The sequence below is a fragment of the Dyadobacter chenwenxiniae genome (genome assembly GCF_022869785.1).
GTDB lineage: Bacteria > Bacteroidota > Bacteroidia > Cytophagales > Spirosomataceae > Dyadobacter > Dyadobacter chenwenxiniae.
This window is the reverse complement of the sequence record NZ_CP094997.1, coordinates 230,687-346,029: the sequence shown is the minus strand read 5'-3', so window position 1 is coordinate 346,029 and position 115,343 is coordinate 230,687. Positions and strand designations below refer to the sequence as shown.

Genomic DNA, 115,343 nt, shown 5'->3' with positions numbered 1-115,343 from the left:
CTCGGGTAATGAAATCATGGATGTAATGGAAATAATGGCACCGGCGAGCATATGTCTGGCGCTTTCCTTGGGCTCTCCCGCATCTGCATTAACCTGCTCATCACCTTCGTATACAGCGCTGTGAGCGGTCGGATTGGTATGTTTGCTCAGTGTTTCATCCGACATTAACAGCGAAATATCATCTTCGGTGTGGCCTAATCTCAATAGTGCCTGATAGGCATTTTCAGCATCTTTCTTGGTAAAAAAAACCGCCGAAACCGTGCCCGGCAAATCATAAGCGTAGCTGGATGTTCCCATATATAAAAGTTGATTTCAATTGGTGTTTGAATATATTAATATGATGCCAGGCCAATGAAGCAACACAGGGCAAGCTTCCCCAACCGCAAAAGCTGACAAAAATCATTTTTCAGACCAATTGCGGTCAAATTTACCGACAGATACTTTATTCAATTTTGGAAAAGTATTAAGAAGTAAATACCATGCAGCAGGACAGCCAGACTATCATATCCGAAGCGCCCGTAAAAATTGCCGGAAACACATGTTACCATTGCGGGGAAACTTGCTCCCAGGACACCATTACGGCCGACGAGCATTCATTTTGCTGCGATGGCTGCTATCACGTTTATGACCTTTTAAAAGTCACTGAGCTTTGCGATTACTACGCCATTGACGGCCCGGCAGGCGTTTCCCCCGACAAATCTTTTTTCGCAGGCAAGTTCGATTATCTGGATCTGCCCGAGGTCAGCTCAAAAATACTTGAATTTACCGACGGCCACCTTTCGCAAGTGAGCTGGTATATTCCAAAAATGCATTGCAGCTCGTGCATCTGGCTTTTGGAACAGCTTTACAAATTCAACCCGGCCATCCGGAGCTCAGTCGTCAATTTTCCCGAAAAGAAAGTCAGAATTACGTTTGAATCCGAAAAAGTCAGGCCCAGCGAGCTGGCAACATTGATTTCAGGCCTCGGATATGAGCCTTACATTAGCCTGAATGACATGACAGGCCAGCAACAGAAAAAGTGGAACCGGATAAGGCTGTACAAGATCGGCGTTGCAGGCTTTTGTTTTGGTAATGTAATGATGCTGAGCTTTCCGGAATATTTTCACCTGGGAAAAGACACTTTTGATGAAAGCCTGAGATCTGTATTCGGCTGGCTAAACCTTGCGCTGAGCATTCCCGTTTTACTTTACTGTGCAAGCGATTTTTTCAAATCCGCCTGGGCTGCCCTCAAGGGGAAATATTTAAACATTGATGCACCCATTGTAATAGCGCTCCTTTCTATTTTTAGTTTAAGTCTTTACCAAATTCTATCCGCTACTGGCCCGGGCTATTTTGATTCGCTTACCGGCGCAGTCTTTTTTATGCTCACCGGTCGTTTCTTTCAGGATAAAACCTACGCCGGTATTTCCTTCGATCGCGATTACCGGTCCTACTTCCCGGTGGCGGTTTCTGTTTTGACGGGGAAAGCAGAGATCAGAACACCTGTTACCGACCTGAAAGCGGCCGACATCATTCTGGTCAGAAACGCCGAGCTGATCCCGACTGATTCTGTTCTGCTTAGCCAGGAAGCTTTGATTGATTACAGTTTTGTTTCCGGCGAAGCAGAGCCGGTCAGGCGCATAAAAGGAGATACGATTTATGCCGGCGGCAAGCAGACAGGCCCTGCTATCGAGCTGGAAATTGTTCGTAAAGTCTCACAAAGTTACCTGACACAGCTTTGGAATAACGAGAGCTTCTCGAAACAAAAAGAAGATCAGAACCAAATGCTGGCTGCCCGCATCAACCGGTATTTTTCGGTTATCGTCTTAATCATTGCTATGCTGACATTCTCCGTATGGTATTTCATCTTAAAAAGCCCCGAAACTGCCTTCCGGGCATTCACAACCTGCCTTCTCGTTGCCTGCCCCTGCGGATTGCTATTTTCTTCAACATTCACGAATGGCAACCTGATGGCGCTTTTTGGTAAAAATCAATGCTATCCCAAAAACGCAGATGCCATCGAGCGTCTTTCCAAAGTTGACACCGTTGTATTCGACAAAACGGGCACCATAACCCGCTCAGATGACGCAGAAGTGGCTTTTTTCGGCACGAAGATGACCGATCAGGAACTGGCGATGGTGAAGGCAGCTGCATCTCAATCCTCCCATCCGCTCAGCAGATTGGTCGCAAAAAGTCTGGCAAATGTTCAGACAGGGTCTCAAAAACCCGCGCATTACCTGGAAGCCAGCGGTTCGGGCATCAGAGCTTCGTTTGGAAATCAGACTGTCAAGCTGGGTTCAGCGGCGTGGGCAGGAGAACAAAATCACGGGGAAGCTGCTGACAATGTTGCTTATGATCAGCACTTTTCCAGGGTTTATGTTAGTATTAATGACATTTCGCCGGGTTATTTTTTAATAAAAGTAAAATATCGCGAAAATCTCCAAACAACCATTGGCAAGCTTCACGACCACGGCTTTAACACCTATTTGCTTTCGGGCGACAAACGTACGGATCAGCAATATCTGGCCCATCTTTTTGGGAGCAACGCCCATTTGTATTTCAAACAAAAGCCCGAAGACAAGCTCGCCTTCATTGCAACATTGCAGGAAAAAATGCATCAAAATGTGCTTATGGTAGGCGACGGGTTAAATGATGCGGGCGCTTTGCAGCAAAGTAATGTGGGCGTGGCTGTTTCCGATGACATCAATAATTTTACGCCATCCTGCGATATGATCATTGAGGGCAGGCAGCTTTCGCGCCTGCCGGCTTTCATTAACCTGGCGCGCCACGGCCAGAAGATCATCAAAGCCAGCTTCGCTATATCACTGATTTACAACATCGGAGGACTTTTCTTTGCCATTGGCGGACAGCTTTCGCCTGTGCTGGCGGCTATTCTTATGCCGGTAAGTTTAATTTCAATCGTGGGCTTCACCACCATTGCCAGCAACGTGGCGGCCAGCAGAATTTTAAAAAACTGACCAAAGTCAGTTGTGAAGCCTGCCGTCGTCATCTTTCTGCTCGGGGCGATCCGGTAGTTTTGAATCACATAAAACGTAAAAGCATTCTTTCCAATGAGCGCAATGTTCGTCATGATTATCGCCAGCTTAGCCATCGCCCTGGCCTTTTTGGGCGCCTTCATCTGGTCGGTGCGCAAGGGACATTACGACGACGATTACACGCCGTCGGTCCGTATTCTATTCGACGATCCCAACAGCGACGCGTCCGTCAAAAACAACACAAAAGATATTCACTAAATTTTACCTGAGTTATGTCAAACGTTCCCCATCCTGCTCTGGCAACCGTTGAACTGGATGAGTTCCAATATGATAATCGCATTGTGCGTGATTTCGCGATTGCAACGATCCTTTTCGGGCTTATCGGTATGCTAGTTGGGCTGCTGGCTGCATTGCAGCTCGTGTTCCCCAACCTGAACATGGACCTGCCCTATCTTACATTCAGCCGCATCAGGCCACTGCATACCAATGCAGTCATTTTTGCATTTGTGGGCAATGGCTTCTTTACCGGCCTTTATTACTCTGCGCCACGGGTGTTAAGAACCCCTATGTGGAGCCCTTTGCTGAGCAGGCTCCATTTCTGGGCGTGGCAGTTTATCATTCTGGCCGCAGCCATTACATTGCCGATGGGCCTTACCACTTCCAAAGAATATGCCGAACTGGAATGGCCGCTGGACATTGCCATCGCAGTAGTCTGGGTGGCAGCACTGATTAACCTGGTGATGACCACCATTAACCGCCGCACCGAGCACATTTATGCCGCGGTCTGGTTTTACATTGCTTCATTCGTCACCGTTGCGATGCTGCACGTGGTGAACAGTATGGCGCTCCCTATTTCTTTGTTCAAAAGTTACTCTGTGTACGCAGGTGTGCAGGATGCACTCGTGCAATGGTGGTATGGACACAATGCCGTGGCGTTTTTCCTAACCACTCCTTATCTGGGGCTGATGTATTATTTTCTTCCCAAAGCGGCCAACCGTCCCATCTATTCCTACCGCCTTTCGATCGTGCATTTCTGGGCGCTGATATTCCTTTATATCTGGGCCGGGCCGCACCATTTGCTTTACACATCGCTTCCCGAATGGGCGCAAACATTGGGAACCGTGTTCTCCGTAATGCTGATCGCGCCTTCCTGGGGCGGCATGATCAATGGATTAATGACCCTCCGCGGCGCATGGGACAAAGTACGGGAAGATGTTGTATTGAAATTCATGGTTGTAGCCATTACCGCTTATGGTATGGCCACATTCGAAGGCCCGATGCTTTCATTCAAGAATGTAAATGCTATCGCGCATTATACCGACTGGATCGTAGCGCACGTACACGTAGGTGCCCTGGGATGGAATGGGTTTCTGACATTCGGGATTTTATACTGGCTTTTCCCTCGCATATACGGACGTCCGTTATATTCTCAAAAAGCCGCCAACTTCCACTTCTGGATCGGAACGCTCGGGATTCTATTTTATACCATCCCCATGTATTGGGCGGGCTGGGTGCAAAGCTCCATGTGGAAAGAGTTTACGCAAGAAGGCCTTTTGAAATACCCCAACTTCCTGGAAACCGTAACACAGCTCAAACCACTGTATTTTCTGCGCAGTGTAGGCGGAACGCTTTACATTATTGGCTTCATCGTGATGATCTACAACCTGTGGATGACCGCCCTGAAAGGCAAGCTGATAGCCACAGAAACGGCGAAAGCAATGCCGCTAAATGCGATCTGGCATGCTGAAAAAAGCGAGTACTGGCACCGCAGGCTGTTTGAGCGTAAGCCGCTGGCATTGACCGTTTTTGCATTGGTTGCCGTCGCCATCGGGGGGATGATCGAGATGATCCCGACATTCATGATCAAATCCAATGTGCCGACCATTGTGGCTGTGAAACCTTACACGCCATTGGAATTGCAGGGACGTGATATTTATGTCCGTGAAGGCTGTTATGTGTGCCACACCCAAATGATCCGGCCGTTCCGCTCCGAAATTGAGCGCTATGGGGAATATTCCAAATCCGGAGAGTTCGTATACGATTATCCGCATCAATGGGGTTCCAAACGCACCGGACCTGATCTGCACCGGGTAGGCGGAAAATATCCCGATTCCTGGCACTATAACCACATGGAGGATCCAACCACCATGTCGCCCGGTTCCATTATGCCCAGATATGGCTGGTTACTGGAAGACGATCTGGACACAAGCACAACGGCCGCCAAAATCCGGGCTATGCAGACACTGGGCGTTCCTTATGAAAAAGGTTATGACAAAATCGCCAACGCAGAACTCAGCAAACAATCCAAAGCAATTCAGGCCAGGCTCAAACAAAGCGGCATCAAGGCAGACGAGGATAAAGAGATCATCGCACTCATTGCCTACCTGCAACGATTAGGAACTGATATTAAAAATGATTGACTTATGAAATTCCGAACATATCTTGAAACCATTGCCGGCATAGGCATTTATCCGCTGATCTCGCTCATTATATTTTTTATCTTCTTCCTATCGCTGATCGTTTTTGTGATTGGGATTGATAAAAAGTCGCTGCAAAAAATGGAGCGTATGCCATTGAATGATGGTGTGATCAAAAAGGGCTTGTTATCTGTACTTTTCTTTTTCATGCTGGGCGGTTCGGTCTTTGCGCAGGATCAGGTGGCAGAACCTATCCGGGCGATCAGTGGCACTGAGCTTATCCTTTTGATCTTGCTCGGCATCATTTTCTTTGTGGCGCTGCTGGTTGTGATCGCACTAGTTAACACGGTAACATTGCTTCAAAAAATCTCTGCCCCACCCAAAACTGAAGCGCATACAGACCCTGTCGTTTCCTGGTGGAAAAAGTTTGCCGGAATGAGCGTCATGCCGAGTCAGGAACATCACCTCATCATTGAAGGGCACGATTATGACGGCATTCAGGAGCTGGACAACCGCATGCCGCCGTGGCTGCAGTCACTTTTTGTGGGCACCATTATCATCGGGATCGGTTACGGCGCATATTATTTCAGCGGAATCGGCGATTACCAGCTTGCCGAGCTTGAAAAAGAGGTGGCGCAGGCCGAAATTGATAAAAAAGCTTACATGGCCAAGGTAGGCGCATCCATGGATGAAAACACGGTTACGCTGGTCAGTGAGGAAGCATCAATAGGCCAGGGTAAAGCCATTTTCCAGGAAAAATGCACGGCTTGCCACGGCCCGGATGGCGGCGGAAGTGTAGGCCCGAACCTTACAGACGGTTACTGGCTGCATGGCGCGGGCATTAAAAATCTTTTCAAGGTCATTAAATATGGTGTCCCCGAAAAAGGCATGATCTCCTGGGAAAAGCAGCTTTCCCCCACTGACATTCAAAAAGTTGCAAGCTATGTGTATTCATTAAAGGATACCAAACCAGCGAATCCAAAAGAACCGCAAGGTGAACTGCTTAGCGACGATAAAGTTGCAGCCAATTAAGTACGCTCACCATTCACACGAAGACCATGAAAATTCCCAACCAGCTCATCAGCGATTCCGACGAATCATTCCGCGACCATTTCAGCGCGGTCACTGAGGATGGAAAACGCAACTGGTTTTACCCGCAAAAACCAACCGGAAAATGGCATACGCGAAGGGTTTGGTTTACCGTGGCGATCTTAACACTGCTTTTTGTAACACCATTTATCACATTCAACGATCAGCCTTTGCTGTTGTTCAATGTGCTGGAACGCAAATTCATCATTTTCGGCATTTTCATCGGCCCGCAGGATTACTGGCTTTTCGGGCTTACGATGCTCTCGTTCATGGTTTTTATTGTGCTGTTCACCACCATTTTCGGAAGGTTATGGTGCGGCTGGGCTTGCCCGCAAACGGTGTTTATGGAAATGGTTTTCCGCAAGATCGAATACGCTATTGAAGGCAATGCAACCAAACAAAAACTGCTCAACAAAGCGCCCTGGAACACGGAAAAGATCGTGAGGAAAACCGCAAAATACGCTGCCTTCCTGATCGTGTCATTTTTGATTGCCAACCTGCTGCTCGCCTACGTGCTGGGCGTGGATGAACTTTCAAAAATAATCCGTGAGCCCATCTCGGAGCACATTCCGCTGTTTTCGGGGATCATTGCTTTTACCGCGATTTTCTATTTCAATTTTGCGTGGCTGCGTGATCAGGCCTGTACGGTGGTTTGTCCTTACGGCCGTTTGCAAGGTGTGCTCATGGACCGCAACACCATCAATGTCGCTTATGATTATGAGCGGGGCGAGCCTCGGGGAAAAATCCATAAAAACCAGGAGCGCACGGAAGGTGACTGCATCAACTGCCATCAATGCGTAGCAGTGTGCCCCACCGGCATTGACATCCGAAACGGCCTGCAAATGGAATGCGTGAACTGCACTGCCTGCATTGATGCCTGCGACAACATCATGGATAAAGTAGGATTTGAAAAAGGCCTGATCCGCTATACTTCCGAAAATGCAATTGTAAAGAAAACCAACAAACTTATTACGACCCGTGTTGTGGGTGCGATGGTCATGCTGGTTCTACTATGGTCGGTGCTTGGGTTTATGGTTGTTTCAAGAACCGATACGCAAACCATGCTGCTGCGCGCGCCGGGCAGTCAATACATTGAAAACAGTGATCGGAGTATTACGAACCTTTACACATTTAAGATTTTTAACAAAACCAACCAGACCATTAACCCAACGATCAGACTCGAAGGAGTTTCGGGCAAGCTGATCTTTGCGGGAAAGCCAAACTTGGCACTTGATCCGGCGGGTATGGTCGAAGGCACGGTCTTCATTGTGGTGCCTGCAGAAGCATTAAAAAAACGCAAGACAACATTGACATTATCTGTTTTCCAAGGCAATGAAAAACTGGAAGAATTTGAAACAACATTCATAGCACCTGAGAAATAATGAAAAGCATTAAAATCAACTGGGGAGTGGGCATTACGGCGCTCTATATGGGCTTTGTAGCCATGATACTGGTGCTGGTCAGCATGAGTATCCGTCAGAAAATCGATCTGGTAACGGAGCATTATTACGAAGAAGAACTAGGTTTTCAGGAGAAAATCGATAAAAAGCAACGTTCGGCCGCACTAGCCGATCCGGTGAAATGGGAAGTGCAAAATGAGGGCATCAAGATTGTTTTTCCCGGCAATGTGACAGAAAAAGACCTGAGCGGCGAGATTAATTTATACTGCCCTTCCAATGATAAAAACGATCGAAAATTCAAGATCTTAACCCAGAACCACACCCAACTAATCCCGGTCGGCAACATGGCCGAAGGCAGTTACCACCTGCAAATTGATTGGAAAAATAAGGAGCAGGCTTACTGGAATGAGGACGTGATCGTGATTAGTCACAAAAAATAAAACATGTGAACAATGCGCTTCCATATCTGGCTTTAACGATGGGGCTGCTCAGCAGTTTCCATTGCATAGGCATGTGCGGGCCCATTGCGCTGGCGCTTCCTGTGCAGCGGGGCAACGCCTGGCAGCGGGCTGCGGGATTGCTGATTTACAATCTGGGCCGGGCTGGCTCCTATGCGTTGCTGGGCGCAGTGGTTGGTGTTTTTGGTAATGCGCTCTCGCTTATGGGTTATCTCAAATATGTTTCTGTGCTGGCTGGCGTCTTGATGCTGGCTTATGTTTTTTGGCCAAAAGCATTTGCCCGCTATTTTATCGCGCCCGCTTTCTTGCGCAAGCCGGTTAACCTTATCAAAAAGCAAATGTCCGCCCTGCTGCACAGCCGCAAATTGCAGGGCTGGTTTCTGCTCGGATCGCTGAATGGTCTGCTGCCCTGCGGGCTGGTGTATCTGGCATTAATGAGCTCGTTAGCAACGGGAAGCAGCGCGGCCGGAAGCGCTTTCATGTTTGTTTTTGGGATGGGGACATGGCCGGCGATGATGGCCATTGGTTTTTTCAAAAACTGGGTTACGCCCGCCGTTCGAACCAAATTTCATCAGATTACCCCCGTTTTCATTGCTTTTGCAGGCATATGGCTGCTTTACCGCAGCACACTGTTTCAATATCCGCACGCATCCCATTCCGCAGCCAAACCCATCACCGAATGCCACGGCAAATAGCGGTTCTACCAGTCCTGTCGGCGTTGCAAACCAACAAAGGTTGGTTTTAATACTGACCAATGTCATGTTTTCCGGGGCGCCATAACCCTAGTTTTGATGCATAGTAACCATACAAAACACCGATTACCATGGATAAGGACCTGCTGTTCAAATACAATACACCCGGACCGCGTTATACGAGCTATCCAACCGTTCCCTACTGGCAAAAAACACCGCCCCAGCAGCAAAAGTGGAAGGAGCTGGTGATGAAGGCTTTTCAAGTTTCCAATCAAAAAGAGGGCATTAGTCTGTACGTTCACCTTCCTTTTTGCGAGAGTTTGTGCACTTACTGCGGCTGCAACACACGCATTACCATTAACCATGCCGTCGAAACCACATACATTCATGCCGTGCTCAGAGAGTGGCAGATGTATCTTACAACATTCGGAGAAAGCAAACCTTTGATCCGCGAGATACACCTGGGCGGCGGAACTCCCACCTTTTTTAATCCGGAAAACCTGAAAATGCTCATTCTGGGCTTATTGAAGGATTCCATCGTTCACCCCGAAGCGCAGTTTGGATTTGAAGCCCATCCCGGCAATACAACTGACGAACATTTGCAGACACTCTATGAGCTCGGTTTCAGACGGATCAGCATTGGTGTTCAGGATTTTAATCCTATCGTGCTGGCTATTATCAACCGCCATCAAACGTACGAGCAGGTTAAGCACCTGACGTTGAAGGCACGGGAGATTGGCTATACATCTGTGAATTATGACATTGTGTATGGCTTACCATTCCAAAAAGCATGTTACATGATGGAAACCATGCAGCGCGTGATCCAGCTCAAACCCGACCGCATTGCCTTTTACAGCTATGCACACGTCCCCTGGATCAAACCCGGACAAAGGAATTTTACAGAAAAAGACCTGCCGGACGCGGACAAAAAAATGGCCATTTACGAAACCGGCAGAAATGCATTGGAAGTGGCAGGTTACCAGGACATTGGCATGGACCACTTCGCATTGCCCTCCGATTCTTTATATAAAGCACAACAAGAAGGACGATTGCACCGCAATTTCATGGGTTATACCGACATGCACACACAGCTGCTGATCGGCCTGGGTGCATCCGCCATCAGCGACAGTTGGACAGGTTATGTGCAGAACGAGAAAAAAGTGGAAGATTACTATCAAAGAATTGCAGCGGGCATGATCCCCATCGCGCGCGGCCACGAGCTGACCAGAGAAGATCTGATTTTGCGCCGCCATATTTTAAGGTTAATGACGCAATTTGAAACCTCGTGGGTCAAAACCAGTGAATACTGCGAAGAAGTGTTTCAGTCCGTTGAGCGGCTGGACGAAATGGAGTTTGACGAACTCGTTGAATTACAGCCTTTCAGCGTGAAGGTTACCGAGAAAGGAAAGCCCTTTATTCGAAACATTTGCATGGCTTTTGATGCGCTTTTATGGGAAAACAAACCGGAAGCCCAACTGTTCAGCCAGACCGTCTGATCCGGCCATAGCCTTGTCCCTTTCACCAATGTAGTGTACCTTTCTATGTTTGATAGTGATATATTAATTCATACGAAGGTGATAACACGGCATATTGAAATGCTCGATGCCCTCTTTAAACATGCCACGGAAGGAATTGTGGTGGTGGATAAAGCAGGTGCGATCGTGATGCTTAATCCAAAGGCCAAGGAACTGTTTGGTTACCCGGATCTGGACCTGATTGGCAAAAAAATAGAAACGTTGATCCCGCAGCGGTTTGCCGCCAACCACGTGCATTACCGCGACCATTACCTGGAAGCGCCGCGGGCGAGGGGAATGGGGCATTTAATGGATTTGTTTGCAAGAAAATTTGATGGCAGCGAATTTCCGGTGGAAGTAAGCCTGAGCCCTTTTCAAACCAGCGACGGCGAGTTTGTAGTGAGTTTTGTGATTGATATTACAGAGCGAAAAAAGCAGGAAAACCGCATCCGGGAAGCGAATCTTGAAATACAAAAACTGAATGCGGAACTGGAAGAAAGGGTTGAACAACGCACAAGAGAACTGGCGGAAGCCGTCAAAAAAGTGGAAGATTCGCAGGAAGAAGTCATACGCGCATTGAAAAAGGAAAAGGAGCTCAACAATATGAAGAGCCAGTTCGTCACGATCGCCTCCCACGAATTCCGGACGCCGCTGGCCACCATCCTATCATCTGCCTCGTTGATAGGACGTTACGGCACCACGGAAGAAGAAGAAAAGCGGCAAAAGCATGTAAAAAGAATCAAATCAGCGGTTACGAACCTGACCGAGATCCTGAATGATTTTCTGTCGATAGGCAAATTGGAAGAAGGCCGTGTGCATAGCATTCCGGTGCAGGTGGAGCTGGAAGATTTTTGCAAAAACCTCATCGACGAGATCCAGGGCCTTTGTAAGGAAAAACAGCAAATTCACTTGCAATACACGGGTAATACGGAGGTTTGGCTGGATAAGCAGTTGCTCCGCAATATCCTTTTTAACCTGCTTTCCAACGGGATCAAGTATTCAGACGCGGGCAAGGAAATAACATTAAAGATTAATGCTGAGGCGGATCACGTGGATATGGCAGTGCATGACGAAGGAATTGGAATTCCTGAAAAAGACCAGCCCAATGTATTCGACCGGTTTTTTCGCGCACACAATGCGGGCGCCACGCAGGGAACGGGCCTGGGGCTGAACATTGTCAAAGATTATGTGACCCTGATGGGTGGCAATGTCACTTTTTCGAGTGAAACAGGAAAAGGCACAACGTTTTTTGTATATCTGCCCAATGTGATGCCCGCGCAGGTAAAAATGGATTAATCCCAACTCAACACCAATTGTGGAAGCTAAAAAAATACTATTGATCGAGGATAACCCCGAAATGCGGGAAAATACGGCTGAAATCCTTGAATTGGCCAATTATAAGGTGATCACCGCCCAAAACGGTAAAGAAGGCGTGCACCTGACCAATGAATTCAACCCCGACCTGATCATCTGTGATATTATGATGCCCGAGCTGGATGGTTACGGCGTGTTGCACCTGCTCAGCAAAGATGAGCACACAGCCAACATTCCCTTCATTTTCCTGACTGCCAAAGCTGAAAAAGAAGATTACCGCAGAGGCATGACCATGGGCGCCGACGATTACCTGACCAAGCCCTATGACGACGTAGAACTGCTCAACATTGTGGAAATGCGTCTCAAAAAAAGCGAAAGGCTCAAACGCCAGTTCGAGCGCTCGGCAAAAGGTCTGGACCAGTTCATTGAAGAAGCCAAATCCTTTGACCTGATCGCCAAGCTCGCCGAAGATAAGAAGGTAAAAACATTGCGCAAAAAAGAAACCATTTATACAGAAGGCAGTTTTCCGTCCTGCGTTTTTTTCTTGCAGAAAGGAAAGGTAAAAGCCTATAAATCAAACGGGAGCGGCAAGGAGTATATAACAGACCTGTTTAAAGAAGGTGATTTTTTCGGCTACATTGACCTTTTGCAAGGCGAAGCTTACCAGGAAAGCGCCATTGCATTGGAGGAAGCGGAAGTTTCCATGATTCCCAAAGATGATTTTTTCAATCTCTTGCAGGGAAACCGTGAAGTGTCTTCAAAATTTATACGGATGCTTTCCAATGAGATCAAAGACCGCGAGGAGCGTTTGCTGCATTTGGCCTATAATTCTGTGAGAAAGCGCGTGGCGCAGGCGCTGGTAACATTGGTGCAGCGCTATCAGGAAGATAAGGCCAAGCCATTTTCCATGTCGATCACACGGGAAGACATTGCTTCCATGGTCGGCACGGCAACCGAAACAGTGATCCGCACCCTTTCGGATTTCAAAGAAGAACGCCTCATCGATATGAAAGGAAGCCTGATCACTGTTTTTGAATATGAGAAATTAGCACGGATGCGGAATTAGGAATCCCGGAGGGATGTAACATTGGTAGCATCGATATTAACAGGCGCGGGAAATCCCGGAGGGATGTGACGACGTGCACGATGTCGCATCCCTCCGGGATTTTCATTTTTTGACCGTTATTTTTCTACCAATATTTCATCCCTCCGGGATTGTTGATAAACAATGTCATTGTCCATTGTTTCTTGCAATTGTTGCTCACATACTTCCAACTGGCACAACATTGCCTCTCTGTATGAATGCCTTTCATGAACAAATTCTGGAATTAATGCCTTATAATAATCGATTCCTGCTAACAGCTGGGTCCTGAACTTTTCGAGATATTTTTGCTTCTTATCATCAATCCGCATTGCATTGAATCCCACATCCGTTTGGTAATGTGCAACATACAAAGCCAATTCGTTGATAAACATGTTAGGACGGCTCACGCCAGCCAGCAGATCAGCTCTTCCGTAAATATGATCAACCATTTCACTGAGCTTGTAAATTTTTGAAAACCAGGCAAGGTTAGGTCCAGGGCAGATGGATACGGCGTGATTTTCTCTTGGGGTTAATAGTTTATGTTTGATTAATGTTGCCGTACTCAGGCCTTCGCAGAGGCAGAGTTTCTCGGTGACTGCACTGATTTTCACTTCGCGTTCGGCTGTGGATAAACCCAGGGATTGGATCTGCTTTATTTTCAAGTTTTGATATTGGCGGGAAGCCGTGCAGATCGGTTCAGCGGTGAATTCGGTGTTGGATACCAGGTATTTTTTCTTGCATGGACTCCCAGGCCTTCCTTTTGCGATCCTTTCCAGACGCTGCTTTTCGGCGCTGCTTCTTTTGAAATTATTGAATAAAACACCCAATGGAGATGAATTAGACACATAGTAGTCGCTGCTTTCAGCCTTGGTAAGTTCGCTTAATGTCTGATCATCCACATTGGTAACCTCTGGCACGAGCAGGAACGGGCTCCCCCATCCGGTTGCGTCGACCTCATAATGTTTTAATAAAAATTCATCTTCCTGAGCAGTCCCGATCCCGCCCTGAACTGTAATGCGTAATGCGGGAATATCTTTAATATCAATGCTTTTGGCGTTCAATGCAACCTCATATAAGGCAAACAGTTCTGTTAGCATTTCCTGCTTTTTCAATTTGAACTCTTCCAGAATCGGCCCGAGCAAAAATCCGTCCGTTGCAAAAGCATGACCCCCGCAGTTCAGGCCCGATTCGATCCTGAATTCGGAAATCCAGATTCCTTTTTTAGCAAGATATTTAGCCTGAATGAATGCAGAACGGAAGTCACTTACTTTGAGGATGATCTGCTTTTTGGAATGACCATTCTGAATTGGATAAAAATCGGCGAAGTTTTCCAGATAATTGTAAAGGCGCGGGTTCATGCCCGCAGAAAGCACCAGCGACGAAGATAATGTGCTGTTTGCAAATCCACGCAATGCAGCCGAAGCATCCGAAAACGCGTCTGGCAAATTTTGTCCGTAAACATCTTTATTGAGTTTATCCACCTTCGACATAATGTTGACATCAATGGCGCCTTTGGTAAGCTGCGATTTCAATGTTGCCTGCAAAAGCTGCTTCTCATCTGACGCTTCCATGGTCATCATTTGCAGATATTGCTTTTTAAGCGTTGAATGCTCAGGCAAAAGCTGGAAATACAAGTTAAGATCAGCTCCGTCTTCGAATGATTGATTTTTTAAATCTTCAAAATTCTTGTCAGCAATGCGGTTAACCAGGTTCAGATAAGCCGTTATGCGTCTGGCACGAAAATCGTCCTCGTTTTTATTGATTGGAACAAAAATTTCACCGCTGGCTATGGAATGGTGCTTTCTCATGCGTTCGATCATCTCGTCGTCGACAATTGACATGACCGAGGAAATACCGAAATGGGAGACTTTTACAGGTGTATCAATTGAATATCCAAGGCCTAAAACCGGGATATGAAATGTATGGTGCATGGTTTGCGCATTTGAATAATAATGATCCAAAACTAGATCAGCCTTCGCAAAGAAATATTGACATCGATTGCCAGCTTAACTGATAAATGTCATTGGAAAGACGTTCCTTGCAGGGGAGTTTTGCTGAATTTCCTTTTAACTAACCACCGCACGCATGAAAATCTTATTCTTTTCAGCCAAGCCATACGACCGCACATTTTTCGACCTGCATAACAAGCATTACGGATTTGAGCTGGAATATCTGGAAACGCATCTCGGCCCACACATTGCAGAAGCAGCCCAGGGTCAAACAGTCGTCTGCGTTTTTGTAAATGATAAGGTGAATGCAGAAGTTATAACCGTGCTGGCTGAAAAAGGTGTCAAAATCATTGCGTTAAGGTGTGCCGGCTTCAACAATGTTGATCTGGAAGCGGCTCGTGAAAAGGGCATACGCGTTTGCCGCGTGCCCGAATACTCGCCCCAGGCCGTCGCCGAGCATACCGTGGCGATGCTGTTGACCCTAAACCGGAAAACGCACAAAGCTTACAACCGCGTAAGGGAGCAGAACTTTTCGCTAAACGGCCTGATGGGTTTTAATTTACATGGTAAAACGGTCGGTGTGATCGGAACTGGTAAGATTGGCGCAGCATTTTGCAGGATTATGAAAGGTTTCGGCTGTAAGGTCATTGCTTATGACATTGCTATCAATGCTGCTTTGCAGGAACTTGGAATTGAATATCAGGATCTTAACACGGTATTGAGCAATTCAGACATTATCTCATTGCACTGCCCGCTCAACGAGCATACGCACCATTTGATCAGAGCTGAAACGCTGCAAAAGATGAAAAAGGGCGTAATGCTGATCAACACCAGTCGCGGCGGGCTTATTAACACGCCAGATGTGATTGATGCATTGAAAAACAAACACGTTGACTACTTTGGCATTGACGTGTATGAGCAGGAAGAAAAGCTGTTTTTCAAAGATCTTTCAGAGCACATTATAGAAGATGACACCATCCAGCGCCTGATGAGCTTTCCCAATGTCCTGGTCACTGCACACCAGGGTTTTTTCACCGATGAGGCCCTTTCAGAAATAGCACAGGTTACGCTGGCCAGCATTGATGCACTGGCCAAAGGCGCGGAGCCAGCTAATAAATCGGTGATTTTGGTTTGAAGCGTTTGAAATCCTGCATATAATTAACCACCTTAGCCGCTCTAAAAAAAGGACACGCATGAAGAGATGGACATTGATTTTTATGATTCTGGCAGCGACATTGCAGGGTTGCGGATATAAGGAAAAGGAAGCGCAGCTGACCAAAAGGGAGCAGCAGATTGCTGAAAAAGAACAGACATTAATGCAATGGGAACAGCGTCTGACGCTGCTTGAAAAGGAATTGCAGGAGAAAAAGAAAAAGCAGCTGCAAGATTCAACTGCCATAACCGACTCACTGCAAGCCCAACCCGTTACAGGAAAATGGATTGTTAAAATGCGCTGTACGGAGACCAATTGTAGCGGGTCGGCGATCGGAGACTCGAAAACAGAAACCTGGGAAGTTGCCTATCAGAACAAGGGCATTGTTGTAAATACTTTCACGGGAAACGAACTGTCCAGGATCTACAACGGTTCTTTTACCCAAACCCGGCTCGAAGCATCAAACGGACAGCCCGGGTCCGAATCAGTGATGCGTATTATGCTGGAACTGAAAGATGGCAAAATGGAGGGGACGCGGGAGGTGGAGCGCACCGACTGCAAAATCCGCTACACCCTTTCTGCCGAACGGCAGAAATAATGCTAAACTTGTGCGTATGACTTCGTTGCTGTTACTAGATCTCTCATTACCCCTCAAAAACCCCGTTATCATTTTTTCGGTGGTGCTTTTTATTATCCTTTTCGCACCCATCATTTTCAACCGGATCAAAGTTCCGCACATTATAGGATTGATTATTTCGGGAATGATCGTGGGGCCTTATGGGCTGAATCTGCTTAGCCGTGACAGCAGCATTGTGCTGTTCGGAACGGTTGGTTTGCTCTACATTATGTTTCTGGCCGGCTTGGAAATTGACCTGGCAGAGTTTAGAAAAAATCGCAACAAGATCATTGTATTTGGGTTAACTACCTTTCTTTTACCTCTTATAAGCGGCACACTGGCCAGCTATTATGTGCTGGGCTACGGGTTTTTGTCCTCGCTGCTGCTAGCCAGCATGTTTTCTACCCATACATTGGTTTCCTACCCCATTGCCAGCAAATACGGCGTCACCCGAAACCGGGCTATTAATATGACAGTGGGCGGCACAATGATCACCGATATTCTTGCGCTTCTGATTCTGGCTGGTGTGGCAGGCATGTCCAAAGGCGATGTTTCGCCTGCATTCTGGTTCAGACTGGGCTTTTCGTTCATTGTTTTTGTTGCGGTCGTATTGCTAGTTTTCCCCCTGATCTGCCGCTGGTTTTTCAAGCGTTTCGACGACAGCATTTCGCAGTACATATTTGTGCTGGCCATGGTTTTTCTCGCTTCCTTTTTGGCCGAGATCGCAGGCGTCGAGGCCATAATCGGGGCATTCTTTTCCGGGTTGGTTTTAAATAAATTTGTTCCGCATTCCTCCCCTTTAATGAACCGCATTGACTTTGTGGGCAATGCACTATTCATTCCCTTTTTCCTGATCAGCGTGGGTATGCTGGTCAACATCAGTGTGTTAGCTCACGGATGGGGCGCATTAAGGGTGGCCGGCGTAATTCTTGTTGTTGCATTGGCCAGCAAATATCTGGCCGCCTGGATCACACAGAAAGTATTCCGGCTGTCTTCCAACGAGGGGTTAATGATTTTCGGACTAAGCTCGTCCCATGCCGCTGCCACGCTGGCCATTATTTTAGTTGGCTACAACATTATCGTGGGCGAAACTGCGCTTGGGGAGCCCATCAGGCTTTTGGACGAAGATGTTTTGAATGGCACCATCGTTCTGATCCTGGTCAGCTGCGCGGTTAGTTCGTTTGTTGTGGAGCGGGCTTCTAAAAAGCTGGCATTGCTGCAGGAAGAAGAAAACCCCGAGGAAGCCGCCACGGCCAGCGATGAGAAAATACTGGTGTCCCTGTCCTACCCCGATATGATTTCTGACCTGGTGGATTTCGGGATAATGTTAAAGGCAAAACACAGCACGATTCCGCTTTACGGTTTGCACATTGTCACCGATCAGGACCAGAAGCATGATTCGGCTTCCCATGGCAAAAAGATACTGAATAAGGCTGTGGATCACGCCAGCTCCTCGGAAAACATTCTCGTGCCCCTTACACGCTATGATGCCAATATCGGCAACGGAATCACTTACACCATTAAAGAACAGAACATTACTGATGTGGTGATCGGCCTGCACCAAAAGACGGATCACAAGACATTCCTGGGACCAAAGATTGAGAGTATTGTTAAGCGTGTTTTTGAAACAATTTACATTTATAAACCCGCGCAACCCTTTAATACACTTACCAGAATTGTCGTTGCCGTCCCACCCGCAGGCAGTAATGACCCGGGTTTTCTGCATTGGCTCGGCAAACTGATCACATTGGCCAAACTGAATGCTATGCCTATCCATTTTTACGCCTCGGCAAGGACAATCAAGGCAATCAAAGGCATTATCGCACGGAAAACAACCCATGTGGAAGTGGAATTCAGCGTCTTTAGTGCCTGGGACGACTTTCTTATCTTCGCCCGTGAACTGAAAATAGATGACTTTTTTGTGATCGTTTCTGCAAGAAAGGGCTCGGCATCTTATCTGTCCCAGCTTGAAAAACTGCCTGGCTACCTCTCTAATTACTTCCAGGAACAGAGCCTACTGCTGATTTATCCCAAGCAACTCGAATCGGGCATTAACATGAGCGACATCGAGCAAGCCGACGGTGCGTTGATCGGCACATTGTCTGACAAATTAGGATCATTGACCAAGGCCGCCCGGTATGTGCGCAAATTGCTGGGAGATTAATCCATTAGAGGTCGGCAAATTCGAGTTCCGGAAAGATCCGGCTTTCCTGGTTTTGCAAATACAGTTGCCACCAATCACTCATCACCCCAATTACATCAATCAGCGTCTTTCCTAGTTCTGTCAGTTTGTATTCCACCCTTGGGGGCGACTCTGCATAGGCCTTCCTGCAAATAATCCCATCCCTTTCCAGTTCACGCAGCTGGGTTGTGAGCATTGCTTGCGAGACGCCGTCCATTTTTCTTTTCAGCTCACCAAAGCGGGCCGGACACTCATCAGCAATGGCAGAAATGAGGAGAATTTTCCATTTGCCACCTATGACTTTAAGCATTTTGGTAACTGGAAAATTATTTTGGGATAAGCTCAAATTTCTTGCTTTTGTAAGCGGCTGATGCTCATCATTAGTTCTGTTTTCCATACTTAGTTCTGTTTTACTAACTACTTGAAAAAGTTAGCACACGCCATGATCTTTAAGCGCTAAATATATAAAAACTTCAAATCGATGCGCTTAAAATTAACCGACAAGCTCATGCTGATGATCCTGTCAGCAGGCATTTTCCTTTCAGTTATCGATATATTCATTGTTAATGTTGCGATCCCATCCATTAAAAAAGGAGTTCACGGAACAGATACCCACATGCAGCTGGTGATCGCATTGTACTTGCTTGGCTATGCCGTTTTTCTGCTAGCTGGTGGAAAATTGGGCGACGTTTATGGGAAGAAAAATGTCTACGTCACCGGCATGGTCCTGTTTACCATTGCCTCCGGTTGCTGCGGTTTTGCCCAAACCGCCTGGCAGCTGAATGTGGCCCGGTTGTTCCAGGGAATCAGTGCAGCTTTTATGGTCCCGCAGGGAATCGCCTACATCCAGGTTTTGTTCAATGATCCAAAGCAGCGTACCAGCGCATTCGGAATCTATGGAAGCATTGCTGGCACTGCATCTGTCATTGGCCAGTTACTGGGAGGCATTTTGCCTGACTTGACTTTGATTGACGAAAGCTGGCGCCTGGTCTTCCTGATCAACCTGCCCATCGGTTTTATATCGGCTGCTTTGGCTATAAAATTCCTGCCCCAACACAAAGTTATTCAATCTGCCCGTTTCGACTTTTCCGGTTCGATGCTGCTCACAATTGCCTTGACGGGCCTGGTGCTACCCATTATTTTGGGCCGGGAGCTCAACTGGCCGCTATGGAGCCTCATGCTGCTGGCCTTTTCTGTCATCCTGCTTTTTGTATTTGTATACATTCAAAAAAGAAAGCAAACAACCGGCAGGCATCCACTGATCAACTTTGAACTGTTTGCATTCAAGGATTTCAGGATCGGCCTGTATGCGTCTGTCTGTTATTTTCTGGTTCAGGACACATACTTTCTGATCAACACGGTCCTGATGCAAACGGGCTTTGGCCTTAGCTCTTCAATAACCGGGATGTTCTTTGTTGTGCAAGGTTTGGGATATATGTCTGCTTCCCTGACTTCGGTGCGGTTTGTTGCTTTACATGGGAAAAATGTGCTGTTGACCGGCATCATCATCATGGTTGTTTCCCTGGCCTTTCACATTTTGATCCTTCGGACAGCTCAGATCAACCTCTTTGTTTTGATCCCGACATTGTTCTTATATGGAGCCGGATGTGGCACCGTACTGCCCTCATTGCTATCAGTATCGCTTAAAAATATACCGTCCGAATTCGCAGGCGCAGCCTCAGGAACATATGCCACTTGTCAGCAAATATCTATTGCTTTGGGGATCGGGATTTTGGGTGGTTTGTTTTACGATCTGCTTGGTTCACAGCACACTATTGAAGATTTTTCATCTGCTTACCGGATCACCTCTTTAATCAATATGATGTTATTGCTGGTTGTAGGGGTCCTTGTTCTCTTTCTGCCTAAAACCCAGCAAACTTGCCTTTGTGCGCAACATTCGTTTGGATTGCCGGGTAAATAATGAGAAATTGCGCGCCCAATTTTTCAAATGATGACGACTTCTGTTTTTTGCGGTATTGATTTTGGCACCTCCAATTCCAGCCTGGCTGTGGCAAATCAAGACGATGTTTTCCTGGTCCCGGTTGAAAACAACCACCAGACCATTCCCAGCGCCATGTTTTTTGCCAGAAAAGACAACCACGCCTATTTTGGCCGTGAAGCTACGGAGCGATTTTTGACCCGCCAGCCAGGGCGCTTAATGCGCAGTCTGAAAAGGGTTTTGGGCAGTTCGGCTATGCGGCAGGGAACCATGGTTAACGGCGAGCTGATGAAATTTGATCAAATCATCGCCGCATTCCTGGACCAGATGAAACGCAAGGCAGAAGCAGATTGCAAAACCGAGCTGCGTCATGTTGTGATGGGCCGGCCCGTGCATTTTGTGGACAATGACCCGGCTGCGGACCAGCGTGCAGAAAATGAGTTGAAACAAATAGCCAAAAACCTGGGATTTGAACACGTAGGCTTCCAGTATGAACCTATTGCGGCCGCATTCGCCCATGAAGCAAGGCTTACGGACGAAAAGCTGGCAATCGTGGTTGATCTGGGTGGTGGAACATCCGATTTTACCATTATCAGGTTATCGAGAGCAAACTCCACCAAGCACGACAGAAACGAAGACATTCTGGCCAATACAGGCGTGCGGCTTGGCGGAAACGATTTTGACAGGGACCTTAGTCTTGCCCGGATGATGCCCGAGTTGGGTTTCCGCTCGAAATACGGCGCCAAAAACCTGGAAGTCCCTTCGTATCATTACTTTGATCTTTCCGAATGGAGCAAAGTAAACTTTTTATATACCAACAGAATATTGTTTCAAGCCAAACAACTGCTTCGCGAAACACATGATCAGGTGCGTTATGGCAGGCTGATCAGCGTGCTTGAACAGGAAACGGGACATGCCGTGCTTGCCGAAACAGAGAAGATCAAGATTGGCCTGGCCAGCAGTGAAACCTTTGCCGCTGCGCTCGATTTTATCGATCAGGATCTGCGCATTGATGTGGACAGGAAGGATTTTGATGCTGCTATTGGCACAAAAACCGAGCGAATTGTCCAATCAGCAAGAGAATGTCTGCAAGCGGCAGGCGTAACGCCTGAAAGGATCGGACTGGTGATCATGACCGGCGGTTCAACCGAGATTCCGCTTATTCAGCACCATTTCCGGCGGCTATTCCCGGCTGCTCAATGGTCCGAGGAAAATAAACTTTCCAGCGTAGGGTTAGGTCTGGCCTATGACGCAAGGAATCGCTTTTCATAAAAACGCCTCCGCTACCGACATTTCTTCTGACGTCACTAGCATTCCCTCAGGCGTCTTTTTTCCTGAATCAGGGGAAGCAGATCCCACCAAGTTCATCAGGTGGCAACAATAGCGGCAGCTTTATTGACAGGCGGACAGCCCCAGAGTTGCCCGCCTGTTGCTATATGCGCCTTTGTGTTAACTTTACAAAAATTCCTTTGGCGATGAATAAAAACAGAAAAATAATTGTCCTTGCCCTGATCGTTGCTGTGATCGGATTTATTATTTATGATTCGACCTCTCAGCCGACAGTGGATGATCTGGAAGGCAATTTTGTAGAAGTGGCCAGTTTTCGTAATGAAAACAATAAAGGTCCCATCGTACGGATTTATAATGTGTCGGTTGAGGGGCCGGTTTTTGATAAAATGAAAAAATACGGCGATATGATGCCCTATACAAAATATGGCACCACAACGGTTTACTTCTTTGACGCTTCCAAACCAGTCCCCAATAAGTTGGTTCAAAACAAACCAAACTTTGATCCGGAGTTCAATGAGAACTGCTACGCCGTTTATAGCAAAGATCAAAATGGTGGGATCACATTTCAAAAATCTCCTTTTTAATATGGTTTAGGCAGGGGTTTCGACCAATGAGCGAATGACGCGGCAGGGATTACCGGCAGCGAACACATCGGCCGGAATGTCCTTGGTTACCACACTTCCCGCTCCGATAATTGTACGGTCGCCAATGGTTACGCCTGGATTAATCACCGCGCTGCCTCCTATCCAAACATCTTCCCCAATAGTGATTGGCTTGGCCGATTCCACGCCCGAAGCCCTTGTGACGTGATCGATCGGATGCGTTGCAGTATATACCTGAACATTAGGCCCGAATAGCGTGCGGCTGCCGATGCGCACATAAGTCACATCAAGCACAACACAATTGAAGTTGAAGAACACATTGTCGCCAACAATCATGTTGGTTCCATAATCGCAGTAGAACGGCGGTTGCAGCCAGAGGTTTTCGCCTGCATTTGGAATTAATTGTCTTAAAATAGCCGCCCTCTTTTCCGGCTCGTCTTCCCGCCCAGCATTCAGTTCCAGCAGCAGCAAACGGGTTTGGGTGCGCTCCTGGGTCAATTGCGGGTCCAGGGCGATGTATAGCTCGCCGGCCAACATTTTTTCTTTCTCGGTTTTCATGCTGTAAATGAAGTTGATGATCAAAATAGTGCCTTAATATAGCAAATGGAACAGACTTACCGTACAACCACAATAAAAATGCCGGACGGGAAGCCCGTCCGGCATTTCGCTTATCGTTAACGCATACCCTTTGCATATTACAATGTCTGGCTATGCAGGACCTTTTCGATCTCGGCTTTGGTAGCGCCGCCTTTTTTCTGCCATACGACCTGATTATTTCTGTATAAAATCAGTGTGGGCAAACCCACAACACCCAGTTCTTTCACCAGGTTTTTATTTTCATAAGCCTCAATTTTAAGGACTTTTACATGCGAAGCCTGCTCTGTTTTAATGGAATCGATGGTTGGGTCCAGCTTTTTGCAGCCAGGGCAGTAACGCGAGCCAAAATCGACTAAAACGAGCTTGTCGCTTTTTAACGACGCGGTGTATTCGTCGAGGGAAAGTCCTTTTCCGGTTGTCGAAATCACGGGTCTTCCCAGGCCGATCCATTTGCTTAACCCACCCGGGATTTCCGTTACATCCTGAAAGCCTGCGTTCCGAAGATCCTGCGCCAGTACGCCGCTGCGGCCGTTTCCGATCGAGTAGATGAAGGTCGGCTTTTCTTTGCTGAGCTTTGCCGTGTACTTTTCAAAATCCGCCTTATTGGCAATGCTAAAACTTAATGCGCCTTCCAGATGATTCTGCTGATATTCTTCGGGCAGGCGCGCATCCAGGATCTGAGCGTCTTTACCGGCCGCTTTCAGCTTTTCCTCGAATGCCTCAAAAGTCAGCAGTTCCCTTTTTTTAGATTGCTGGGCAAATGTGCCCGTTGCTACCAGCGACGCAAACAGTAAAATGATTAGATTTTTCATTGTGATTAGTGATTTGAATTATAAGTGATTAGTAAGGGAAACGTCGAGCCTTATACGCGCTGTCAGAAAGTCGGCGGGCGTCTGTTTGGCCGGGGTGCTGGGGCGCCAATGGGTGTTGCTGGCTTGATCTTGTCATAATCTACCACACCGGTCCGTTCTGCCCATTTTGCATAATCGGCCGAAAGTTCGTTTACAATGTCTGTTCTGCTGCTGGCAATGTCGGTGGTTTCGCCCCGGTCAGTTTCCAGATCGTACAGTTCCCATTTGTATGCCGGGTAGGTCGATACGATTTTCCATTTGCCTTTTCGCACGGCGCGGTTGCCTGCCCGCTCCCAGAAGATGGGTTCTCCGCCACGGTCAACCTCCTGGACTTTCCCGGTTAACACTGCGACCAGACTTTTGCCGGGTAAGGGGTTGATATTGACTCCTCCGCCGGTGGCTGGATAAGTGGCTTTTGCGAAATCGTAAAAAGTGGGCGCAAGGTCGATCAGGTGGCCGGTTCCCTTTACAATTGCTCCTGCTTTGATCTGCTTGGGAAACCAGGCGATGAACGGCGCGCTGATGCCGCCCTCGTGCATATTATTTTTGTAGCTCGCATGGGGCGTATTGGAAACATAAGCCCAGGGCTGATCCTGGTAGACATATGACCCGGCTGAACCGGCGGGTCCTGTATTGCGCTGCGGCTTGCGTGGTGATGCACCAGCGTATCCGCCCTGCGCTCCGTTGTCCGAGATGAAGATGATCAGCGTGTTATCCTCTTTTTTCAATGCTTTAAGTTTCTCCCGCAGCTTGCCAATGTTCTGGTCAACGCGATCGACCATTGCCGCGTAAATTTCCATTTTTCGTTCCCAAAGTAATTTTTCGTCATATGGCACATTTTCCCATGGCGTCACGTCCGGGTCACGCTGGGCAAGCGCCTGGTTAGGGTCAGCTATTCCAATCGCCTTTTGCCGTTCAATGCGCTCGTTCCGGAGCGAATCCCAGCCAATGCTATACTTGCCCTTGTATTTGGCAATATCGGCTTCATGTGCCTGCAACGGCCAGTGCGGCGCGTTATAAGCCAGGTAAAGGAAGAAAGGTTTAGGTGTTTTGCTTTGCTCTTCAATGAAAGAAATCGCATGATCGGTAATTTCGTCCGTCAGGTATTTGTCGGCAGGTAGGTTAATGCGTTTGTTGTCTTCGATCAGCTCCACTTTTGGCCCTTTTCCATATTTTCCAAGGTCAAAATAATTGCTGGCGCCATTGATAAACCCATAAAAATGGTCAAACCCACGTTGGTTCGGCCAGGCCAGACTGTCGTTGCCTACATGCCATTTCCCGCTCAGCAGCGTGCTGTAACCAACTCCGCGCAGCACTTCGCCAAATGTCAGCGACTCTTTATTCAAATAGCCCTGGTAAGCAGGCAAACCCAGGTTTACATTGAAATAGCCCACGCCCGCCTTGTGTGGGTATTGACCTGTAATAAGGGAAGCTCGGGTTGGGGCGCAGATGGAGTTATTATAAAATTCGCGAAAACGGATCCCTTCCGTAGCCAGTTGATCAATATTAGGGGTTTTGATCTCAGAACCATAGGCCCCGATATCTGAATATCCCAGGTCATCAACCATGACCAGAATAATATTCGGGCGCTGATCAGCAACGGCTTTTTTCTGGGCAAATGTCGGCGACAGGCCCAACAAGGCACTTACAAAGAATGTAGAAATCTTCATGAGGTTAAAAAAATAAAAGGAACATGTAACACTAGTGCCCCTGATTATGAACAGGTCACAGAGAAAATAAAAACCTGACAGCATGGGCCGGCCCAACTACATTCAACAACAGCAAAAAGCGCCAGGAAGGTAAGAAATTGAAGAGACCACCAGTTGGTTAGCAACAGCTACCCGTTCTGAATATGCATTCATGCGTGAGACAAATTAAAATGCTAAAAAAGCCTTTGCCGGTGGTTGACATAAAGCCTATAAATTTGATAGACAAAGTAAAGTTATAATTTGGGAAGAAAAAAGATTTTTTTTGAAAAATCGTAATTATAAGATCATATTGCCTTGTACCTTGGAGGCGTCCTTCACAGCCCGTATGGTTGATAAAAACAGACTATAAAACCTTCCAAAGATGATGAGATTGATTTCTATACTTTTTTTAGCACTTCTGGCGATCAGCAGCATTGTATGTACTGCACAAAAGGCATCGTCAATCCAGCGAATTTCCAATAAGTCGGAAATTATCACTGGTGCCGACCAGGTTGACAAATACCTGCCATATCTGAAAGGAAAACGAATTGGCCTGGTTGCAAACCAGAGTTCGGTGATCGGCAGGAAAAGCAGCGTAGACAGCTTGGTGAGCCTGGGAGTCAAAATTGTAAAAGTATTTGGACCTGAGCATGGTTTTAGAGGCAATGCCAGTAACGGAGCGGTGGTGAGCAATGAGACAGATGCTAAAACTGGCATCCCCATCATCTCTTTATACGGCAAAAACCAGAAACCCAGTAGAGAACAACTGGCCGATATCGACTTGATGGTCTTTGATATCCAGGATGTGGGCTGCCGCTACTATACCAATATCAATACGCTTGAGTATGTGATGGAAGCCTGTGCAGAAAACAATAAAGAACTCCTTATTCTTGACAGGCCCAATCCCAATGCATATGTGATAGACGGACCGGTTATGACAGAAGATAAATTCAAATCCGCCATAGGCATCCACTACATACCTATGACGCATGGCATGACTATCGGCGAATTTGCACAATATCTGAACGGTGAAGGATACCTGAAAGAACAATGCAGAATCAACATTATAAAGGTCGCCAACTATGACCATGACAAGCCTTATGAACTGCCGATCAACCCCTCGCCGAATTTAAATACACAGCAGGCGGTAATGCTTTTCCCAAGTTTATGCATGTTCGAGGGAACAGCTATCAATGAAGGCCGGGGAACCTACATGCCATTTACGATCCTGGGAGCCCCTGCGTTGAAAGGCAAGTATTCATTTTCATACAAACCGGAAAGCATTCCGGGAATGAGTGAAAGGCCAAACCACAAAGACTCGGTTTGTTACGGACTCGACCTTCGCAATTATGAAATTACCCAGCTTCGCAGAAGCCGCCAAATTAATCTGTCGTGGTTAATTGAATTATACAGTGCCTATCCCGATAAAGCTAACTTCTTTACTCCCGGACGGGCAAACCAGGATATATCCGCTTTTGATCTTCGCATAGGAACTGATCAATTAAGAAAACAGATCATTGCCGGCGTATCGGAAGCAGATATCAGAAAAAGCTGGGAACCCGGATTGCAAAAATTTAAGGCTATACGTATGAAGTATCTTCTCTATCCGTGAAAGACGAAGAATGATGCTGCCAACCGCGAACCCATGCATCTGCTTCTTCGACATCTGTGAAGAAGCGTTCATTATCACTGCTATATAGTAATTCGTACTTCTGAATCTTGGTAGCGTCCTGATGGCAATGCGCTGCTGCAATGCATTGAATATCCCGTTTTCTGGTAATGATCATTTTTTCGGCCTCTTGCGGGAACATTGCCACATATCCAACCTTCCATCCATAATGTGCGAGCGTACGCGGGATGATGTCACGGAAGTATTTGTGCGTATCAATGTCCGCAGCCGTAAAACCATGCAAGTTTACAAATATCTTGAATACCCCCGATTCCGGAATCTGATCCAACGCAGCATCCAGCGTCTGCTCCCAGCGGGTTACGTCCTCTTTAACGATATCGCCACTGATCTGTGTGATGATAAGCCTGTCGTCAGCGTGCCAGTCGCTGCGTATGATTTTAGAATTTGACATCTCTCTTTTGTGATTGGAATAACATTTTGTCTGGCTAATTCCGGCGACGCGCTTTTTGTTCAGCAAATCGACAGAAAGCATTGAATCGTCGACAAAACGCCGGCAGCTAAACCTGGCATCAGAGTCTATCTGCCAGCAATCCCGTTATGATTGCTTTGAAATGGGTCTCATCAAAGGGTTTAGGCAGGATTTCATCCATTCCTATTTCCCGGTAATAGTCCAGTTTTTCTTTATCGGTATACCCTGTAAAACCGATTACAGGGATGCGTGCTTTCCCAAGGTGGGCGTGACTTCGTATCCGTTTGGTGAGCTCAACTCCGTCCATTACCGGCATGCTGATGTCTGTAATTACCAGGTCATAAGCGTTTTTTTCGAACATATCGAGTGCTGATTGGCCGTTATCTGCCAAATCATATGTTGCACTCATTTTATCCATAATCCTGCTGATCAGGATTAAATTCATCTTGTTATCGTCCGCAACCAGAAGTCTTTTGCTTTTCAGATTGGTTTCAGAATTGCGGTTTTTTTCCTGCAAAACCGGCACGTCTTCTGCATTCGCAGCGATCTCGAGCGGGATGTCCACTGTGAAGTTCGAACCTTTCCCAAGGCTGCTTTCAACATTTAGCTTCCCCTGATATAAATCAACGATCCGTTTGCAGATAGCTAAACCTAAACCAGTGCTGCTTTGCCGAACCTGCATATTTGTGCTTGGCACCTGGATGAAATCTTCGAAAACGGAGTCAAGATGTTCCTTCGCAATGCCAACGCCGGAATCCCGAATGCCGATCCGCATCATTCCTTTTCCCTGTCCCTGATTTTCAAAATGAAGTGAAACATCAACAGTTCCCCCTTCCGGTGTGAACTTGATGGCATTGGTAAGCAGATTGATCACCACTTGCTGAATGCGAAACTTGTCGCCTGACAAGGTGAGTTTATTTTCCAGATCATACCTGGCCGAGATGACAATGTTTTTCTCATCTGCAAGAACCGCCAACAAGGCAAGGGATTCGCGAACCAATATCTCAGGACGGAACGGTTCGTTCTGCAGCACGATCTTGCCGCTTTCAAATTTTGAAAAATCCAGTATTTCATTGACCAGCGACAGCATAATATTGGATGCACTTTTTATGGAATCAATGCTTAATCGTAGATCGGTATCCAGTTTCCTGGTATCTATCTGGTTTGAGAAGCCAATGATGGCATTCAATGGTGTCCGGAATTCGTGCGTGATCTGCGCCAGGAACTCGCCTTTTCTTTTGCTTGCGTCCGCGGTTTGTCCGGCAAAAGCGAGTATGGTTTTGTCCTTTTTGTATAGTTTCAGCAGATTGATAACAATCATGGCCGACAGCAAAAGCACCAGGGCCACACTTGCCCATATGAGCAGACTCATTTCTTCGGATTTTGCTTTTGTGGCGGCTAGCAGAGAATCTCTTATCGTCTTTATATCCCTTTGCTCCTGGCTCCTTAAATTTTGTAATGTATTTTGGAGGTTTAAAAATATCAGGCTGTTTATTGCCAGCATGTCCCGCTCCGCCTCATTCAATTCCCTGCGCGCTTTTTCAAAGGAAGAGTGAGGTTTCACGATGGGGCGTTCCACCAATATTTGAAGCGAATCCTCTTTAACCACAGTCTCATGATGCGTCTTAAGAATGCTGCTATCAACAGCGTCTTTATCGCGAATGGCATCCATAAGCCGTTTTACCAGCTTTCTTTTGCCTTTTTTGGAAGTACTAACCTGAATAGAATCAACTTCCTCTGTCTGACGTTGAACTTTTAGCTTTTCGGCCGACCTTACCGCTCTTGCGGCTTTCTGGGTCTCATTCAATGAAAAAGACAACAGGCTATCCACCATCATCCGCAGATTACTAAATTCACGGTCCTTGAGTTGCTTACGCGAAATAAGTCTGGACAGGGATTTTTCCCGGCGATCAGATGCTTTATGATACTCCTCTAATATTCGATTTACTGCTTGCAACTGCCTCACATAGGAACGGAGGTAGCTTGAATCCCGGGTAACAACGAAAAACCGGCTATTATTTTCAGCGGAATACAGAATCGCTATACACGTGTCAATTTTTCGGTAATTATCATTTTCCAGTTGCAGTATCTGGACATTAGACCGAATAGTTTCTGATTTGGAGTTTGTCAGTATGGGGATAAAGGCAAAGACTGCCAGCAAAATTGTGAGTGCCGCTGTCCAGGCAAAAGTTGCCCGCGATGCAGTGGGTCGGGTACTCTCCATGCGCTAAGTCTTATTTTAGATTTGAGGAGTAGAAGATTTAAAGCGTTTTTCATCCCGGCGAAGGAACTGACAAATGTAACTGATTTTAACTTCATCTTGGTTGTTTACGATGCCCTAGAAAGCTCACAGATAAGAATTTCGGTGTTTTCGAACTACTTCCCATTTTCCCAACAGTATTCATCTTTCAGGGGCTTTCGCCGTCATTTTTCAACAGCTTTTCTAACCAAAGCATGCATTGCGGCACGCACAGCCTGGTTGTAGGAAACGCTTTTGGATTCCTTATACCTGGTCAGTTCTTTCAGGATCAGCGGCAGGTAAATGAATTTTCTCTCCTCTTCGTAATGTTTTCTCAGACGCTGCGTATCGGCTGTATTGCCGCGATTTTGTGAAATGATGATTTCTCCCGCCCGTACAAAATGCTCATAGATACATGCTTTCCAGGCTGTGTAACCCTGGTTCGCCATTGTCGCTTTGATTGGCTCAAACAGCTTTTCTGTTTTGGTAATCATTTCAGCGGGTAGTTGATCAATAACCGGATTCACAAATGAATGTCCGAATTCATGCGTGCTCAATTCGAGCAAGTGTTTCTGATCGCTGAAACCCATATCGAGGTTTGAAGAGTCTTTGAAAGCTGGAATCCCGAATGCGCCAAATACATGGAAGGCGTGTTTTTGCCCCTGCTCGGAATAATTTATGCCAAAACCCATTCCCGGCGGGATGGTCAGGCTTGGGGCCAGGATATAACTGGCAAGGTGCGCCTGGTAAAACTTTTCCATCGTAGGTATGAACAGACTGTCCGGCATGCCGCTACGGACCTGGGCCAGCGCATTTTCGTATTTAGGCCGGTTTTTTTGCAGATATTTATCAAAATCGACTTCCCGCCAGAGCTGATTCATGGCATCGATGAATGCAGTCGCATTTTTTCTGGCTTCAACAGTGTCTTTTTTTGGAGAAAAAGCAAGATAATAGCCCGCATCAATCCCACCCCGCAGTGTTGCGTTTGGAAATTCATCCAACTGAACCAGCAGATTAATCAGTTTATCGAGCCAGATATCCTGTGCAAAGCCGATTATGATGGCCAGGTGCCTGCTTTTTTCGTAGTCTTTGAACTGCCGGTATAAATCGAGACCGTATGCGTAGCGCGCCTTTCTATTTGCAGAATATCCCTCTGTTTCAGCCTGAGCGCCCTCATAGCCCAGGAAATAGACAAATCCGAGCAGCTCCACATTTTTATTGATCTGAATTTGAAACTGCCGGTGTGCGGGCAACTTTTGGCCGGTTGAATTCGTCTGGCAAAGAGCGGGGGAAATACTGATAAAAATTAAAAAAATTAGCTGGATGCTTGCTTTCATCGGGTAATGGCTTTTTGTGATTTTGAAAACCAAAACAAGCGAAATGTGATACAGTAAGCGCCCCGCTACGTCTTTCCGGACGTCCCGGATCATGATTTCGGACCTGTTCGGATAACTAACAGCCTATTTTTGCAATTGCAGATATTGAGAAGGCGATTTGCCAGTGTGCTGCCTGAATACCTGGTTGAACGTTGATTTCGAATTAAATCCCGATTCGAATGCCAATGCCAGCACAGTCTTATGCTGCTCCTTTGGGTCGCCCAGCTTGCGGATTACTTCCTGCACACGGAACCCATTCACAAAGTTGTTGAAGTTCGAAGCGCAATGCGTATTAACCAGATAGGAAACATATCTCACAGGCAGATGCAGGTGTGCTGCTACATCTTCAAGCGTCAGCCGCGACCTGGTGTGCAGTCCGTCTTGGTTAAATGCTGCCATCAGATGTTGTAGTTGAGACAAATCGTCGTATTGAGCAAATTCAGGTTTGTCCGCAGATTTTTGTTTGTGCAAGGAAGGCAGCATGAAAAAAGAGTGATCCAGATAACCAAGATAACCCAGCCCGAAAAGACAGACCGTCAGCAACAGGTTCACAACCGGGAAGATGGGCCACTCCAAAATCACTCCTGCAAACCAAAGGAACGTGAGCACAGTAAGAAACCCAAACAAACCATAGAGCCGCAAATAATGTCGCGCGCTGAACACCGGCAATTGTTGCTGCCAGGCAAGCCTGAACCTGTTGAGCTTCTGTGCGTAAAGAGACAAAACGATCACCATCCCGGCGATCGGCAGTATTTCTGTCAAGAAAAACCAGATTGGGTTTTCAAGTAAAGAGGGTCTTTTAACATTTGAGGAACTTGCATAAGCCCGCCAGAACAGGCGGAAACCAACCTCTGCCACAACCGGAAAATAAATGAGCCAGTATTTCTTCTTGAATTGAAAATCAGGTGAGGTAGTAAGCCGGGCAAAAAGCCACAGCGATAAGGGCAGCACCAAATAGCTCTGGTAATTCCAGAAACGGAATGGGTCGGGCTGCTGGTGATAGTGAACCTGAATGCCCCATGCATTTAGCAATTCCTGAGCAAGTACCAGAAGGATCAGCCCAAGAAAAATATGCTGCTTTGGCCCTCTTGCTCCCCGAACGATCAGCGAAAGGCTCAAAACAAATCCCTGCCCTGAGGCCAGCAAAAACGCGAGCGCTTTCCAGTTTTCCATCGAATCATTATTAAGAGCGCCCCGTATCTATGCCGGCGCTCGACTTGTAAAGCATTATCGTCATGAAATTTAACGAAGCCATTCATGGATTAAATCCTTCGGACACATTTCCGGGCGGTAAGGTGACTCGCGTGAGCAACAATGTAAACAAATTACCAAATGATAATTATCCGCAGGCCGGGATTACTAATTTTGCGTTGATGAATGAGTTGATAGAATATATTTTGCAGTTTGGTAGCTTAAACCAGCAACAGAGCGATCTCGTTACCAGAAAAGCAAAGGAGATAGAACTTCGGAAGGATGCGTATTTCTCCGAAGCTGGGCATATTCCCAAACAAGTTGGCTTTATTGTGCAGGGCGTCATGCGCGGCTGTTATTACACCAACACAGGGGAAGAAATTACACGCTGCTTTATTAGTGAAAGTTCCCTGGTGGTTGATTACATTAATTTCGATATCGGTGCTTATTCTTCGGAATACCTGCAGGCCTGCACGGATTGCCGAATGATTGTATTCTCCAAACAAAACTGGGAGGAACTTTCCCAAGCTATTGTAGGGTGGGACAACATTAAAAATAAGATGGTGCAACTTTGCATGCATCAGAAATCCAGAAAAGGGCCGGTGATCTCACAGGATGCTACTACGCGGTATTTGGAATTTTTGGAAAACCATCCGTCGCTTACCAACCGTATTCCACTCGCCTACATTGCCTCTTATTTGGGTATTACACAACAGTCACTAAGCAGGATCAGGAAAAACATTCGGTAAGCCAATTTTACCATTTGGTAAAAAATACCATTTTAAGAGGTTGCTATTTTGCTTCAAGACTTAAACGAAGCAACAATGAAAACAGCATTAATCACCGGAGCCAATAAAGGCATCGGATTTGAAACAGCAAAACAATTACTTCAAAAGGGATTTTACGTTTATATGGGAAGTCGTCAATTGCAAAACGGCTTAGCTGCCGCCAACAAATTAAAGATCGAAGGGTTGACAGCCGTAGAAGCAGTTGAACTCGACGTGACAGATGAAGATTCTGTTAAAGCAGCATATGAACAGATCAGCAAAAAAAATCGCGTATTAGACGTATTGATCAACAATGCGGGCATCAATGGAGGAAAGCCGCCCTACTCCGCCCTGGAAGCAGATCCGAAGGAATTTACAGCGGCGTTCGAGACCAATGTAGTGGGTGTCGCGCGCGTCACAAGCACATTTATCGACCTCTTACGCAGTTCCGGCCAGCCGAGGATTGTTAACGTGAGTACCAGTGTAGGGTCTCTTGCTTTGCAAAGCAATCCCGACTGGCCTGCCTATGACTACGCTAAATATGCAGTTTACGCTTCATCCAAAGCTGCTCTGAATATGTACACCGTTCAGTTGGCCTACGAATTGCGCAACTCTGCCTTTAAGATCAATGCGGTCTGCCCGGGTTATACCAAAACCGACTTTACAGGCAACTCCGGCGGAGCGGTAGAAGAAGCAGGGAAACGTATTGTAAAATACGCATTACTGGGACATGACGGCCCCACCGGCAAGTTTTTCAGTGAAGAAACCAATCCCGCGACAGGCGAGATTCCCTGGTAACTGGCAAAGCCCGTTATGCATAATATAGGTAGCAGCTACACCATGCCGCCATTGTTCTCAGATCTGCGAACAGATGGCAACATCAGTTTAAGTGGAATAATTATTGATGGCGTTCAAAATCTTTCATTTAAACACAAATATTATGAAATCAATTAAAGTAGCATTTTCGATGGTTGGCCTGGGTCTGCTTTTAAGCATGGCTGCATGTAATTCTAATAAGAATGGTGATGGTGCGGGTGGAAGCACAGACTCCACAAGCGCAGATAACACCCAAACACAAATGGAGTCAGACACGATGGCCACAGATTCAGCAAGTAAGGCGCTGTAACCCATTCTTGATTACTCTGAAAATGAGCGGACCTGATTTTGAAATCCAGATTTCAAAATCAGGTCCGCTTTCATTATCCATAAGGAATGGAAATTTGATGCAGACGAAACACCTTAATTGCTATATTTGGATACCGGGATTTCTCCCGGTTATCATACTTAAACTTTAAAAACATGACAGTTCACAGCATTGACGAGCTCGCAGAGGGATTCCAATTAAAATACCCTGAGCTTACCAAATTCGAATCCCTGCAATTGGCGCAGCAAAATCAAATCCTTCAAGCAATCCACGATATAAATGGAACTACTCCAAGTGGACGCCCGCATCTTTCCCTGATTCATGACAAGCTAAGTCAGATTCTGTCGCAACTCGAAAAATAGGTTTTCACAGAGCCCCAAGCACATAAAAACTTCGGACATACATCACAGGCGGGGCCAGTCTAAGAGCCCCGCTATCTCACCTTATCTTCCGCTGTCAAGATCAATGCAAATTGATGCCATTGATATTATTAAAAAAATAATGCTCCGTCAGGCAACCTTTGGCCCTTCGTAATTATTCTTACCAGAGAACATTCGTAAGCGACATTGATTACGCTCTCCATAATTCATCAAGCTCAGCAAAAAGACGTCTGTTCGCAGCGAAAGCTTTTTGATGCCTATGGGAAAATATTGCACCGTATCGCAAGAAGATACCTTTCTGATAAAGGGAAAGTGGAAGATAGCGTATCGAATTCTATTTTCATTATGCTTGAAAAGATGGGCCGGTGCAAGTTTGAATCGGTGGGAGCATTTGAAAGCTGGATTAAAAGAATTGTTGTTAACGAGTGCCTTGCTATCATAAAAAAAGAAAAGCCCTTTAAATTGTTAGGGGAGCACGAAGCAGAAGCCTATCACCTGGATGAAATTGTGATAGAAAACCTAACTGCGGACAGGATCATGGAAGTTATTGCCGGCTTGCCCGTTGGCTACCGAACGGTATTTAACTTGTTTGAGGTTGAAGGTTACGCACATTCCGAAATAGCAGAAATGCTGGGAATCAGCTTAGGCACATCGAAATCACAGCTCAGCAAAGCAAAAGTAATGTTGCAGAAAAGGATTATTGACTTGGATCCGAGTTATGAAAAACGAAAACTTGTCTTATAAGATCAGAGAGCTGGCCGATATATCGGATCAAAGCGACCTGGAATGGGACCCCGACAAGTTCTGGAATCTCTTCCAGGCACGGAAACGAAGGCGGCACAGATGGATTGTGCTTTCTTATTCAACAGCAGTAATGTTAATTTTTGCCGTGGCATATCTGGTTTTTACAGCCGAAAGCATCGATCGCTATAATTATATCAATGCCAGCGCAAGCACCATTCCCCCGGCAAAAAATACGGCCCCGTTACGCAGCAACAACGGTGAAGGAACTTCGCTTTCCAATGCAAAACCCGTTGATTTCGAAACCATTGTCCAAAATGAAGCATCTCACTTTGGGACTTTTAAGGAAAAGTCGAATAAACCGTTAGGAAAGAAAACCAGGTTGTTTGCCAGGAAACCAGGCAACTCCTTACCTATTCGCTCATACAGCACGAACCGATTTATCGAACAGGGCACACCTGTCTTAAACGAAGTAAATGACGAACTGCCCTCCTTGCTGCAAATGTTTGAGCAGGCCCAAAGGGAGCGGGAATTACGGAACCTGAGTGTACAACTGGAAGATCAAGCAAACTATAATGGTTTCTGGCTCACGGTAAATCAGCATTTACTGGCAAATAAGCTTAGCAGCGACCAACTCCATTACGAGCGTTATTGATGGTTCATGGATTCAAACTATGCCCGGTGAGCCGGAATACATTTCTAAATTTCAAATAAAGCTTCACTTATATGAACCGTTTGACAAAGTTAAGCCTATTTGCCGGGCTCATTTTTCTCCATTTTCAGGCTTTAAGCCAGGCAACAGGAACTGTTAACTTCCCGAAAGTAGGCTATACAAATGTTGATTTGGTCATGGCCAGAATGCCAGAAAGTAAGGCCATGCAGAACCAACTGGAAATCACGAAGACCCAGCTCGAAAAAGCAATTGACGAATCCATCAAAGAGTTTCAAGGGAAGGCCGATAACTATCAGAAGACAGCCAGTCAAATGACGGACATAATCCGGGCCGATAAAGAAAAGGAATTGGAGAATCTGCAAACGCGTATTCAGGAAATGCGTAGTAAAGCGCAGTACTCGCTGCAAAATAAACAGCAGCAGCTTATGGCTCCCATCCAAACGAAAGTCAAAGCTGCCATTCAAGAGGTTGGTCGAGAGAACGCTTACGTTTATATCTTAAATATGGATGGCGGTGAGGGAACAGTGCCTTTCATATTGTTTGCATCTGCGGAAGAGAACAATGTCACCAATTTGATATTGAAAAAGTTAGGTATAGACCCCGATCAGCCAGAACCATCCGAAAAGTCAAGTGATATTTCCGCCCCGGCTAATCCATCCAAGCCGCAGCCGGCAACTAAAAACAGCAAGCAGTAAGGGCTAATGTCCTTTATTCTGAAAAGGGCCTGATTCTGTTGCCATATGTACTTCCGATATCAATAATGATGTCGCCATTGATTTGCAATCCCGGGTCCCACCCAATTTATCCAGCGCAAATTACAGCATCAAAAACATAGGGTCTGTCTTTAAAAAGGCAGACCCTATGTTTTTGATACTCCATCTGCTCTTCCCTTCATTTTTATAATTCTTAATACTTCTTAAGGAATGTTTAAAGTCTGGCCTGGAAGCTGAAAGTACTTTTGTCTGACTGAATAACCAAGGGCTTTATGCTTTGATATCATCAAAGAGAATCTCGATATCCGATGATTTATAGCCCAGCCAGGTCAGCTCAAATCATTCCGTTCCATATAAATATCAACTCAAATGAATTTCAATTTCCAGCATCTACTTAGAAATTTCGAGCTTAGAGAACTAAAAAATGAGGCCGATTTGATGGACCATCTGGCCCTGAGAAGAAAGATCTACAGAAAAGAATATTCGGGTGCATACACAGATAATAAATATGACTTGCTATCCAGTGACTGGAAAGCAAACTTGATCGGAATCTACTTTAAAAACCAACAGATCGCTACAATTAGAGTCGTAAAAAGACAAATTAACGCCACGATCCAACAGCAGCTGACAAATATCAATCAAAAGCTCGATCTGCAAATCAGACCAGATACCGCAGATCTTCTTCCGACTGAATATGCGTTTGACATACATTCCGACAGACTGGATTACAAAAGCGCGACCGTAGAGCTGAGCAGGGTCGCCGTGTCGGATGAATTTCGAGGTCTTGGATTGTGCCGGTTCGCAATGCTCGCAGCGATAGGAATTTCAATTCTGGATAATGCAAAATACTGTCTTTACTCCTGCTCGATCAACTCGGTTAAATTTCACGACGACCTGTTACCCATGATGAAGGGAGTTGTTGCCGAGCAAATCGACAATGGCTATCCCGGATTTAAATTCCCTACTTCGTCGGCGGCCGTCCTTTCGGATATTGGCAATATGTCCCAAACGCATACCAATCAGGCAATTCTGGCGGGTATTGTTTGCCGGTATGGGATCGATGTATTAGGCGATCATTTTTCGGAAAAAATCACCCGAATAGCGCACCCCAGCCACGACCATCCTCGGCATGAACAAATGGCGCCCGCTATTTAAAAGGCATTCATACTTCGAAAAAATAATTTAAAAACTCAAATTCCGCAAGTTCCTGCCATGGATATGTCAACAAAGTCTGCTGAAAAAACTTTGGAGCAATCAGACGCTTCGTTTAAACCCATTTTCTTTCGTCTCAGCGATGTCGATGATAAAAAGAGATTGGAAGTTCTTCTTGAAAAAAAACCTGATATACTGCTATCTGATACCATTTACGATCAGCTTTTTGAACTTGTTAAAATTGAAAATCCTACCCAAAAACTGAGTCCGGAACAATCAGATGCCTGCATACAAAAACACTTGGATGGGCTCAGCTTTCGTGAATACGGCGTTTGGGTATATTACCCATGGAGCAGAAGGCTCGTCCATTTGCTCGATCGTGAAGAATTTGGCAGAGTCAGAACCAACCGCAACAATTGCAAGATCACTCCTGATGAACAGCAATTATTGTCTACAAAAAAAATCGGCATCATTGGTTTGTCGATCGGGCACGCTGTTGCATTGACATTGGCCACAGAAAGATCTGTGGGCGAATTGCGGTTGGCCGATTACGATCTGATCGAACTTTCGAACCTGAACCGCATTCAGACCGGCACGCACAACCTGGGTATAAATAAGTCCGTCGTTGCTGCGCGCGCGATCGCTGAAATTGATCCGTTTATCAACGTCCGGATCTATCGCCATGGGATTTCAGAAGGCAATATCAATGACTTTCTGACTCAGGACGGAAAACTTGATCTTCTGGTTGAAGTATGCGACGGCCTGGACATTAAGGTCCTTGCCCGCAAGAGGGCAAGGCATTTCGAAATCCCGGTAGTGATGGACACCAGCGACAGGGGAATGATTGATATTGAACGTTTCGATAAAGAGCCGGAACGGCCTATCCTGCACGGACTGCTGGGCGAGATTGATCCCGAGAGCCTGAAAAATTTATCTACAACAGAAAAAATACAGGTCGTGGGCAAAATAATCAATGCTGATGAAATCTCCGAACGCCTGAAAGCCTCATTGACACAGGTTGGTCAAACGATCACATCATGGCCACAATTGGGTTCGGCTGTGGCACTGGGCGGTGCTATTACCACTGACACCTGCCGGAAAATTCTTCTTGGAATGGAGGTCGAATCGGGGCGATTTTATGTGGATATCGATACGATTATCGGAGTCAGTCGGCAAATGTGTTAAAGATCCCGGATTTTGTGTCAAACCCGCCGCAGGTGCCGGCAATACCTTTGTCATGTAATAAAAATCAAACTATCATGACAAAAATTATTTTAATCACCGGCGCATCCCGCGGCTTTGGTAAACTTTGGGCAAAAGCTCTTTTAGAACGCGGTGATAAGGTTGCCGCAACTGCCAGGAACTTGGAAGATCTGCATAATCTTGTCGAAAAATATGGAGATGCTGTACTTCCCATCCAGCTGGATGTGAACGACAGGGAAGCTTCTTTTGCAGCGGTAAGCAAGGTTAAAGCACATTTTGGCCGCATTGATGTGCTCATCAATAATGCAGGTTTCGGTCTGTTCGGCGCCATCGAAGAAACAACAGAGCAGCAGGCACGGGCCCAAATGGAAACCAACTTTTTCGGTCTGCTATGGCTTACCCAGGCTGTCATACCCATTATGAGAGAACAGGGGAGCGGACACATTATCCAGGTTTCAAGTTTTCTGGGACTGGTTACATTTCCTGTTTTAGGGATTTACAATGCGTCCAAATATGCGGTGAACGGTTTAAGCGAAACGCTTGCCAGTGAAGTAAAAAGCTTTGGAATTAAAGTAAGCCTGATCGAACCCAACGGCTTTTCAACCGACTGGTCGGGGGCGTCGGCCATGCAGACCGAACCAAGCGAAATTTACGCACCAGTAAAACAGGCATTTTTCGAAAGCGCAACACCAGATAGCTGGGGAAAACCCGAATCTACCACCCCTGCGGTTTTACAACTGATTGATTCTGAAAACCCTCCCCTTCACTTTTTGCTGGGCAAGGTGGCCTATCCCGGTGTGAAACAGGTTTACTCAGAGCGCCTGGCCGAGTTCGAAGCCTGGAAAGAAGTGTCAGCAGAAGCACATGGCCATTAATAAATTGAAATAATATAAATCCTGTAACACAATCTGCAAACTAAATCTGGCAGATTGTGTTTTTCTTTTATAAAGATCAAACAATGAAACATTATAAAAATCTGAGTGAATTACACCGGGAAAACGGCTTTGATCCCCCTGAAAACCCGTTATTCAGCATTCATCAATGTAAAGGCACATGCTCGCTCGGTGACCGCGAATTTACCAGCGATTTCTACATGATCGGATTTAAAAAGCTGAAATCCGGCGTCATTTTGTATGGCCGCACCAAGTATGATCACGATTGCGGTTCCATGATGTTTGTGAAACCCCGGCAAATTATTGAAATGAAAAATCTTGAATTTGACGAAGACGGGTTTCTGATTTTCATTCACGAAGATTTCCTGAATGGTCATCCCCTGCACCAGGAGATTAAAAAATACCATTACTTCGATTACGAAACCAATGAGGCGCTGCACGTTTCGCCGAAAGAGGAGATGACGATCTGGGATTTATACCGGAAAATTGAAAATGAATATCTGAACAATCAGGATGAATACAGCCGGGAGATCATCTTAGCCAATGTGGACACCCTGCTCAGATATGCGCAGCGGTTTTATAAAAGGCAGTTCATTAACCGGTCCGAAATTTCGGGTAAAACCGTCAGCCGGTTCATTGACGAAATGGATAAGTATGTAGACAACGGTTTTTTAACTACCAAAGGACTTCCTTCGGTTCATTATATGGCCGAAAAACTGGCCATTTCGGCAGGATACTTAACCGACGTTTTAAAACAGGAAAGTGGAAAGACAGCATTGGAGCATATCCATATCTATCTGATATCAGAAGCCAAGAACCGGCTCAAATCCGAGGACCGTACCGTTTCGGAAATTGCTTATACACTGGGGTTTGACAACCTTTCTTACTTCACCAGACTTTTCAAGAAAGAAGTCGGTATGACCCCTGTTTTGTTCAAAAAGCAAAGTCTTAATTAAGGTTTACCGAGTGAAACAAATGTCTGTTCACAGCCAGGACAGGGAAGCCGTCTTATCGACCTGTTACAAGCCTGTCAGGCCAGAACCTGGCGAAAACGACATTATTATTCTGAGCGTAATGACTTTACGGGGTTCAGCAAAGCTGCTTTCACAGTCTGCAAGCCCACTGTCAGCAAAGTCACCGTGATTACCAGCGCACCCGCCGCGGCGAAAACCCACCATGAAATAGTCGTTTTAAAAGCAAAATTTGCGAGCCACTTATCAAGCATGTACCAGGCAATAGGGCTTGCGATAACAAGCGAAACCGCTACCAGAACCAAAAAGTCACGGGATAATAGCTGTACAATGTTGGTCACCGTGGCACCCAGCACCTTTCGTATGCCGATTTCCCTGGTCCGGTGCTGGGCAACGATCGATACAAGTCCATATAATCCAAGGCAGGAGATCAGGATGGCCAGCCCGGCGAAATAACCGATCAGCTTGCCGAGCCGCTGCTCGCTTTCATATGCATTTGCTATACTTTGATCCAGGAATTCATAGTCGAAACCCTTTTCCGGAAAATACTTATCCCACTCGGCACTAATAAAAGCCATCGTCCCACTGATGTTTTCAGGCGTTAACTTGACAGAAACTTGCGTAAGATGTGGCAGGTCGATGTGCACCAGCATGCCCGCAATGGGGTTTTGAAGCGATTGATTGTGAAAATCCTTCAATACACCCACGATCCTACCCTCCTTTCCTTCCATGTTGACCGACTTTCCGATCGCTTCCTCTGCAGATTTCCAGCCTAATTGTTTCACACCGGTTTCATTGACCAGGAACGCGGCGTTTTTGTCGGTTTGGAAAGTTTCTGAAAGGTTACGCCCTGCCGCAAGTTTTAGCTTGTATGCATTTACGAAACCAAAATCCGTCCCCAGTGTGCCAACGAAGAGACTGTTCTCCTGGGTTTTCCCCTGCGGTACGACATTGCGCAGCACAACCCCGCTACCCATTCTTGCTGTTGAAAATGTAACATCGCTAATGCCGGTATTTTTCAGCAATGCTTCCTTAAAAGTCTTCAATCGCAGATAGGCGCTGTCGTTTGCTGATGCAAACACATTGGTAATCTTTTCGTTTCTGATATCGGCCGTCACCATGAGGTCTTTATCAAAACCCAAGGGCTTATGCAAAAGATATCTGAGTTGCTGAAATGCCACCAAAGAACCGATTACCAGCACAATGGAAGTTATAAACTGCATGGCAAGCAATGCGTGCCTGATGGCCCCGCCTTTCGCATCTCCTGCGCTGAAACTTCCCTTTAAAGTGGCTATCGGCTGAAACCGGGAGATAAAAAAAGCGGGGTAACTGCCTGAAAGAAGTCCTGCGACAATCGCAACGCAGGTAAATGTTGCCAACAAAGCCGGACTTGAAAAAAGGTAGGAAACAGCCAGTTGCTTGCCTGTAAGACTATTGAGCACCGGGATTAAAAGCCCCGTAAAAAGCAAAGCCAATATCAGAGCCATACCACTCATTAGTAGCGATTCGCCCAGGAATTGTGCAACGATCTGGCTTTTTTCACTACCTAATGTCTTGCGGATACCAACTTCCCTGGCCCTGCGCAGCGATCTCGCCGTAGAAAGGTTAATGAAGTTAATGCAGGCGATCAGCAGGGTCAATAATCCGACCCCCAGGAAAACATAGATATAAGTCATGCTGCCCGAAACTTCCTGATTCCCTTCCACCTCCGGATTCAAATGGATATCCGCCAACGGCTGCAAATTGTAAACGATATCATTTGCGAGCTGCTTATCGGAGTGGGTGGCCAGGAATTGAGGAAAGCGCGCATTGACACTTTCGGCTGACGCTCCCGGCCGCAGCAATACATAAGTAGACGAATGCGTGATCACCCAGTTCTGCGGCAGCGTGTTACGTGCCGCTTCGCTTTCGGTCGCAAACATGGTCTGATAATCGGAAAGCAGATCGATGCGGATATGTGAATTGTCGGGCAGCTGACGGATCACGCCAGTAACTTTAAGTGGATGTTTTCCTTCATAAAGAATGGTTTTCCCGAGCGCTGGTTGCTTTCCGAAGTATTTGCCTGCGACTTTGTCGGTAATAACAACGGAATACTTGTTTCTCAGTGCCGTGCGGGAATCTCCTTCTAAAAAGTCCAGGGAAAATATATCAACCAAAGTAGAGTCGGCAAAATAGAAATGATCTTCATCAAACTTGACCGGCTTGATCGTGGAGCCGACCGGAACTTCCATCGTCGCATTGTTTCGGTAAAGGCGCGCTGATCTTTCGATTTCAGAGAAATGATCAGGAAGTAATGGTGAGGCAACGGGCGGCGTCAATGCCAAAAACTGTGTGTAACCGGCAAATTTGGGCATATAGGTGAGCCGGTAAATGCGATCAAATTTCTTGTGGAAGGTGTCGTAGCTAAGCTCGTGGCGCACAAACACCATGATCATAAAGCAGCAAGTCAGCCCAGTGGTGAGTCCTATCACATTAATGAGGGAGAAACGCTTATGTCGCAACAAGTTTCTCTGAGCAATTCTGAGGTAGTTCCTTAACATTTCGGTAGGTGACTTGTTTTCTGATCCGCATATTTTCAGGGCAAGAATACAGGGAATGCTTTTAAGAAAACAAGTGCCGCTAAGATATGGCGACAAAAAGCACGATTTATCGACCAATGATCCTTCATTGACCTAGAAGCCTTTCTTAGCGAACTTAACATTGACATAAAAAGAACTGACTTTAATGTTGTGAATTAACGTAAGATCAGCCAGGCAACTTAAAGCCACCTATTAGGTGCGGGTCGGACAACTTGCCTAGTAGCGGCCAACCTCGAAGCCTGGCTCCGCTTCCAAAGCAAGCACCCTCTGCTGCCAGCGATGCAATTCTGCGTCGCGCTGCCCTGATGTAAGCCTGGCCGGCCCATATACCACATGCGGGGCCAGGACGGTAAAACCGGTAAATTCAAAGATGCCCCGTTGGATCGGGCGGAGAATACCATGGATATCGCCTTGCAGGCCGTCTTTTAAATATGCGTCTTCGTTTCCGCCTGTTGTAAGCGCAAGCAGTGCCTTTTTTTCTTTGAAAACACCGGTTTCGTAGATCCTGCCTTCGCCATAGAAGCGTCCCATGGCAAACACACGGTCCACCCAGCCTTTCAGGATTCCCGGGACGCTGAACCACCATAGCGGAAACTGCCAGATCATTACATCACACCATTCGACCTTTTCCTGTTCTGCCGCAATAAGTTGAACGAAGGTGCCATTTTTGGTTGCATACACTTCTTCCAGCTGTTGTTTGAAGAAATCCGCATTTTCAATTCCGGTGAAATTATCCCGCCCCGACACCGGATCAAACTGCATGGCGTAAAGATCGGACACGCGTACCTGGTGACCCGCCTGCAAAAGGGTTTCCTGCGCTTTCCGGAACATTGCACCATTAAAACTTTTTGGTTCGGGGTGCGCGTAAATCAGCAATACTCTCATTTGTTAACCTGTTTTTGTATAATATCGGGTCAAAATTAAGTCGGCCTTTGTTATTTTTGAAGGCCGCAGCCCATTGTCAGGAACGAACAAAATTGTATGTCAAAACGAAAGGAAAATTCTACTAACAGCATTAACCGTAAGACGCTAAGCGAGTTCTGCGGCGTTGTTCACGCCCTGGACCTGATTGGCGGGCGCTGGAAGATGTTGATCCTTTATAAATTACAAAAGGGTAAAATGCGTTTTAGCGAATTAAAGAATCACCTTCCCAACATTAGCGAACGCATGCTGACCCTGCAATTGAAAGAGTTGGAAAAAGACCACCTTATAGCGCGTACAATACAAGCAGAAGTCCCTGTCCGTGTAGAATACAGTCTAACAGATTTCGCAAAAATACTCAACCCGATATGGCTCGCTATGGAGCAGTGGGGCGACGCCCATCGGGAAGCATTCATCACTCAAAATCAGCCTGACATGCCTGAAAGTGGCATTACCAACCCAGTTCAGGCACATTAAAATGCTTACAAAACAAAACATTAGGATGCTCTGAAATTTCCGGATGTCCATCAACCTGAACCGGCCCCCCAAGCCGGACACAACTGGATCGACTGGTCAATGGCCGCTTTGCCAGACACCTCATCGGTTTCTCTTCATGAAATTTCAGATTGCGTTTTCGCTATCTCTCCCATCTGGTAGATTCCTGCAACAATCTTAGTGCGCACCGCTGCGCTGCCCCAGTTCCGTATTCCAAATCCAGTAATCATTCTGGCAAGAGGGTGCGGGAATCCAGATCAACTCAAATTGCATTCTTGTAAAATTTACATTACGGTAACATTGAAAGCCAAGTGGCTTAACATGCAGAAGTTACATTTGCACCTTATTTTGGGCGTTTTTTGTATTTGACATTGGAATGAACCCAAACGCCCATCTTGTAAAAATTAAATTTATAATCAGTTTATGAAAAAACTACTTTTACCCATTGTTCCTGTGGTAATTGCTGGTTCCCTGGTTTTCAGTGCCCTTAGCCCGGCAAGGGCGGCAAAGCCAGACCACCATGTATCAATCAGTCACGCCGACCGTCAAGCACCAAAAATCCGTGTGACGGGCCGCGTGCTTGACGACAACGGAGACCCGTTGCTGGGCGTTACTGTGATCGAAAAGGGGAACAACAGCCGCGGCGCAGTGACGGATGTGAACGGAGAGTTTGTCATCGAAGCGGCCGCAGGATCCACGCTCGTGTTTTCTTTCGTTGGATTCCTGGCTCAGGAAGTGGTGATTTCGGATGAAAAACCGCTCAATGTTCAATTGAAGCAAGATGCGATGATGCTCGATGAGGTTGTTGCCGTGGGTTATCAGACGCTCAGAAAAAGTGATCTGACCGGCGCAGTTTCAAGCGTAAAGGCGAAAGAGCTTAACTTGACTACCCCAACTGTGGGCCAGGCCCTGGTGGGAAAAGTGGCTGGTGTACAAATTTCACAAGTGAGTGGCGCACCCTATGTTGGCACAAAAATCCGTGTTCGGGGCGTCGGCTCGATCAATGCGAGCTCCGATCCCCTTTATGTGATTGATGGCTATCCGGCTGGAAATGATGTATTCATTAATCCCAACGACATTGAATCGATTGATATATTAAAAGATGCGGCCTCTGCGGCTATTTACGGTTCACGTGCGGCGGGCGGTGTGGTTTTGATCACAACAAAGCGGGGCAAGGAAGGAAAGGGAAAGCTGGAATACGATTATCAGTTCGGGGTGCATCAGCTGGCAAAAAAGGTGGATATGCTCAATTCATCCGAGTTCGCCCAGTTGCTGATCGACGGCCGCAACAACACCTACCGCGACCTGATGGTAAACGGCGGCAAACCCTGGAACGACGCCATGTTTTCGGATGAAAACGCAACTCGGATCAAAAACCTGGGTGGCAGCGCAGGCTCGGTAAGTATCCCTACCGACATGTATGATTTTGCAAACCAGCGGTTGATCACACCCAAATACAACACCGACTGGCAGGATGAGCTTTACCGAAATGCGCCGGTGAGCCGACATAACATTAGTTTTAGTGGCGGACAAAAAGGGCTTCGCTATGCCATCAGCGGGGGACATCTTACCCAGCAAGGCATTATCCTGAGCACCAAGCAGGAACGCACGAATTTCCGGGCAAACATTGATGCTGACGTCAACAAAAAGCTGAAAGTTGGCGCTAATCTGGCCTACACCTACAATACCAACCGCGAAGTCCAGGAAGGACGCTTTAACCAGGGACCTATCCTGGGAGCACTGGTGTATATGCCGATCTTCAAAGCTTACAACGAAGACGGTTCGCTTGCCAAGAACGAGGCGGCGGCATTGAGCTCGGGGTTTGGTCTGCAATCCGTTGAAAATCCGGTGGCCCTTGCCACAGAGACACACATTAACAGAGCCGGGCAGCGCGGGACCTACAATGGATTTGCCACATTTGAAATTGTTAAAGATCTGACATTCAAACTAAACCTGGGATTACAGACTTACAATGAAAAATATGAATATTACCGGCCAACCAGCCTGAGCGAGGGCGCTAACCCTCCGGGATCACCGCAAGCCATAGCAGCTGCCAACGCCGTATCGCGGAACGTCAGCTTTATGGACAAGCTGGCTGAATTTACCCTGAACTACAAAAAAGCATGGGGCAAACACAGTTTCGACGGATTGCTTGGTTATACAGCGCAGCAGAATAACCGTGACGTAATTTCGGTAACGGCACGCGGATTCCAGAATGACCGGATCGAAGAGATCACCGGAAAAGGCGCAGATGCTATTTATTTTGGTCTGAACACCGGTAATCCCGAAACCGACGGAACGGGAAAAACCAACTGGACATTACTCTCCTACCTGGCACGCGCGGTTTACAATTTTGACAACAAATATTACCTGACAGCTTCCTTCCGTACCGATGGTTCGTCGCGTTTCGGTCCAAACAACCGTTGGGGAAGCTTCCCGTCGGTGTCGGCAGGCTGGAACATTTCGAATGAGCCTTTCTACAATGACTTGCTGGGCAAATCCTCAACGATGAAATTGCGCGCCAGCTGGGGATTGAGCGGGAACAACAACATTGGTAACTACAACTTCCTGCAAACCATGGCCGCTCCGGGCGGTGTTGTTTTTGGAAACGGAACGGTTAACACCGCTCTTTGGGCAGATGGAATTAAAGATCAAAACCTGGGCTGGGAGTCTACTTCACAATATAATGTGGGGCTCGACCTGGGGTTGTTTGAGGACAGGCTTTCTATCATTGCAAACTATTACCTGAGCCGGTCCTACAACCTGCTCTTCAACCAGCCGCTTTCGGCCATCTCAGGTTCATCGACCATTCTGACAAACCTGAGAAACTCAAAGGTGCAGAACACGGGCTTTGACATCCAGGCTGATGCGCGCGTGATTTCAAAGACTGATTTTAACCTGAATATCAGCGGAAACTTCTCGCTGAACCGCAACAAAGTCCTGGATATGGGCGGTGCCAACACGATCCTTTCTACGGGTGCAGAACGCTCTTACATCACGCACATTACCCAGCAGGGACAGCCGATCGGGATGTTTTATGGTTTTAAAGTAAAAGGCATGGTGCGCGAGTCGGACATGGAGAACCTGGCTGCGGACAACGCGGTTTACAATGCTTCTACCCAGAAATTCCCGGCGGGTTACGTTCCAAAAGGCCCTGCGCGCTCAACGGCTTCGACGAATCCGCTTCGTCCGGGTGATCTTTATTTCGAGGACCTCAATGCTGATGGCGTTGTGAATGATGCAGATAAGCAAGTGATCGGCACGCCGCATCCGAAATTCACTTACGGATTTGCGATTTCAGCCAGCTATAAGAATCTGGATTTCAGTTCGTCGTTCAACGGAATTTACGGCAACCAGGTGCTGGATGGTCAGGATTATTACATTTACAATATGGAAGGATCGGGCAATCAGTATTCCAAAGTGCTGGACCGCTATCGCTCCGAAGCTCAGCCAGGTGACGGCAAAGTATACCGCGCTGCACGCGGAGGCACGCAAAGCAACAGCACGCGCCTTTCCACATTTTATCTGCAAGACGGTTCATTTCTCAGATGCACGAACCTGACTTTGGCCTATAACTTTCCTCAGATCGCCCAGATCAGCAAAAATGCGATCAGTAACCTGCGGGTTTATGTGGGCGTAGACAACGCGTTTACACTGACCAAATATCTTGGCTATAACCCGGAAGTGGATTACAACGACGGATCCAACCTGACGCCGGGTGTTGATTATGGTAAATATCCTCTTGCCCGCGCATACAATGTTGGCGTGCGAATCACCTTTTAATTAAGCAGCTATGTTTGACAAAAAATATAAATTAACCCATATCATTACTGTGTTCGCGCTTTGCGTGCTCAGCTCCTGCTCCACTGATTTTATTGACCTGGAAAACCCTAATGCAGTTTCCAATGCATCATATTACCAATCGCCCGGCGAGGTGGAGGCTGCGGTAAATGGTATTTATCAGTCGCTGCGCAATGGCAACGGAATCGGCGAGACAAGCGCGCTTTACAGTGAAGAACGTTCAGACAACACAGGCAGGAACGATAACCAATCTAATGCAGGTGAGCCGTTTCAGTTCAATGATTTTTCACTTTTGCCCAGCAACACTTACCTGAAAAGCCACTGGCTCGCATTGTATCAAACCATTACCCGGTCAAATCAGGTTCTCGAGGGAATTGAAAAGGTAACTTTTACGGACAATGACCTGAAAGAGAGATACAAGGCAGAAGCCAAATTCATGCGTGCATTGATTTACTTCCATCTTGTGCGCAGGTGGGGCGATGTACCATTGATCACCAGGCCATTGACTTTTGCAGAAGTGCAGGAGAGCACGTTTCGCGAGAAGCAGGATGTGGTTTATCAGCAAATTGTTACAGATCTGACCGAAGCAGTGAGCAGCCCTTTGCCTGATGTGCAAACGAGCGCTACCAAAGGAAAAGTTACCAAAGCCGCCGCTAACGCATTGCTCGGACAAGTTTACCTGACGATGGCCACCACACTGGATCAGGCCAACCGGACGGCGAATCTGAACCAGGCGAAAAACTATCTGACCGCTTGTTACAACCTGCGCACTTTCGGTATGCTGAAAGAAATCCCTTATGCCGATGTTTTTGATGTAGCTAAAAAATCCACGGTTCCCGAAATCATTTTCCAGGTCGTTAACAAGCAGGGCGACATTAACTTTTCGTCAGCCATTGCCCGGAATAATCAAGCCAAAGGTGAAACCATCAATTCGCTGGTAACCTCAACGGGTGCAGGCGGTAATGTTACCCCGGACCTTGTGCTGGACTACGAAGAAGCTGATGTCAGGAAGGATTTCAACATTAAGTTTGCCAACGACCCGATCGTTCGCGATTATTTTATTACCAAATTCCGTGATGCGAGCCCTGCGGCAACAAACCAGGGCTTTGGCGGAAACGACTGGATATTGATCCGTTATGCCGATGTGATCTTAATGCTCGCCGAAGTCAATATGTATCTGGGCAACGAAGCTGCTGCCATCGGCTTTCTCGACCAGGTGAGGGAACGCGCCGGCCTGCCTTTGTATGCAGCATCCATCCGCAACACGACTTACCGCGCCAAGTATCCGACGCTGAAACTCGCGATCCTGCATGAGCGCCGCTCAGAGCTTGCCTTTGAAAACCACCGCTGGTTTGATCTGCTACGCTTTTTGACAACCGATGAGCTTGTCACCTATTTTAAGGCCAAAAGCCAGGACAATTTCGGTCTTGCCAAACTTTCCAACTTTGGACCGAAGGACCGTTACTACCCGATCCCCTTTGACGAATACAAGCTGAATCCGACTAAAATGTATCAGAATCCCGGATATTGATTCAAATGAATTTTTGCTGCCCCGGGAAGTTGAGATTTTGAATGTTTACATCAAAGTCCTGAAACGGTAATAAGCTGGATTATCTTATTGTTAAGCTTTAATAAGCAAGCCACTGGCCGTTTGTCCAGTGGCTATTTTTGTTTTTATCACTTACCATTTAACGATGAAAAACAAAAATTTACTCGCACTGACTTTACTTGCTGCGGCTTTTAATAGTTGCACAGACCATTTCCCTGAAAATCCGGAAACGCCCGTCGTATTCAAAGAAGTTGCTTCTATCGATCTGGGTGAGACTGCTGCTTCGGAGATCTCCGCATACGATCCGGCAACAGCCAGGCTTTTCACAGTCAACAATGAATCGGCAGCCAAAGTGGATGTATTAGATTTATCTGCATTCCCGGCTATAACCAAACTGCAATCGATCGATATCTCAAAGCTGGGTGGTGTTGCTAACAGCGTTGCTGTGTCTCAAGGCAAACTGGCCATTGCGTTGGAAGCATCCAACAAGCAAGCCAACGGAAACCTTATTGTGATGAATACGGCAACATTGACGACAATCAAACAAATAGCAGTTGGCGCCTTGCCGGACATGGTAACTTTCAGCCCTGATGGCAAATATATTGTGACGGCAAATGAAGGCGAACCCAATGCTGACTACACAGCTGATCCTGAGGGATCTGTATCAATCATTGACGTTACAGATAATTACAACGTAAAAACGCTCACATTCGGAGCTTTTGCCGGATCCTACAACCAGCTGGCATTGGGCGGTTTCCGGGTGTATGGGCCGGGGGCAAGCTTCGCCCAGGACATTGAGCCTGAGTATGTTGCTATTTCCAGTGATTCCAAAAAAGCTTTTGTGACCTTGCAGGAAAACAACGGGATTGCAGAGCTGGACTTAACTACGGGAACAATTCTAAAACTCCACCCACTGGGCAGCAAGGACATCAGCAAAATGGCCAATGCGATGGATGCCAGTGATAAAGACAACAAAATCGCACTGGCAGCGTGGCCTGTAAAGTCGTTTTACCTGCCCGATGCTATCGCGCCATTCTCCTCTAATGGTTCGGACTACCTGATTACAGCCAATGAAGGCGATGCCCGCGAATATGCTGCTTTTGATGAGCAAAAAAGGGTAAGCACCCTATCGCTGGACGCAACAGTATTCCCCGATGCAGTTACTTTGAAAAAGCCTGAAAACCTGGGCCGCCTGCGTGTTACCAGCACCCGCGGCGACATTGACAATGATGGCGATTTCGATGTGCTTTATGGGTTTGGAGGCCGCGGTTTCAGTATTTTCAATGCATCAACCGGCCAGCTCGTGTTCGACTCAGCCAGTTCGCTTGAAGAAGAAGTCATCAAAGCCGGGATCTATGACGATGACCGCTCCGATGACAAAGGTGTAGAGCCGGAAGGTGTCACCATTGGCATGATAGGCAATAAGCCGGTTGGCTTCATCGCTTTGGAACGTGTGGATGCTGTTGCTATTTACGACCTGAGCAATCCCAGCGCTCCTAAGTTTCTTCAAATCTTGAAAACCGGCGATGCACCAGAGGGCGTACTTTACGTGGCACCCGACAAAAGCCCGAACGGCAAAGGATTGCTGGTAACCAGCAATGAAGGAGATGGAACTGTAAAGTTTTATCAGATCTGAAATTAATTATTTGACACAGAAAAAGGTTTCAACAGGCTGGACTCCCTTTTTCTGTGTCAAAAATTCATACTTCGTGGCAGCCCGGTTCGTCTGAATGAAAGACTAAGATATCTTCACGGCAGAGCAATGGCACTTTTGCCATTGCTTAACGACAAAAATGAAAATCCAACTGACGATTCAAGGCAGCTCAATCCGAGGGATCTCATCGTTTTATGATGAGATCAACAGGGTTTTTATGGCAGATGAAGAATGGCAGATTGCAGACAGCCTGGATGCCCTGGATGATCTGCTATATGGAGGATTCGGAGCAGCCAGGGGTGCAACAGAACTTGAAATCAACTGGGCGGATGTTGAATTCAGCCGGACCGCATTGGGTTATGAAGAAACCAAGCGGTATTACCTGGGAAAACTGAAACCCGGATCGCCTTTTAATAAAGCGTTTTTTTTAGAAAAGTTAAAAGCGCTCAACAACGGAAACGGAAAGACCTATTTCGACCTGGTCATGGAGATATTTTCCAGTCATGCTAACATTACGATTTTGACAAACCAAAGATAAATATGAAAGCGTCGGGGCTAAGAAACGCACATGGCAGTTTTGGCGCGCTTGTATACCTTTCCATTTTTGGTTTCCTGGCAGCATCAGCCTTGGTGGTTTGTTTCTTTTACAAGCCAGGCATTTTTTGGTCAAAAACGGTTTTGAATCAAACGCCTAACCCCACATTACATTTATATCACAACCAAAAAAGCGTTCTGATATTCAGCAAGACCAACGGGTTCAGACATCATTCGATTGAGCCTGCAATCGCTGCAATCACCAAGGAATGTGTCAGCAATGGCTGGGAAGTATTCGCTACCGAAGATGCTGCCTATATTGATTCAACACATTTGCGCAACTTCAAAGTCGTAATCTTTCTTTCCACGACAGGAGAAATACTCAACAACCAGCAAAAGACTGCCTTTGAGAATTACATTGAAAATGGTGGTGGCTTCGCCGGTATTCATTCGGCCTCTGATACGGAGCACGATTGGCCGTGGTATGGAAGCTTACTGGGAACATTCTTTCGGGATCATACTTTTTTACCTCATATTCCCGAAGCTGAACTGATTACCGAGAACATTGCACATCCCATTAATCGAGGGCTTCCCAGACAATGGCGAAAGGCTGATGAGTGGTATAATTTTCAGCAAAATGTACGCGGTAAACCTGGGTTTCAAGTCTTGTTGAGCCTGAATGAAAACTCCTACCGCTCTGTGTGGCGCAAAATGAACGGCGATCATCCGATTTCATGGACGCATGAGCTGCGCCGTGGACGAATGTTTTACACTGCACTGGGTCACAATGTGCAAACTTACAGTGATCCGAATGCACTGCGGCACATCATGGGCGGTATCCGATGGGCCGGGCAACTGCCCTAGGCAAGCGCTGCCCTGGTGAGCAGGCACTTCTTATTGTTTTTAATTTGATCATCTGCCAATAACACAAGGTTCACATGTAAAAAGCATATTTGCAAAAAGCACATATAGCCCTATGCAACGACGGAACCTGTTGAAAACGATTGGGATGGCCGTTGGCGGATATTCTGTCTCTGCCAGCGCCAGTGGTTTCTCCCTGGCCCCGAAACGCATTTTGCGCATTGCCCATTTGACAGACATTCATGTTCAGCCTCACCTTTGGGCAGCAAAGGGTTTTGAAAAATGCCTGCACCATCTCCAGAACTTAGAAGTTAAGCCGGACCTGATCTTGAATACAGGGGACTCGGTCATGGGTTCCAGTGGCATTTCAAAGGAAAAAGCAGCGAGAGAATGGGCGCTTTATCATAAAGTTTTAGGGTCGGAAAATAGCATCCCAATGGTTTCCTGCATCGGAAATCACGACATCTGGTGCCCACCGACAGGATCATTTTCAGAGGGGAAAAAGTGGGCGATGGATGAATCGGGAACGGCAGGTTCCTACCGCAGCTTTGACAAAAACGGATGGCATATTATTTTGCTGGACAGTATTCATTGCAGACCGGAGGGAACAGGCTATTATGCCAGACTTGATGAGGCACAGATGGATTGGTTAAAAAAAGATTTGAATAACACACCATCACATACACCCGTCCTGGTCGCTTCACACATCCCGATATTATCTGCAAGCGTGTTCTTTGACGGCGATAATTTAAAAAACAATCAATGGGTCGTTCCAGGCAGCTGGATGCATACCGATTCGGCGCAGATCCTTGGGCTGTTTAACCGTCATGACAACGTAAAGCTCGCCGTCAGCGGCCATATCCATCTTTTGGACAGGGTAGTCTACAACAGTGTTACCTACTGCTGTAATGGCGCAGTATCGGGCAACTACTGGATGGGTAAATACAAGCAAACAAGCCCTGGTTATGCCATCATTGATCTTTTCGAGGATGGATCCTTCTCAAACCAATACGTCAATTATCATTGACGGCAGCAGCGCAACTTCCTCCCCGGCTGTCGCTTTGATGATAAAACATCAGGCCCCTGACTCTTGTTGAGCGCTGTCGCGTTTGAACAGATGTTCAAAAATATAAGCCCTTAAAGTGTTTGCACTCACGGTTGCAGCTTCTGCTTTTACCTTAAATTTCGCGGCAGCATGTGTATTACCCGCCTGGGCAAGATTGTCCGAAGTCAGATTAAAAAGCATGATGAACTCTTCCAGACTGCGAACAGATTGCCACAACTTTTTTTCTGTTATTTCCTGCATCTCATTCAGCAGTGTGCCGGGCGAGAAACCATGGCCTGTGTGGCATTTGAACCGGACGAGGCTCCCCTCTTTTATCTGAACCATAGCCCCACCACAATCCGGACAGCTAAAATGGGATGGCTCCCCGATGTGCAACACACCATGTTTAAAGCCATTTCCCTGTGCGGCGATGTCAGTTTCTACTTTGACTCGCTGCCGCCACTCCTCATCACTACCTGCTTCTCCTGCTTTCATCGCCTTATTTGTCAACTCAATCAGAATCTACATCAAAATACTTTAAAACACTTGAAGGTACACTCGCTACATGGCATCGGCCGGGTCCTGCACTACCGGGCCATTCTTAATTACATACGGATTATTCATAGAACGAGCATCAAGACCCAAGACAATGCAATGACATTTATGGATTGTTAAAAACCGTTCCAGCACTGACCCGCTATCCACAGACTTTTTTCACTTCACCGAAAGACGACAGTAGGGAAACCAGCCCGGCAATGGCTATTTCCCAATTTACTAAGGGTCAGATAGGTAGCGCAACAAAAGAATTCTAACAACTTAGATATATTGGGGCTATCTTAGAGCTTCATTAGATAAATAACAGCGCCTTGGACAAAAAATATGTTACCCAGGCGTTCGGCCTCCGCCTTAAAGGCCGTTTCGATGTTTTGTTGGCCTACTACGGCGAAAAACTCTTCCAGCTGCCTGCAATCATCGTTGTAGCGCAGATCAAAGACGAAATGGGAATATCGATCCCGGAACATTCCATCTATACACTCAAAAAGCGGATCAAGAAAAAGCACGGCAAAACAGCCATTACGCTTCCGGCTGATCTTGCTGCCGCCTAGACGATACTTCCCCTTCCAGACCGATAATAATAGCAGATCTGGCGCTCAGCGCCAGGGTGATTATGCGACAATGAAAAAATGATGAGGAAAATTTACCTGGTAGATGACGACGAAGATGACCGGATAATGATCCGGCAAGCCCTGGAAAGCGTGGCCGAAGAGATTGAGATTGTTGAGCTTACCAATGGAAAACAGCTGCTGTTTTTTTTGGAAGAGAACCCTTCCATGGAGCCCTCACTTATTTTGATGGACATGAATATGCCCATTATGAATGGAGTTGAAGCCTTATCTGCCTTAAAGAACCGGACACACTTGCGCCATATCCCCGTGGTGTTTATTTCGACAAGCGAAAACCCGAATTTTGTTGAGCAGGGATATCAACTGGGGGCAAATGCATACATTGTCAAACCTAATACCCTGGACGGTTATCAGCGCATAGCGCATGCCATCACCCTTTGTTTTCTCAACAGCTATTTGCCAGCAACGCGCAAAGGTCCTTTAAGGAAAAGTAAAGGTAAAAATGTTGTCGTCATTGAGGACAATCCAGACTATGCAGCGCTAATGGGAATTCTAATCAAAAGAGATGCTCCCGGCCTTCATGTCATCCACCAGTCATCGGCGGAAAGTGCTATCAATTTTTTTGAATCCCTCGACAAGACAGCATCCGCAGCTATTGACCTGATCATTGTAGACTTATACCTGCCTGCCCGCAAGCAGGGCTTGGATGTACTGGCCTGGTTAAGAATGTCTTTTATGGATAAGGGCATTCCGATCGCCCCCATCGTCGTATTGAGCTCATCGGGGCATCACCAGGATATCCAGGCCAGTTACAGGCTCCAGGCCAATGCCTATATAGTTAAACCTGCTGACCCCGCCGGGTCTTTTTCGTTTCTGACCGACTTATGCTCTGTCTGGTGGGAAACTATGTCATTTCCTAACAAGCCAGCCAGCGGCATTGTATAGTCCTCCAAATGGCTCGGGGCGAACTTAGCTTTATTGATTATGAGCGATCAAAGACCAACTTCCGAAACCGAAAATACCGGGTACACAAATCCGGAGTTGTGCAAAAAACCTGTGCCGATCGTTGCCATAGGCGGTTCGGCTGGCGGGCAGCAGGCCGTGAGCGAGCTATTATCATTTCTGCCCGCGGACACGGGGCTGGCCTACGTGTATATTCAGCACTTATCCCCGGATTACGATAGCAAACTCGACCTGATCCTTTCGGCCAAAACCGCCATGCCGGTTATGGAAGCAACCCATTTGATGCCCGTAGAACCCAACCGGCTCTATGTGATCCCGCCTGACAAAACCATGGAAGTCATGGACAGAGTGCTGGTGCTGACCCCGAGAAAACCCAAACCTGCATTACACCTGCCTATTGATGACTTTTTTATGTCACTGGCCCAAATGCAGAAGGACGGGGCAATCGGCATTGTGCTTTCAGGGATGGCCAGTGATGGGACGCTTGGCTTGAAGGCCATTAAGGTTGCCGGCGGGATCACCATTGCACAAGACAAAACGGCCGCCTTTCAGGGCATGCCGCAGTCGGCTATCATAGAGGGCGTCGTGGACCTGGTGTTGCCGCCCTGCGAAATTGCTGCCGAGCTATCCAGGCTCAGCCACCACAGGGACGTTTTCCACTTGACCTCAGAGATCGCCGAAGCTGTTCAGGATGACAGCGACAAGGAAGACCTTGCTGAAATACTGGCCTTTGTCAAGTCTGCCGCAGGCGTTGACTTTACCCTCTACAAAAAGACAACCATACGGCGCAGGATCATCCGAAGGATGCTGCTTTATAAACTCGGGACGCTCGCCGATTATGCGGCCTATCTTAAACAAAAGCCGACCGAAGCTGAGATGCTTTTTAACGACTTGCTGATCAACGTGACCAACTTTTTCCGTGACCCTGCCACCATGGAGCATGTTAAAGAGCAAATACTTCCGCGCATCGTTCAGGGCAAGTCTTTTGGTGAGGCCATCCGCATTTGGGTGGCGGGGTGCTCTACAGGCCAGGAAGCCTATTCGATGGCCATTATGATGCTGGAAGTGCTAGGCGCAAAGGCGTCGGGTCTGCCGATACAGATTTTTGCCACTGACCTGAGCGATTCAGCCATTGCCAAGGCCCGTATGGGCGTTTTTACAGAAGGTGAGGTTCTGAATGTTTCACCCGCCCGCCTTGAGCGCTTTTTTTCCAAAGTCGACGACCATTACAGGGTCAATAAAATGGTGCGGGACCTTTGTGTTTTCGCCGCTTCAAATGTCATAAGCGACCCGCCATTTTCGCGGATAGATCTGATCAGCTGCCGTAACCTGCTGATATACCTGGATGATGAGTTGCAAAAGAAAGTTTTTGCCACTTTTCACTATGCCCTTAAATCCGACGGATATCTGTTGCTGGGAAAGTCGGAGTCTGTGGGAAGCTCCTCAACGTATTTTGCGCAGATCGAAAAAACGCAAAAAGTATTTGTGCGTAAAAACAACACCCGGACTAAAATTCCACTTGACATGGCATTCAAAGGCAATACAACTTCCCTTCCCGTAAAAACTCCCACAACCAAGACCACCGACCTGGACAAACTAGTGGATAACCTGCTGCTCTCACAGTATGTGCCAGCTAGCGTGGTCGTTGACCAGGACCTGGAGATCGTCCAGTTCCGGGGTGTCACTACACCTTTTTTACAGCATTCAGCAGGGAAAGCTAGTTTGAACCTGTCCAAGATGGCACATCCGTCACTGGTTTTTGAGCTTCGCAACATTATCCATAAAGCATGTAAAACGGAAGAAAGACAAAGAAAAGATGGCCTGGAAATCAGTTATCCGGGGAAGCCCATCTACGTTAATATTGAGGCTGTACCCATCACAAACCCGGCCCATCAGCAGCTTTTCCTGATTTTGTTTGAGCAGGTAAGCGAGAACGTGGCGCAAGTTTCCAATACCGGGAACGACCAACGCAACCGCCAGCTGGAAGCCGAGCTAACAGCCCTTCGGCATGATATGCATTCGATCGTTGAGGAGCAGGAGGCCAGTAATGAGGAACTGCAATCGGCCAATGAAGAAATTGTCAGCAGCAATGAAGAGCTGCAAAGCATTAACGAAGAACTTGAAACAAGCAAGGAAGAAATTGAATCGGCCAATGAAGAGTTACAAACCATCAATCAGGAGCTCCAACACCGCAATGACCAACTGACCGAGTCTTATGAATATTCAGAGGCAATTCTTTCAACGATCAATGAGGCGACCCTTGTTTTGGACGAACACATGCATATCAAAAGTGCCAACCACGCATTTCACCGGTTCTTTTTAACAAGCGCTGAGCGGACGGAAGGGCAATTGATCTATGAGCTGGGTAACCGCCAATTCGATTTTCCACAGTTCCGTGACCTGCTGCACCAGGTCAGCGCCAACAATGCGGCTGTTAGCGGTCTTGAGGTTAATGTACGGATCTCTGCCACTGAGCAGCGAACGATGGTGGTCCACGCCAGAAAACTGACGCTTCACCGTGAACAGATCACCCTCCTGGGTTTTGAGGATATTACTGTCCACCGCCGTGACCAGCGGCTGCTCAATGAAAGGAAGCAATGGTTTGAAAAACTTGTCGACAACGCGCCGGCCATGATCTGGGTTTGCGGTGCTGATGGCAAGATTAATTTTCTCAACAAAGCCTGGCTTAACTTTACCGGGCAGTCTGTGGGAGAGAGCCAGGCAACATTTTACGGGGCACTACATCCCGACGACCTGCCAAATTACCAGGCCACTTTCTCTGAAAACCTGGGACGTCAGACAGAATTCAGTCTGGAATATCGCCTTAAACGAAGCGATGGGGATTACCGCTGGATATTGGAAAATGCCAGTCCGGTGTTTTCCGATGAAGAAAATTTTACCGGTTATACGGGTAGCGGGGTTGATATTCATCTTCAAAAAACGCTGACTGACCAGCTTAATGAGCATGTTGGCAAAAAAACAGCGGAGCTTAGTGATGCCAACCAGAAACTGACACAGACAGCCGACCGCCTTCAGAGCGTGCTGAACGGCGTTCCCGCCTCCGTTACGCTCATGGAGCCCGTCTACACGAACGAGGGTAATGTTTCTGACTTTACCACGTCGGTATTTAATCAAAAAACCCTGGAATTTACCGGCCAGAAAAGTGAGCAAATCCAGAATAAGACATTGCTGGAAGTAATCCCTGTCTTAAAGGATGCCGGCATCTTTGATACATATGTACAGGTTTTAGAGACCGGTGATGCAGCCTACGAGGAATTATCTGTGAAGCAGATGACACTTGCCTTTTTTATCACAAGGCAGGTTGACCGTGCCGGCATTGTTGTTACCACACTGGACATCACTGCCCGCAAGCAGGCGGAAGTTAAACTTACCGAGGTCGCTGCGAGCTTGCAGGCAGTCCTGGACAGCGCACCGGCTTCGATCGCATTCTTCAAGGCAGTTGAGGCCAAAGATGGGCAGCCAATCGATTTTGTATTGGTTGTATGCAACCAGAAGTTCTCCGGTGACTTTGGAAAATCGGTTACTGATCTGGTGGGCATGCTTGCGTCAGGGCTTCTCTCGTTGCAGAATCAGCAGGAGATGAAGCAGGTTTACGTAACCAGAAACCCCTTCTACGAAGAGCATTTGCTGGATGGACATCCGCGGTGGCTGGCAACTTCCATGACCCGGCATGACCAGGGTATAGCGATTACTGAGCTGGACATTACCCTTTTTAAAGAAAGCGGTTTTAAAGAGACGCAGCTACTCAAACAGCTGCACAGCTCCAATGAAATGGTCGAGTCACTGGCTACGATGAAAGCATATGTCCAGCAGCGCGGTGCCTTTTTGCGTTCTTCATTTCACGACCTTCGTGGCAGTTTCGGTATCATCGTAGGCGCGACGACCCTGCTCAATACAATGGATACCCAGCACGAACGGGAAAAAATTCTTGAAATGCTGCAGCGGAACCTGACCCAGGTTTCGCAAATGATGAACCAGTTGCTGGATTATTCCAGGCTTGAATCAGGTGAGGAAACGTTGCACGTGCGAAACTTTGATGCCGGAAGCCTTTTGACAGAGCTGTGCACCGGGTCAGCGCAGTTAGCTGTGGAAAAAGGGCTTTCCCTACACTTTGAGGGGCCAGCAAATCTGCTTGTGGAAGGTGACGATGTCAAAGTACGACGTATTGCTCAAAACCTGATTTTGAATGCATTGAAGTATACCCGGAAAGGTGGGGTAAATGTTCATTGGCACGGCATTGAGAACGGCGGGAATCAAGCTGGCTCATGGAAATTTGTAGTTTCCGATACCGGGCCAGGACTTGCCGACCACTTGGTGGCAAAATTAGATGGCAGAGAAATCCAGGATTTTAATGCTGATTTGCAATTTAATACACAGGAACACGGAGAAGGGATTGGGCTTTTCATTGTCAAACGTCTTTGTGAGATCCTCAAAGCAAAGGTAACTGTGAAAAGTGAAGCAGGTGTCGGAACAAGCTTCCAACTTATTATCCCACAATCCTATTTGTGACCTATCGGCTATGACTGGCCTTGTTTAAAAAGGCCATAGGACTGCATCCATGATTACCCAAATTTTACCCGGACCAAGACTACGTAAGTAATCGGGGTCCTGGTAAAGTGACCTGCACTAAATCTTGATTAAAGATGGCGTTTCATTATTTTAAATTGACCCCTTCCAATAAACTGCTTTATGCAATCCCAAATTGCGTAACCAATTTTCAATTAGCGGGTTGATTGCTCAGAAAAGATTTGAGCAGCTCAATTAAGGCGATAAAGTCGACGGGTTTAACCATATGTGCGTTGAAACCAGCCTGAGAAGACATGCGTTTATCTTCCTGCTGGCCATATCCTGAAAGCGCAATTAGTGGCAGCGTCGCCCCGTAGCTGGCCCGCAACTGGGTGGCCGTCTGGTAACCATCCATTACAGGCATGGCAAGGTCGAGTATCACCAGGTCAGGGTGTAGTGCTTTAACAGCTTCTAACGCCCCTTGCCCGGAATATCGTGTGTGCACGTTATAGCCTTGCAACTCTAAAAACATACCTGTCGTGTAGGCTGCATCCTGGTTATCATCAACGACCAGTATCGTTTTCTTATCCGATTTTTCCATTATGGATTCTATTTAAATTCAGTTGTTTGCAGAGGTAAGTAAACTATAAATTCGCTGCCAGTCTCCGGGCCAGCGCTATGGACCTGAATCCGTCCGCCGTGTTTTTCAATAAAATCCTTCACCAGCGTCAGGCCCAGACCAAGGCCGTCGCGCAAGCGTGTCCGGGATGTGTTAACCTGGACGAATAATTCAAAAATCCGGTCCAGCTGGTCAGCAGGAATGCCAATACCATCATCGCGAACCCGCAGGATCGCATGAGGGTCTTCCTCCGTCAGCTCAACCCAGATGTGACCGTCTTCGTTGGTAAATTTAATGGCGTTTGATAAAAGGTTACGGACTGCCTGGATCAGGCGTGCAGGATCTCCATTCAAGTAAACCGGTTCGGCCGGAAGGGTCACGGTAAGATGACGACGTTCGCTACCGGCCATTGGACGCCCAGTCAGCACTGCGTCTTTCACAAGCGCAGCAAAGTCGAGATGCTCAAGTGTCAGTGTGACCTTACCCTGATTAATGCGGCTGACATCCAGAAGATCATCCACGAGTCGTACCAATTGGACAACTTCCCGCCGCATCATGGCAATGGCCTTGTCTAGTGCCAGCTTATCATGCATGCCGCCAGTCAGTTCCAGCACCATCAGTGTGTTGGATAGTGTAGCCATTGGGTTGCGCAACTCGTGTGCCAGCAAGGCGAGGAACTCATCCTTACGCCGGTCAGCGTCCAGGAGTGCTTCCTCTGCATTTTTACGATAGCTGATATCCAAAACAAATTCCACATACTCGTTTTCGATTAGTCGGGTGCCAGCAAACAAGCCCCACCAGCGCGAACCGTCGGGTCGTTCCAATTGCCGCTCAAAAGGAGAACTGCGGCCCACTGATCTGAGCTCCGCCAATGCTTGCTGCGCAACTGGCATCCAGTCCGGCAGTGTCATTCGATTGATATTTAGTTGCCCGCCCTCAACCTCGGACCGGGAAAAACCACTCATCCTCAAAAATGCTTCGTTGCAATGCGTGAAACTTCCATTTTCCTCAAAAAACAGGACACCGACTGTCGGAATGCTCAGCGCCCTTTGCAGCCGCTCTTGGGACCTTACGAGTGCCTGTTCGGCTTCTTTTCGGGCTGTTAGATCCCTCATCATCTTTAACACTCCGATAACACTGCCCGATTCACCAAGCAAAGGGGTGGTGACGCCCGAACCGTAGAAGCGGGAACCATCTTTACGCATATGCCAGCGTTCATTTTCGTAGCGGCCGGTCTCAAGCGCCTTCACTACCTCCAATTCAGGGGCACTATTGGCCCTGTCTTCGGGCACAAAGACAATGTCGCCCGACTTTCCGATCATATCCGCTTCGGTGAAACCCAGAATCTGTTCTGCTCCGTTATTCCAGCTGGTGACCTTACGGTTGATATCCAGCGTTAGTATGGCGTAGTCCTTGGCACTCTCCAGAATGGCGCGCTGTTGCTGTTCGCTGTGGCGTAAAGACTCTTCTGCCTGTTTTCGGTCTGTTATATCAAACATTACCCCGCTCATGCGAAAAGGTTTTCCATCCACGATACCCGTTACGCGCCCATACCCGTTCATCCATCGCACCGCTCCGCCGTTTTCCCGGACGATTCTGAAATCTGCATCATATAATCCATTTTCAGCGATGGCGCGCCTGATTTCCGCAGCAACCCTGGATTGATCATCTGGGTGGAGTCTGTCGAAAAATGCCGCCGATGGCAGCGCACTACTACCATCCACCTCCATACCATGAAGCCGAAAGTGCTGTGCATTCCACACCACCTGGTCAGTTTCGAGGTTCCATTCCCAGGTGGCTAGCTCAGTAGCGTCGATAGCCAGCCGGAGCCGTCTCTCGGAACCCGCCAGCGCCTCCTCCGCCTTCGCACGCTGCACAGCCGCCCATGTACGTTCTGCGACCTCGCCTACCAGCGAAACTTCCAAATCGGTCCATTGACGCGCATTACGCTGATGTATTTTCATGGCCGCCACCCATCTGCCTTCTTTATTAAGCGGGGTAATAATAAAAGCCCTCACCCCAATCCCAAGAAAAGCGTCGCGTTCGGCACCCGTCAATCGCTTGTCGTTTATGACATCATTAACGACTGCTGTATTTCCCAACTTAACTTCATCTATCAGCCATTTTCCAAATGGCGCAGCAGAAAACTTCCCGATAACAGGGATTATTTCCTCAGATGCCAGATAATTGCGTGAAATCAAATATTCACTTTCTGCGCCTGCTATCTCGGCGTACATGACGCGGTCTGTTTTAAGCCTGGATCCGATCAGAAATGCCGCGGTCTGCTGAATATCAAGGGAATCGGCAAGCGGTCTTAGCTTATCGCTCAGTTCCAACAGAAATACCTTCCTTTCCTCTGCTATTTTGCGCTTTGTAATGTCACGGGCGGTTCCAAACCATTCTGTAATCTCCCCCCGCGTGCCCAGCAAAGGCATAGCCCTGGAAAATGTCCAGCCAATGCTGCCGTCAGCACGGAATACCTGGTGTTCCAGTTCAAAAAGGCTTTTGGCAGTTATAGCTTCGTCAATAGCCGCGCGTACTCTTTTCTGATCTGCCTCTGGAATATATTGCTCAAACCATTTTTCATTCGTCCTTGTAGTATCGGCCAGGAAGTCAAAACCTTTCAGACTGATCATCACATGCCAGTCGGCACTCATGCGGTATAATGTATCCGAACTTAGCATGGTTAAAAGCCGGAGCTGGGTTTCTGCCTGGGTAAAACTGGCCCGGGTTTGTTTTAGCTCCGAAATGTCAGTGCATGCCCCTACCCACTTAACAACTGTTCCATCGGCTGCCAGAACGGGAATTATTTTAATGTCGTTCCAGCACCAGTTGCCGTCGGGCCGTTGCAGGCGACAAGCTACATTCAGCATTTCTTCGTTTTGAACGGCTGTCTGCCAGCGGGTCAAAACATCGATCCTATTGTCCGGATGGACAGATCCCATCCAGCCTTCCTCCATCCATTGCTGAATTCCTTGGCCTGTATATGCCCGCCAGCCGGGAGCATCTTCCAGGACTGTTCCGCTGGCATCTGTTTGCCAGCTTGCCTCTGCCAGAGATTCAACCAACAGTTTGTATTCAAAAGGATTTAGCTCACTGAAAGGTTGGCTATGTGGCGCTGAGTCTGGCTCTTTGATCATTGATAACAATTTAAAGTGTGCCCGCTGAAAGTTAATCCGTTTCAATGATTTTCTTCTTTGTCCCCACTAATACGGGAAAATGCACGCAGATCAAGGTTGCCTTGCAAACCACTGCTTTCGCGCTGATAATCCGACGCGGCGAAGATAAAATCATGCCAGGAACTTGGAGCCTTGCAAGTCTACGATACAGCTACGGCCAAAATCAAATGCAGCATCCCGGGAGGCGCCTGGCTGCCTAGGCTGAAGAAGGTGTTGCTCGTTGCGATAGTGGCAAAGGCCAACCAGCTCGGGAAACATGGCCTGGGCATTGAACACGAGCATATTTCGGGTTTTTCATTAACTGCCGTTTAATCTCTGATCTGATTAAAATTCAATCACATTTTTTAATGAAACAAAACGGCTGTTACCAGTGGTAGGCCACTGCTGATGGAATGATTTTTATGCGGCCGGTTGCCACTTTTGAACTTAACTAAAACCAAAAAATTATGAATACGAAGACAATTTCTATCGCGTTATCACTTCTGCTGTCGGCTGGAACGCTTCTGGCACAATCCACCGCAACCCAGAAAAAGGACAAAGAGCCGACACAAAAAGTTACAGCGGGTGACCAGTCACAGAGTAGTAAAGGAGGCAGCATTACCAGTGAGGCTACTACCGGCAACCCTCCAACGCATATTGATAAAACCAATAGCGTTCCCGCTGCCAGCAATCCCCAAAACACAGGTGTGAACGCATCAAGCAGGAAGAAATCCGGGTCAACAGTTCAGGGCGGCAGGGACGCTGGGGGCAAAAACCCCAAGAAAGCCGGTCAGCAGCCAGGGAAACAGTAAGGTAAGTGCAGCCGCTTCCTAAATTAAGATTATGGCCGTCAACGAAAGAAATGCCGCTGCGAAGCTTAATATAAACTGATTATGAGTCAAGGTGCGCATGAAGCCATCTGCGCGATTCGCAACCGAATTGTCCATATTTTTAGCATTTTATTACCATTACTATTGTATAATTAATAAACACTTTTTACCTTCATCCTAATCAGATGGTCACTTACGCGTCCAGAAAGCCCGTAAGCTCGAATAACCTACTGAAAAAAAACGAAATCGTTGAAAAATTTGCAAAGCCGGAGCCCATGGTTCCGGCTTTTGTTTGTTTTTTATGGCAGGAATCACCTAGCTGACGACGCACTACTATTGCAAGTTCACACTTTCACCGCCTATTTACGGGCCGTAAGGACAAGCGTCCGGATAGATTCGGGCAATTGCTGATTTTGCCACTGCTTTTCTGAGGGCCTATCCTCGTTATTTAGTGCTTTTAAGGCATAATCAACTGCTCTTAAAGCATGGTCAGCCATGTGAGCGGTCGCAACTGCGTGCCCAATGGCACGAGCTGCGGAGATCTTTGCCGGATCTTTGAGTTCATTGGCAATAGCAATAGCGGCAAGCGCCGCGCTCCGTGCATCACCAACAGAAGCCTTACCGTGCTTCCATGCCTGGCCTACATCCAGAATCTTTGTTAACGAAGTATTTGAATGCTCTCCAATGTGCACCAGCGCATGTTTTACACAATTAGAAGCCCATTCCATTAAGTCCTTATGCTCTTGCATTTGTAAAGGACCACCGCGGTGTGTTGCAACAAATCTCCTGTCTCGCATTTCCGTATGCTCAATAAGCTGTTAAAGTTGCGTTAGTAAGGTAATCCCGGCAATTTAATAATTAACATTTTTTATCAGTCTGCCCAATACGTTTTGTGCGGAATTTGTGAACAAGTTGCGGCAGAATTAACCTCTGCTCGGCAACTTTGAATTGGCATTCCTGCGTTTTTTTGAATATTGACAATTTATAATTTTTCTAAGTTCGAAAAAAAAGTGGCCTTACAGCTGTTATGAATGGCAAACGAGACATACACCAGCAGATTAGTGCAAAAAAAAACGTCTCTAATGTAACTGCAAGGCTATTTGCTATGGGTTTTGATTGCAATCCAGGCATGGAAATTGAAGTATATCTATGTCTGCTAAGGACCACACTATTCGCATACTTATGAAAAATAAAGGTACTTTACTAATAGCTTCTCTTCTACTGGCACTATGCTTGCTGTTGAAAGAGTCCCGTCATCGCCAGTTAGAAAATAAAAATAACAGCAGGCCGCAGTCTGCCGGTCAGCTGGTAAGCAATACGGCATCAAAGGAAAATTTTTACAAATAACACCACAAGCCTGTTCACATGGCTCTCGCGGTGTGTTCCAGGCATATTACATCTATACTCAACGTTAAAAATTGACCGGGTTGACTAATCGTCTTCCCGGTTTTTTATTGTCCCGGCGCTGGCTTGGATTGGCGCAGGATGGGTGAATGATTGAATGATCGAATGACTGAATGACCGAATGACTGAATGATTGAATGATTGAATATTTTCTTTATTCGTCGATTCAGGCAGCGCCCGCGCCCCTCTAAAGATTAAACATGATTCATTTATTTATTCAGTCAGTCATTCACTCATTCATTCAGTCATTCAGTCATTCAGTCATTCGATCATTCACTCATTTCCCCCTGCACTATAATAATAATTTTATATTTTGTAGAAATAATTTGCTACTTTCTTTAAACAATCCATATATTTCTTTTGCTTAAATATCTGTAATCGGTAATAACTGATCAGGGAAAAAAGCATTTATCCGAGCAGAGTGTCCAGGGTGCTATAACCAACTTATTACCAGTCGCAAACAAATTGACCAGGCAAGGAAAGTGATCCGTATCCGTCGGTTATTGCTGCAACAGACAAGTAAAATACATTCAAATGAAAAGTAGTCTGAACATCGTTTACCTGGAAGATTCACCATTTGCGGCAAGCGCAGTAAAACAAGCCTTACACAAAGGAAACATAACTGCTGAAATACGGGTGACTGGCACAAGGGAAGAGTTCATAAGTGCTGTTACCGGCTTTTTACCTGATGTGATCCTTGCAGAATACAGCTTGCCCGGCATCAACTGCTGTCAGGCGCTCGACTTTTTAAAACAAAGTGGACTCAGCATCCCCTTTATTATCATTTCTGATTCTATATCCGATGAAATGGCTCAGGAACTGGTAGTGATTGGTGTAGATGATTATATAATTAAAAGCCAGGCTGGCCGCCTTCCCTTCGCTGTTTTAAAAAGCTTGGAGAAATACCAGTTCAAGAACCAACAACAAAAATTGCTACAACTGTTAACGGACAGCGAAGAGCGTTTCCGTGCACTTGTGGAAAACAGTAGTGATGCAGTCGTTATACTTGACAATCAGGCCCGACCGGTGTATGCATCGCCAGCAGTGACAAACGTTCTGGGCTATACGCCCGAAGAAGTGATTGGCATGGACATCGTCTCGAAGGCGCACCCCGAGGATGTGCCAGCAATATTGAAGGCTATGGAAAGAGTCTTTGCAAATCCGGGCGTGACCATGCCCGGGCATACCAGCCGGATGCTTCACAAGGACGGAAATTGGCGATGGATTGAAGCCACGATAACTAATCTTTTACATGAACCCGCAATAAACGGCATTGTAGACAATTTCCGGGATATTACCGACAAGAAAGCCAGTGAAGAGAAAATACACCATCTAAACCGGCTGTATGCATTTTTGAGCCAGGTTAATCACACACTTGTACATGCGCTGGATATACAAACCGTTTTTAAGCAGGTTTGCAAGATTGCCATTGAAACCGGAAAGTTTCGGGGCGCATGGGTTGGTATTTACTCGGACAGTAGCGGCACAGTAACAGTAGCCGAGCAAAAAGGCATTGCAGAACCCTACATGACAGGCTTTGTAACTGCTGCTCAAGAGCAAGAAGAATTGGCCGCAGCGTTACAATTGCAGCCTTACTATGTAACAAACGATATACAGCAAGACTTCCTATCTGAAAATTGGAAAGCACTGGCTGCTGCTGCCGGATACCAATCCTGCATGGTGCTGCCCCTCAAAAGATCGGGCAAGATCATAGGGAGTCTTCACTTGTATGCGTCGGAAACGAATATTTTCACCAAGGCCGAAACCACATTATTGCAAGAAGCGGCAACAGGCATTTCATTTTCTCTGGAATTTTTTGAACGTGAGCGCCTTAAACTTGTAGCAGACGAACAGCTCAAACACAAAGAAAGACGTTTGAGCCAGGCGCAGGCCATTGCCCATCTAGGGAGTTGGGAAACGGACCTGGTAACAAATTCCAGCATATGGTCGGAAGAGGCGTGCAGGATTTACGGTTTACCTGAAAACGATAATGAGCAGTCAACCCAAGCGTGGTTATCCTTTGTACATCCGCAAGACCTGCAATATGTGGTCAAAGCCAATCAACGCGTCTTGGACTCCATGCAGCCCTTTAATTACCAGCACCGTATCATACGAAAGGACGGACAAATCAGGTATCTGCATGTGCAGACCCATATTGAGCTCGATACCTGGGGACAGCCCATAAGCCTGTATGGCGTATTGCAAGATGTAACCCAGAATGAAATGTCCAGCCAAGCGCTAAGGCTTTCAGAGTCCAATCTGAATGCAATCATGAATAACACCGATGCGCTTATCTATTCGCTGGATAGGAACTACAGATACATTACCTGTAACCAGGCACATAAAAGGGTGATGAAAGAAAAATATGGTATAGATGTGCAGCCAGGATATGACATCCGTGATTCTATTGGCAAGTTTGACCCGGGGTCTATCCCTGAGTGGGAACATATCAATGCGCGGGCGTTTGGCGGCGAAGTTTTAAAATTCGAAAAACAGCTCAACGTGCATGGTATACCATGTCACTTTAAGTTCTCGATTCACCCCATAAAAGAAAATAATAAGGTCACAGGCCTTTCCTGCTTTGTCAACGACATCACCAGAGAAAGACAGGCCGAAGAAAAAGTGCTCAAAGCTCTTGAAGAAAAAAATGTGATCCTGGAGAGTATTGGGGACGCGTTTTTTGCCGTGGATAATAACTGGATTGTCTCGTATTGGAACAAGAAGGCTGAGATCGTCTTAAAGTGCCCGAAAGAAACCATACTTGGCAGAAGCGTCTGGGATGTTTTTCCCGATGCCGTTGATACTTTATTTTATGAATCATATCATAAGGCAGTTGAACAAAACACGATCCAGCATTTTGAAGCTTATTATGAAAGGGACAATATCTGGTTCGAGGTATCAGCTTATCCATCAGCCAGTGGGCTTTCAATTTATTTCCGGGACATTACATCACGAAAGAATTCCGAGGTGGAGCTTAAAGAACTTAATGAAAACTTGCGCACTTACACAAATGAGCTTATTGAGTCAAAAAAAGGGCTTGAACAATTTTCCTATATCGTATCCCACAACTTGCGCGCACCGGTGGCTAACATCATCGGACTGGCCGAGCTTTTGGGACAGAATATTTATCCCCCAGAAGTAAAAGAAGAATTTTTGACAGGCATTATCGTGAATGTCAAAAGGCTGGACAACGTCATTTTGGACCTTAACACAATCTTGCAGGTTAAAAGAGATGTTAGCGAAAAACGGGAATCAGTCGACTTATGTGAAATGATAGATGACATTAAGCTTGATCTGGAAACAACATTAAAAAAAGAACAGGTAAAAATAGTTACCGATTTTGAGGCCGCAAGCCAGCTTTTTATCATCAAAAGTTATCTGCACAGCATTTTTTATAATCTGATAGCGAACTCTGTCAAGTACCGTCAGCCGGAGGTAGCGCCAGTAATTCACATTAAAAGCAGCCAGGCTGATGACATTGTCATTATTTCCGTTCTGGATAATGGCCTGGGCATCGATCTGGATAAAAAAGGCAAACAGCTTTTTGGCCTCTATAAGCGCTTCCATCAGCATGTGGAAGGAAAAGGAATGGGTTTGTTTATGGTAAAGACACAAGTTGAAATGCTTGGAGGAAAAATTTATGTGAATAGCGCAGTCGATAAGGGTACCGAGTTTAGGATGGAATTTCGTTCCAATTAAAATTGAACTGCCATTAGATGAAAACAGCCTTACGGTTTATTGTCGTTGATGACGACCCTATTAATAATATGGTCTGCAAGTATGTTATTACAAACTTTGCTCCGGCGGCCGGCATCCAGCTTTTTACTGACCCGGAGAAAGCCCTGCAATTCATTCAAAACGAACACGATCACGAATCAGACAACCAGGAAACAGTACTGTTTTTGGATATCAATATGCCAGTGATGAGTGGTTGGGAGTTTTTAGACGCATATAGCTCTTTTGAAGATAAGCTTCATAGCCAAATAAAGATCATTATCCTTTCTTCCTCCATTGATCCGGAAGATATCGAGCAGGCCAGGAACCACCCACTTGTCAGCGGGTATTTCCCAAAGCCACTGAGCAAAGAGACATTAATGAATATGAATGAGTAGGATTAAACGATCCGCATTTAAAGCGTCAAGCCTTGCAAGCTATTGCAGTCTCTACGGGTCGTTTTGATCATTTTAATTATTGTTGCAAGTAAAATTGAAAGTGCTTAATGACGGAATCAGCGGGAACATTAGGCATCTGCTACCAGCGCTGTCACCTGTTTGCATCTTTCAATATTACATCGTGCGCACCGCCTTCGACAATGCTCACGGAAGATACTAGGGTGATCTTGGCTTTGTTTTTAAGCATGGTTATGGAAGTCGTTCCGCAACTACACATGGTTGACTTAATTTTCCCAAGCGTTACGGCCAGGTTATCCTTCAATCTACCCGCATAAGGTACATAGCTGTCCACGCCCTCCTCGAATTTCAGGCCATCATCACCACCCATATCGTAACGTTGCCAGTTGCGCGCCCTGTTGGATCCTTCTCCCCAATATTCTTTCACATAGTTGCCGTTGACGAGTAACTTTCTGGTAGGGCTTTCGTCAAACCTGGCAAAATATCTCCCCATCATTAAAAAATCTGCACCCATCGCAAGAGCCAGCACCATATGGTAATCCTGGGCAATCCCCCCGTCCGAACATATAGGTATATACGTACCCGTAGAAGCATAGTAATCATCCCGGGCCTGCGCAACCTCAATGAGCGCTGTTGCCTGTCCGCGGCCAATTCCTTTTTGTTCCCTGGTGATGCATATTGAACCTCCTCCAACGCCAACCTTCACAAAATCAGCTCCTGCTTCCACCAAGTAGAGAAAACCTTCTTTATCAACAACATTACCTGCGCCGACTTTGACACTGTCACCGTACTCGCTTTTAATGTACTCAAGCGTATCTTTTTGCCATTCCGAGAACCCGTCAGACGAATCAATACAAAGCACATCAGCACCGGCTCCAATCAAGGCAGGCACCCTTTCTTTATAGTCCCGCGTGTTAATTCCAGCGCCGACCAGCAACTTCTTTTGCTCATCAGACAACTCGGAGGGATTTTCCTTATGATGATCGTAGTCTTTTCTGAAAACAAAAAATTTGAAGTTGCCGTCCTCATCAATGACGGGCAGGCTATTAAGCTTATGTTCCCAGATGATATCATTGGCCTGATTCAATGTCACCCCCAGTTTAGCAGTAACCAACTCGGACAATGGTGTCATGAATGAATGGACTTTCTTGTCTAAACCATCTGTTGAAACTCTATAGTCCCTTCCAGTAACTATGCCTAGCAGCTTGCCATTTGCCGTTCCATCACTGGTTATGGCGATTGTTGAATGTCCTTTTTTCGCTTTGAGTGAAAGTACGTCCGACAAGGTGTTCTCCGGAGTTAAATTTGCCGTACTGACTACAAATCCCGCTTTATAATTTTTAACCTTACGGATCATCTCAACCTGATCTTCAATAGACTGAGACCCAAAAATGAATGATAAGCCGCCATTTTTTGCCAAAGCAATGGCCATCTGGTCATCAGACACCGACTGCATAATGGCTGATACAAAGGGAATATTTAACTCAATTGCGGGTTTTCCGTTGCCATCGAACTTTGTGAGTGGCGTTGCTAGCGATACTTTGTTAGGAACACAGTCCTTTGTTGTCAATCCTGGAATTAAAAGATACTCACTAAATGTTCTTGACGTCTCGTTTAGATACTGTGCCATACGTTGATATACTTTCAATATTTATGTGCAATCAGTTGCCCATAATAATAACAATAAGCAAAAGACAGGAGAAATAATTCCAACTGACTACTGTTTGATCTACTTGGCAGGCCGACCAATACGCTCGTAGAAAATGTCGCGATATTTGTCTGATATGGGAATTACGGTTTGAAAAATTTTGATCCTGTCGCGTTCGATGGATTCGATCTTATTCAAAGCAACCAAATATGATTTGTGAACACGACAAAATCGCTGGTGGGGTAAGCGCTGTTCCAACTCGCCAAAAGTTTCCAGGGTCATGATCTTTTCCGTCTCAACGTGAATGCGCCGGTAGTCACGCATTCCTTCAATGAAAATGATCTGATCCAAACTTATCTTTTGAAGACGATATTCTGCTTTTACAAACAAAAATGAGCTTTCAGGTTCGTTATCATGCTTTCCAAAAGTTTGCCGTACCCGGGTCACGGCTTGTAAAAACCGCTCAAAGGTGTAGGGTTTTAACAAATAGTCGTCTACTTGTAAATCGAATGCCCTGAGCGCATAATGATCAAAAGCGGTCGTCAGGATCACAGCGGGGCGCACCGGCAAAACTTCCAGAAGCTGCAAGCCGGTAATGCCATCCATTTCAATGTCCAAAAATATAAGATCAATCGGTTCACGTTGAATGATCGGGATCGCATCCAGGGCGTTGTCCACCGCATCCATGAGCGTCAGAAACGGTAAGCGGGCGACAAACTCTTTTAGACGCAGCATAGCCAGGGGTTCATCTTCAATCAGCAGGCAGCGCATAGGTTTTCAGTGATAGGGTTAGGTCTACGGAATAAGTTGTATCTGTGGCCTTTACAAGCAATTTATGGCGTTCCGGGTAGAGCAAAGCTAATCGTTTGCCAAGCAGTTTCTGCCCGATGCCCCCCTGATTTTCTCTTGTTAATTTAGATGGATCAATAACATTGACACATTGGAAATGAATGTGTTCATTGCTTATCTTAATGTTAATGCGGATGCCGTCGGTGATTTTTTTGTTTGCGGCATATTTGAATGCATTTTCAATGTAAGGCATAAACAGCATTGGGGTAATTTCTAACCCGTCTGCCTGGCCATCGATCAGCAACGAGACATATTGTTCATTAGACATTCTGATTTTCTGCAATTCAATATACTTTTCAATCGACGCAATTTCCTGTGCCAAGGGGATCTGATTGGCCTGCGTTTCGTATAAGCTGAACCGCAACAGGTCAGAAAGCTTATTCAAATAGGCGGAAGCCTTCGCGGCATCATGCCCGATTAGAATGTCGATATTATGAAGCGTGTTAAACAAGAAGTGCGGGTTCAGTTGCGACTTCAATAAGGCTAGTTCCGTTTGCAGCGCCTGGTTTGCTATTTGTTCTTTCAGGTGAATGTCGGTATACCAGGTTATCGATGCGCGCAGAAGGGCGCCTGTCAATGCATTGACAAGCGCCAGCAGTGTAAAACCCGCCAGTAAAATCAGTTGATCCGAACCAGAAAATAGGATCCACTGCCATTGATTAAGAGCAATATAAATGATTACTGTGGTAACTAATGAGACCAGCAGGACCGATAAGATGGCAACCCCCAGGCTTATAAGCAAGCCGATACGAACGAAATGATTAATGTTGCGCGTCACCAGGTAGCGGGGAACGAGCCACAAATAAAATGCGTAAAAACTACTAATCCCTGTCAGTAAGCTGAACAGCAGAATAGCTATCCAATCCTCTGTGTCGGGCAAGGCGAACCCGTCACTTGCCTGCGAGATAAAAAACACAAAACTGATCAGAAAGGCAAACAGCAGCCAATAGCCCACATGTAATGCAATGAGATGAATCTTTTTCATTGGTTTGTGGCTAAAAAGAATTGTGCAATTGTCTGGGCTTCGGGCAAGTTAATATTGACACCGCTCATGTTGGCTGTAAAGGCTACGACCAACTTTTCGTCCGGGTAAATAAGAAGAAACGTCCTTCCGCCATCAATAGAGCCTCCGTGGTGTATAATTGGCTTTTTCATACTATCTGTCCCGATACGCCAGCCCATCCCATAATAGGTGTTGGTGCCGTCTGCCAGAAGCTGGGGTTTTAATAGCATGGCGATTGTTTCAGGACGGAGCGTTGTGTGGTTAAGCAGTCCACGACCGAATTTAACCAGATCGGAGGGGGTGGATAAAAGCCCTCCGCCTGCCCATTTGTAGCTGTTGTCGACCATGGCAGCGTTCACTAATTTTGTTTTACTGTGCTCGTAGAACCGCACGCGTCCGCTGACCAGACTGTCGGAATAGTCAGCTCCGGTGCTTGTCATATCCAGCGGATCAAAGACGACTTTTTTCATAAAGGAGAGATAGTCAGTATGGCTTGCCCCTTCAATAACCGCGCTCAGCAATGAATAGCCATAGGTGGAGTATCCGTATGCGGTACCCGGCCGAAAAAGTAGACTGTCGTTACTGAAAATACCTAATCCATCGTGCACACTGGGATAGCGGACGGGGCAGGCAATCGGGTCATTGTCTTGATAGTGGCGGATTCCAGCAGTGTGCGTAGCTAACTGGCGGGGAGTAATCGGATACTTTTTTGTCGGAAACGCGGGCACGTATTGTTGGACAGGCACATCCGGATCCAATTTACCATCTTCCACCAACCGGCCAATGGCAAATGAGGTGAGTGATTTGGAAACCGAACCCAACCGGAATTTGGAGTGGATAGTAACGGGTTGCAGGTTTTCCAGGTCGGCATAGCCAAAGCCTTCTGCCCAAAGTATTCCACTGGCACTTCCCACGCAGACCGAAATTCCCGGAATATCCTGTTTTACACGTAATGAGTCGACGTAGCGCTGCGCGGATCTGATTGCTTTTCGGAAAGCTCTGCTCTCAATGGGTTTTGTTGTTGTTTTTACTTGTGCGCAGACGGGAAAAATGAATAACAGGCCGAATAGGAATGTAAGGATTCTCATGATACGAAGCAGTTAGTTAATTACCAGGCCAAAGGTGAGCCTATGCCTTTCCAGCCCAAAACATATTCTGCCTCTTGCACATTTTTGCCTGCAAGTCAGTGATTTTGCCCGATATCTGATTGGCTATCCCAGCCTGTGCACTTCGCGTGAGCTTACCGGCTTTCTATTCGTCGGAAAGTTCGCTTGAATAGCCCGGTTTAATGAGTGCCAGCATATACACGCCACACCCGATAAAATAGGTCAGAAATGTCCAGATCACCTTCTGGTTGTCTTTATTTTCGAATACTTTATTTTTAGCCTCAAGAATTACAAATTCGTTATTAATCGGTCTTTGCAGGGCATTCCTGACTGCATTGCGGAAACCCTGGCGATCGAATGAGGCGGGTTTGCGTTCGAAATGATCCAGTCTTTGAAAATCGTAGTTGATCATCTTGTTCACACATTCCTGGTAAAAAGCCTGGAAGCGTTTTTGCTTTTCCTGGCTGTTTAAGTAGTTGCTGATTTTCTTGTTAAATTTAACTCCGTACCAGAAACGGGGCGTCCTTGTAATAAACTGCTTCTTGTGCGTCAGGATTGGGTTTACAAAATAAATGTCAAACTTAAGATTGCTCTGAAATCGCCCATCCACGCTCGATGTGTAATAAGCGCCTCCGATCGGCTTATACACTGCAAACGTATCGATTTTATAGTATCTGGCTTCTTTCATTTGCTCAATTTGCTTCACATCCTTTACCACTACCATTCTGCTTTCAAATGTGGAAAGATATGCTTGCGACACTGCAAGCATTCCAAAAAGCGTAAAATAACCGATGAGCTGCAACTGCTCCACGCGACTACGTTGGCTTTTACGGAAAGTCAACCGCTCGAATTTCATCCAATACCAAATTGGCCCAAGGGCGATAAATGCAGGAATGTATAGTTCCCACATTTCTTCATTAACTTCAAGAAGCGGATACTGACCCATAAATAACCACCACCGTACCAGGCCGAGCACAAGCACCGAACTCCAAACTACGATAGTGAACAAGGGCAAAACAGATTTGAGCTTTAAAAGGTATCGCTTGTTCAAAGGGATGTACATATAACTGGTGAACATTTAGCCACTGCAAGATTGTGCATCATAAATGGATAGTTTACATTACGCTCGTATAAAACAATTCAGCTTCACCGCAACTGTCAGCAACCTATTCCTACTTCCATGAGGTGTGTTTTCGCTTTGCACATGAAAGCGCGCTAAGTATCAAAAATACCGACGTTGCTGGCTACTGGTTGGTTTGACCTCACGACTATGTAACCGATAAAACCGCTCACATTAATGATAATATATAAAATTTACTTTTATATTGCGATTAATAACTTAGTTCAGCGCGCATGCAGTCAACTTTTCAAGACAACATTGAACAATACGAGACACAAATTTCCTCTTTGAATAAACAACTCAAACACGTTTCGTCTTTGAGATTGCTTGTTTTCGTGGGATCATTGGTACTTCTACTCATTCTGGCTAACGCAAGGTCAGCTGCTCTTGTGATGATAACACTGGCTGTCGGTGTGATTGCATTTGGACTCGTGCTTAACCGGTATAACCTGTTGGTGCGTACTAAAAATCGGCTGACTTTCCTGAAACAAATCAATGAACGGGAGGTGCTTATCCAGCAGCGAAAGTTAAATGGTATAGACAGTGGAGCTGAATTTCTTAACGCCGATCATGCATACGCTGATGATCTTGATATTTTCGGCCAACATTCTCTTTTCCAAATCCTAAACCGCACAACCACAGAGCCTGGCAAGATGCAGCTGGCAAGTTGGTTAATGCGACCGGCCGAACCTGATCTGATTTTGGAAAGGCAAAAGGCGGCAGCTGAGCTGGCTACCAAAATTGACTGGCGACAGGAATTTCAAGCTGCCGGCATGCCATTTCTTAACCCCAAAAGCAGCTATTTGCTACTGATTAAGTGGATTGAGGCTCCTGCCAACCTGCTACCGCAACGAAGGAGGTATCTGATAAGCGCAATTGTGCTTGGACTTGTCGCCACCCTGGCCGGAGCGCTTGGTATCCGTCATCTTTTCCTGTTTCTTTTTTTAAATGAGCCTTTTTCAATTGTATTGATACTGCCCATAATCGTAAGCCTGATTGTCAATCGACAGGTTATCAAAAGAATGCGGGCCAATACCGAGCGCACGCTCAATGATCTTCAATATTGCGTGCCTATGCTTGCGGCCAGCGAGTCGCTGATTAGCCTAATTGAATCGGCATCATTGGATAGTGAATTACTACAAAAATGGCAGTCTGTTTTCCGAATCAAAGAATATTCAGCAGAAAGTGAAATCCTGCGCCTCAGGAAAACACTGGAAGCATTCCAGCAACGTGGGTCCAGGCAAATGATAGGCAAAAATGACTTTTACGGTATTTTTAATTCTATTTGGCTTCTGGATATTTACTTTATCCTCACCACCGAGCTTTGGAAAGCCAGAAACGGGTCTAAGCTTAAAGAATGGAGTACGGCTATCGGTAATTTTGAAGCCATCAGCAGTCTTGCCGGGTTTACTTATGCTAACCCTGAATTTGTTCTTCCGAGTATAGCTGAAGACAATTATCGGATTCGTTTCGAAGGTCTGGGTCACCCGTTACTGAAACAGCATCAGCGCATTTGCAATGATTTTGAATTGGTAGAAAAAGGGTCCGTTGTAATTATAACCGGCTCCAATATGGCAGGCAAAAGTACTTTCCTCAGGACGGTCGGATGCAATTTGGGCCTGGCCATGATTGGCGGACCATGCTGTGCTTTGTCGGGACAAATTTCCCCGGTACAGCTATTCACCAGCATGCGGACGCAGGATAATCTGGAAGAAGGAATATCCTCATTTTATGCCGAGCTCAAACGTATAGAGATGCTTTTGAAACTGATTGCCAGTGGCCAGCCCGTTTTCTTCTTATTAGACGAGATGTTCAAAGGAACGAACTCGGACGACCGCTACAAGGGCGGAGTTTCACTGATCCGGCAGTTAAGTGCACTTAATGCATTTGGAATGATTTCGACCCATGATTTACAACTGGCAAAAGTTGCAAGTCAGCATTTACCGGTTCGAAATTACAGTTTCAATAGTGAGCTGCTGGATGAAAAGATCATTTTCAACTACAAGCTCACTGAGGGATTTTGTACTGACTTTAATGCAAGCGCATTAATGAAAAAAAGCGGAATAGAGATCTTAGAGGAAGGAATATGGATGCAAAGCCCCCTTACACCTGATAATTTTATTTAAAAATACGGAATCCTAGCTGTGCTGCAGGCGCAGTTCAGTTTTGTAATAATCGTTTTACCTCTTCCTTTTTTCCCCTGGATATCGGGATCTCTGCCCCATTGGTTAGCACCAAAAAATCGCCATAGTCTCTTTTCCAGCTTTTGATTGAGGCTTTGTTTACCAAATGTGATTGATGACAACGAACAAACCCATATTGCCTTAGCAGATCATCATAAAAGAAGATTGGTTTGCAAATGAGTAAGCTCTCCCCTGTTGCCAGGTAAAATGTGGTGTAATTGTTAGCTGATTTACAGCGAGTGATTTCATTTATTTTTACAAAGCGCGTCTCCTTTAAAGTTGCTAATGCAATACTTTGCTCGGCAGGTGTATTATTACCCTTCAAAAAATGCCTCAGGTTGTTTAGGAGTTGATTTTCCTTTTTGATCGAATGTTGCTGATGTGCCCGGCGTACAGCAGCTTGCAGTTCTTCAATCGAGACTGGTTTGAGCAGGTAATCAATGGCCGAGAGCCGCATGGCCTGAACCGCATACTGATCGTAAGCCGTTACGAAAATGATCTCAAAATCTGTCCGGGAAAGGCTTCGGAGCCAGTCGAACCCACTTTGTTCAGGCATTTGAATATCCAGAAATACCAAATCCGGTTGATGACTATGTAGTAAACTGGTCGCAGACCGCGTATCGGCAGCGGCACCACATACATTGACCTGCGGGCAATAAGTTGTAATCAGAATCCGGAGATTGTCCAGGTTCGACTGCTCGTCATCTATCAGCAAAGCTTTCATCAAACCATTGGTTAAAAGTGATTGTAATCTGCACACCGGTTGGAACAGCATTCGTAATATCCATACTAATCAGCCGATCAGGGCGGATTTGATTTAATAATCCGATCCGGTCTCTGGTAAGCCTGAGCCCTAATCCGGTGATCGAATTTCCTTTATCCATCCCTTTTCCATTGTCAGTTAGCTTCGCGATCATGGCCAAGCCGGACCGGCTTATGGAAAGCTGGATTAATCCTTTTTGTCCCATAGAGGCAACCCCATGCTTTACGGCATTCTCAACAAGCGGTTGTGTCAGCAGCGCGGGAATATTTGTTTCGTATGCATCCACATCAGGCGCTATGTTAATATGATAATCAAAACCAAAACGCAGTTTCTCTAATCTTAAATAAGTATCTAATGTCTGAATTTCCTCGTGAAGTGAAATTTCATTTCTTTGACTGTATACCAGTGAGTCCCGGGTTAATTGTGCAAAATCTGTCAGGTAAGCATTGGCTGCCCTGATATCCTGTTTGTTTATGAGGGCCTGGATCGAGCTAAGCGCATTAAAAATGAAATGAGGGTTAAATTGGGCGTAAACGGATTTCAATTCGAGTTGCACCCTGGACTTATCAATTTGCCCCTGGCGGATTTTTCGTCTTTGCCGGATTGACAGGACCAGCAAACCCAAAAGAGCCAACGATAAGGCGGGCTGCAAAAATATGGAAGTAGACTGTCTCATACCACACAGGTTCAATCTCAAACAAGAACGCTGTTACGTTTTGTGGCTGAGCAGAAAACCGGATTTTTATTTCATAATTTCCCGGTTGGGTGTCTTTGAGCCAAAATAAAGGAATTGTCGTAATCATTGTCCTGCCAGTCCCGGTACAGCTTCCCGTTCCGCACGAGTTTGTACTGAATCTGCTTTTTATCGAATACACCATCTTGTAATGCAAACACAAGGTTCGTATTGTGGGAAGTAACCGTTAAACCTGTGGGGAAGTTGCCAGCGGATTGCTTGTCGGGCAACCAGGGTGCCTGCAATTGCCGGAAAAACGCATGCAGCGTTTCCGACGTATAAATACTCATAATCTGAGGCTTGATCGACTCCCAGGCAACCATAGCCGTTGCTATTATTGTATCCCGTTTTGCCTCCTTCACATCTACGATCAGCATGGAACCCAGTGTAGTTCGATAGGCTCCCAAGTAAGCCATCTGAGGCAAGCCTGAGTCGCGTATTTGCGCAGCGTCGGTAAAAGACCCGATTGCCTTCCATGGAACGACCACGCTGTTGCCTGGATATTTTGTAACCCTGAATTGATATGCAAACGCATTTTCAGGAACAACGCCTTGCAAGAAAAATTGTGCGTGCGCAGTATCGAATACAGTCCTGGCAACTATTGCCTGCGGTCGTAAGGATGAAAATTGCGGGTTCTTTTGAAATGTTTCAAAATGCTTGCTTTTGCCAAGTATTTGCCAGAATGAATTGTTTTCCTTTCTGACAGCAACAATCAGCCCCACTTTCGATGACTTATCTGCGCCATTAAGAAAACTGTGTGAGTAGTCTGCCCACTTAATTTGGGCCTTTACAGAAGATAAACAAAATGTTGCTGCCAAAAATATCAGGATCCGGTTTCTCATGTTGTTAGAATTTAGGACAGCAAAAGAACCGAATTTAGAAAGACTTTTAGACTGGACTGTGAATGCTGCATACCTGACTGTGAATCCGTTAATGCGAGGGTTGAGACACACCGTGATTTCTGCGGTCATCATACCCAGCAGATAAGGCTATATTATTATGTCAAACTTAATTTTTACCCACGATCAGACCTTGCCTTTGGCGTCCCAGTGGTCCTTGATGATTTCGCCTTCGCTGTTCCGGATCATTACCCTTACAAAACGGTTTCCATTAATCCTGCCATCCCTGCCAGCAACACCAATGAACAATACGACGGGATTTCCGTCCTGATCGGTTTTGAAACTGATATCATAGCGCTCGAATTTCTGGCTGCGCATTTGGTTAGGCTCATACTTCTTATTAAGCAGTTTTTGCAACTTTTCTCCGATTTTCATGTGTCAATCATTTTTCTGATTGTTTAAATTTTACCTGCCAATCCAAAAGTATGCCCGAAAGCCGACTATCGCATCAATGCATACGATTTTGGCACAGTATTTGAGAAAGCGCCGACTTTACCAAAACCCAAAAGAAATGGAAACAAAAAACAAGGAAGATGCTGACAAGGCAACTGCGGAAGCTGTCGAAAACGCGCTTGCCTCCGGCAGGAACGCAAACGACAATTTCCAGGAAGAAGGCACTGATGATTATGGTACGGAAGGCTCAGCGGAGGAAAAAATCAAGCGTAATGACATTAAAGGCGGCAGCGGACAACGAGTCGCGATACGCAACAGTAATGACAATTTCAGGGATGATGACCAACAAAAGTAAAACAGGCTGATATGGAAACAAGAAAGCTCCCAGAAGACAATGCGCAGGTTTCTTTTACCGATTTGCAAGGCATCCGGCGAAAAGGCATTTATAATGCAAAACTACACGGCTTTCAGGAAGATATCGATCAGGAAATCCCAAAGGAATCGCAGTTTGCATATCCAGAGGGCGACATCGACACATGGGAATATCTGGCTATTGATCCATGATCAGGAGCCGGATATTCTATGCATGCAGTTCGCCGATAGTTACCGATTGCTGGCGTCGCCGCTTTGCACGACGCGCTCGAAGGCACAATGGTTTCCAAGGGCGAACTGCATCTTTACTTTTGTTTAGGCCCTGCTTGCAGTCACATCAGCCAGCTTAGTCGGCACATGACTTGTAGCCGCTAGTCCCTTTTTCAGCAAAAATGGCTTTTCAACAAACACCCAGGAGAGATATCCGAGTATGCAGGCGCCCAGGATTACAACCCATAAGTAATTCAAGTTTCCAACCAGCCCCATAGAAACAAGAACATTCAAAATTAGTCCATGGTAAATGTATACCCCATAACTGATATCATTTCCTTTAAGTACTTTCTTAGACAGTCCGACATTAGAATATGCAACTGAAATTGTACATACTGAAAGATAGAGCAGGGAGAAAATCGAAAGAACCGGAGTACTAAGGATAGGAAACAATATCTTTAACAAGATGAAACCGACTACCCAGTAAAGTCCTTTTCCATAAATCCAGTTTGACTTATAAATCTGCAAACGCTGCATGACAACGCCGGCCAGAAAAAGGTAAAAATGAGGGAAATAGCTATATCTCAATAATTTTTCGAGCCTAAGTTCATTATCCGTACCGATGCCGGGAAAATAAATTTTAGCAGTAAATGCGAAAATCAAAAACACGAAGAACGCGCCAAAAATCAAGTAATTAAGGTGCTTGATCTTTTTACCGATAAAGTACACGATGGGAAGTACAAAATAGAATTGCATTTCCACGCATATGGTCCAAAGGCTGCCATTATATGAACCAAAACCGAAACCGGACAAGAACTCCGGCGTGTAAATAACGCCGCCCATCTGACTTAGCAGCCATATTAAAGCCTGCTTGCTAAAAAAGCTGAACCCAAAAAAACTGGCGACTCCGATAGTCAATATCAAACATCCCCAGAGTCCTGGAAAAATTCTTAGAAACCGGTTCCGGAAGTAATGTCTCAGATCGCTGCTACGCTCGAAGGATGCAGAAATGAGATAGCCGCTGATGGTGTAAAATATGGGTACGCCCGGAAAATAGAGCAATGGTGTAGCCCAATCAGGCCTTGGAATTTGCAAATGATCGAAGGCATGAAAGATCAAAACCTGAATGGCTGCGAAGATCCTGATAAGATCGAAATTATTAACGCGAAAAGACTTTTCCATTATATTTTAAGACGGATATTTAAATTTTTTGACAAACTGCGCCGTTACTTAGCGAATGTGGGTTGATGATAAAAAGTTTGGCATATGAATAAGGTGCCGAAACTTTCTGTCCGGGATGGCACTTACCTTCCTTTACCCAGCAAGATTACCTGAATGGTCAGGAATATGAGGTAAATATCCGTTGTAAGGCTGTATGTGTTGAGATAAAGCATATCATATTTGAGCCGTAGCAGATTCTCTGACATGTTACTCGCATAGCCTACCTTTATTTGCCCTATGGATGTTATGCCGGGCCTGATCGTCAAGATTTTCTGAAATGAGTGACTTGCTTCGTCCATCAGCATATCCACATCATATTTGTGAAGTGGCCGCGGGCCGACAACTGACATCTCACCTTTGAGCACATTGAGAAATTGAGGAAGTTCGTCTAGACGCGTCCGGCGCAGAAACCTGCCCACCGTCGTTATACGCGGGTCCAGCGCTCCCAGGGAATGTTGAAGGCCATATTTATGCGCGTCGCTGTACATGGTCCTGAACTTTATGATCTTGAATTTCTTGCCCCACCTTCCTGTGCGCTCCTGGAGGAAGAAGACGTCGCCTTTTGAAGACAGCTTGACGGCGATCATCACCAACAAGAATATAGGCAGGCCCATGATCATTACAACTATGGAAAACAGAACATCGAAAGCCCTTTTTATAAACTGGTCGTCCGGGTTTGTGAGTATCTTGGTTTGAACATTGATGATGGGAAAATCATCGGCAGTTTCGATATCGAGCTTCTCTGACAGAAGTCGCGGATAATCAGGAACAAGACGAACATGGGTATTCTTTCTTTCCGCCAGCTTGATAACAGCCTTAATTTCGTTGTTATTCGTCTCAGAAAGAGCACAGTATATATAATCAGGCTTCTCTGTTTCGATAAAATTTTCGAACCTTTCCAGTTGCGCACCAACGCTTTCAAATTTAAATGAGCCGCAATACGAATAATCAAATGCATATTGGCGCTCATTGGACGACTTGATCAAATCATTCAAAGACTCGTCCCCTACAATAACATAGCGCCTTACCATTAGACGGGATCTTCTGAGGAGCCACAGCGTTGCGGCTACGGCGAAATGTATAATGAACGAAGCGATAATAAACACCTGATAGCCAGTGAATACCCAATTTTCATTTGCGTTTATACTGCTGCCGCTTACATAAATAAAAACCTCCAGGCAAACCAGATGTACCGTGCTTGTCATCAAAAGCCTCCAGAAGCGGCCCTGGCTGTTTTGAGACTTGGATGAAGGGACATAAATCTGAAAAAGGTTTACGCAAACGACCCATAAGAGGTTGCTGATCAGGAAAATGTTCAAGAAATTCTGATAGTCAAATGCGTCGGAATTTGACCAATTGAGCCTGGAGCTTACCAGGTACGAACAATTCAAAAGCAGGAGGTCAACCCACAAATAAAAAATAAAGCGATGTTGAGTAAAATAAGTCTTCATAACGATGGGAATTTTAACAGAGGAAGAGTTAGTAGTTAATTTTTCAATGATCAAGCTTTAAGCATTTCTGAAAACCGTTAGTTAAGTTTGAGTATCCCGGCCAGTTTATCAAGAATGTGCGCGCCAATAGAAGCAGGCTTATTGATTTGAACGGGATCACTCATTAATGTTTTATTTGCAGCGAACTGGGATTGAACAACTTGCGAATTCAATGAATCCATGAAATCAAAGCCTGCTTTACTGCTGCGGTTAGACAAGTCCTGTGAGAGATGACCTATATCATCCACGAGATTGCTGTTTGGAACAACAACCAATCCGTAATTTTTGAAAAGCGTGTACTGCCATTGTACCTCCCAGTTATGCTTCTTATCTCCCTCGAAGACCTGGTCGAAACGCTCATACCAATATTTCCAGATGTCCTTATCCCTAACCAGGCGCTGGAGGTGCTTCTGGCTTTTCATTTCCGATAAATGTTCCATCCAGAAATCATATTTTTTCCATGCACGTTTCCAGGTGGCCCAACCGCCCGTTGTAGCAATCAGGCTAAAAATATGGTCAGAATCGCTAACCGCTATTTCCTCACTCTTATTGGATCCGGAAATATGCATGATCCGTTCATTTTCCCTGTACATTTCCAGCATGGATTCAATGAATGTAAAAAAACGACGGGTGTGGAAGGGAATCATCTTCTAAAACAATCAGCTGTTCACTGGACTCAAATGCCCATGAAATTGCGGACGAGATACCAAGTGCACAACCCATGTTGGTTTCCGGAAACCATCTTTCTACCTGGCAGTCCCAATCAATTTGTGAATCATCAATCAGATACCGGCAAACTTCTACCAGATGCGTGTCTTCCAAATTACTGTTCCGGGGTGCATCAGAAAATAGATACAGGCGGGCGGGCTTTAGCTTCCTGATTTGTTCAAAAACTAAACAAGTGGTTTCCGGCCTATTAAATACGATTAATAAGATAGGGATATCAAACAATTTATTATCCATTCAACTTCAATAATTAAATTCAGGAGGATTTTATTTGCTTATTTAATATAAGCAGCTACCCGCTATTATGATAGGTTATTGTATTGTAATAATGAGCCAATATTTTAAATATGAACAAGGTTCATACTGCATTCAGAATTTATTAGCGTAAATAAAATCTGCGAATCCTGAGGATTATTTATTGGCAGTTATCGAAAATATGCTGACAAGACCAATTCGATGCATTAAAGGTATAATGCAAATAAGTTAGAGATCCCCTTTTTGGGGTAACATCAACAGATGATGGGGTAAGATCAAACGTCGAGGGGGTATATTTCCAAATAAAAATGATCTTTTGACCTAAATTGGATATCTGATAAATAGAATAAGTAAGGATAATTAGCAACCCTATTTTCTGTAATTTTATTGCGAACCATATATTATCTTTATATAGTTATATTCGATATAAGAGTTAAATCATTTATTGAAATAACTCGCATTTTGCATGAATATAACCACTATTTCTATCTCACTAAAACCAAGTATTTAGCGTTCTTTCAACAAACATTTGGTAACTATTACATTAAATTAAAAAGAAGTATTTCTTTTTAATTTTCTCCCATTTTAGATAAAAATGTAGAAATAGTTTAACTCTCTGAGGGGATACTGAAAATCCGAAATTTGTTGTTCCCCAAAAAAGCCGGAGTTATACCCTAACATTTTATATGATCACCCCAAAAAGTCTCTATCAGGATGGTAGTAAGGTTAAACTTGTAACGACAAAAGACCGACTCGTTTACTTACTTCTTAAATCTAAAATCCTCTATTCGCATGATTTTTGTTACCGTTGGCACGCAGGGGCCATTTGATCGATTGATCATGACAATGGATGAACTTGCGCTTTCTATGCCAAACATCCCTATTGTCGCACAGATTGGTGCAAGTAAATACAAGGTTAAAAATATGAACAACTTTCAATTTGCCAGCTCACTGGAAATGGAAGTGTTCTTTAATGAAGCACAGCTAATAGTAAGTCACGCAGGCATGGGCACTATTATATCGGCCTTTGAAAGAAAAAAGCCGATAATCATTTTTCCAAAGCTGGCAAAGTTCGGCGAACACCGCAACGACCATCAGCTAGCAACTGCAAAAAGGCTTGAAAGTCTTAACTACCTGCAGGCGGCATATGACTTATCATCATTAAAAGCCAAAGTAACGGCCGCGCTGGCAGGTGAGTTGGATCAACCTCATAATGTAGGCAGATATGCCTCAACAGAGTTGATTACTTCCCTGCAGACTTACCTGACAGTTTAAAACGACAGGTGAACCAAATACAATTCTATCCTTACATGTCAGCAGCCAAAACGAGCCTTCATCGGAATGTAATGCTAACAATTGCTTGCCTGTCCTTCATGCTGTGCAATTGTGAACCGGTAAATATCGATAAGGACGACGCGTCAGCATCCAATCCTGCACTGCCCAGTGATATCTTGGCGAGTTATAATTTTGATGAGACAATTGGCGAATGGTATGAACGGAATACCTGTTGTGAATGGTCCGCTACCCTGACCGACTCCGTTAAGCGGGCAGGATCCGGGTCGGGACGGATAGAACTCAGAAAGGGAGACCTGGCGCTGAGCGCCCCCTGGTCGGAATTCGGTCTTTCACCCAATAAAAATCGTGAGGAGTGGTTTGCATTTTCTGTGTACTTCCCCAGAAGTTTTGTAAAAGACTCATTGGAAGAAAGCATTGTGCAATGGCAGGCGTTGCCTGACTTCGCAAAAGGGGAAAAGTGGAGAAGCCCACCCCTGCTGTTCGGTATCGTCAATGACAATGTAGTCCTTGAGATCCGGTCAACGAATAAAGAGGTTAACATTCAGGGCGACTACACGTTCGAGCGATTAAACCTTGGAAAACTAGCGAAGGAGGAGTGGCTTGACTGGGTTTTTCACATCAGGTGGGCCTACGACGAAACCGGAATTATTGAGGTCTGGAAGAATGGAAAGCTTATTTTGAGCAGGGTAAACAAGCCGAATTCTTATAATGACGCGATGTATCCATATTTTAAAATTGGCCTATACAAATGGGGCTGGGAAAAAAATAAAAAAACGGTTACAAATTCCAGAGTAATTTTTATTGATGAAGTAAAAGTAGGGAATGAAAACGCCGACTACGAGAAAGTCTTCGTGGGAAGTCGATAAATAACTACAAGATTAAGAGCCATCAATAGAAGCTTGTAAGAAATATTGTGTAGAATTGTTTTTATTTTGCACATAAGATGTTATCTATACGCAATAAGGTAACATTTATACAACTTAAAGCTGAATGACGAAGTTATTAGTCATCTGAGTACATATGCCCTATTTGGACAAATATCAACCCCCTCTTACATCGCGACAAGCAGCTCACCTATTAAGAAGAGCAACCTTTGGACCGACTCCTGACGAAATCACCCAATTGACCGGTTTGAATGCCCAAGCGGCAGTTCAAAAGCTGTTTGATAACATTTCGGTTACCCTATCCCCTCCACCGCCTGTTGTCATGGACGAGAGCAGCCCCATTGCTGGGCAGCCTTTCATGGATAAGCCATTTGACTATGCCCGTCGATTTGACTATTCCTATTATGTCAAATACTGGTGGATCGGCTTGATGGCTGAGCAGAATGGCTCGCCATCGGTACTGGAAAAGCTCACTGCTTTTTGGCAAAATCATTTTGTAACCACGCATAAGGTTGTTGAGGATTACAGATACATTTACCGGTATCTGATGTTACTTCGCAGTAAAGGTTTAGGTAGTTTTAAAACCCTTACCATTGAGGTTACAAAGGACCCCTCGATGCTTGTTTATCAGAATGGAAATGAAAATGAAAAAGACCATCCTAATGAAAACTATGGAAGGGAATTGCAGGAACTTTTCTCTGTTGGACAGCGCAATAAGGCCGATCAGGTTAATTATACGGAAGATGATGTAAAACAGGCCGCCCGGGTACTGACGGGTTGGCAGGCTGTAAACCAATATGTTAACGGCTCTACCACGATAGGTACAAAGTTTAACCCGGACAGGCATGACACCAATGACAAGCAGTTTTCGCATCATTACAAAAATAAGGTTATAAGAGGGCGCTCGGGACCAAATGCAGGAGACGAGGAAATTGCGGAGCTTGTAGATATGCTCCTTGCGCATCCTGAGTCCCCCAAATTCATTTGCCGAAAGCTTTACAGGTGGTATGTGAATACCAATGTGACGGATCAGATTGAAAACAATGTGATTGTACCGCTGGCGGCTTTCTTTGCCAGCGCCGAAAATAACTTTGCCATAGGGCCGGTATTGCAAAAACTACTGACAAGCGAAATCTTTTTCGACGCTTCAAATGTCGGTGCAATTGTAAAATCCCCGGCGGAGCTCGCCATCGGTTCGCTCAGGTTTTTTAAACATAAAGTGCCCCACCAGGTGAAGGAATATGCTGCGTTCCGCAACTACACCCAGCCCACCTACTGGAGAATGGTCAATATGCAATTGAACTTCCTGGACCAGCCGCTGGTGTTTGGCTCTCTTCCTTACTATCAGACAGGATATTCAATGAACTGGATCAACGCCTCAACGATTGGATTGAGGCGCAAAATGGGCGAAACCTTCATTTATCCTTATCAATATCACCCAGGGTATACCTATGGCATTGACTTCCTGGCCTGGGTTGTTTCCTTACAGCCAAACTTTTCCGACGTTGCCGGAACTCCTTGCATCACCTGCGAACAAGTATTTGAGGCATTATCAAAAAATCTGTTTGCCAATGAGCTTTTTCAATCGCAAAAGGATTTTTTGATCGACAAGATCATGATGCAGACTTCTACTAGAAGCTCATGGATCTATGAATTCAACGCCTACAGGAGAAACCCATCTGAAACGACAAAAGCCAACTTCTATTGGCGGCTGCAAGTTTTGATGAAGTATATGGTCGGTATGGCTGAATTCCAGGTCTTTTAATCAATGCTACTAATATGAATAGAAGAGATTTTATCGCGGCGGCGGCCACAATGGCAGTTCCTGTAACACTCAATGGCTTTGATCTGAGAGCATTCACCCAAAATTCAGCATTGGTTCGCTCCGTCGCGCAAGCAGGCGCGGCAAATTCCGACCGCATTCTGGTGATGGTATACCTTAACGGCGGCAATGACGGACTTAATACAGTCATTCCTTTGGAATACTATCCTGCTTATAATCAGTTAAGAAGTAATATTGCAATTCCCGAAAAGTCAGTACTGCCCCTGGCAGGAAGCCCAGAAACCGGCCTGCATCCCGCAATGACCGGATTGCAACAGCTTTATGCAGAAGGAAAGCTGGGAATTGTGCACTCTGTGTCCTATCCTAACCCAAATTTTTCCCATGTAAGGTCTTCTGACATTTGGATGACCGGCGTGGATTCGGACCAATATAATTCCAGCGGATGGGCAGGAAGATACCTCAACAACCGATTCCCCGGCTATCCCGAAGAATATCCCAATAGCGAAATGGAAGATCCTTTGGCCATCCAAATCGGCTATGTAGGCTCGACAAGCCTGCTGGGCAATAAACAGTCCATGGGTATTTCGCTGGTCAGTCCCGATGAATTTTATCAGCTTGTGGGCCAGGAAAGCTTTGTACCGGCGTCGGACCTTCCTTGCTGTGATTCCGGGGACCTGATCAGAGCCATCCGCCAGCAACAGGTGTTGGCAATCGAATATAGTTCTGAGATTCGCAAAGCAGCTAGTTTGGGAAAAAACCTGGCTACTTATCCCGGGGACGAAAATGAATTGGCACAACAGTTAAAGATCGTGGCCCGGCTTATCCAGGGTGGGCTCAAAACGAAAATTTACTATGTAGAAATGGGCGGGTTTGACACCCATTCTGCCCAGGTGACCAATTCCAGTACTACGGAAGGTGTGCATGCAGTGCTTCTCAGGAACTTGTCAAGTGCCATCAGCGCTTTCCAAAAAGATCTTCAAATGTCCAATCTGGAAGACCGCGTAATGGGAATGACGTTCTCGGATTTTGGCAGAAGAGCCAGCTCAAATGCGTCAAAAGGAACAGACCATGGGATTGCTGCACCCATGTTCCTGTTTGGAACGGGCTTAAAACGACAAATTGTCGGCACCAATCCGGACCTCGCCAATGATCTGGTTCCGCCGAGTTCAGCTGGCCAAAACAATCAGGATCTCAAAATGCAGGTCGATTTCCGCCGGATATATCAGGACGTTCTAACTGATTGGTTTGGCACACAGCAAACTAAGTCCGATGAGCTCCTATTCAAGAACTTTAAAACTACGTCTATCTTTTCAGGACTTGTTCAAACAATCGGATCAGGAAAATGGCAAGACAGATCTATATGGTCAACAGGAAGGCCACCAGGCCCGAAGGATTCCGTTCAGATCAATAAGGGGCATACCGTTCTGCTGGGAAATAATGTATCCGTAAAGAACGTGCACGTGAGTTCGGGCGGAGAACTGGAATTCACTGGCAATTATTCCATATCGACGACCAATTAGTGAGCTTCGATACGTATATATATACCCGTTCAAAAATTGGTGAAAATATCAGATCATCAATAAAAACTTGAACTATTCGATGTGCCCGACTAACAAGCTCCAAATGAGTCTTAGTCGGGCATAAATATGTTATTATGTGACTATTATAAGTCGGTCATTTTTACCGAAATTTCATACCCCCTATTTTCCCCGTTGTACCCCAGAGTCCTTACGAAACACCCCAAAAACTTCACTCCTTAAATTTTCAAGAGCTTATTTTGTGCTGTAATCAACGTTCCTCCACAGCATGAATTTAATTGTCCGCGCATTATTGCAATCCAGCTCATCCAAATTTGCCACACATAGTCATCACCTTTCGCACGATGTTTCAAAAAGAAACGACTTAACAACGTTGATTTTTCGTGCGGTCTCGTATTCATTAATTGCTGCATTTATATTTATTCAATTCTCTTGCAGTTCTTATAAAAAGGTACCTTATTTTACAGACCTGAGAAGAGACACACTGGTTGTTGAAACTGTCAAAAATTATTCTCCCCTGACCATTCAGCCAGCTGATATTTTAGGAATAAATGTAACCAGCCGGAATCCTGAATCATCGTCAATATTTAATTATAATTTGAATAGGGTAAATGGCAGCAGCTACGACCAATCATCGAGCAACCCTATTACAGGTTACATGGTCGATCCTAATGGAAATATACATTTACCATTAGTAGGGACGGTGAAAGTTGCAGGGCTTACAACAACTTTTTTAAGTGATTCATTAAAAAATGTGCTGCTCACATTTTACAAAGATCCTGTTGTAAATATTAGAATTATCAACTTCAAAGTTGCTGTGTACGGCGATGTTCTGCACCCTAATATTTACACGCTGCAAAACGAGCGGACTACTATAACCCAGGTTTTAAGTATGGCCGGAGATTTGAATATCACAGCCTTGCGCAACAATATTGTTTTAGTCAGAGAAGAAAACGGAAAAAGGAATTTTATTCCAATTGATCTCACCTCAAAGAAATTATTTGAGTCCCCGTATTTCTATCTCAAAAACAATGATGAAATATATGTGCAGCCTGATCGCACTAAATACGCAACAGTTGACCGCGGATATCGCGTAACGACGCTGGCTCTTTCCGGACTCTCTATCATTGCCATTGTTCTTTCGAATTTATACAGATAAGCTAATGACTACTCAACAAGCCACTCTTGCCACTTTTACATTGCCTCAAGCAAAGAGAGAAAGTTTTGATATCAAGAATATAATCAATAAATACCTGTATCACTGGCCGCTTTTTGTTATCAGCTTGTCTATTTCGATTGCTGCAATCATTTTCTATCTGAAAATTGCCAAGCCCGTTTATGAGGTCAACGCAACTATCGTAATTAAGGATGAAAAGAAGAACCAAAACCAGTCCTCTCCACTTCACGAAATTGATGCGCTAAGTTCATCGCGAATTATAGAAAACGAAATTGAGGTATTTAAATCAAAACAACTCATCAATCAGGTTGTCGGAGAACTTTTACTGAATATTGGCTATCAAAAAATCGATGGCCCGTTTTCACAGGAGTTATATAATTCGGCGCCGGTTAAACTGACAGTCGTTAAATCCGGGAATGCGGATGGAACGCTTCTGATCACTATCAAAGACAAAAATTCCTTCCTGATCGAGATGCCTGACAAAACCAATCAGACATTTAGTTTCAAAGATGAATTCAAAAACAAATTTGGAACCTGGAAACTCGAACCGACAGATAAGCTAGATGCATTTGTCGGCAAACAAATAAAAATTTCGATCACAGATCCCGAGAATACAGCATTGCAGTACCAGAAAAAACTGTCCGTTGCGCTTTCAAATAAGTTGTCCACGACCGTTATACTGTCAATCGACGATGAAATTCCACAAAGGGGAAAAGACATACTTAACCGCCTCATCTTCAATTACAACCTGACTGGCACAATGCAGCGTAACCGGGAAGCCAGAAATACGCTTGATTTCATTGACAAGCGTTTAGCGTCCCTGAGCACAGAACTTAATGAGGCTGAAAAAGGAATCGAAGTGTTCAAAAGTGCCCGCGGACTTACCGACATCAGCTCCAACTCCAAGATCAGCTTGGAAAATATGCAGACCAATGATGCTCGTCTCAACGAGGTTAATGTTCAGCTAAGCGTCGTTCAGGAAATTGAAAAATACATTAATTCTGCCCAAAACCGGGACAAAACACCTACTACACTGGGAATCGATGATCCGGCATTGCGCAGTATGATCGAGAAACTCGCGCAACTTCAATTGCAACGCGAACGTCTGCTGGCAACGACACCTGAAACCAATCCGGATTTTGAGCCTATCAATCGGCAAATCGTGACGACAAAAGCTGCGATCAGAGAGAATGTAGGCAGTATAAGAGCATCATTGCAGAACACACAACGCAAGTTGCTCTCGTTTAACCAGAATTTCGAATCCTCTATAAAAAACATCCCTACTCAGGAACGCCAGTACATCAGCATTAAAAGGCAGCAGGCTATCAAAGAAACGCTGTATACCTACCTGCTCCAGAAACGGGAAGAAATTTCAGTTAGTTATGCCTCAAAACTAGCCGAAGACCGAATCGTTGACCATGCATATTCCGGCCCTGCAAAACAAACCCAGCGGTCTATGGCTTTTGCCGGAGCGCTGCTTATCGGGTTGGGGCTTCCAATCGGCCTGATTTATGTACGGGGTCTGTTCAGTGCAAAAATCAAAAACATTCAGGAGATCAAAGATGTGGTTGATTTAGCCGTTGTTGCCGAGCTACCGCTTGAAAAATCGAGTGCTACGCTAAAAATTGAAAATAACAAGGCGACGGCTATCGCTGAACAGTTCAGGTCACTGCGACTGAAACTTTCGTACTTGTCCGGCAATTCTACCACGGGAAGGGTGACCCTGGTTACTTCCAGTGTTCCTGGTGAAGGAAAAAGCTTCGTAAGCAGCAACCTGGCTGTAAGCCTTGCATTATCCGGAAGGAAAACAATCATCCTGGAACTGGATCTGCGTAAACCGAAGCTGAGTTCGATCTTCGCGACCGATACCCTGATGCCTGGCATTAGCGACTATTTGAATGGCGAAGCATCACTGGAAAACATTATCAAGCAATCCGTTACCGAGTCCGGCTTAGACCTGATTAGCAGTGGTGAGCGCATACCTAACCCCAGCGAGTTGCTGGAAACGCCACAATTGGGTTATCTGATCGAATATTTGCGCAGCAATTATGACGACATTATCATAGATAGCCCTCCTGTACACCTGGTATCGGATGCCATGATTATATCACGCTTTGCTGACATTACCTTATACATGATCAGACAGGGTGTCACAGAAAAAGCTGAGCTAAGCTTTTTGAAAGAAATTCAGGAGCAGAAAAATTTAAAGAACGTCAACATTGTCTTTAACGGCATCCAGAGATTAAAATATGGCTATGGCTACAATTACAACGCCAACTACTATTATGATAGCAAGCATAAAAGTATAGCCTCTCCGTTCAGCGACTTTTTTGGACGATTCTAGGATCAATTGCAAGCAAACTGCTCGTATTTCAATACTCTGTTATCCCCAGCCACCAGAACTAATGGTTCAATCAGTAATTACGCAAAAATCAAAGCAGCAGCTCACAAAAAATGTGTTGTCCCTCACGGCAGTGCAGATCGCCACATATGTAATGCCGCTCATCTCAGTTCCCGTTATTTCCAGGATCATTGGCCCTGAAAAATACGGAACAATCAATTTTGCTGCTGCATTGATCATGTATTTTACTTTGCTTATCAGTTACAGCTTTGACTTCTCTGCAACGCGGAAATTATCAAAAAGTCCGGACGACGCAGATCTGCGCAACCAGGTATTTAGTGAAGTCTTTTTCACACAGTGCCTTCTGTTTGCACTATCCACAGCTGCCTTCACTGTGTTGCTTTTTACGGTTGAGGATTTCAAGGCAAATCAAACTGTCCTGATATTTTCCTACACATTGTGCATTAGCTTTTTATTCACCCAGAACTGGCTGTTCCAGGCCATGCAGGACTTGTCAAAAGTAGCTCTTTTCAATTTGGTCAGCAGGCTGTTATTTACCGTCTCGATCATTTTGGTGGTGCGTAGGAATGAAGATTATATCTGGCAGCCCCTTTTGATTGGCATGTCACAAACTATTGTTGGCCTGTTTTCATTCTTTTGGGCAATCCAGCGATACAAACTCAAATTTATCCGCATACCATTAAGCAGGTGTATGTCGGTGCTTTGGGAAGAAAAAACCATCTTCCTGTCATTAATATTCGTCAATCTCTATTCAAGTACAAATACCGTAATACTCGGTCTCTTCCAAAGCCAGGAGCAGGTTGGATATTATACGGCCGGACAGCGTCTGATTATCATAGCACAGTCCGTTTTGGCAATGCCCCTGGCGCAAGCGTTTTACCCTTACATAGGGAAAGCATTTGGAGAAGGGCGCCAGCAAGGGCTGCATGTCGTGCAAAAACTAATTCCGCTTATTGTGGTTTTTATAGGCGCTGCGTCGGTGGCAATGTTTGTACTTGGGCCCTTCGTAATAACCCTATTCTATGGAGCAAAATTTAATGCTGCCATTCCGGTCTTCCAAATTTTAGCAATTGTTCCGCTGCTGTTTTCATTGAACAATGTATTTGGCATTCAGATCATGCTCAATTTGGGTATGGACGCTGAATTTTTCAAAATATCTGCCTTGGCTGCAGTGGTCAGCATACTTTTAAATCTGGTACTGGTCAAACAATGGGGCTATCTGGGAACGACATTTAACTGGCTTGCCACTGAGCTGTTTATTCTGGTAAGCATGTGCATCGTACTGGCAAGGAAAGGCATAAATCCATTTAATAAAGAATTCTTTAAGCTTTCGAGCCTCAGTGAGTACATCCAGCCATTGATGAAGAAGTTTACTCAAATAAAGGCCAGCTAATCCTATTGCAATGCAATCCTTAACTTACCCAAGTACACGTGAGATTCTTACAGACAAGAAAACAGTATTTCTGTTTTTCCTTGTGATCTGCTCTCTGAAGTATTTTGGAGCTGTTGCTGCCCAGAATGGAATCTTGAAGAATATTTGCTATGCCTATATGGTCGCAGCGATTTTAATTTCTGCACCCAAATTTTTCAGTTATAAGGGAGGATTTGTTTTGCCGATCCAGTTGATATGTATCTCCATTGTGATATCCATTTTTATGGCAAAATACACTTGGGGCCAGGGATTGGAACATAGCGTCTCTACGATTCCGTACATGATGTGGTTTATCTTCTTCTACCTGCTTAGTTCAAATATATCTATCAGGACTATTGAAAATATAGTGTTGATCTACGGCTTGCTATACATGCTGCTATTCATTTTTCAGCTCACTCATACGGGAACAATCTACTTTGGCACTGTTGAAGAATTTAAAGAGGACAGAGGCATTATCCGCGTAAATTTTCCAGGGGGCGGCGTCTTTTTTCTTGCATGCTTTATTGCAATTAACAAAGTCACTAGCGATGTAAAATACCGTTTGATCTGGACGGGGTATGCAGCAATTGGGTTAATCGTAAATGTGTTGCAGGTGACCCGTCAAACTATCGCTGTTATGCTATTCATATACATGCTGCATTTTCTCCGCAATGTGAAATTGCCGCTAAAAATAGCCACCATAGCCACATTCGGTCTGGGCTGTTATCTTTTTTTGGTTTCCGATAATCCAATTAGCAGAGGCTTGGCCGAGCAGCAAAAGGCGGATGCATCTGCTGGCGATGAATACATTCGTATCGTGTCCGCTAAATACTTTCTCACCGAATTTACACCAAACACAGTGAGTCAGATTTTTGGAAATGGGTTCTTTAATGAGACATCCAATTACGGCAAAAGACTGAATGCATTAAGCTTGGAATACGGATATTTCCTTTCTGATGTCGGGCTGGTCGAAGTTTATGTCACATTTGGCGTATTGGCAATTATCGGCTTTGCAATGCTATTTATTAAGAGCTTCACAATACCAGTTGACGCTGACCACTATTATCTGAAATACTATTTGTGGATGATCATGGTAACATCCCTGTCATCAGACTTTCTGGTCTCCTATTATTATGTTATTACCACCGCACTTGTTTTATACTGCTATCATCGATTGTATGAAGAGCAAAAAATAATCAGCATGTTCCAATTGAAACGCAATTGAAAATGAAATTTAGCATAGGCATTCCCGCTTACAAGACCGTATTCTTTAAAGAATGTATCGATAGTGTATTGAATCAAGAATATACTGATTTCGAACTCATCATTGTCGATGACAATTCACCGAATGACATCCGATCCATTGTAGATCTTTACGATTCTGACAAAATACAATATATCAGAAACGAAAAGAATTTTGGCGCCCTTCATGTTGTAGATAACTGGAATAAATGCCTCTCTCTTGCAAAAGGTGAATTTTTTATCCTCCTGGGTGATGACGATAGAATGCGGCCCAACTATCTGTCTGAGTTCGCTAATTTAATTGAGAAATATCCCACATGTGGTGTATATCACTGCCGCTCAGTGATTATTGATGAAAACTCAGAACCGATTACGCTTACCGAGCCCCGCCCTGAATTTGAAAGTGTATATGATGCCATTTTGCAGCGCATTATGGGCAAGCGTCATTTTTTCATTTCCGACTACGTTTACCGAACCAGCACGCTTAAAAGCAACGGAGGGTTTTATAAGCTGCCACTGGCCTGGGCATCGGACGACATATCGTCCTATATAGGCTCCATGCAGAATGGTATCGCCCATACCAACGAGCCGGTATTCGAATACCGATTAAATACACATTCCATTTCCTCCAACGGCAGCCTTAATAACAAGCTTGCAGCAATCAAGGGAGAGGAAGACTGGCTGACCAATTTTCTTCAAAAAGATCCTCACCATCCTGTGGACGCCATTTTGAAAGAAAATATTCAAAGTGAAGTCAAAAAATTCATACAGAAAAAGAAGATACGGACAATCTGCGATTCCAACGGAAACAATCCACTCTCGCTGGTCAAATGGCGATTGCAGGACACCGGAAAAAACCTTTCACTGCAGGAATTTATATATGCTTTGATTTTAAGTTATAAAGAAAGAAGAAAGTACAGATATGCATCCTGAACACAAAAAGCAGAATTCAAAACGGAAGATCACCTGGGTAACGCCCGACTACTTCGTTGACTGCGATTTTAATATAGAAATTTTCAAACACATTCTGCGGTCGTATGATGTGCATTGGATCATCTTGTTGCCAGGCAAAAACGCCAGGTTTTCGGAAAATGATTTCAGCGAACTCCAGAAGCTGGATGGTCTTCATATCGAATTTCTGTACTCCTTTCACCGGCAACGCGATCCGAGACGACTTGGTTATTATCTGAATTTGCTGCGAAAGATTAATAATGACAAATCTGACGTAAATTATTTCAACTGTGTTCCTGATCCCTATTCAATGCCTATTTTTTGGCTCCTGAATAAACGCAAAACAATTTTCTGTGCACATGATGGCGAAGTTACAGGAGCATTTAGCTTCGCAGCCATCACTAAACTGGCATTCAAATACTCGTATTCATATACCCGGTTTGTGAATATGTTTTCCAAATCCCAGGCGCTAAAATTCAAAGTTCACTATCCCGATTCTAAAATATTTACGACCTATCTCGCTCTTAAATCATTTGGTGAATCCAAGCCAGCCGAAGAACAAAAAGACAAAATAACGTTTTTATCATTTGGGGTAATTAATTACAGCAAGAACATTGAAATGCTCATTCAGGCGGCCTGTAACATTTATGAGCAAGGCTATCGCAATTTCAAGGTTTCCATTAACGGGACCTGCGCAAATTGGGACTACTATCAGGAATTCATCCGTTATCCGGAATTATTTGAATGCCAGATAAGGATGATAGCCAACAATGAAATCCCGGAACTTTTCAGCAATGCATCCTACTTTGTTCAGCCCTACCGGCAAGTCTCCCAGAGTGGTGCCATGAAGGTTGCATTTCAATATAACCTGCCTGTTATCGCATCCGATTTTCCAGGATTCAGAGACGAAATTGTTGAAGGTGTTAACGGATACTTGTTTGATTCTTCCGATGTCAAAAACCTGGAAAAATTGATGATCGAAAGGCTGGAAAAGCACGACGATGAATACGGCAATCTCAAAATCAGGATGCGGAAACTTATTGAAAAACGCTACTCTAACGCCGGTCTAGCACAAAACTATATCAGCATGTTCAACCAGGTAATCGACTCAGCCCATGCAACCGCCTGAAATTTCAGTGATCATGCCCGTTTATAACGGCGCACTGTTTCTTGATGACGCTATTCAAAGTATCCTTGACCAGACGTTTACGGATTTCGAATTGATCATTATCAACGATGGAAGCGTCGATCGTACAGAAGAGATCATTCAGTCATATCATGATCCGCGGATCATATATGTGAAAAATCCCTCCAATCTGAGGCTTATCAAAACCCTGAATCGCGGTGTGAAAATGGCCAGGGGGAAATACATTGCCAGGATGGATGCAGATGACATTTCCCTGCCCGAAAGATTTGCATTGCAAAGGGCTGTTTTCGAGTCAAAGTCTGATGCCGATATCGTTAATATCAACGCCTTTTATTTGCAAGAAAATGGCATTTACTTCCGGGAGCAAAAATCCACCATTAACCTGGGTCCGGAGGCCATCAGGCACCTAAGTGTTTTGCAGAATTTTATCTCTCATCCAGGTGTAATGCTGAAAAGCGAGTTATTAAAGCATTATGAGTATTGTGATGATGAATCCAAAGAACACATAGAAGACTTCGATCTTTGGAACAGAATGTTGAAAGACGGTTGCATTTGCTATACCATCGATAAAAGCCTGCTTTACTACCGGGATAACAATAACAGCATTAACCACACGCAAAAAGAGCGGCAGTTGGGAAGAATGATGGCTCTGACGCAAAGCTTGCTACAAACAGCATATAAATTAGAAATAGACCCTGAAAGCCTGAAAATAATACTCGGAGAAGATCGTGCGCTTGGCTATGGCATTCTAGATAGAATCAACAAACAAATCGATGGCTATTTCAACGCTGTAAATCGCAGTCACACATTATCCAAAGCCGCTTGTAAGGAAATGGATGCATGGAAAAAACAGAAAATTGTTTTACTGAGTTTGCGGTCCCTGCCCCATTGTAACATGGTTCAAAAGGCGCAGGTGTTGGCCTATTTAATTTCCCATTTAAACTGGTTCACAAATAAGCAACTAATGAAATTTGTGGGACGCGCTGCATATTCAAAATACCAAAAAAGAATTGCAACGGGTATTCCAGCAAAAAACGAACCTGAGCTCGCCGTCATTTAAAATATATGGTTACTTTATACAATTTTATCAGGCAGGATTTTCCGGCAAATTCGGAAAATACAAAAGGGAAGATTTTCGGACTCTTTTTCAGGTTGTCGAATTTCCATTCACGCAATATCGCACTTCGCGCTTTGCTGAGCCCTTTTCGGGTTTTCTACAAAATATTTTTTGAATGGATTGTCGGCATCGAAATTCCCGCTGCTGCAAAAATTGGTGCTGGATTAACAGTGTACCATTTCCCGGGAATAGTTGTGCATCGTGACGTGATAATCGGGCAAAATTGCACATTACGGCAGGCTACGACAATCGGAAATAAGACTGACAACGGGCGGTGCCCGGTACTCGGAAACAATGTCAACATCGGTGCCAATGTTTGCATACTCGGAGACATTACAATTGGGGACAACGTGGTGATTGGGGCAGGCTCGGTAGTAATTAAAAGCATCCCCTCCAATTCAGTCGTAGTTGGAAATCCCGCAAGAGTGGTAAAACGTGTAAATATTGATCAAACTGTAATTGAAGAAGTCATATGATGCAAACAACTATATCCTTAAAAAATGTGTTGCACGTTGGCCCAAACTATATACGCCACAAAGGCGGAATGGGCGCCGTCATTGCAACTTATCAAAAACATATTCCAGGTTTCCAATTTATCCCGTCTTATGAAGGGAATTATAATTCGGTTCTGAACATTCCGTTTTTTGCGCTATCGTTCCTGAGGATCTTATGGAAATTGTTTACCGACAGGGATATCAAAGCGGTGCACGCTCATGGCGCATCCTTTGGAAGCTTTTACCGGAAATATCTGATATTTATTTTTAGTAAATATATATTTCATAAAAAATTCGTGTACCATTTACACGCTGCCGAGTACCATACATTCTATGATGAAACAAATCAGTTCGCCAAAAGTCTGATCCAGCATTTAATTAAAGAGTCTGATTGCATTATCGTTCTTTCGGAAAGTTGGGCAAATTTTATTTACGACAAATTTCAACCCAAAAAAGTCGTGGTATTGCATAATCCGGTCGAAATTCCTTCACAAACAAAGGCTCAGTCTAAATCTGATTCGCCTATAACATCTTTTCTATTCCTGGGTAGAATAGGAGAAAGAAAAGGAATTTTTGATTTGCTTGACGTCATTGTGAAAAACCGAGCCTATTATCAGGACAAAATATCGTTAACCATCGGCGGTGACGGTGAAGTTGAAAAATTGAAAAATTACTTCAAAGAATATCAGCTCGATCATATCTGTAATTACGTGGGCTGGGTGGATGGCGAATTAAAGCAACAGCTTTTAAATGCATGTGATGTGCTGATTTTGCCGTCCTATAATGAAGGCCTGCCGATTGCGATTTTGGAAGCCATGAGTTATGGCAAGGCAATACTTTCTACAAATGTTGGAGGAATCCCTGAGGTTGTTAAAGATGGGGTCAACGGATATGTTATTACACCAGGTGATAAACTGGCTTTGGAAACAAACATTGCAAACCTGATAACAGATAAATCACGACTGGATTTGATGGGACGTCAATCACTTAAAATAGTGAGTAATTATGACATCAACACCGTAACAAAGCGACTGCAAAATGTATATGACACATTCATTCCCGGCACAGCCGAATTGCAGGTTTCCAAAATGAATACGACAATTTAAATTTTAACCCTTCTACATTTCTAACTTTTTTTAATTATGAAAATAGCAGCAATTTCCTCAGGCGGTGGACACTGGATCGAACTTCAACGCATTGCGCCGGCATTTGAAGATCACGATGTTTTTTACATCTCTACTCACAAGAATTTAGGCGATACGGTGCAGGGTCGCAAGTTTTACACCATTCCTGATGCAAGCCGCTGGAACAAGCTTAAACTGCTTTTAGTGGCATTTGAGGTCATGAAGTTGATGATATTCAACAGGCCGGATATCGTGATCTCTACGGGGGCAGCGCCTGGCGTGTTTGGGATTTTAGCCGGAAAAATGCTGGGAGCAAAAACAATATGGCTTGATAGTATAGCCAACGTGGAGCATATCTCTTTAAGTGGCAAATTGGCTCTTCATATTGCAGATCGCGTTTACACGCAGTGGCCTTCGCTCGCAGATAAGAATATCATTTATGCTGGTAACGTACTCTAACAGAAGATTAAACAGCGCTTGTCTAACTGGTTTGGCCTTGGCCAGGCCAGCAACTTCAAGATTTCTCAACAACGTTATTTGAATTATGCAAAAACATCAGGCGTTTTTGTCCTATGGGCGAGGGTTTGCAATTACAACAATTGTGTGTTTTCACTTTTTGCAACCCATGGCCCTTCCGTCTTTCATGGCGAACGCCATTAACCTGGGCGGAGCAGGAGTACATTTCTTCTTCTTCGCCTCGGGGTATGGCCTTATGAATAGCAAATATACCAGCGGTATAAACTTTTTCAAGGCCAGGTTTAACCGGGTAATCAAGCCTTACTATTTAATCATTACCGGAATATTTCTCTTAAATATTCCGCTCAATTTGTATGACGATGGCTGGGAGAGCTACCTAAGTCATATATTTCTTTTCAAAATGTTCACCTCTCAGATTTCTAGTTTTGGCGGGCATTTCTGGTACATTTCTCCCCTGGTACAATTTTATTTGGCGTTCCCAATTCTTAGGTATTTGGTGAACAGGGTCAAGCCGCAAACTGCACTCATTATAGCAACATTAATTTCATTGGTATATAGTGCTTGGGTTGTATACATTGGCCAGACGGAAACAAGACAGTTCAATAGCTTTTTCCTGCAATTTTTGTGGGAATTCGTATTAGGAATGGCTATTTGCAAAACCGACCAGCTTGAACGGATTATCTCGAAACCAATAGCATTGTATGCGGTCATCACAACCGCATCACTTGCGATAACAGGTCTTCTTGTTATTTATTTTGGATCGGTTGGTAAAATGTATAACGACTTTTTTTCTTTTATAGCCTATCTGGGAATCTGCATCATTTGCTATCGGATCAGACTCGTCTCAAATGCGCTATATTATCTTGATAGTATCTCTTTTCCCCTTTATCTCACACACGTGTTCGTGATAAGCCTGTATAGCGCTAAACTTGCTATAAATAACGAGATCCATTATTTTGATTTGCCGATTTTGATGTTACTTGCTTTGCTGGTTGCAATCGCTGTCAATTACTTAACGGGTGGTAAAACGTTAAAAAGTGTAAGGTTGTCCGAGAATAGGCAGAGCATTTAAAAACCTGATAAACTTACAGGCGTCTATTCGGATTAGATCCTAATGTTCAATTAAAACTTTTTGAGAACTGGACATTCCGTTCTTAGTTGTGACGCGGAGCATATAGATTCCCTGTGGCACATTAACTACTGAAATGCCATTGCCAATATCGGTGATCATTTTCATGGCCTTTCCGCTCCGGTCAAACAATGTTGCATTTCTGACCTGACTTGCATTGACGCCGGTCAGGTAAAACGTGTCCGATACAGGGTTCGGATAAAAAGAAATTGTATTACCGTTACCGAAGTGTAAATCTCTTATCTGGCTGTAAGCGAAAGACCCGTCCAAATCCGCCATTTTTAGGCGGTAGTAATTAGATCCTTGAAGGGGATTCTGATCGGTAAATTGGTATACAGCGTTTGGAGTGGTTCCCGGAGCTGTCTTGGAAGAAACAGACATATTACCAACTTCCGCCCAGCTCTTTGCATCCGCACTACGCTCGATGCTGAAATAATTTGCATTCACTTCTGACACCGTTGCCCATTCCAGGACCGCAGTCTGCTCAACGGCGGTCGCATTGAAGCTGGCCAGAACTACAGGCAACGCGTCTTGGGCAATCAGCCCGATTGAATAGACCGCATAATTATCTGGCGAGAATGCTGCATCCGATGTTATCGAGCCCGAAGTCACGGTACTTGACCCACCCAAAATGGACACATTGTCGGTAACGGATGGAATCCTTTCCCATTTCCCTGATCTCCATCCGACAATGGTCAGTTTATTCAATGCTTCTTTTTTAAGCAGGTTTTCGATTTCGCTGGAGGCGTTCCAGGTCAGGGTAATGTTTGTACTTTCATTTCCGTTGATGTCCCAAAATTCTTTTTTACTTACTGCGCTGACATCTATTTGCAATGCTGAGGTTGCGAAAGGGCCATCCGTCGGAAGCTCGCCGTTCATGGCACCAGGATCCGATTGGAAATATGCGCCAATGGTTTGATCCCCTGAGGCTTTGAAAGGGCGAAGGGTGCCATTGTCACCAACTGGAAAGATGAAGCCCTTCGCTCCTTTCTTTCTGACATAGCCATCAACGAGCTTTCCCCCACCCAAGACATTAGAATCTGTTTCCTGGCCAAAAGTCACGAGCCCTATCTCCGCGCCGCGCTTGGTAGAAACGCCTTGAAAGTCCTGCCCGTAGACCGTAGGGACAATAACGCTCATTAAGCATATCGATAAGAATAGAAGGCAAACACCAATCCGATGCATATATGTATGACGAGCCTGTGGTAAAATAATTTTTTCAATATACAATATGTTTGTAATTATTGTAAAACTATTCTACACTACTGCATAAAGCAACTTAATGCAGCAACTCGGCGGTCTCTGAATGGACGGTGCGGGTGGAACACATGAAGCTGGTTTCAACATGCCTATCCCGCACCGGATATCGATATGCGCTAATTGATGTGATAAAAAAAGCTTCGCAGTTCTGCGGCGAATAGGTCCGGCACTTCCAAGGCTGCGAAGTGTCCCCCTTTCTCCATTCTCCGGAAGCTGACTACATTTACAAAGCGTTCTGCCCATTCTTTTGGAAATTGTGCTTCTCGCGGAAATATTGTGACGCCGGCTGGCACGGCAGACTTTTCCAAAGGTTTAGCGCCGCTCCATTGAGCCTGGGCATCAGCCTTATACATCCGCATGGACGTTGAAATGGTCTGCGTTACCCAGTAAATCATCACATTGGTCAGCAACTCATCCCTGCCGCCAAAAGCATCTTCCAAAATGTCAGGCGATGCACCGGCAGTGCCAAAGCTGAGTATCCAGCTCGCTAGGCCAACGGGCGAATCATTGAGTCCGAAAGCAAGCGATTGGGGTTTGGTGGAATGCACCATTGCATACGCCCCTTCGCTATACCACCACTGCTGCACAAACTGCGCAAACTGCTTTTCGGCTTCGCTCATGGTCTGAGGATCTTCCTGACCCATGGGATATCCCAAATCGGTAAAATGTGCCCCCGCAAGCACATCGGGATATTTGGACACCAGTGCTTTGGTCACTCCCATGCCCACGTCACCGCCTGCCGCATAAAATTGTTTATAGCCCAGGTTTTCAGTCATCAGCACTTTCCACAGATCAGCAACGGCCTCAGTGGTCAGTGCAATCTTATCGGAAAATCCGAAGCCGGGAATGGAAGGGATCACCAGATCGAAACTCTCATCACCCTGGGTCAGAAGCGGAATGATCTTGTGAAACCGATAGTAACTGTCCGGCCAGCCGTGCGTGAGGATAAGTGGTTTAGGATTTTCACCTTTTCCCTTAATGTATTGAAAGTGAACATTTACCCCATCCACATCTGCAATGTATTGCGGATATTGGTTAAGTGTTGCCTCCTGCTTCGGCCAGTCGTACCTGGTAAGCCAATAGTTTACAAGCTCTTTCAGGTATGCTTCGCTCGTGCCAAAATTCCAGCCTGAACCCTGGGCTTCGCCCGGCCAGCGTGTGTTTTGCAGCCGGATTTTTAGATCATCGAGCGCTTGTTGTGAAACCGTAACCCTAAATTCTTTCGTGTTTTTCATCGCTGCTATGTTGATATGAATGAAGATAGATCACAACAAAGATATCGCTGTCGGAAAAGCAGCTGTTAGGACGAATGTCGGAATAAATGGTAAAAACTTCCGGAGTTTACAACCTTCGGCGATATTCGCCCGGCGTCGTATCAGTAAGCTTTTTAAAAAACTTATTGAAATGGGAAGCATCTTCAAAACCCAACCAGTAGCATATCTCCTGTATCGACAAGCTGGTCTGTTTCAATAAACTCTTAGCTTCCATGATTACATATTCATCAATCAAAGTCTTGGCTGTTTTCCCTAATTCGACCTGTAAAACTTCACTCAAATACTTTGGGGTAATATGCAATTCATTGGCGTAATAGGCAACCTCCTTGTGCTCCGGAAAGTGCTCTGCAACCAATTTTCTAAATGCGTTTGTGATTTTTTCCCTTTTCGAGACCGTGCTGTTTAGAAGCTGGCCTTCCAGTTTCGAATGAAACGACCCGGCCAGCATCAGCATAGCATAAACGATGCCTGGAACGGCACAATGCTGGTCTTTTAGTTCTTTTAACGAACAGAATAGCGCTGCCATCTTGCCCGTCTGATCATCTGTCAATGCGATGACATGCTTACCACCATGGAAAAAGAACGGCATCGACTGTAGAAAAGAACCTGTCTGCATGCCTGTAAACAACTCTTCAGTAAAATAAACCGTGTCGTGATCAGCCGTATAATTTCCCGTCCACTGGCAAACCATGCCTGGCCCTACTGTCGTAAGGCATGCAGCTTTCACAACATAATCGGCACTCCCGATCCTGAACACATCTCCCTGACCAGAGTAAGTAATTCCCAGGCCATAAGTGAACGTTCTGAACGGAAAGTTGACATGGGCATTTTTATAGGTGTGTTTATCTGCCAGAAAGTATGGATTGTGAAAGCTATCGGCATTCTGGTGTTTCAGAAAATTGTAGAGATTGAAGGATTTCAAATTGTACTCCTTTTGCATGTCCGTGTTCATATGCTTTGCCCGAGCAAGAACAATGTTTTGATTCTAAAAAGCAATGCCTCTATTGACGCAAATGTTTTTTAATGCATCTCATCCCTGACAAGTTAGCTTCGCCAAGTCTGTGTAGAACGTTTTATGTAAGCTTCTCAAACGCTTACCAGTAGACTACTCCTTCACATTCCTTATTAATACTATACTAATCGCCGAAATATTTATACTATCCAAAGAAATAATTCGCTCCAAAGACACATTTGTTCACTCAATAACGCAAACCTCAAATTCCTAACTAGCCTTATTATGAAAGACCTCTTAAATGATCTCCAATTATATGCCGGTGTCATGCGGCGCGTAGGTTATACGCTTACTTTGGGAATGGCTAGCTCAAATCGACGAAGCAACTTGCTGTCTCTTTATCATCTTTATCCAAAAAACGACCAGTCCAAAGATCAAACTCCGATCGATCCCTATATTATTCCCAAGACGGATGTATTTGAATTATTTGGCAGTGATGATGCCGTGTATGAAGGCGTATATGAATGTGGGTTTGGACATACTACGGAGTTTGAATTAAAAGTCATCAGTAATCTGGTCAAAAAAGCCAATCCGAAAAGGGTTTTTGAGATTGGCACTTTCCAGGGCCGCACAACGCTTAACATGGCGCTCAATAGCAGTGAGCAAACTGAAATTATTACCCTGGATCTGCCTGCATCAGAGCTAAACACAACACATATGGAGATTGAAGATGGCGAAGTGCGGTATGTCGAGAAAGATATTTCAGGCGAACGTTTTATTGGTCACCCTGCATCTTACAAGATCAAACAAGTCTTTGGAGATTCGGCGACCTTTAACTTTGAGACATACAAGCAGACCATTGACCTTGCTTTCATAGATGGTTCGCATGCATATAAATATGTGATCAACGACAGCGAAAAAGTTCTGAAGATGATGCGTCCGGGTGGCTTAATCATTTGGCATGATTACACGAACTGGGACGGCGTAAGAGCTGCAATGAACGAACTATATAGAAAGGATGAAAGATTTAAAAACCTCAAACACATCGGGGGAACTAGTATCTTAATTCTTCATTTATAGAATTATATCAGTTACAAACGGTTAATGAAGCCCCAAATTGCTCTGAAATAGCTTGAAAACTAACTTGTAATTGTATCGATAACAGCATTTATCTGAATTGTAAAATCAGCCAAAAATCGCCTTTGGGTTAAGCGCTTTTGTGGCTAGGTCTCTTTTGTAAAACGCTCATAAACTGAGGTAATTGATACTTGTTTTACCCCATTTTTTGTATACAAATACCGTTTATTGACTATAACCAGCCTGCCAGCAGGATCTACCGCCACCGACTCGGGCTTTACCCATCGATAAGGATTCTCCTTGTCACTTGGTAGCACATTGAGCAACTTCAGATCTTCGGAAAAGTAGAACTGGCGCGACGTTCCTTGCCGTAAAAAATCCATTCGTAATGAAGGGTCATAATTTAAACCCGGTCCGCCTGTCCATACTTCGTTTTCTATGCGAATATATTGCTCTGGCCATGACTGACTAAATATATATGCAGGTCCGGCAGACAATGGATTAGTACCGTATATACGCACTTCCACATCAAAATGATAATTCTTTTCCGAAGGCAAAATATCGATTTCCTGAAACAAGTTGGTGGAAGTTACACCGTCCATATTTACATCGACGGCTTCATTGCTGACCGAACTGACGATACCATATTTTCCATGGAACTGATTTTGGAGGGCGGCAATTTTTTGAGCTTCGATAATTTCAGGATCCAATACAGGATCCTCTTTCTTGCAGCCCAACACTGCCGAAAGAAGGATAGGGAAAAGAAGAAGAAGTGTTCTCACAGCTTTGGGTTCTAGTTTAACAGAAATTTATAAAAAATATCTCTATAAAGTCAAATGGGGTTACATAATAATTTTTTTCGCTCATCCGGTCTACGAAATACTTGATTGTGGATTTGAGGGGAAATGGAGGTGGGAATTCAGGCTGGACCTATTTGCTTCCTTACTTTTATACCCAGCCGATAGTGCAGGGCAACACCTCCCTGAGGTTATCTCCGGACAATGTAAAAGCAGATCTTCCCGGTATTAAATCGACGTATGAAAAGCCCACCAAAGATCCGAGATGATGGGTTCGATCTTACACTCCTGAGGTCTTTGCCCAATATGAAAAGGCCTATGAACAAATTCCACTGTCGAACGAGCAATTCTATTCACTGCCATCTAACACTTTGTATGGCGACTCAATCCTGAAAACCCCTGAAAAAATAGCATTGGTTTTTGACGACCTTGGAGGAAGTTCGACCGAGTATTTTTTTTATATTTCAATGCAGAGCAAAAACGTAATAAGATATGGAGAGCGTACCTTGGGCATGATCTTCGACACATCCCACGGCATAAGTGGACTGACTACATTAAAACGGATTTAGGAAAACTATAAGCTTTTGGCTTCGAGATTTCGGAAAGACTTTTTCCAACTATTTTAGGCTTTTTGTTATCTCTTAAATATAGTTGCGCTTAATCTTTTGCCCTGTGAAAACGCTATACTTTTTACTGATAATCATGCATGTCCTGAGTTCCTGCAAAAACAAGGAAATTGATGTTTTTGAAGGAGTACCCGGCCCTAATGTTGGAGATACGAGCATTTACAATGCTAATCATTATCGTTTGACCAGGATTCTCAATTTTAGTAAATCGGATTCCGAACAACCTTATGGATTTGTTGAATTTGCCTATGACGCCGAAGGAAATCTCGAACGAGAATCTATGATCGACAACCCCGACCTGCTTGCGATGTATAAGACCTATACTTACAAAAATGGGCGAATGGCGACACAAAAAATATTTGACGGGCAGGTAAACAGACCAACTTTATCGAGAATAATCAGCTACACCTACCAGGATGACTTATTATCGCAGGAAGATGCACTTGGTGCGGACGGTGAATTACAGCAATCCACTTATTATGTTTATACAAACGGAAAGCTTTCGGAGACTTACAAATGGACTCAATCACTAGGAAAACATCATCATTACAAATATGCTTACGACAGCCGTGGGAATGTCATTAGAGAACAAGCTTACATGTATAATAATGACCTGGAATACACTGAAAATTACACTTACGACGTTAAAAGTCGAAAAATCAAGACAGAGAGATTCAATCATAGTAACATGCTTGAATTGATCACAATAGCAGAATACACAGCAAATAACATCTTGCCTTCCGCAGTAATTTACCAGGATGCGCAAGGAAATCAGACTTCGAGACGAACTTTCGAGCTCGATGTTGCCGGCAACCAAATCCAAACCTCAGTCGGAAACAACACTATCAATAAGAGAAAGTATTACGGAAAACTTCTCCGGGAGGAAATACGGTATTCTCCTCAATTTGGCTTTACTGAATTTGGCATGACCCGGTATGAGTATGAGAAGAAGTAACATTTTAATATTCGCCGAAAGAAAGCCGTATGCAGCAAAAAGTCAGTTGAAGCTTAAACGCTGATTTGTCAATTTTGATCAGGATCACCACAACGGTCTTGATTTAGTGGTTTTACTATAAATGAGCCACAGTTGCAGACTTGTAAATTTTACAACGTCTGTTTTAGGAGTTCTCCATTCAAAGCGGCTGGAACGATTAACTCACTTTTATTTTTATCAAACATAAAATCGGCTGGGCCGGCTATTGACTTCGTATTCAGTAATGTAACATTGCGGGTCTTCAGATTAATCTTTTTTAAAACCCCTCTCTGATTTGCAAGGTCAACCCAATCGCTTACCACGACATGATCGGCATCAACCAATGCGATTCCATCGAAGAAACCCGTGATGCCGGAAAGTCCAGTAAACTTTAAGCCGCTTTCTGTCCAATCAATATATCCGACTTGCCCGATCCCGGTTGCCGAGGTAAAAGTACCGAACCCTGCAACATACAGCCGGTTTTTGGCAGGGTCATAAAACAATCCATTTATACCTTTTATTTCCGCAACGTTGAGAACGTGAATCTGGTCAGGCTTACCAGGGCAAACTTCGTAAATGACATTTTTATCCGTGGCTGAAACAAACAAAGTGGAGTCATTTTTAACTGTAATGTCGTTGAGCAGGTGAACGCCAAAGCCAGAGAAATCTATGCTAACAACAGGTTTGCCAGTAATTAAATCAATGCCAACCAACCTGTCCAGATCCGCTACGAAAACGGTGCGGCCGAGAATTCCCATTCCCTTGGGTGCATGTAATGTTATTAGGGAAATATTCCGTTTGATTAAGGTGCCATCAAGTGAAAACTTGCTGATTGACCCGTCTCCGTCTTTTGACAGTGGGTCTAATTTCTTGCCAATATCGGTTACAAACAAAAACTGCCCGTCGCTAATTACACTTTCCGGATGCCAATCGCCTCTATACAAGATTGTTTGCTGCGCTTCCGCATGAATGCTGACCAAGCTTATCAAAGTCACCATCGCTTTCTTTATCCAATTTTTCATATCCTTTTTATTTCAAAGGTATCAGACGAGCGGCGGCAGCGAATAGCTCAAAAGGCTCAAATAGTTGTCTTTTTTCTCCGGTAAAGCGCGGGCGTCAGACCAAATTCTTTTTTAAAAATCCGGATAAAATGCGGTACGTTTTCATACCCGCAGGCATAGGCAATCTCTGTTACCCGCTGGTTGGTGCCGTTCAAAAGCGTCTGTGCATGTTTCAACCGCTGTTGATTGATCCAGCTTCTCGGCGAGCTTTGATAATGGATCGCAAAATCGCGTTTGAAAGCTGCCGCGCTCCGGCCCGAAAGCCTGGCCAGTTCACTGATCGTAATGGGCTGAAATAGATATTTCCTGACAATATGGTCCATTTGTAATGGAGCTCCATCGACGATGGACCCAATGAAACGAAGCAGATCTTTTTTATATTGGTTGGATAACAGCAGTAAGAACAACTCTTCGAGCTTGACTTTCAGGATGTATTCCAGATTATTAAGCGTCGCACATATATAGCTTTTATAATGCAGTTTGAAACCATCCAGAAGTTCATCGGAAGGAACTACCATATAAGGCTTCTCAGAATCTGGTTTTCCAGGCGTCTCAAATTGCAAATGAATTCTTTCAAAAAACTCGTCAGGAATAAAGATCAACAGCGCTTCGAAACGATCCTCGTCAGGAATGTATTCAGACATGGAATATATCCCCCGTTTTAACAGCGCAACCTCACTGCTTGAAATGCGTAGGGTTTCCGCTGAAAAGTGAATTAACTTTTCGCCTTTTAGAACAAAGAGGAGTGTGTGCTCGGTCAAGAACACGTTTTTGGAACCCTCCATTTGATCCATGGCAAACAAGGCAGCCGGAATTCCTTCGAAGGAAACTATTTTGTTTTTACGAAAATTGGGTACGGACTCCGGGAAACGCAACATTGCATCTGTCTGTGTTTAGCACATATATATAAAGAGATTACCGGTTGCCGTGCTGGTGTCAATAGATTCCGAAACCGATTTAAGTTCAAAGCCCAAGCAAGCCTATCATTGCAGCAAACTCATTTCGAAATGGTGCGCTAATTATTAGCTGCTGCTCTGTTAACGAATGCTGAAAAGCGATTTCCGATGCATGCAGCATCATCTCGTTCATGTCAAACTGCTCCTTAAAATACCGATTCTGCTTATTACAGCCATGTGGCCTATCTCCAATGATAGGATGAAATACGTGAGCCATATGCTTGCGTAGTTGATGCATGCGGCCGGTGGTTGGTTTTAATTCTACCAGTGAGTAGCGCGAGGTGGGGTGTTTGCCAATGGCGAAGTCGACCTCTGTGCGTGCCAGTGTGCGAAGGGATGTGAAGGCTTCCTGGATTGTGCCGTCTTCTTTTTTTAATGGATAATCAATGTCTAGATGGTCTGGTGTGTAACCTCTGACGATGGCGTGGTAAGTCTTTTCGACTTTTCCGTCCTGGAATTGCTGCTGCATCAGGCTGTTCATTTCTTCATTTAATGCAAAGAGCAGGACCCCGGATGTTTTCCGATCCAGCCGGTGCACAGGAAATACTTTTTGTCCGAGTTGGTCTCTCAGCAGCTGAACGGCGAAGACATCCGCATCGGCGGCAATTGGCGAGCGATGCACAAGTAGTCCGTGGGGCTTGTTGATGGCGACCAGAGCTTTGTCCTGATAGATGATTTGGAGGGGCAATTGGGTTGAACCTGTCACTTAAAATATGGATAGATCCTTTTCTGTTTTCTCTGTCAACACGGCGTAAGCATTGGGTTTTATTCCCAAAAGATAAGGGAAGAGCCGCAAGATGAAATGTTTGAACTTGGTCAGATAGAATCCTGCCGGATCATTCTTGAAAAGTGGTTTGATCACCTCATCATTATATAGATGGCAAATGTCGCTCTTGACCTGAAAGTTCTCAGATTTGAGCAGAAACCTGAGCAATGCGGGCGTGTAAATGTTAATGTGCCCATAGGATAGGAAGTGTTTGATTTTCTTATCCACATAAAAAGAAAAGTCAATAGGCACTTCGAAAATCTGATACTTTGAGACGCGCTTGATTTCCCTTAGCAATATGCGTTCGTGTTCTACATGCTCTAAAACGTGTGAACAAATGACCAGGTCAAAATGGTTATCGGGATAGGGAATTTGGTAACCGTCGAAAAGCAGCACATCGTTGAGATTTTTGATGTTCTTGGATTTTATCAGGCCAATCCCACTCTCGGAAATCTCCACGCAATTGAGATCATTGCAAAAATCCCATTGCGAAAGCCAGGAAAGGATACTTCCCTCCCCCGCTCCCACTTCGAGCACGTTTTTGAAACTGATATTCTTCGACAGTTCAACAATGTTGCGTGCCTTATACTTGGCTCCGGTATTTCGCCAGGAAACGGAGTCGTCATTATACTGCGAAGAGTAGGAATCTTTTACATTGTCAGATATTTGCATATCGAAATGATCTTGGTTTCATGGCTATAAAATCCTTAGTCAACAGGGTGATTCTTCTTGCTATATCGGATACGGAAGCGGACGATGACCCAGAGCACCAAATACAAAATCCCCAGCAACATTCCGATTTCCATACTGAAAACCCAGGCCGTCCGATCCATTGAGCTTTCGATAAGGTTATTCAGGATCGCGCGCGGATCATGGATAATGTCCCAGCTATTCATACGCCTTACCCTGCCCAGATAAACGCCGAAGCCCGCAAGCGGAAGGCTTAACAACA

The 115,343-nt window shown here is 45.3% G+C and carries 100 protein-coding genes (2 of these 100 running past the window's edge); 62 read left to right on the top strand and 38 right to left on the bottom strand.

Going from position 1 to position 115,343, the window contains the following annotated elements:
- Positions 1-297, bottom strand: the 5' portion of a protein-coding gene (locus tag MUK70_RS01370) for a hypothetical protein (RefSeq protein ID WP_234655700.1). The gene continues 255 nt to the left of window position 1, outside the view; 297 of the gene's 552 nt are visible here — the first part of the coding sequence; it begins with the start codon at positions 295-297; the stop codon falls past the left edge of the window.
- A 182-nt stretch (positions 298-479) separates the two neighbouring features.
- Here MUK70_RS01370 and MUK70_RS01365 point away from each other — a divergent pair, with 182 nt between their 5' ends.
- From MUK70_RS01365 to MUK70_RS01320, 10 genes are all read left to right on the top strand, one after another.
- Positions 480-2,957 carry a heavy metal translocating P-type ATPase gene (locus tag MUK70_RS01365; RefSeq protein ID WP_234655701.1) on the top strand — a complete coding sequence of 826 codons (2,478 nt, stop codon included), beginning with the start codon at positions 480-482 and terminating at the stop codon, positions 2,955-2,957.
- A 93-nt stretch (positions 2,958-3,050) separates the two neighbouring features.
- The gene (gene ccoS, locus MUK70_RS01360) at positions 3,051-3,233 is read left to right on the top strand and encodes a cbb3-type cytochrome oxidase assembly protein CcoS (protein WP_234655702.1); all 183 of its coding nucleotides are present in this window, start codon (positions 3,051-3,053) and stop codon (positions 3,231-3,233) included.
- A 14-nt stretch (positions 3,234-3,247) separates the two neighbouring features.
- A complete protein-coding gene (ccoN, locus tag MUK70_RS01355; protein ID WP_234655703.1) occupies positions 3,248-5,395 on the top strand; it encodes a cytochrome-c oxidase, cbb3-type subunit I in 2,148 nt (715 codons plus the stop codon).
- A gap of 3 nt (positions 5,396-5,398) precedes the next feature.
- On the top strand, positions 5,399-6,424 hold the full coding sequence (locus MUK70_RS01350; protein ID WP_244784623.1) for a cbb3-type cytochrome c oxidase N-terminal domain-containing protein: 1,026 nt from the start codon (positions 5,399-5,401) through the stop codon (positions 6,422-6,424).
- A 26-nt stretch (positions 6,425-6,450) separates the two neighbouring features.
- Positions 6,451-7,863 (top strand): cytochrome c oxidase accessory protein CcoG, encoded by a 1,413-nt coding sequence (gene ccoG, locus MUK70_RS01345; RefSeq protein ID WP_234655705.1) that lies wholly within the window; start codon positions 6,451-6,453, stop codon positions 7,861-7,863.
- Positions 7,863-8,321: a FixH family protein gene (locus MUK70_RS01340; RefSeq protein WP_234655706.1), complete on the top strand. Its 459-nt coding sequence runs from the start codon at positions 7,863-7,865 to the stop codon at positions 8,319-8,321. The genes ccoG and MUK70_RS01340 overlap by 1 nt, the downstream gene beginning before the upstream one ends.
- 5 nt (positions 8,322-8,326) lie before the next feature.
- Complete coding sequence (locus MUK70_RS01335; protein ID WP_234655707.1) at positions 8,327-9,034, top strand: sulfite exporter TauE/SafE family protein; 708 nt, start codon at positions 8,327-8,329, stop codon at positions 9,032-9,034.
- Between the two features lie 128 nt (positions 9,035-9,162).
- Positions 9,163-10,527 carry an oxygen-independent coproporphyrinogen III oxidase gene (gene hemN / locus MUK70_RS01330; protein ID WP_234655708.1) on the top strand — a complete coding sequence of 455 codons (1,365 nt, stop codon included), beginning with the start codon at positions 9,163-9,165 and terminating at the stop codon, positions 10,525-10,527.
- Between the two features lie 99 nt (positions 10,528-10,626).
- Positions 10,627-11,841: a PAS domain-containing sensor histidine kinase gene (locus tag MUK70_RS01325; protein ID WP_234655709.1), complete on the top strand. Its 1,215-nt coding sequence runs from the start codon at positions 10,627-10,629 to the stop codon at positions 11,839-11,841.
- Positions 11,842-11,860: 19 nt separating this feature from the next.
- A complete protein-coding gene (locus tag MUK70_RS01320) occupies positions 11,861-12,925 on the top strand; it encodes a response regulator (RefSeq protein ID WP_256464064.1) in 1,065 nt (354 codons plus the stop codon).
- A gap of 116 nt (positions 12,926-13,041) precedes the next feature.
- Here the strand turns inward: MUK70_RS01320 and MUK70_RS01315 are convergent, their stop codons facing one another.
- Positions 13,042-14,874 (bottom strand): hypothetical protein, encoded by a 1,833-nt coding sequence (locus tag MUK70_RS01315; RefSeq protein WP_234655710.1) that lies wholly within the window; start codon positions 14,872-14,874, stop codon positions 13,042-13,044.
- Between the two features lie 154 nt (positions 14,875-15,028).
- On the opposite strand from MUK70_RS01315, the gene MUK70_RS01310 reads away from it, so the two are divergent.
- The 3 genes from MUK70_RS01310 to MUK70_RS01300 are packed head-to-tail and all read left to right on the top strand — an operon-like array spanning position 15,029 to position 18,825.
- Positions 15,029-16,027, top strand: coding sequence for a 2-hydroxyacid dehydrogenase (locus tag MUK70_RS01310; RefSeq protein WP_234655711.1), 999 nt, complete (start codon positions 15,029-15,031; stop codon positions 16,025-16,027).
- A gap of 58 nt (positions 16,028-16,085) precedes the next feature.
- Positions 16,086-16,643 carry a hypothetical protein gene (locus MUK70_RS01305; RefSeq protein ID WP_234655712.1) on the top strand — a complete coding sequence of 186 codons (558 nt, stop codon included), beginning with the start codon at positions 16,086-16,088 and terminating at the stop codon, positions 16,641-16,643.
- A gap of 16 nt (positions 16,644-16,659) precedes the next feature.
- On the top strand, positions 16,660-18,825 hold the full coding sequence (locus MUK70_RS01300) for a cation:proton antiporter (protein WP_234601779.1): 2,166 nt from the start codon (positions 16,660-16,662) through the stop codon (positions 18,823-18,825).
- Positions 18,826-18,829: 4 nt separating this feature from the next.
- Here MUK70_RS01300 and MUK70_RS01295 read toward each other — a convergent pair whose 3' ends face one another.
- Positions 18,830-19,240, bottom strand: a complete 411-nt coding sequence (locus MUK70_RS01295) for a winged helix-turn-helix transcriptional regulator (RefSeq protein WP_234655713.1) — start codon at positions 19,238-19,240, stop codon at positions 18,830-18,832.
- An 84-nt stretch (positions 19,241-19,324) separates the two neighbouring features.
- On the opposite strand from MUK70_RS01295, the gene MUK70_RS01290 reads away from it, so the two are divergent.
- The 3 genes from MUK70_RS01290 to MUK70_RS01280 all read left to right on the top strand — a co-directional run bounded on the left by MUK70_RS01290 (position 19,325) and on the right by MUK70_RS01280 (position 22,656).
- Positions 19,325-20,764 carry an MFS transporter gene (locus tag MUK70_RS01290; RefSeq protein ID WP_234655714.1) on the top strand — a complete coding sequence of 480 codons (1,440 nt, stop codon included), beginning with the start codon at positions 19,325-19,327 and terminating at the stop codon, positions 20,762-20,764.
- A gap of 30 nt (positions 20,765-20,794) precedes the next feature.
- Positions 20,795-22,054, top strand: coding sequence for an Hsp70 family protein (locus MUK70_RS01285; RefSeq protein WP_234655823.1), 1,260 nt, complete (start codon positions 20,795-20,797; stop codon positions 22,052-22,054).
- Positions 22,055-22,257: 203 nt separating this feature from the next.
- Positions 22,258-22,656 (top strand): hypothetical protein, encoded by a 399-nt coding sequence (locus MUK70_RS01280; protein ID WP_234655715.1) that lies wholly within the window; start codon positions 22,258-22,260, stop codon positions 22,654-22,656.
- Between the two features lie 6 nt (positions 22,657-22,662).
- Here MUK70_RS01280 and MUK70_RS01275 read toward each other — a convergent pair whose 3' ends face one another.
- The 3 genes from MUK70_RS01275 to MUK70_RS01265 form a co-directional block, all read right to left on the bottom strand.
- Positions 22,663-23,232 (bottom strand): sugar O-acetyltransferase, encoded by a 570-nt coding sequence (locus tag MUK70_RS01275; protein WP_234655716.1) that lies wholly within the window; start codon positions 23,230-23,232, stop codon positions 22,663-22,665.
- A gap of 137 nt (positions 23,233-23,369) precedes the next feature.
- The gene (locus tag MUK70_RS01270; protein WP_234655717.1) at positions 23,370-24,083 is read right to left on the bottom strand and encodes a thioredoxin domain-containing protein; all 714 of its coding nucleotides are present in this window, start codon (positions 24,081-24,083) and stop codon (positions 23,370-23,372) included.
- 62 nt (positions 24,084-24,145) lie between these two features.
- Positions 24,146-25,792 carry an arylsulfatase gene (locus tag MUK70_RS01265; RefSeq protein WP_234655718.1) on the bottom strand — a complete coding sequence of 549 codons (1,647 nt, stop codon included), beginning with the start codon at positions 25,790-25,792 and terminating at the stop codon, positions 24,146-24,148.
- A 400-nt stretch (positions 25,793-26,192) separates the two neighbouring features.
- Between MUK70_RS01265 and MUK70_RS01260 the strand changes: the two genes are divergently transcribed.
- On the top strand, positions 26,193-27,422 hold the full coding sequence (locus tag MUK70_RS01260; protein WP_234655719.1) for an exo-beta-N-acetylmuramidase NamZ family protein: 1,230 nt from the start codon (positions 26,193-26,195) through the stop codon (positions 27,420-27,422).
- On the opposite strand, the gene MUK70_RS01255 is transcribed toward MUK70_RS01260, so the two are convergent.
- The 4 genes from MUK70_RS01255 to MUK70_RS01240 all read right to left on the bottom strand — a co-directional run bounded on the left by MUK70_RS01255 (position 27,391) and on the right by MUK70_RS01240 (position 32,697).
- A complete protein-coding gene (locus MUK70_RS01255; RefSeq protein WP_234655720.1) occupies positions 27,391-27,891 on the bottom strand; it encodes a hypothetical protein in 501 nt (166 codons plus the stop codon). The genes MUK70_RS01260 and MUK70_RS01255 overlap by 32 nt on opposite strands.
- A 118-nt stretch (positions 27,892-28,009) precedes the next feature.
- Positions 28,010-30,133, bottom strand: coding sequence for an ATP-binding protein (locus MUK70_RS01250; protein WP_244784621.1), 2,124 nt, complete (start codon positions 30,131-30,133; stop codon positions 28,010-28,012).
- Positions 30,134-30,333: 200 nt separating this feature from the next.
- Entirely contained in the window at positions 30,334-31,578 is a 1,245-nt protein-coding gene (locus tag MUK70_RS01245) for a DUF4932 domain-containing protein (protein ID WP_234655722.1), read from the bottom strand.
- A 30-nt stretch (positions 31,579-31,608) separates the two neighbouring features.
- Positions 31,609-32,697 carry a helix-turn-helix domain-containing protein gene (locus MUK70_RS01240; protein ID WP_234655723.1) on the bottom strand — a complete coding sequence of 363 codons (1,089 nt, stop codon included), beginning with the start codon at positions 32,695-32,697 and terminating at the stop codon, positions 31,609-31,611.
- A 62-nt stretch (positions 32,698-32,759) separates the two neighbouring features.
- On the opposite strand from MUK70_RS01240, the gene MUK70_RS01235 reads away from it, so the two are divergent.
- From MUK70_RS01235 to MUK70_RS01185, 11 genes are all read left to right on the top strand, one after another.
- Complete coding sequence (locus MUK70_RS01235; RefSeq protein ID WP_310590027.1) at positions 32,760-33,464, top strand: Crp/Fnr family transcriptional regulator; 705 nt, start codon at positions 32,760-32,762, stop codon at positions 33,462-33,464.
- 75 nt (positions 33,465-33,539) lie between these two features.
- Complete coding sequence (locus MUK70_RS01230) at positions 33,540-34,280, top strand: SDR family oxidoreductase (RefSeq protein ID WP_234655724.1); 741 nt, start codon at positions 33,540-33,542, stop codon at positions 34,278-34,280.
- Positions 34,281-34,422: 142 nt separating this feature from the next.
- Positions 34,423-34,608 carry a hypothetical protein gene (locus tag MUK70_RS01225; protein ID WP_234655725.1) on the top strand — a complete coding sequence of 62 codons (186 nt, stop codon included), beginning with the start codon at positions 34,423-34,425 and terminating at the stop codon, positions 34,606-34,608.
- A gap of 173 nt (positions 34,609-34,781) precedes the next feature.
- Positions 34,782-34,988, top strand: coding sequence for a hypothetical protein (locus MUK70_RS01220; RefSeq protein ID WP_234601756.1), 207 nt, complete (start codon positions 34,782-34,784; stop codon positions 34,986-34,988).
- Between the two features lie 204 nt (positions 34,989-35,192).
- Positions 35,193-35,750 (top strand): RNA polymerase sigma factor, encoded by a 558-nt coding sequence (locus MUK70_RS01215; protein WP_255716641.1) that lies wholly within the window; start codon positions 35,193-35,195, stop codon positions 35,748-35,750.
- Positions 35,725-36,402, top strand: a complete 678-nt coding sequence (locus MUK70_RS01210) for a hypothetical protein (protein WP_234655727.1) — start codon at positions 35,725-35,727, stop codon at positions 36,400-36,402. The genes MUK70_RS01215 and MUK70_RS01210 overlap by 26 nt, the downstream gene beginning before the upstream one ends.
- 71 nt (positions 36,403-36,473) lie before the next feature.
- Positions 36,474-37,115, top strand: a complete 642-nt coding sequence (locus MUK70_RS01205; RefSeq protein ID WP_234655728.1) for an OmpH/Skp family outer membrane protein — start codon at positions 36,474-36,476, stop codon at positions 37,113-37,115.
- Between the two features lie 387 nt (positions 37,116-37,502).
- The gene (locus tag MUK70_RS01200) at positions 37,503-38,288 is read left to right on the top strand and encodes a hypothetical protein (RefSeq protein ID WP_234655729.1); all 786 of its coding nucleotides are present in this window, start codon (positions 37,503-37,505) and stop codon (positions 38,286-38,288) included.
- A gap of 57 nt (positions 38,289-38,345) precedes the next feature.
- Positions 38,346-39,470: an Rv1355c family protein gene (locus MUK70_RS01195; protein WP_244784619.1), complete on the top strand. Its 1,125-nt coding sequence runs from the start codon at positions 38,346-38,348 to the stop codon at positions 39,468-39,470.
- 74 nt (positions 39,471-39,544) lie between these two features.
- Positions 39,545-40,363: an SDR family NAD(P)-dependent oxidoreductase gene (locus tag MUK70_RS01190; RefSeq protein WP_234655731.1), complete on the top strand. Its 819-nt coding sequence runs from the start codon at positions 39,545-39,547 to the stop codon at positions 40,361-40,363.
- 83 nt (positions 40,364-40,446) lie between these two features.
- Complete coding sequence (locus MUK70_RS01185; RefSeq protein ID WP_234655732.1) at positions 40,447-41,337, top strand: helix-turn-helix domain-containing protein; 891 nt, start codon at positions 40,447-40,449, stop codon at positions 41,335-41,337.
- Positions 41,338-41,441: 104 nt separating this feature from the next.
- Here the strand turns inward: MUK70_RS01185 and MUK70_RS01180 are convergent, their stop codons facing one another.
- Positions 41,442-43,892 carry an ABC transporter permease gene (locus tag MUK70_RS01180; RefSeq protein ID WP_234655733.1) on the bottom strand — a complete coding sequence of 817 codons (2,451 nt, stop codon included), beginning with the start codon at positions 43,890-43,892 and terminating at the stop codon, positions 41,442-41,444.
- 255 nt (positions 43,893-44,147) lie between these two features.
- Positions 44,148-44,816, bottom strand: a complete 669-nt coding sequence (locus MUK70_RS01175; RefSeq protein WP_234655734.1) for an NAD(P)H-dependent oxidoreductase — start codon at positions 44,814-44,816, stop codon at positions 44,148-44,150.
- Between the two features lie 96 nt (positions 44,817-44,912).
- Here MUK70_RS01175 and MUK70_RS01170 point away from each other — a divergent pair, with 96 nt between their 5' ends.
- From MUK70_RS01170 to MUK70_RS01140, 7 genes are all read left to right on the top strand, one after another.
- The gene (locus tag MUK70_RS01170) at positions 44,913-45,329 is read left to right on the top strand and encodes a winged helix-turn-helix transcriptional regulator (protein WP_234601739.1); all 417 of its coding nucleotides are present in this window, start codon (positions 44,913-44,915) and stop codon (positions 45,327-45,329) included.
- A 441-nt stretch (positions 45,330-45,770) separates the two neighbouring features.
- Complete coding sequence (locus MUK70_RS01165; RefSeq protein ID WP_234655735.1) at positions 45,771-49,130, top strand: SusC/RagA family TonB-linked outer membrane protein; 3,360 nt, start codon at positions 45,771-45,773, stop codon at positions 49,128-49,130.
- Between the two features lie 10 nt (positions 49,131-49,140).
- On the top strand, positions 49,141-50,679 hold the full coding sequence (locus tag MUK70_RS01160) for a RagB/SusD family nutrient uptake outer membrane protein (RefSeq protein WP_234655736.1): 1,539 nt from the start codon (positions 49,141-49,143) through the stop codon (positions 50,677-50,679).
- Between the two features lie 163 nt (positions 50,680-50,842).
- Positions 50,843-52,333 (top strand): choice-of-anchor I family protein, encoded by a 1,491-nt coding sequence (locus MUK70_RS01155; protein WP_234655737.1) that lies wholly within the window; start codon positions 50,843-50,845, stop codon positions 52,331-52,333.
- Positions 52,334-52,490: 157 nt separating this feature from the next.
- A complete protein-coding gene (locus MUK70_RS01150) occupies positions 52,491-52,889 on the top strand; it encodes a barstar family protein (protein ID WP_234655738.1) in 399 nt (132 codons plus the stop codon).
- A gap of 2 nt (positions 52,890-52,891) precedes the next feature.
- On the top strand, positions 52,892-53,749 hold the full coding sequence (locus MUK70_RS01145; protein WP_234655739.1) for a ThuA domain-containing protein: 858 nt from the start codon (positions 52,892-52,894) through the stop codon (positions 53,747-53,749).
- A gap of 112 nt (positions 53,750-53,861) precedes the next feature.
- Positions 53,862-54,773, top strand: coding sequence for a metallophosphoesterase family protein (locus MUK70_RS01140; RefSeq protein ID WP_234655740.1), 912 nt, complete (start codon positions 53,862-53,864; stop codon positions 54,771-54,773).
- Between the two features lie 48 nt (positions 54,774-54,821).
- On the opposite strand, the gene MUK70_RS01135 is transcribed toward MUK70_RS01140, so the two are convergent.
- The gene (locus tag MUK70_RS01135; protein ID WP_234655741.1) at positions 54,822-55,286 is read right to left on the bottom strand and encodes a hypothetical protein; all 465 of its coding nucleotides are present in this window, start codon (positions 55,284-55,286) and stop codon (positions 54,822-54,824) included.
- A 371-nt stretch (positions 55,287-55,657) separates the two neighbouring features.
- Between MUK70_RS01135 and MUK70_RS01130 the strand changes: the two genes are divergently transcribed.
- The 3 genes from MUK70_RS01130 to MUK70_RS01120 all read left to right on the top strand — a co-directional run bounded on the left by MUK70_RS01130 (position 55,658) and on the right by MUK70_RS01120 (position 61,408).
- Positions 55,658-55,897, top strand: coding sequence for a hypothetical protein (locus MUK70_RS01130; protein ID WP_234655742.1), 240 nt, complete (start codon positions 55,658-55,660; stop codon positions 55,895-55,897).
- Positions 55,898-55,975: 78 nt separating this feature from the next.
- The gene (locus MUK70_RS01125) at positions 55,976-56,860 is read left to right on the top strand and encodes a response regulator (protein WP_234655743.1); all 885 of its coding nucleotides are present in this window, start codon (positions 55,976-55,978) and stop codon (positions 56,858-56,860) included.
- Positions 56,861-56,899: 39 nt separating this feature from the next.
- On the top strand, positions 56,900-61,408 hold the full coding sequence (locus MUK70_RS01120; RefSeq protein ID WP_234655744.1) for a CheR family methyltransferase: 4,509 nt from the start codon (positions 56,900-56,902) through the stop codon (positions 61,406-61,408).
- A 208-nt stretch (positions 61,409-61,616) separates the two neighbouring features.
- On the opposite strand, the gene MUK70_RS01115 is transcribed toward MUK70_RS01120, so the two are convergent.
- Positions 61,617-62,006 (bottom strand): response regulator, encoded by a 390-nt coding sequence (locus MUK70_RS01115; protein WP_234655745.1) that lies wholly within the window; start codon positions 62,004-62,006, stop codon positions 61,617-61,619.
- 8 nt (positions 62,007-62,014) lie between these two features.
- Positions 62,015-65,164 carry a PAS domain S-box protein gene (locus MUK70_RS01110; protein ID WP_234655746.1) on the bottom strand — a complete coding sequence of 1,050 codons (3,150 nt, stop codon included), beginning with the start codon at positions 65,162-65,164 and terminating at the stop codon, positions 62,015-62,017.
- 485 nt (positions 65,165-65,649) lie between these two features.
- On the opposite strand from MUK70_RS01110, the gene MUK70_RS01105 reads away from it, so the two are divergent.
- A complete protein-coding gene (locus MUK70_RS01105) occupies positions 65,650-65,994 on the top strand; it encodes a hypothetical protein (RefSeq protein ID WP_234655748.1) in 345 nt (114 codons plus the stop codon).
- A gap of 377 nt (positions 65,995-66,371) precedes the next feature.
- On the opposite strand, the gene MUK70_RS01100 is transcribed toward MUK70_RS01105, so the two are convergent.
- Complete coding sequence (locus MUK70_RS01100; protein ID WP_234655749.1) at positions 66,372-66,761, bottom strand: putative immunity protein; 390 nt, start codon at positions 66,759-66,761, stop codon at positions 66,372-66,374.
- Positions 66,762-67,950: 1,189 nt separating this feature from the next.
- On the opposite strand from MUK70_RS01100, the gene MUK70_RS01095 reads away from it, so the two are divergent.
- Positions 67,951-71,115, top strand: a complete 3,165-nt coding sequence (locus MUK70_RS01095; protein WP_234655750.1) for a PAS domain S-box protein — start codon at positions 67,951-67,953, stop codon at positions 71,113-71,115.
- A 17-nt stretch (positions 71,116-71,132) separates the two neighbouring features.
- Positions 71,133-71,528, top strand: a complete 396-nt coding sequence (locus tag MUK70_RS01090; protein WP_234655751.1) for a response regulator — start codon at positions 71,133-71,135, stop codon at positions 71,526-71,528.
- 151 nt (positions 71,529-71,679) lie between these two features.
- Here MUK70_RS01090 and MUK70_RS01085 read toward each other — a convergent pair whose 3' ends face one another.
- The 5 genes from MUK70_RS01085 to MUK70_RS01065 all read right to left on the bottom strand — a co-directional run bounded on the left by MUK70_RS01085 (position 71,680) and on the right by MUK70_RS01065 (position 77,215).
- Positions 71,680-73,176 carry an IMP dehydrogenase gene (locus MUK70_RS01085; protein WP_234655752.1) on the bottom strand — a complete coding sequence of 499 codons (1,497 nt, stop codon included), beginning with the start codon at positions 73,174-73,176 and terminating at the stop codon, positions 71,680-71,682.
- Between the two features lie 99 nt (positions 73,177-73,275).
- Entirely contained in the window at positions 73,276-73,965 is a 690-nt protein-coding gene (locus MUK70_RS01080) for a LytR/AlgR family response regulator transcription factor (RefSeq protein ID WP_234655753.1), read from the bottom strand.
- A complete protein-coding gene (locus MUK70_RS01075) occupies positions 73,946-75,028 on the bottom strand; it encodes a sensor histidine kinase (protein ID WP_234655754.1) in 1,083 nt (360 codons plus the stop codon). The genes MUK70_RS01080 and MUK70_RS01075 overlap by 20 nt, the downstream gene beginning before the upstream one ends.
- Entirely contained in the window at positions 75,025-76,134 is a 1,110-nt protein-coding gene (locus MUK70_RS01070) for a serine hydrolase domain-containing protein (protein ID WP_234655755.1), read from the bottom strand. The genes MUK70_RS01075 and MUK70_RS01070 overlap by 4 nt, the downstream gene beginning before the upstream one ends.
- Before the next feature lie 163 nt (positions 76,135-76,297).
- On the bottom strand, positions 76,298-77,215 hold the full coding sequence (locus MUK70_RS01065) for a hypothetical protein (protein ID WP_234655756.1): 918 nt from the start codon (positions 77,213-77,215) through the stop codon (positions 76,298-76,300).
- Positions 77,216-77,505: 290 nt separating this feature from the next.
- On the opposite strand from MUK70_RS01065, the gene MUK70_RS01060 reads away from it, so the two are divergent.
- Positions 77,506-79,398, top strand: coding sequence for a MutS-related protein (locus MUK70_RS01060; protein WP_234655757.1), 1,893 nt, complete (start codon positions 77,506-77,508; stop codon positions 79,396-79,398).
- Between the two features lie 34 nt (positions 79,399-79,432).
- Here the strand turns inward: MUK70_RS01060 and MUK70_RS01055 are convergent, their stop codons facing one another.
- From MUK70_RS01055 to MUK70_RS01040, 4 genes are all read right to left on the bottom strand, one after another.
- Positions 79,433-80,179 (bottom strand): LytR/AlgR family response regulator transcription factor, encoded by a 747-nt coding sequence (locus MUK70_RS01055; protein ID WP_234655758.1) that lies wholly within the window; start codon positions 80,177-80,179, stop codon positions 79,433-79,435.
- Positions 80,157-80,894, bottom strand: coding sequence for a sensor histidine kinase (locus tag MUK70_RS01050; protein ID WP_244784617.1), 738 nt, complete (start codon positions 80,892-80,894; stop codon positions 80,157-80,159). The genes MUK70_RS01055 and MUK70_RS01050 overlap by 23 nt, the downstream gene beginning before the upstream one ends.
- Before the next feature lie 71 nt (positions 80,895-80,965).
- Positions 80,966-81,793 (bottom strand): hypothetical protein, encoded by an 828-nt coding sequence (locus tag MUK70_RS01045; RefSeq protein WP_244784615.1) that lies wholly within the window; start codon positions 81,791-81,793, stop codon positions 80,966-80,968.
- 183 nt (positions 81,794-81,976) lie between these two features.
- Positions 81,977-82,225: a hypothetical protein gene (locus tag MUK70_RS01040; protein WP_234655760.1), complete on the bottom strand. Its 249-nt coding sequence runs from the start codon at positions 82,223-82,225 to the stop codon at positions 81,977-81,979.
- A gap of 136 nt (positions 82,226-82,361) precedes the next feature.
- On the opposite strand from MUK70_RS01040, the gene MUK70_RS01035 reads away from it, so the two are divergent.
- A complete protein-coding gene (locus tag MUK70_RS01035; RefSeq protein WP_234655761.1) occupies positions 82,362-82,598 on the top strand; it encodes a hypothetical protein in 237 nt (78 codons plus the stop codon).
- Positions 82,599-82,609: 11 nt separating this feature from the next.
- A complete protein-coding gene (locus tag MUK70_RS01030; RefSeq protein ID WP_234601684.1) occupies positions 82,610-82,807 on the top strand; it encodes a hypothetical protein in 198 nt (65 codons plus the stop codon).
- A gap of 123 nt (positions 82,808-82,930) precedes the next feature.
- Here the strand turns inward: MUK70_RS01030 and MUK70_RS01025 are convergent, their stop codons facing one another.
- The 4 genes from MUK70_RS01025 to MUK70_RS01010 form a co-directional block, all read right to left on the bottom strand.
- On the bottom strand, positions 82,931-84,007 hold the full coding sequence (locus MUK70_RS01025; protein ID WP_234655762.1) for an acyltransferase family protein: 1,077 nt from the start codon (positions 84,005-84,007) through the stop codon (positions 82,931-82,933).
- 122 nt (positions 84,008-84,129) lie between these two features.
- Entirely contained in the window at positions 84,130-85,497 is a 1,368-nt protein-coding gene (locus MUK70_RS01020; protein ID WP_234655763.1) for an exopolysaccharide biosynthesis polyprenyl glycosylphosphotransferase, read from the bottom strand.
- Between the two features lie 77 nt (positions 85,498-85,574).
- Positions 85,575-86,105 carry a hypothetical protein gene (locus tag MUK70_RS01015; RefSeq protein ID WP_244784613.1) on the bottom strand — a complete coding sequence of 177 codons (531 nt, stop codon included), beginning with the start codon at positions 86,103-86,105 and terminating at the stop codon, positions 85,575-85,577.
- 37 nt (positions 86,106-86,142) lie between these two features.
- Positions 86,143-86,499, bottom strand: a complete 357-nt coding sequence (locus MUK70_RS01010; protein ID WP_244784611.1) for a hypothetical protein — start codon at positions 86,497-86,499, stop codon at positions 86,143-86,145.
- Between the two features lie 810 nt (positions 86,500-87,309).
- On the opposite strand from MUK70_RS01010, the gene MUK70_RS01005 reads away from it, so the two are divergent.
- The 15 genes from MUK70_RS01005 (at position 87,310) to MUK70_RS00935 (ending at position 104,592) form a co-directional block, all read left to right on the top strand.
- Positions 87,310-87,792: a glycosyltransferase gene (locus tag MUK70_RS01005; RefSeq protein ID WP_234601673.1), complete on the top strand. Its 483-nt coding sequence runs from the start codon at positions 87,310-87,312 to the stop codon at positions 87,790-87,792.
- Positions 87,793-87,827: 35 nt separating this feature from the next.
- On the top strand, positions 87,828-88,679 hold the full coding sequence (locus MUK70_RS01000; RefSeq protein WP_234655764.1) for a polysaccharide lyase family 20 protein: 852 nt from the start codon (positions 87,828-87,830) through the stop codon (positions 88,677-88,679).
- Between the two features lie 154 nt (positions 88,680-88,833).
- On the top strand, positions 88,834-90,462 hold the full coding sequence (locus MUK70_RS00995; protein ID WP_234655765.1) for a DUF1800 domain-containing protein: 1,629 nt from the start codon (positions 88,834-88,836) through the stop codon (positions 90,460-90,462).
- 14 nt (positions 90,463-90,476) lie between these two features.
- Positions 90,477-92,000, top strand: a complete 1,524-nt coding sequence (locus MUK70_RS00990) for a DUF1501 domain-containing protein (RefSeq protein WP_234655766.1) — start codon at positions 90,477-90,479, stop codon at positions 91,998-92,000.
- Positions 92,001-92,286: 286 nt separating this feature from the next.
- A complete protein-coding gene (locus MUK70_RS00985) occupies positions 92,287-93,177 on the top strand; it encodes a polysaccharide biosynthesis/export family protein (RefSeq protein ID WP_234655767.1) in 891 nt (296 codons plus the stop codon).
- Between the two features lie 4 nt (positions 93,178-93,181).
- Positions 93,182-95,539 carry a GumC family protein gene (locus tag MUK70_RS00980; protein ID WP_234655768.1) on the top strand — a complete coding sequence of 786 codons (2,358 nt, stop codon included), beginning with the start codon at positions 93,182-93,184 and terminating at the stop codon, positions 95,537-95,539.
- A 61-nt stretch (positions 95,540-95,600) separates the two neighbouring features.
- Positions 95,601-96,950 carry a flippase gene (locus MUK70_RS00975; RefSeq protein ID WP_234655769.1) on the top strand — a complete coding sequence of 450 codons (1,350 nt, stop codon included), beginning with the start codon at positions 95,601-95,603 and terminating at the stop codon, positions 96,948-96,950.
- 10 nt (positions 96,951-96,960) lie between these two features.
- Complete coding sequence (locus tag MUK70_RS00970) at positions 96,961-98,193, top strand: hypothetical protein (protein WP_234655770.1); 1,233 nt, start codon at positions 96,961-96,963, stop codon at positions 98,191-98,193.
- A gap of 2 nt (positions 98,194-98,195) precedes the next feature.
- Positions 98,196-99,143, top strand: coding sequence for a glycosyltransferase family 2 protein (locus MUK70_RS00965; RefSeq protein ID WP_234655771.1), 948 nt, complete (start codon positions 98,196-98,198; stop codon positions 99,141-99,143).
- Positions 99,133-100,290, top strand: coding sequence for a glycosyltransferase family 4 protein (locus MUK70_RS00960; protein ID WP_234655772.1), 1,158 nt, complete (start codon positions 99,133-99,135; stop codon positions 100,288-100,290). Before MUK70_RS00965 ends, MUK70_RS00960 begins: the two co-directional genes overlap by 11 nt.
- Entirely contained in the window at positions 100,277-101,368 is a 1,092-nt protein-coding gene (locus MUK70_RS00955; RefSeq protein ID WP_234655773.1) for a glycosyltransferase family 2 protein, read from the top strand. Before MUK70_RS00960 ends, MUK70_RS00955 begins: the two co-directional genes overlap by 14 nt.
- Before the next feature lie 5 nt (positions 101,369-101,373).
- A complete protein-coding gene (locus tag MUK70_RS00950) occupies positions 101,374-101,901 on the top strand; it encodes a serine O-acetyltransferase (protein ID WP_234655774.1) in 528 nt (175 codons plus the stop codon).
- On the top strand, positions 101,898-103,025 hold the full coding sequence (locus MUK70_RS00945; protein ID WP_234655775.1) for a glycosyltransferase family 4 protein: 1,128 nt from the start codon (positions 101,898-101,900) through the stop codon (positions 103,023-103,025). Before MUK70_RS00950 ends, MUK70_RS00945 begins: the two co-directional genes overlap by 4 nt.
- 36 nt (positions 103,026-103,061) lie before the next feature.
- Complete coding sequence (locus MUK70_RS00940) at positions 103,062-103,502, top strand: glycosyltransferase family protein (protein WP_234601644.1); 441 nt, start codon at positions 103,062-103,064, stop codon at positions 103,500-103,502.
- An 85-nt stretch (positions 103,503-103,587) separates the two neighbouring features.
- On the top strand, positions 103,588-104,592 hold the full coding sequence (locus MUK70_RS00935) for an acyltransferase family protein (RefSeq protein WP_234655776.1): 1,005 nt from the start codon (positions 103,588-103,590) through the stop codon (positions 104,590-104,592).
- A 39-nt stretch (positions 104,593-104,631) separates the two neighbouring features.
- Here MUK70_RS00935 and MUK70_RS00930 read toward each other — a convergent pair whose 3' ends face one another.
- The 3 genes from MUK70_RS00930 to MUK70_RS00920 all read right to left on the bottom strand — a co-directional run bounded on the left by MUK70_RS00930 (position 104,632) and on the right by MUK70_RS00920 (position 108,123).
- Positions 104,632-105,789 (bottom strand): T9SS type A sorting domain-containing protein, encoded by a 1,158-nt coding sequence (locus MUK70_RS00930; RefSeq protein ID WP_234655777.1) that lies wholly within the window; start codon positions 105,787-105,789, stop codon positions 104,632-104,634.
- Positions 105,790-106,025: 236 nt separating this feature from the next.
- Entirely contained in the window at positions 106,026-107,144 is a 1,119-nt protein-coding gene (locus MUK70_RS00925) for an epoxide hydrolase family protein (protein WP_234655778.1), read from the bottom strand.
- A 106-nt stretch (positions 107,145-107,250) separates the two neighbouring features.
- Positions 107,251-108,123, bottom strand: coding sequence for a helix-turn-helix domain-containing protein (locus MUK70_RS00920; protein ID WP_234655779.1), 873 nt, complete (start codon positions 108,121-108,123; stop codon positions 107,251-107,253).
- Positions 108,124-108,420: 297 nt separating this feature from the next.
- Between MUK70_RS00920 and MUK70_RS00915 the strand changes: the two genes are divergently transcribed.
- The gene (locus MUK70_RS00915; protein ID WP_234655780.1) at positions 108,421-109,215 is read left to right on the top strand and encodes a class I SAM-dependent methyltransferase; all 795 of its coding nucleotides are present in this window, start codon (positions 108,421-108,423) and stop codon (positions 109,213-109,215) included.
- A 143-nt stretch (positions 109,216-109,358) separates the two neighbouring features.
- On the opposite strand, the gene MUK70_RS00910 is transcribed toward MUK70_RS00915, so the two are convergent.
- Entirely contained in the window at positions 109,359-109,994 is a 636-nt protein-coding gene (locus MUK70_RS00910) for a hypothetical protein (protein ID WP_234655781.1), read from the bottom strand.
- 107 nt (positions 109,995-110,101) lie between these two features.
- Here MUK70_RS00910 and MUK70_RS00905 point away from each other — a divergent pair, with 107 nt between their 5' ends.
- Positions 110,102-110,278: a S41 family peptidase gene (locus MUK70_RS00905; protein ID WP_234655782.1), complete on the top strand. Its 177-nt coding sequence runs from the start codon at positions 110,102-110,104 to the stop codon at positions 110,276-110,278.
- Positions 110,279-110,681: 403 nt separating this feature from the next.
- Positions 110,682-111,590: an RHS repeat domain-containing protein gene (locus tag MUK70_RS00900; protein ID WP_234655783.1), complete on the top strand. Its 909-nt coding sequence runs from the start codon at positions 110,682-110,684 to the stop codon at positions 111,588-111,590.
- A gap of 149 nt (positions 111,591-111,739) precedes the next feature.
- Here MUK70_RS00900 and MUK70_RS00895 read toward each other — a convergent pair whose 3' ends face one another.
- The 5 genes from MUK70_RS00895 to MUK70_RS00875 form a co-directional block, all read right to left on the bottom strand.
- Positions 111,740-112,630, bottom strand: coding sequence for an SMP-30/gluconolactonase/LRE family protein (locus MUK70_RS00895; RefSeq protein ID WP_234655784.1), 891 nt, complete (start codon positions 112,628-112,630; stop codon positions 111,740-111,742).
- 56 nt (positions 112,631-112,686) lie between these two features.
- Positions 112,687-113,547, bottom strand: coding sequence for a helix-turn-helix domain-containing protein (locus MUK70_RS00890; RefSeq protein ID WP_234655785.1), 861 nt, complete (start codon positions 113,545-113,547; stop codon positions 112,687-112,689).
- A gap of 85 nt (positions 113,548-113,632) precedes the next feature.
- Positions 113,633-114,313 carry a pseudouridine synthase gene (locus MUK70_RS00885; RefSeq protein WP_234655786.1) on the bottom strand — a complete coding sequence of 227 codons (681 nt, stop codon included), beginning with the start codon at positions 114,311-114,313 and terminating at the stop codon, positions 113,633-113,635.
- 18 nt (positions 114,314-114,331) lie between these two features.
- Positions 114,332-115,063 (bottom strand): class I SAM-dependent methyltransferase, encoded by a 732-nt coding sequence (locus MUK70_RS00880; protein WP_234655787.1) that lies wholly within the window; start codon positions 115,061-115,063, stop codon positions 114,332-114,334.
- A 35-nt stretch (positions 115,064-115,098) separates the two neighbouring features.
- Positions 115,099-115,343 carry the 3' end of a DUF1361 domain-containing protein gene (locus MUK70_RS00875; protein ID WP_234655788.1) on the bottom strand. 421 nt of this gene lie beyond the right edge of the window, so 245 of the gene's 666 nt are visible here — the last part of the coding sequence; its start codon lies beyond the right edge, outside the window; the stop codon is at positions 115,099-115,101.

Bases quoted from the DNA above. Each gene is read 5' to 3' on its own strand.
- MUK70_RS01265 (WP_234655718.1), bottom strand. From the start codon at position 25,792: ATGAAGATTTCTACATTCTTTGTAAGTGCCTTGTTGGGCCTGTCGCCG.
- MUK70_RS01070 (WP_234655755.1), bottom strand. From the start codon at position 76,134: ATGAGAATCCTTACATTCCTATTCGGCCTGTTATTCATTTTTCCCGTC.
- MUK70_RS00890 (WP_234655785.1), bottom strand. From the start codon at position 113,547: ATGTTGCGTTTCCCGGAGTCCGTACCCAATTTTCGTAAAAACAAAATA.
- MUK70_RS01240 (WP_234655723.1), bottom strand. From the start codon at position 32,697: ATGGAAAACTGGAAAGCGCTCGCGTTTTTGCTGGCCTCAGGGCAGGGA.
- MUK70_RS01220 (WP_234601756.1), top strand. From the start codon at position 34,782: ATGACAGTTCACAGCATTGACGAGCTCGCAGAGGGATTCCAATTAAAA.
- MUK70_RS01060 (WP_234655757.1), top strand. From the start codon at position 77,506: ATGCAGTCAACTTTTCAAGACAACATTGAACAATACGAGACACAAATT.
- MUK70_RS01015 (WP_244784613.1), bottom strand. From the start codon at position 86,105: ATGCATATTTCCGGATCCAATAAGAGTGAGGAAATAGCGGTTAGCGAT.
- MUK70_RS00930 (WP_234655777.1), bottom strand. From the start codon at position 105,789: ATGAGCGTTATTGTCCCTACGGTCTACGGGCAGGACTTTCAAGGCGTT.
- MUK70_RS01150 (WP_234655738.1), top strand. From the start codon at position 52,491: ATGAAAATCCAACTGACGATTCAAGGCAGCTCAATCCGAGGGATCTCA.
- MUK70_RS01300 (WP_234601779.1), top strand. From the start codon at position 16,660: ATGACTTCGTTGCTGTTACTAGATCTCTCATTACCCCTCAAAAACCCC.
- ccoS (WP_234655702.1), top strand. From the start codon at position 3,051: ATGAGCGCAATGTTCGTCATGATTATCGCCAGCTTAGCCATCGCCCTG.
- MUK70_RS01185 (WP_234655732.1), top strand. From the start codon at position 40,447: ATGAAACATTATAAAAATCTGAGTGAATTACACCGGGAAAACGGCTTT.
- MUK70_RS01145 (WP_234655739.1), top strand. From the start codon at position 52,892: ATGAAAGCGTCGGGGCTAAGAAACGCACATGGCAGTTTTGGCGCGCTT.
- MUK70_RS01140 (WP_234655740.1), top strand. From the start codon at position 53,862: ATGCAACGACGGAACCTGTTGAAAACGATTGGGATGGCCGTTGGCGGA.
- MUK70_RS00935 (WP_234655776.1), top strand. From the start codon at position 103,588: ATGCAAAAACATCAGGCGTTTTTGTCCTATGGGCGAGGGTTTGCAATT.
- MUK70_RS01090 (WP_234655751.1), top strand. From the start codon at position 71,133: ATGAAAACAGCCTTACGGTTTATTGTCGTTGATGACGACCCTATTAAT.
- MUK70_RS01295 (WP_234655713.1), bottom strand. From the start codon at position 19,240: ATGGAAAACAGAACTAATGATGAGCATCAGCCGCTTACAAAAGCAAGA.
- MUK70_RS01035 (WP_234655761.1), top strand. From the start codon at position 82,362: ATGGAAACAAAAAACAAGGAAGATGCTGACAAGGCAACTGCGGAAGCT.
- MUK70_RS00960 (WP_234655772.1), top strand. From the start codon at position 99,133: ATGCATCCTGAACACAAAAAGCAGAATTCAAAACGGAAGATCACCTGG.
- MUK70_RS01125 (WP_234655743.1), top strand. From the start codon at position 55,976: ATGATGAGGAAAATTTACCTGGTAGATGACGACGAAGATGACCGGATA.
- MUK70_RS01005 (WP_234601673.1), top strand. From the start codon at position 87,310: ATGATTTTTGTTACCGTTGGCACGCAGGGGCCATTTGATCGATTGATC.
- MUK70_RS01250 (WP_244784621.1), bottom strand. From the start codon at position 30,133: ATGGAGAGTACCCGACCCACTGCATCGCGGGCAACTTTTGCCTGGACA.
- MUK70_RS01050 (WP_244784617.1), bottom strand. From the start codon at position 80,894: ATGAGACAGTCTACTTCCATATTTTTGCAGCCCGCCTTATCGTTGGCT.
- MUK70_RS01030 (WP_234601684.1), top strand. From the start codon at position 82,610: ATGGAAACAAGAAAGCTCCCAGAAGACAATGCGCAGGTTTCTTTTACC.
- MUK70_RS00965 (WP_234655771.1), top strand. From the start codon at position 98,196: ATGAAATTTAGCATAGGCATTCCCGCTTACAAGACCGTATTCTTTAAA.
- MUK70_RS01115 (WP_234655745.1), bottom strand. From the start codon at position 62,006: ATGGAAAAATCGGATAAGAAAACGATACTGGTCGTTGATGATAACCAG.
- MUK70_RS01165 (WP_234655735.1), top strand. From the start codon at position 45,771: ATGAAAAAACTACTTTTACCCATTGTTCCTGTGGTAATTGCTGGTTCC.
- MUK70_RS01270 (WP_234655717.1), bottom strand. From the start codon at position 24,083: ATGAAAAATCTAATCATTTTACTGTTTGCGTCGCTGGTAGCAACGGGC.
- MUK70_RS01175 (WP_234655734.1), bottom strand. From the start codon at position 44,816: ATGAGAGTATTGCTGATTTACGCGCACCCCGAACCAAAAAGTTTTAAT.
- MUK70_RS01040 (WP_234655760.1), bottom strand. From the start codon at position 82,225: ATGAAAATCGGAGAAAAGTTGCAAAAACTGCTTAATAAGAAGTATGAG.
- MUK70_RS01205 (WP_234655728.1), top strand. From the start codon at position 36,474: ATGAACCGTTTGACAAAGTTAAGCCTATTTGCCGGGCTCATTTTTCTC.
- MUK70_RS01200 (WP_234655729.1), top strand. From the start codon at position 37,503: ATGAATTTCAATTTCCAGCATCTACTTAGAAATTTCGAGCTTAGAGAA.
- MUK70_RS01190 (WP_234655731.1), top strand. From the start codon at position 39,545: ATGACAAAAATTATTTTAATCACCGGCGCATCCCGCGGCTTTGGTAAA.
- MUK70_RS00975 (WP_234655769.1), top strand. From the start codon at position 95,601: ATGGTTCAATCAGTAATTACGCAAAAATCAAAGCAGCAGCTCACAAAA.
- MUK70_RS00925 (WP_234655778.1), bottom strand. From the start codon at position 107,144: ATGAAAAACACGAAAGAATTTAGGGTTACGGTTTCACAACAAGCGCTC.
- MUK70_RS00995 (WP_234655765.1), top strand. From the start codon at position 88,834: ATGCCCTATTTGGACAAATATCAACCCCCTCTTACATCGCGACAAGCA.
- MUK70_RS01045 (WP_244784615.1), bottom strand. From the start codon at position 81,793: ATGAGAAACCGGATCCTGATATTTTTGGCAGCAACATTTTGTTTATCT.
- MUK70_RS00920 (WP_234655779.1), bottom strand. From the start codon at position 108,123: ATGCAAAAGGAGTACAATTTGAAATCCTTCAATCTCTACAATTTTCTG.
- MUK70_RS01155 (WP_234655737.1), top strand. From the start codon at position 50,843: ATGAAAAACAAAAATTTACTCGCACTGACTTTACTTGCTGCGGCTTTT.
- MUK70_RS01310 (WP_234655711.1), top strand. From the start codon at position 15,029: ATGAAAATCTTATTCTTTTCAGCCAAGCCATACGACCGCACATTTTTC.
- MUK70_RS01245 (WP_234655722.1), bottom strand. From the start codon at position 31,578: ATGATCCGGGACGTCCGGAAAGACGTAGCGGGGCGCTTACTGTATCAC.
- MUK70_RS01000 (WP_234655764.1), top strand. From the start codon at position 87,828: ATGTCAGCAGCCAAAACGAGCCTTCATCGGAATGTAATGCTAACAATT.
- MUK70_RS00950 (WP_234655774.1), top strand. From the start codon at position 101,374: ATGGTTACTTTATACAATTTTATCAGGCAGGATTTTCCGGCAAATTCG.
- MUK70_RS01095 (WP_234655750.1), top strand. From the start codon at position 67,951: ATGAAAAGTAGTCTGAACATCGTTTACCTGGAAGATTCACCATTTGCG.
- MUK70_RS01195 (WP_244784619.1), top strand. From the start codon at position 38,346: ATGGATATGTCAACAAAGTCTGCTGAAAAAACTTTGGAGCAATCAGAC.
- MUK70_RS01160 (WP_234655736.1), top strand. From the start codon at position 49,141: ATGTTTGACAAAAAATATAAATTAACCCATATCATTACTGTGTTCGCG.
- MUK70_RS01285 (WP_234655823.1), top strand. From the start codon at position 20,795: ATGACGACTTCTGTTTTTTGCGGTATTGATTTTGGCACCTCCAATTCC.
- MUK70_RS00990 (WP_234655766.1), top strand. From the start codon at position 90,477: ATGAATAGAAGAGATTTTATCGCGGCGGCGGCCACAATGGCAGTTCCT.
- MUK70_RS01305 (WP_234655712.1), top strand. From the start codon at position 16,086: ATGAAGAGATGGACATTGATTTTTATGATTCTGGCAGCGACATTGCAG.
- MUK70_RS01170 (WP_234601739.1), top strand. From the start codon at position 44,913: ATGTCAAAACGAAAGGAAAATTCTACTAACAGCATTAACCGTAAGACG.
- MUK70_RS01235 (WP_310590027.1), top strand. From the start codon at position 32,760: ATGAAATTTAACGAAGCCATTCATGGATTAAATCCTTCGGACACATTT.
- MUK70_RS01350 (WP_244784623.1), top strand. From the start codon at position 5,399: ATGAAATTCCGAACATATCTTGAAACCATTGCCGGCATAGGCATTTAT.
- MUK70_RS01230 (WP_234655724.1), top strand. From the start codon at position 33,540: ATGAAAACAGCATTAATCACCGGAGCCAATAAAGGCATCGGATTTGAA.
- ccoG (WP_234655705.1), top strand. From the start codon at position 6,451: ATGAAAATTCCCAACCAGCTCATCAGCGATTCCGACGAATCATTCCGC.
- MUK70_RS00895 (WP_234655784.1), bottom strand. From the start codon at position 112,630: ATGAAAAATTGGATAAAGAAAGCGATGGTGACTTTGATAAGCTTGGTC.
- MUK70_RS01110 (WP_234655746.1), bottom strand. From the start codon at position 65,164: ATGATCAAAGAGCCAGACTCAGCGCCACATAGCCAACCTTTCAGTGAG.
- MUK70_RS01080 (WP_234655753.1), bottom strand. From the start codon at position 73,965: ATGCGCTGCCTGCTGATTGAAGATGAACCCCTGGCTATGCTGCGTCTA.
- MUK70_RS01180 (WP_234655733.1), bottom strand. From the start codon at position 43,892: ATGTTAAGGAACTACCTCAGAATTGCTCAGAGAAACTTGTTGCGACAT.
- MUK70_RS01255 (WP_234655720.1), bottom strand. From the start codon at position 27,891: ATGTCAAATTCTAAAATCATACGCAGCGACTGGCACGCTGACGACAGG.
- MUK70_RS01290 (WP_234655714.1), top strand. From the start codon at position 19,325: ATGCGCTTAAAATTAACCGACAAGCTCATGCTGATGATCCTGTCAGCA.
- MUK70_RS01065 (WP_234655756.1), bottom strand. From the start codon at position 77,215: ATGTACATCCCTTTGAACAAGCGATACCTTTTAAAGCTCAAATCTGTT.
- MUK70_RS01340 (WP_234655706.1), top strand. From the start codon at position 7,863: ATGAAAAGCATTAAAATCAACTGGGGAGTGGGCATTACGGCGCTCTAT.
- MUK70_RS01280 (WP_234655715.1), top strand. From the start codon at position 22,258: ATGAATAAAAACAGAAAAATAATTGTCCTTGCCCTGATCGTTGCTGTG.
- MUK70_RS01210 (WP_234655727.1), top strand. From the start codon at position 35,725: ATGAAAAACGAAAACTTGTCTTATAAGATCAGAGAGCTGGCCGATATA.
- MUK70_RS00915 (WP_234655780.1), top strand. From the start codon at position 108,421: ATGAAAGACCTCTTAAATGATCTCCAATTATATGCCGGTGTCATGCGG.
- MUK70_RS01325 (WP_234655709.1), top strand. From the start codon at position 10,627: ATGCTCGATGCCCTCTTTAAACATGCCACGGAAGGAATTGTGGTGGTG.
- MUK70_RS01010 (WP_244784611.1), bottom strand. From the start codon at position 86,499: ATGGATAATAAATTGTTTGATATCCCTATCTTATTAATCGTATTTAAT.
- MUK70_RS00945 (WP_234655775.1), top strand. From the start codon at position 101,898: ATGATGCAAACAACTATATCCTTAAAAAATGTGTTGCACGTTGGCCCA.
- MUK70_RS01055 (WP_234655758.1), bottom strand. From the start codon at position 80,179: ATGAAAGCTTTGCTGATAGATGACGAGCAGTCGAACCTGGACAATCTC.
- MUK70_RS01275 (WP_234655716.1), bottom strand. From the start codon at position 23,232: ATGAAAACCGAGAAAGAAAAAATGTTGGCCGGCGAGCTATACATCGCC.
- MUK70_RS01365 (WP_234655701.1), top strand. From the start codon at position 480: ATGCAGCAGGACAGCCAGACTATCATATCCGAAGCGCCCGTAAAAATT.
- MUK70_RS01120 (WP_234655744.1), top strand. From the start codon at position 56,900: ATGAGCGATCAAAGACCAACTTCCGAAACCGAAAATACCGGGTACACA.
- ccoN (WP_234655703.1), top strand. From the start codon at position 3,248: ATGTCAAACGTTCCCCATCCTGCTCTGGCAACCGTTGAACTGGATGAG.
- MUK70_RS01100 (WP_234655749.1), bottom strand. From the start codon at position 66,761: ATGCAAGAGCATAAGGACTTAATGGAATGGGCTTCTAATTGTGTAAAA.
- MUK70_RS00970 (WP_234655770.1), top strand. From the start codon at position 96,961: ATGCAATCCTTAACTTACCCAAGTACACGTGAGATTCTTACAGACAAG.
- MUK70_RS01105 (WP_234655748.1), top strand. From the start codon at position 65,650: ATGAATACGAAGACAATTTCTATCGCGTTATCACTTCTGCTGTCGGCT.
- MUK70_RS01075 (WP_234655754.1), bottom strand. From the start codon at position 75,028: ATGAAAAAGATTCATCTCATTGCATTACATGTGGGCTATTGGCTGCTG.
- MUK70_RS00880 (WP_234655787.1), bottom strand. From the start codon at position 115,063: ATGCAAATATCTGACAATGTAAAAGATTCCTACTCTTCGCAGTATAAT.
- MUK70_RS01260 (WP_234655719.1), top strand. From the start codon at position 26,193: ATGATGAGATTGATTTCTATACTTTTTTTAGCACTTCTGGCGATCAGC.
- MUK70_RS00980 (WP_234655768.1), top strand. From the start codon at position 93,182: ATGACTACTCAACAAGCCACTCTTGCCACTTTTACATTGCCTCAAGCA.
- MUK70_RS01020 (WP_234655763.1), bottom strand. From the start codon at position 85,497: ATGAAGACTTATTTTACTCAACATCGCTTTATTTTTTATTTGTGGGTT.
- MUK70_RS01025 (WP_234655762.1), bottom strand. From the start codon at position 84,007: ATGGAAAAGTCTTTTCGCGTTAATAATTTCGATCTTATCAGGATCTTC.
- MUK70_RS01085 (WP_234655752.1), bottom strand. From the start codon at position 73,176: ATGGCACAGTATCTAAACGAGACGTCAAGAACATTTAGTGAGTATCTT.
- MUK70_RS00955 (WP_234655773.1), top strand. From the start codon at position 100,277: ATGCAACCGCCTGAAATTTCAGTGATCATGCCCGTTTATAACGGCGCA.
- MUK70_RS01315 (WP_234655710.1), bottom strand. From the start codon at position 14,874: ATGCACCATACATTTCATATCCCGGTTTTAGGCCTTGGATATTCAATT.
- MUK70_RS01225 (WP_234655725.1), top strand. From the start codon at position 34,423: ATGAAATCAATTAAAGTAGCATTTTCGATGGTTGGCCTGGGTCTGCTT.
- hemN (WP_234655708.1), top strand. From the start codon at position 9,163: ATGGATAAGGACCTGCTGTTCAAATACAATACACCCGGACCGCGTTAT.
- MUK70_RS00940 (WP_234601644.1), top strand. From the start codon at position 103,062: ATGAAAATAGCAGCAATTTCCTCAGGCGGTGGACACTGGATCGAACTT.
- MUK70_RS00985 (WP_234655767.1), top strand. From the start codon at position 92,287: ATGAATTTAATTGTCCGCGCATTATTGCAATCCAGCTCATCCAAATTT.
- MUK70_RS01135 (WP_234655741.1), bottom strand. From the start codon at position 55,286: ATGAAAGCAGGAGAAGCAGGTAGTGATGAGGAGTGGCGGCAGCGAGTC.